The sequence below is a fragment of the Ligilactobacillus faecis genome (assembly GCF_029889745.1).
In the GTDB taxonomy this organism is placed as follows: domain Bacteria; phylum Bacillota; class Bacilli; order Lactobacillales; family Lactobacillaceae; genus Ligilactobacillus; species Ligilactobacillus faecis.
The window spans coordinates 1,638,186-1,753,528 of sequence record NZ_CP123639.1; the positions used below are offsets into that span (position 1 = coordinate 1,638,186).

Genomic DNA, 115,343 nt, shown 5'->3' on the forward strand with positions numbered 1-115,343 from the left:
CAGGGGGCTTTTCCTATATATTTTGATTGAATGAATATGAGGATTTAAATGGAAAAAGAAAAGATAAGAAAATCATTATTAGATTATTTTGAAGCTGAGCCGGAAAAAAATTTTACGGTTCAAGAACTTGCTGATAAGATGAAAATGAATAAAGCAGGTCAATTCAATTTTATCGTGCAAGCCGTTGCACAACTCGAACACGATAAAAAGATCAAACTTGATGACGCAGGAAATTTCAGCTTAGTAAAAGAAGTGACTGCCCCGCGGTTTGAAGGGGTCTTTCATGCCAATGATCGTGGTTTTGGTTTTGTAACTGTCGATCCTGAAAAACAAGATTTTTTCATCAATCCAACACAAACGCTTTCAGCTTTAAATGGTGATGAAGTTGAAGTTGAGTTGATCGCTGAAGGTGACGAAGAAACTGGCAAACGGCCAGAAGGTAAGATCACACAAGTCTTAAAACGTGAATTGACACAAGTCGTTGGTGAATTTTTACCAGCTGAAGATGAAGATGAAAACTTACCGGCAGGGATCATCGGTACGATCCGTTTACGTGATAAAAAATTATCCAATTACCGTTTTTTAGTTGAAGATAAGGGACTTCATCCAGTTGCGGGTGAGATCGTTTTAGCTGATATCACAGCTTACCCAAGTGTGACTTTGCCAGGACTTATCAAAGGGGTCGCTACTAAAGTTATTGGTAACGTCAATGATCCTGGCGTCGATATTTTACAGATCGTTTATCAACATGATATCCCACATGAATTTCCTGAAGATGTCATGGAACAAGTGGCTAAGATCCCTGATCATGTGACACCAGCTGAAAAAGTTGGTCGTCGGGATCTGACTGACGAACCAATGGTCACGATCGATAGTATCGAGTCAAAAGACTTGGATGATGCAGTCAGTGCTTGGAAATTACCAAATGGAAATTATCACTTAGGCGTTCATATTGCAGATGTCTCCCATTATGTGACCCCAAATACGCCGCTTGACCGCGAAGCGTTTGAGCGTGGGACTTCAGTTTATTTGACAGACCGTGTGATCCCTATGATCCCGGCTAAGTTATCAAACGGGATCTGTTCATTGAATCCAAAAGTTGAACGTTTAGCGTTGACTTGTGCGATGGAGATCGATCCTAGCGGTCAAGTCGTTAAGCATGAGATCTTTGAAAGTGTGATCAAAACAACAGAACGGATGACGTATAAAGCGATCAATAAGATCTTGGAATCTGATGATGCCAAGACAAAAGAACGCTATAAAGAACTTGTACCGATGTTTGAGACGATGGGGGAATTGCATAAGATCTTGTTGAAGATGCGTAAACGCCGAGGCGCGATCGAATTTGAAGATACTGAAGCAAAGATCATCGTGGATGAAAAAGGGCATGCTGTAGATATCCAACTGCGTGAACGTGGTACAAGTGAACGCATGGTCGAATCTTTTATGTTGGCAGCAAATGAAACGGTCGCTGCGCACTATAAAGAGTTGCATGTACCATTTATTTATCGGATCCATGAAACGCCAAAAGAAGAAAAGATCAAGACCTTTTTTGAGATGTTATCTGCTTTAGGCGTCGAAGTGACTGGAAAAGTCAGCGCGATCGAACCAAAGATGTTGCAAAATATTTTGAAAAAAGTTGCTGGTAAACCAGAAGAGCCGATGGTTTCGGTAATGCTTTTGCGGTCGATGCAACAAGCTAAATATTCTCCAGAACCGCTAGGACATTTTGGATTAGCCGCTAAAGACTATACACACTTCACCTCTCCGATCAGACGTTATCCTGATCTGATGGCACACCGCATGATCCATTATTATGCCGAACATGGACTAGGTGAAAGCAGTCAAGAGCGTTTTAGAGCCCAGCTTCCAGAAGTGAGTCAACATAGTTCGACAGCTGAACGACGGGCGATCGACGCCGAACGCGATACTGATGCGATGAAAAAAGCTGAATACATGGCAGATCATGTGGGTGAAGAATTCGAAGCAGTCGTTAGTTCAGTGACAAAATTTGGGATGTTCGTTGAACTTCCAAATACAGTTGAAGGTTTGATCCATATCAGCCAGTTAGACGATGATTATTATGTTTTTGTTGAGAAGCATATGGCTTTAGTAGGAACAAGATCGAAACGGACTTATCGGATCGGACAACCGATCAAAGTCAAGTTAGTCAATGTCAATGCTGAGCAAAAAGAGATCGACTTTAAACTTCTAGAGATGAAAAAAGCACCTAAATCAGATCTTCTAAAAGATATTGATCCAAAAGATCTACCTACTAGACGTAACGACCGCTCGCGTGGTGAGCATTTTGATAAGCGAAATGGTGGCAAACGTCCGTATAAGAAGCAAGGAAATGGACGCTTTAATAAAAACAACGATGCTAAAGATAAACGTCGCAATGGTGGTAAAAATAATAATAAGCGTCCTTTTTACAAACGTCGCCGTGAAGCTAAAAAATAATTTAGCGATAAAGGACTGAGAAGATGGGAAAAGAAAAACAAAAAGAACGTCCGTTAGCTCAAAATCGCAAAGCTAATCATGATTATTATATTTTAGAAACGCTCGAAGCTGGGATCGCCTTGACTGGGACTGAGATCAAATCAGTCCGAGCTGGCAGGATCAACCTTAAAGATGGTTTTGCCCAGATCAAAAATGGCGAAGCCTGGCTGATGAATGTGCATATTTCAGAATATACCCAAGGAAATAGATTCAATCATGATCCTTTACGGAATCGTAAACTTTTATTGCATAAAAAGCAGATCACACATTTGGCCGAAGAGACGAGTGGTAAAGGGATCACTTTAGTGCCTTTGAAAGTTTATCTAAAGCATGGTTTTGCTAAAGTTTTACTTGGGGTGGCTCAAGGTAAGCATAACTACGATAAACGTGAAACCATCAAACGGCGCGATCAAGAGCGTGAGATCAGACGGACCTTAAAAAATTACGGTTGAAGCAAAAAAACCTCTAAGATTTGATTTAGAGGTTTTTTTATGTGTGTTTGCATCAGGCTAAAGGACCAGTTGTCTGATTAAGGTCTTCTAAGCGATATCGAGCTCGTTCGCCTCCGATCAATTTAGGACGCGAGCTCAAGAATGTTACGTGAGCTTTGCCGATCTCGGTGATCGATGTTCGTACAGGGATCTGAACGAAACGAACATGCATCCCGATCGCTGTATCACCGATATCCATCCCAGCTTTAGCGACAAGATGCTCAACTTCAACTGGTTCAGTAAATTGTTCAAAAGCAGCTACTTGTGCTGCGCCACCGGCATGCAAAGTCGGGACGACAGTAACGATCTCTAAGTTGTGATCTTTAGCAACTCGTTTTTCAATAACTAAAGCGCGGTTCAAATGTTCGCAACCTTGGACAGCCAAGTGGACTCCTAATGGATCTAAGATCGAACGGAGCGTTTTAACAATTATTCGTCCAAGTTCAAGATTAGAGTGTTTGCCGATCTTTTGCCCTTGGATCTCGCTTGTACTACAGCCAAGAACAAAAATATCATTTGGCTCAAGTGTCGTTTGAGCTAGAAATTCAGTCATGCTTGTTTTTATTTGTTGTGCGATCTTATTTAGATCATTTTCGTGTGTCATAATAAACCAGCTTTCTTTGGAACAAAGATTGAATACCTTGATATATCAGATATCCAAAGATATTGTAACAAAAAAGATCGAGGGTATCAAAAAATGGACTGGTGCGCAATTGAACTACCCCAACTTAACCTAAAACTACCGTTTTTTAACGGCTTGAAGTTGGGAATTCTGAGAATACAGCAAACTTGCCAGTCTAGCTTTTCACTGAGTCGGTAGCGGTCACTGCTTTGTTACCATGGTACCGTTTTATTATCAGAATAGAGTTTCTAATCCTCTAGCTAAGATATTTTTAGCCGCGTTAACATCTCTATCAAGATGTGAATTACAGTTAGCAGAATGTTGATTTTTATCTAATTCCATAGTTATACTCATTTATTATATTATCTGAATTAAAATTATCAAGAAAAAGAAGCGCTTTTAGTGCTTCAGAATGGGATGATTCATCCACCACTTATAAAAGTGGAAGTCTTCTCGCCATTTTAGGATAAATTTGTTTCACAAAAAGGTCAAAAGAGCTCTTTTCTGATTTGATGCGTTTGCGCTGAGGTATATTGTAATCAATGTATATTGTGTCTTTTGTGAAACTAAACACTATATATTGTGTTTTTTGAAAAAAGAAGCTATCATATATAGTACCAAATATGATACATATGTACGATTTTGATAGAGAGGATCTGACAAAAATGATGGAGATGAATACGAAAGTCAGCTATGATTTTCCTAAAACAGTAGAAAAAACCGATGGGTATCGGGTCCCCTTTGCACTTTATAAGTTAGAACGGATCTTAGATATTTTAGGACTAACTCCTGTAAAAGACGAGATCTTAGCGACTTTAGCGCTACGTGTCGCCAATTACGATGTTCTAAAGACAAGTGCACTTGCAACTGAACTTATGACTACTTTGAACGAATTGGGATATATAGCGGAAGCTAAGTCTTATTTAGAAGCACACGAAAAAGAAGAGCAGACCTGGCGAGAACAAACTGATCCGACGTTGCGCTTAGACCGTTTACAATCAAAAGATCCAAGTTTAGTGCATGAAAATGCCAATAAAGATAGTAATGTGTTTAATACGCAACGTGATCTGACGGCAGGAACAGTCGGGAAAACATTAGGGCTCAAAATGATGCCTAAACATATCGCTAAAGCTCATTTACGGGGAGATATCCACTACCATGATCTTGATTATACTCCTTGGAGTCCAATGACAAATTGTTGTTTGATCGATTTTAAAGAGATGTTGACAAAAGGCTTTAAGATCGGGAATGCCGAAGTTGAAAGCCCACATTCGATCCAGACTGCGACTGCACAGATGTCACAGATCATCGCAAATGTTGCTTCAAGCCAGTATGGGGGCTGTTCTGCCGATCGAGTCGATGAAGTTTTAGAACCATTTGCTTATAAAAACTATGAAAAGCATTTGGCTGAAGCGAAAGAATATATCGTTGAAGCAGAGAAACAAGTTGAATTTGCACGCAAAAGGACTAAAAAAGATATCTATGATGCGATGCAAGCTTTAGAGTATGAGATCAATACACTTTTTTCTTCGCAAGGCCAAACGCCTTTTACGACACTTGGTTTTGGTTTAGGGACGTCATGGATCGCACGTGAGATCCAAAAGTCGATCTTAAAGATTCGGATCGAAGGCCTAGGTAAAGAAAAACGAACTGCGATCTTTCCTAAGTTAGTTTTTACGATCAAACAAGGGTTGAATTTAAACCCAGGTGAACCTAACTATGATATCAAAGAATTGGCGCTTGAGTGTGCTACGAAACGAATGTATCCTGATGTTTTGATGTATGATAAGATCAAAGAGTTGACAGGAAGTTTTAAGGCTCCGATGGGGTGTCGTTCTTTTTTGCAAGGCTGGCAAGACAAAGACGGGCAGGAAGTCAATTCAGGTCGTATGAATTTAGGCGTCGTTACCCTTAATCTTCCGCGGATCGCTTTAGAATCAAAGGGGGACCAAGAGCTATTTTGGCAGATCTTGCACGATAAGATCGCACTTTGTAAAGAAGCATTAAAGTTTAAAGTTGCTCGTGTTCTAGAAGCTTTACCAGAAAATGCACCGATCCTTTATCAGTATGGAGCTTTTGGACAGAGACTGAAACCAGGTGATGATGTCTCACAACTCTTCTTAGATGAACGCGCAACTGTTTCCCTAGGCTATATCGGCCTTTATGAAGTTGGAACACTTTTTTACGGACCTGATTGGGAAAGCGATCAAGCGGCCCATGATTTCACATTACAGATCGTCAAAAAACTATATGATGCCTGTGTTGCGTGGTCTAACGAAACTGGTTATCACTTTAGTGTTTATTCAACACCAAGTGAGTCATTGACAGATCGTTTTTGTAAGATCGATACAAAACGTTTCGGAAAGATCAAAGATATCACTGATAAGGAATACTATACAAATAGTTTTCATTACGATGTGCGCAAGCATCCAACGCCATTTGAAAAAATATTGTTTGAGATGGATTATCCTAAATATGCAGCTGGTGGCTTTATCCACTATTGTGAATATCCAAATTTGCGCCAAAATCCTAAAGCTCTTGAAGCAGTCTGGGATTTTGCTTACGATAAGGTTGGCTATCTAGGGACGAATACACCGATCGATCGTTGTTATAAATGTGGCTTTCAAGGTGAGTTCAAAGCGACTGCTCGTGGGTTTGAATGCCCCGCTTGTGGCAATCATGATCCTAAGTCTTGTGATTGCGTCAAAAGGACATGTGGTTACTTAGGAAACCCACTCCAACGGCCAATGGTGCACGGACGACATGCTGAGATCGCTGCGCGGGCTAAAAATATCGGACCGGGGATGGTAACTGATGACAAATGAAAAAAGACCGCTAGTCCGAATCAGCATTGGTGGGGACACGATTTTTGTTGAGCAGACCCAGATCAAAGAAAAACGGTTGCCTCAAAAAAAGTCTAAAAGAAGACGTCTGCCTAAAGATCCTAAGCCTAAGGAATGGTTAGCTAAAGAACTAAGCCAACTAAGGATCGCTGATTATAAACCATTTAACTTTGTAGATGGTGAAGGTGTCCGTTGTAGTTTGTATGTGAGTGGATGTAAGTTTGCTTGCCCAGGCTGTTATAATAAAGCAGCTCAAAGTTTTAGTTATGGTTTTGAATATACTAAAGAGTTAGAAGATCAGATCATCGCTGATCTAGGCAAAGATTATGTCCAAGGTTTGACTCTGTTAGGTGGGGAACCGTTTTTAAATACTCAAGTTTGTCTGCAACTAGTGGATCGGATCCGAGCTGAGTACGGTACGACAAAAGATATTTGGTCTTGGACTGGTTATACGTGGGATGAACTACAGTTAGAGTCAGCAGATAAGTTAGAACTTTTGTCCAAGATCGATATTTTAGTTGACGGTCGTTTTCTAGAAGCTAAAAAAGACTTGACTTTACAGTTTAGAGGGAGCTCAAACCAGCGGATCATCGATGTACAAAAGTCACTGAGGCAAAATAAAGTCGTCATTTGGGAAAAGTTATCTAAGTAAAAAATATTTAGGTTTGTTTATTAAAATATTTTCTAAAAAACTTGTCTACATGAATAAATATTAGCTTAGCTGAGGCTTAAATAGATATATGTATAATCTCTTGGTTAATTGATAATAATTTATATTTTATGTTTTACAAAAATTAAAAAAGTGATCATGGTTGAAAATTACTCATAGATCAAGCAAAAAAAATTAAATTTTTAGAATGATTATAAATCATAAAATCGAGCGAAGTTGATTTTTCTACCAAAAAAAGGTATTAATTTTTTGAAATAGGTGTATAATGTGAATGAGGATATATATTGTATGGTTGCACCAGGTTTTATAAGAAGGGGCGATTTATATGGTTACCTTATACACATCACCAAGCTGTACATCATGTCGAAAGGCACGTGCATGGCTTAAAAAACACAATATTTCATATAATGAAAGAAATATTTTTTCGGAACCATTGAGTATTGACGAGATCAAACAGATCTTGCAAATGACTGAAGATGGAACAGAAGAGATCATCTCGAAACGTTCAAAAGTATATCAAGAACTTGATATCGACATCGAGGAAATGCCATTGCAAGAATTACTTGATCTTGTCCAAAAACATCCCGGCCTGTTAAGACGACCAATTATTATGGACGAGAAGAGACTTCAAGTTGGTTATAATGAAGACGAGATCCGTCGCTTTTTGCCACGCGAAGTACGGGCGCTTGAATTGCAACGTGCACGCGAACTTGCGGGTTTCTAAAGTTTATAATAAGATACTTTATATAATAAGGCTACCCGAGTATTTTGGGTGGTCTTTTTTATCAATTTTTGTTATGATAATTGTTGCAACCAAGGTGTTTTTAACACTTAAATGAGGAAGGGGAGGATCACAAATGGAAATGGAAAAAGTCAATGAGAATACGATCAGGGTCTTACTTGGTACTGAAGATTTGACTGAACGTGGTATCACCGTCCTTGATCTGCTCGGTAATCAAAAAGAGATCGAAAATTTCTTTTTCAGTATTTTAGAAGAGGTCGATAAGGATCATGAGTTCCGTGATAACGAAGCGGTGACTTTTCAGCTGATCCCTAACCAAAATGGTTTAGAGCTCTTTATTACAAAAGTTGATCCTAACCAAGCTGAAAGTACCTTAAAAAATATTAGTGGCAACCAGACTAAAGATCAGACTGATGATCAAAAAATGGGGATGCCTAAAAGTGGGATCACAAATGATCTTGCTGAGTATATTCGGAAACAGCTTAGTGCAGATGATCAAAAAGATCAAGTATCAGGAAAAAAATCGTTGTTAGCTAATAGTGATCGGAAAACACGCCTAAAGGATGAAGTATCTCATCGATATTTAGTCAGTTTTGCAGAATTTGAAGATTTTATCCAGCTTGCAAAGAGTTTTGAATGTGACGATGTTATCTCAAATCTATATCGTTTAGATGGAAAGTATTATCTTGAACTAGTCTTTTTTGTCGATCAACTAAGTCCAACAGATATCAAAAATGCGATGGCTTTAGTTTATGAATTTAGTGTAAATGAGCCTTTTGATCCAGCAGTTATCAAAGAACGTGGCCAGTGTTTGATGGAACAAGCTGCTTTGGAAATGGCACGGTATCATTTTAAATAGGCTTTGCAGAAAAAAAGTTCTCTAATATTTAGAGGACTTTTTTTATTGGGCATAAAAAAGAACTTTCTTTGCGTATTTATTTAGTAGAACGTTTACTATTTCTTATTAAGCTAAGCGTACTATGTGTCGACTAGAAAGGAAAAACTATGATGTGCGTATAAGCTATCTTCTTTAGCTATAGTTTAAGGCGCATTTGGATAGTAGGTGTGTTGATGTTTTATGCTTTAAAAGATCCTGATCACTTAGTTCGAGCTGATCGGGCTCGAATAGCTGAAAAATACTATTGTCCTTTTTGTCACGCCCAAGTTATTTTGCGAAAAGGAACATTTTACCAGAGTCATTTTGCCCATAAGAAACAATGTTTGAGTAAAACACCCCTTGAAACAAGCGAACATCAAGATGGAAAAGCCTTACTCTTGATGTGGGCTAAAGCAGCAGGATATTTTGCCAGATCTGAAGTTTATTTACAAGAATTAGCTCAAAAGCCAGATATTTTGGCAAAGAAAAAGGAACAAGAATTTGTAATAGAATTCCAATGTGCTCCATTATCTTATCAAAGTTTGTGTCAGCGCACTACAGGTTACAAGCAGGCAGGATACCAAGTTATTTGGGTTTTAGGGATGAATTATCGCTTAAAATCAAAATTAGATCAAAAAACGGCTCAATTTATGCACTATTCAAAAAAACTAGGCTTTTATCTGATCTATTTAGACGTTTTAGAACAAAGATTTGAGATCGATTATGCGCTTCAGATGGCTGATCTATTAGAGTTGCGCTACTCTCGTGGTTATGCGACTGATCTTAATGCTTTGAAAGAATTTTGTCAGACTGATCATCATGTCAGTTTGGCTCATTTGTCTTTACAACAACAAAAACAGCAACTTTTAGCGTTAGAAAGTTACGTTGACAAGATCAAATACCGCTTACGTAAGCAGGCTTATGCTGAAAATATAACGTTACAGCAATTATTTAAAGCTAATTTGAGTAAACGTTATTACTATCCTCTTTGGAGAACTGCTTGTTTTTATTGGAAGAGTAAAATATATTTGCAGTATGGTGAGGGAAGTAGCGCTTTAGCTCCAGCCTATATCGTTCACCATTTTGCTTATAAGTTTGCCTTTATTACGATCGAAAAAAAGAAAATAATTTTTAATGAGATTCAGCCGGAAATCCCGTGACTTCTATCGAGACTGCCGAATTTCCGGGTGTCGACGTAAGAAAATAAAGGCACTTCTGCCTTTGAGCGCTTTGATGGCGCTAGTCGGTGCCTTGCTAGGCGGAAAGCTAATTAAGATATGAACATGGTCAGGCATAACTTCCATTTTCTCGATTAAGATTTCGTTATCCTCGGCTACTTGCCATAGGATATCCTTCATTTCGTTTGATAACTCATCAGTAGTAAAAGTTTTATGACGATATTTAGTAACCCAAATTAGATGGAAATGGAAGTTATAGATATATCGTCTGGTATATACTGCGTCTTTGATTTTATCTTTACTCATTTTATTTACCCCTATATTTATTATCATTGACATATGATACAATATCATTATATCAATTAAGGAGGTGAAATTAAATGAAGTCAATGGCAAAAATGCAATATCATTATGGCCTGAAAATGCGTTGCTACCCTAGTGACCAACAAAAGCAGTTGATTAAAATTAACAGTGACGCTAGTCGCTTTATCTATAACGAAATGGTTGCGATCGGTAAGGAACTGATGCAACTTCGCAGAGTTAAGTTATCGATTGACACAGTCCAGGAGCGTATTAAGCAACTAACTATGCGTCAAAACGCTAAACAAATGTCTAATCACTATCAATTTTTAGAAGATAAACGAATTGACAGTTTGGCGAAAGCTAATGCCATTCAGAACTACCGAAAAGCTTGGAATGCTTTTCGGAAGATTCACACTGCTGGTGTTCCTAAATTTCATCGAAAGAGTTATCGCTGGCGTTATCAAACCAATTGTCAATACCCAGGGCAAAAGACTGCGTTGCTAACTAACGGTACAGTATGTTTTCTAGATAATAGCCATATCAAAGTACCTAAAATAGGATTGTTACGTGTTGCCGGTTCCCAAGCACGTCTCTTGAGGAGAATGTGTGAGACTAGAATTGGTACTGTGACATTGACTAAAGATCCAGCGGATCACTTCTTTCTATCAATGCAACTAGCTTCAGATGAACCTTTTGTTAAAGTGTCCAAGGCTAATCACGGACATATTGGAATTGATCTTAATACTGATAATTTCTTAACCGATAATGAAGGTAACACAGTTCCTAATCCACGATATTATCGCACTATTAAAGGTAAATTAGCTAAAGAACAGCGTATTCTATCTAGACGACAACGGCGTGTCAAAAAAGAACATCGTTCTTTACGCGATAGTAAAAATTATCAAAAGCAACGCTTGTTAGTTGCTAAACTCCATGCCAAAGTAATGAACCAAAGACATAATTTTCTCCAACAAATCTCTACTGCACTAATCAAGAACCACGATTTAGTAGTAGCTGAGGAGTTGCGTAGTAAGAATATGCTCAAGAATCATGCTTTAGCGCTTAGTATTTCTGACGTTGGCTGGCGTTCCTTTCTCGGCATGTTGGCTTATAAAGCTAAGCTGTATAATCATCAGTTCGTGACTGTCAGCCCGAAAAATACTACTCAAACTTGCAATGATTGTAGTTTTATCATGGGAACTAATAACACCGAGAAACTAACCTTGGCTGATCGTGAATGGACGTGTCCTAATTGCGGTATTCATCATATTCGTGACTGGAATGCAGCTAAGAATATTCTTGATAAGGGAATAGCTAAACTAGCCTAGCTTATCTGTCCCTATGGCAACCTGGGGACATAAAAGGCGTTGGTAATTAGACGACCGCTACTTGATTGCAACTTTGGTTGGTCAAGCAAGTTGTCCCTATCTACGCAAATTGTGGTCTGAAATTCACGAGGATTTTCGGCTCACAAGCCATTGACTTTAGTCAGTGGTGGTTGACTGATCGTAACTTTGTAATGGAAGCTAGTGGTACTAAACAACGAACATTAGCTGAACATGAATAGACGAGACCATACCATATCCGAGATCAGAAGGGTTAGTGTGGCCGATCCAGACAAGCTGATAGGCTCAAATATGCACAAGTCTATGAGCATGCACAGACATTAAAGTAGGTAGACAAAATATTTTCTTGAAAGCAAACGGTACTAGCGCGATCATATCTTCTGAGTTAAAATCAATGAAGATAGGTAAACACACCTAGCTGGATAACATAGCGTTCATGCTTGCGTGCAGATGCTTTGGAAACTCGATCTTTAAAACGGGATCGAGGGAGAAAAAAAGATATAGGGGGATTTTTTATGGCAAAAGTAAAACGATTACCACAACGGACAGAAGTTGCGCAAGAATTGACCTGGGACTTATCGCAAGTTTTTAGTGATGATGTAGCCTTTGAAGAGAGCTTTGATGCTGTTAAGCAAAAAGCGATTGATTTTACCGCATATAAAGGAACTTTAGCAAATGGAGCTAAACAGTTTTTAACTGCTTTAGAAGCTTTATTGGCACTTGAACGTGAACTTGAGAAAGTTTATGTTTATGCAAGTATGAAAAATGATCAGGACACATCTGAGACAAAGTATCAAGCGATGATGGCTAAAGTTCAAAAATTAGTTGCAGAAGCCTCGGCTAAAAATGCCTGGTTCCAACCAGAATTGCTAGCCTTGACGCCAGCCAAACTAGCTGCTTATTATGAAGCAGAGCCGAAATTAGCTGAGTATCAAACTTTGATCACAAATTGGACTCGCTTGAGAGCGCATGTTTTGAGTGAAACAGAAGAAGCACTTTTAGCTGGAGCAAGTGATATCTTAAGTACGGCCTCAAATGTTTTTGAAGTTTTGAACAATGCAGATTTGAAGTTTCCAGTCGTGACAAATGAAAAGGGAGAAGCCGTCGAGCTTTCAAATGGTGTCTATGGTACTTTACTCGAATCGACTGCACCTGAGGTAAGAAAAGAAGCTTTTGAAAAGCTTTATCAAGTTTATCATCAATTTAGACATACTTTAGCGACAACTTTGGCGGCGCATGTGAGAAAACATAATTTTTCAGCTAAATTGCGCCATTATAGTAGTGCTAAAGAGGCTTCCTTAGCCCAAAATGAGATCCCCGTGACGGTTTATGATACGTTAGTTACAACGGTCAATAAAAATTTACCTCTCTTGCACCGGTATGTTGCTTTACGGAAAAAAATCCTGGCTACAAAAGAACTGCATATGTATGATCTTTATACGCCACTGACAGGTGAACCTGCTTTGACATTTACGTACGAACAAGCTAAACAAATGACATTAGAAGCCTTGAGTGTTTTAGGTCCAGACTATGTGGCTCAAGTAGAAAAAGCTTTTGACAAACGCTGGATCGATGTTGTGGCTAATACAGGGAAGCGTAGTGGAGCTTATTCTGGTGGATCATATGATACCCCACCATACATCTTATTGAATTGGCAAGATACGCTAGATAACCTCTTTACTTTAGTGCACGAATTAGGACATTCGATGCATAGTTACTACACAAGAACAGAACAACCTTACCAATATGGAGACTATTCGATCTTTGTAGCAGAGATCGCTTCAACGACCAACGAGAACCTTTTGACGCAATATTTACTAGAGACGCAAACTGACCCTAATATTCGAGCTTATGTTTTGAATCACTATCTAGATGGTTTTAAAGGAACAGTTTATCGCCAGACGCAATTTGCTGAATTTGAAGAATGGATCCATCAACAAGATGCGGCACAAGTTCCGCTAACAGCTGAAGCAATGTCAAGTTATTATCATGCACTAAATGCACGTTATTACGGTCCCGCTGTAGTCAATGATAAACAGATCGCAGATGAGTGGGCGCGGATCCCTCATTTTTACTATAATTTTTATGTTTATCAATATGCTACAGGTTTTGGAGCAGCTACGACATTAAGTAAACGGTTATTAGAAAATGATCCTGCCAAAACGAAAGCATACTTAGATTATTTGAAAGCCGGTAGTTCAGCAGCGCCACTTGAAGTAATGAAAAAGGCTGGAGTCGACATGACTGATAGCGTTTATTTAGAAAAAGCTTTTACTGTTTTTGAAAAGCGCTTAGTTGAATTAGAACAACTTTTAGGATAAGAAAATAAAATAAGCTTAACATAAAACGAAGAAGTTTAACTTCATTTGGACTTATGTTAAGCTTATTTTTCATATTATTTTGTATTCTTGGCGGGTAATATCTTTTTAGAACAAGTAAAGTCTTTAGTGTTTTCCTCAAAAACCAATTCTTCCAGCTTGGCTAATGAATCGCAATTTCGGACACAAAGCGCACAATCAAAGTCATCTAAGTTGTAGACCACCATCTCAGTAGGCATCGTAACGTGCATTTCTGCGGCCAACTTTTGATCTTTGCGAAAACTTTTGACTGCAAGCTCAGAATGACGATCAGCTTCAAACATTGAAAGAGCTAATTTGCTCAATTTAGCAGCTTTGTGAACTGTTTCTTCATTATATTCTTGGTGCTCTTCATAAAGCAGATGCTGAATATTTAGCAAGAAGTTGTGTCCACGTTTTCTCCCTTGGAACAAAGCAGCTTCATAGTCTAGAATAGCGTGGTACAAAAGATCTGAGACTTTATTGCGCAGTGACAGATCAGTTTGTTTGAGCCCCCATGTTGTCATCACTTTCGAGACCGATTGCAGATTTAAAAGTGGGATAAAACGGATCTGGATCTTTTGCGAAGATCTTCCAGCAAGTTTTAAAATGTTTTGTTCTGCTTCATAGCATTTTGCGCCAAGAGGATTAATAAACAAATACATCTCTAACATGGTGTTTTTCCTCCACTTGAATGATATTCCTTTTTTCTATATTTATACTTTAAGCAAAAAAACATATTTTTGCAATAAATCTGACTTAATCGATAAAAAAATATTGAAAATTACTATAAATTCTTGTTGACAGATGAAAATGAAACGTTTTCTTTCAGAAAATATAAAGTAACCCGTGGAGAAAGGAGAAAAAACATTTTTTGCGACTGCAATTCAAAGCATGTCTGTGTTAAACTGTTAAGGTATGAAAGGTGGCGAGATATTTGATAAATGACGAGTGGGACATTTTTTTAGCACCATATGAGCAGGCGGTGAACGAACTAAAATTAAAACTCCGTGACTTACGTGGGCAATTTAAAAAAAGTGGGCAACGAAGTCCGATCGAATATGTCACTGGAAGAGTGAAACCACCAGCGAGTATCAACGAGAAAATGAAACGACGCTGTATCAAGCCAGAGCGAGTGACACAAGATATGGAAGATATTGCTGGGATCAGAGTGATGTGCCAATTTGTAGAAGATATTTATTACGTAGTCAAACTTTTGCGAAAACGTAAAGATATGCAAGTGATTGAGGAGCGTGATTATATCAAAGCTCAAAAAGCAAGTGGCTATCGCTCTTATCATATCGTTATCTTATATCCAGTTCAGCTTCTAAATGAAGAGCGTCACTTGAAAGTGGAGATCCAAGTCAGGACACTAGCAATGAATTTTTGGGCAACGATCGAACATTCTTTGAATTACAAGTATCAGGGATGTTTTCCAAAGGAGCTCGAACAGCGCTTACAAAAAAGTGCGGAGATCGCTTTTGCGTTAGATAAAGAAATGTCTAGTATCCGTGAAGAAGTAAATGAAGCCCAGAGTTTATTTGATGATAAACAAAAAAGACTAGATTAAATCAGCATTCGACGATGGAAGTGAAAGAAATGAAAATCGCTATTTTCGCTAATAATAGACCTAAATCACAAGCTGTTAAGCACAAACTACAACAAAAATTTATCGAACGTCATTTTATCTTAGATGATGAAAAGCCAAATGTTGTGATCTCGATCGGTGGCGATGGGACACTTTTAGCAGCTTTCCATCATTATGAAGATCAACTTGGAGATATTCGGTTTGTCGGAGTCCATACAGGTCATCTTGGTTTTTACACTGATTGGCGTGATGATGAGATCGATGATCTTGTGATCAGTTTGCAATCTGACAACGGGCAAGCAGTCAGCTATCCACTATTAGAAGTGATCGTCAAATATGCTGATCGGCCGATGCGAGAGCGCTACTTAGCTTTGAATGAGTCGACTTTGAAACGTATCAGTGCAACGATGGTGACGGATGTTTATATCGGTGGTGAGCTTTTTGAAAGGTTTAGAGGCGATGGTTTATGTGTCTCAACACCGACAGGCTCGACGGCTTACAACAAGTCTTTAGGTGGAGCAGTCGTCCATCCTAATTTAGAAGTCTTACAGATCGCTGAGATCGGTTCGATCAATAATCGGGTCTTTCGTACCTTGAGTTCGCCGATGATCGTAGCGCCCAATGATTGGATCACATTCAAACCGACGAAAGGGAGCGACTTTACTTTGACAGTCGATTCAAGTGTCTATCATGATCGTGAGATAACAGAGATCTTATATAAAATTTCTAAAAAACGAGTCTATTTTGCGAAATATCGACATAATCATTTCTGGCAACGCGTTCAAGATGCATTTATAGGAACAGAAACAGATGAAGATAGAATGGATCTATGAGGGGACAAGTCCATGTCACCTAAAAACATTTTTAAAACAAAAAGGCGTTTCACGCCGTCTTTCCGCTAAGATCAGGCATGAAGGGGGGCAGCTTTTAGTTAATCAGAATTCAGGTAGGATCGTTGATCAAGTAAAACAAGGTGATCACGTGACGATCATATTACCACCTGAAGAACCGCGTAAAAAAGAAGTTGTTGCCTCTTATGTGCCGATCAATATCGTTTACGAAGATGAACATTTTTTGATCGTCGATAAACCAGCGCGTTTGACGACGATCCCTTCTCCTTTGGCACATCAACGTTATGATTCGCTTGTCAATCGAATCGTTGGGTATTATAAATTGCGCGGGTATACTCAACAAGTCGTGCATATCGCAACTAGATTAGATCGTGATACGACTGGACTAGTTTTAGTTGCTAAGCATCGTTATGCGCATGCTTTGATCGACCAACAACAAAAAGCACATACGATCAAAAAAGAGTATTTAGCTTTATTGACAGGAAAAGTGACGACGCCAGCTTTTACAGCTGTGTTGCCGATCGCACGTAAACCAAACAGTATGATCGAGCGCACGGTCGCTTTATCAGGACAATATGCTAAAACTGAATATCATTTTGTAAAAGCTTATGCGCATGCTACACTTTATCGGATCAGATTGCATACAGGTAGAACACATCAGATCCGTGTTCATAGTGCTTATTTAGGTCATCCGCTAGTCAGCGATCGACTGTATGGCACAACTTTAGAATTGCCATTAGAACGGCAAGCACTTCATTGTGCCTATCTTAGTTTTTATCATCCTTTTTTAGAAGAGCAAGTTGAATTTAGAAGTGAATTACCAAAGGATATGATCGATTATATTGAGAAAGAAAGAAAAGAGGGATAAGTATGGCTGAAAACCTGGTGAAATCTCATAAAGAAGAGCAGATCATCCAGCTCCTAAATAGTCAAAGAGCACGACAATTTAGGGAAGCATATTTAGATCTCCACGTCTACGAACAAGCCCAGATCTTTACTGAATTAAATAAACAACAACGTGCGAGGCTTTATCGCTATTTAACGGCTAATGAAGTTGGGGATATGTTTGATGCGATCGAAGATGAACCAGAAGAAGTTGTTAAATATTTTGAAGAAATGACGCCACAATATGCCGCCAATGTGATCGACGAAATGTATACTGATAATGCGGTCGATATTTTAGCGCACGTCCCGAAAAAAGATCTGGCCAGCTATTTGCGGTTGATCCCGCAAGAAAAAGCGGCTGAGATCCGTGAAATGTTACACTACGAAGATAAAACAGCTGGGGCGATCATGTCGACAGAATATGTCGAGATCTTAGGCAACCAGACTGTTCGTTCGGCAATGCATGTTGTCAAACGTGAAGCAAGTGATGCCGAAACGATCTACTATGTTTATGTCGTTTCGGCTGAAAATAAGTTACTCGGAGTCTTGACTTTACGGGATCTTTTGATAAATGCTGATGATGTCATGATCACTGATATTATGACGACACCAGTTATGTCAGTTAAAGTTTCAGATGATCAAGCCGAAGTTGCACAGACGATCCGTGATTATAATTTCTTAGCGATCCCTGTGACGGATTATGAAGGTAAATTGATCGGGATCATCAACGTTGACGACATCATTGATGTTATCGATGAAGAATCGGCTGAAGATTACTCTGGATTGGCTGCTGTTGATACTGAAGAGGATTCAGATAATCCTTTAAAAGCGGCTGCGAATCGCTTGCCGTGGCTGATCGTCTTATTATTGTTAGGGATGTCGACAACGACTTTGATCTCGCATTATGAAGGCATGATCAGTCAAGCTAGTATTTTAGCGATCTTTGTAACTTCGATCACGGGGACAGCTGGGAACGCTGGTACGCAAAGTTTGGCGGTCGCAGTACGACGTTTGGCGAGTCGAGATGAAAATCAACCTTCTGTTTATCGGCAATTTTTGATCGAACTACTGACAGGATTAGTGACAGGACTAGTGACTGGACTAGCGATTTTTCTGATCGTTGGTTTTTGGAAGCAAAACTTTTTACTAGGTTTTGTGATCGGGATGGCCATGATGTGTGCGATCACAGTTGCTAATTTAGCAGGGAGTTTTATTCCTAATTTGATGGATAAGATCGGGGTCGATCCTGCGGTTGCCTCGGGACCGTTTATTTCGACTTTAAGTGACTTGACTTCAGTCTTGATCTATTTTAATATCGCAAAACTCTTTATGCGCTTCTTTATGGGACAATAACTTATAAAATGGGGGAAATATGATCTTTTTTATTTTATTTTTTTTAATGGCGACTGGTTGGTTTATTTTTACGATGGTTCATGAAAGACGCTCTCTTTTAGCAGGTGCCTCTTTTACAGCTTGTTTATTCAGCAGTGCACTTCTTGCAGTCGCGATCGCTTTTCAATATAGTCAGTTTATTTCAGAACAGCGCTGGCTTGTATTTTTGCTGGCGGTTTTGATCGTTATCGTCGTTTTTTGTGGCATGATCTGGCCCTTTGCTTTGATCGTTGTCTTTTTCTATAACGGGATCAAAATGGTCTTAAAAGAGGGGACGAATTTAAGAAATTTGCTATCACTAGGCTTTGGTGTTTTGATCATTGCTTACTTGTTCATTTGGCCGTTTGTCGGGCATTTGAGTGATAAAACGATCTGGCGTTACACCTATGCCTATCTTGGAACATTAGCGCTATATTTGATCGCGATCATGCTGATGTATACGGTGACTTTAGTTTTGAACTTGATCAATTTGCGTCCGAAAAAGCTTGATTATATCGTTGTTTTAGGGGCGGGATTAAATGGGAAGAAAGTTAGTCCGCTACTTGGAGCTCGGATCGATAGAGCGCTTGAGATCTATCATCGCTATCCAGGTATAAAATTGATCATGTCTGGTGGTCAAGGGGCTGATGAAGTTATCTCTGAAGCAGAGGCGATGGCGAATTATGCTTATGAAAAAGGGATCAAAAAAGAAGATGTTATTTTAGAGGATCGCTCGACTACAACGTATGAAAATATTGCTTTTTCACGGCGTCTGATGAAACCAAATAGTAGCTTTGCGATCGCAACAAATTCATTCCATGTTTATCGCGCTTTAGTGATCGCTAAGCGTCAAGGTCTAAAATGTATCGGCTTTGGTGCTAAAACAAAGTGGTATTTCACGTTAAATGCCTTTATCCGTGAATTTATCGCTTATTTAAAGATCACGTATAAATTACAATTAACAGTCGTTGTTTCGTTGGGTGTTATCTATATGCTCTTAGCAGCGTTGAAAATTTAAACTAAAACCCCCTAAGTTAGATCCTTTTGTCCAACTTAGGGGGTTCACTTCATGGCTTTAATGAAGTCAAGTGGTTTTTTAGTTTAAAGTAATTTTGTCCCATGAACGGCAGAAACACCAAGTTCAGTTGCGATCTGTTCAGCATTTTTGCTTGTGAGACCGCCACCAGGTAAGATCGTGATCCGTCCGTCAGCATAGGCGATGAGCTCTTTTAAGTGTGAAAGATTTGCTTCGATCGGGGTCGAAAGGGGGCCGCCGTGAGTAAGGATCCGACTAAAACCTTGTTCGATCGCCCAATCGATCGCTTCTTTTTGGTGTTTGAAGTCAAGTTCATCAAATGCCATATTGAAAACAAGCTCCATACCGCCAGCAGCCGCGATCAAATTCTCTAACGCATCGTAGTCGAGCTCATTATCTGCTGTTAAAGCGCCGATACAGACAGCATCGGCTCCAAGTGCTTGAGCTTCTAAAATATCGGCTTCTATGATCTTTAATTCGATGTCATTATAGACAAAATCGCCTCCGCGAGCTCGGATCAAAAAAACTAGTGGGATCTTTTTTTCGTGTGTATATTTGATCGCTTTTGCCATCACACCTTTGCTGACAGTCGTTCCCCCTACGGCTAAATTATCACAGATCTCGATCCGATCAGCGCCGTTTAAAACAGCTTTAGGTAGATCAGTATAGTTTTCTAAACAAATTTCTTTATAAAGCAAATTTAAATTCCTTTCTATGCAACAAAGTAGACACAGACTCCTTCAGGTAAAGGAATATCATTTTTTAAGCATGTCAACATGCCGGTTTCTAAGTCGCGTGAGTATAAAACAGCGTTATCTGTTTCTTGGTTAGCTAAGACAAGGTATTTTTCAGTCAAGTCTAAAGCAAAGTCGCGCGGAAAATGGCCTTCACTTGAGATCAGTTGAGTCAAGACAACTTTATCTGCTTGAGCCTCAAAAACAGCAAGCGAGTCGTGACCACGGTTGGAAATATAAATAAAACGGCCATCTTTTGAAAGTTTGATCGCAGCAGCACCGTTGTGTTTTGTCCAATCAGCTGGGATCGTAGCTACAGTTTCTCGTAACTTGAAGGTCCCGCTTGTTTGATCATAATCAAGGACTGCTAATTGACTGGAGAGTTCGCCGACAAGATAAGCTGTTTTTTTGTCAGGTGCAAAGGCAAGGTGTCTAGGGCCAAATCCAGCTTCAGTTTCAAAAATAGAGTGCTGTGTTAGTTTTCCGTCTTCAGAAACATCGTAAAGTGTGACTGTATCGCTTCCAAGATCAACAACTGCTAAGCGTCCATCAGGGGTTAGATCAGTATAATGAACATGCGCGCTTGTTTGTTCAGGGCGCGGGCCATTGCCTGTTTGCGTCACTTTATCGCATAAAGTCAAAGTTTGATCTGCGTTTAAACGATAGACTGCGACGGTCCCTAGGTGGTAATTAGCTGTATAAATGAGTTGTCTAGGTGCATCAAAAGCGACATAACAAGGATTAGGGCCATCTTCTAAAGCATCATCTAATAGCGTATAGGCTTCATCTTGTAATGCGTAAGCACTGATCCCACCTAAAGATCCCTCTTTGGCGATGGTGAGCAGAGTTTTAGCTGGTGTTGTAGTTAGATAAGTAGGGTTTTCGATCGAGACAACATGTTTTGGCTTTGAAAGTGTTTGGAGTTCAGTATCTAAAGTAGCTTGGTAGATCCCTTGACTACTCTTTTTAGTATAAGTACCAAATAAAATTTCTTCTTTCACAAGGCTACACCGCTATATCTAAAGTATCGATATAGTTTTTCCTTTCTTGACTAGATCTAAAAGCATCAAAAGAGAACGACACTTTAGCTATATTTTAACATTTTTATCGTTGATTAGCGATCCAGCGCATCTTTTACGTGTGAGCAACTTTTAGCAAAAATTTTAGAAGTAGTGAGTCGAGCTGATTTTTTTAATGGAATTGGGGTATAATGGAAAGGTGAGTAAGATCAGTTTGATCTTCAAATACAGTTTAAATGATAAGTGAGGTTTTATACGGATGATCAAAAGTGAAATTATGGCTATCGGTCCAGAAGCAGTCTCAGCAAAAGAACCAATGTTGATCTTATTTGATGAGACAGCGTCAGAGCGTTTACGCGAAGTATCTGTGATCCAACGTTTTGAAAATGATGCTACTAAAAATTACGATCTTCAAGTCGGTTCAAAGATCCAGATCGACGCAAAAGAGTATACAGTCAAATATTTAGGTGAACTCGTCGAAAGTAATTTGACTTCGATCGGCCATACGGTCTTTAATTTTAAGGAACTTCCAAGTAAAGATCATTTGCAAGAAAATGTGATCTATTTAGAGCCACATGTATTGCCTCAGATCAAGGTCGGTAGCCAGATCATTTATGGTCATTAAAAAACAAGCTTCCTAAAGCTAGATCTGATCTGAGACCCGTCAAGTGAACAACTAAATAATTAAAATTCTAGGCAGCCTGATTCCGGTATTCTTCTGGAGTCAGGCTGTTTAGTTTTATTTGGTAACGTTGGGTATTGTAGAACTTGATATAGTTTTCGATCATTTCTACAAGTTCTCCATATGTTTCACATTTTAGCCAATAATAACATTCTGTCTTGAAATGACTCCAAAAACTTTCCATTGGTGCGTTATCGATACATTTCCCCACTCGAGACATACTTCTTGTAACACCATGCCTTGAGGTCAACCGAAGATATTCCTTTGAAGTATATTGAAATCCACGATCACTGTGAAGAAGTAGATTAGCTTCATTTAAATGCGTGAATGCTTTTTCTAAAGTCTTCATGACAAGCCGATTATCATTTCTTTTACTAATTTCAAAACTTATGATAGATCCATCGTATAGATCTTTGATCGCACTTAAATAAGCTTTTTGTCCTAAGCCATATTCTAAATAAGTGACATCAGTCACCCACTTTTGATTAGGTCTAGTAGCGGAAAAATCACGACCTAAAGTATTTTCTTCGTAGTTTAAATGTTCTGAACGAGTACAACCTCGGCGTTTGCGACGAATTACTGAATATAAACCAAGGACTCTCATTAAGCGACGAATACGTTTGAAGTTATATTGTTTTTGATACTTTCGATTGATAAGAAGAGTCATTCTTCTAGAACCGTAAATTCCATTTAAAGCATGAAATTCTTTTTTTATGATCTCACTTAACCATTCATTTTCCAAAGTACATTGTGATTTTGGAGCAGTTAAATAACGATAATACCCTGAGCGCGATACATTTAAGATCGCACAAAGGATCCAGAGTTCAATTTGTGGAAACTCTTTAAGAACTTCCTGAATAGCTTTAAAACGCAGATTTTTAGGTATAAAGCTTATCTCCTCCTTTCGAGTTCGTCCAATTTTTTTAAAACGATATTTTCTGCTTCTAGATATTTATTACGTTCTTTCAAACGTAGGATCTCAAGCTTGAGACGCTCAGTTTCAGAAAGAGTCTTATAATCACGATCTTTAACTGTTTTACCACGATTATCGTATAATGCCTTTTCGCCATCTACTTCAAACTTTTTGACCCAATTATAGACTTGGGAATAAGAAACATTATATTTATCGATCGCTTTGTGATAATTCTTATTATTAGCAAGTGTATACTGAACTATTTCGAGCCGTTCCTTAAAAGTAGTTTTACGTCCATGTTTCATTCTATTACGACCTCCAATGGTAGCTTTAAAGCCTTTTCCATTAGTATACAAGTTGATCCATTTACGTAAAACCGAAACACTCGAAATATTGTATTTATCACAAATTTTCTTTGGTGAACGTCCATTTTCTAAATATTCTAGAACCGCAGTTGTTTTTAATTCAACTGAATATTCTTTCCAGGTTCTAGACTCTTTTAAGCCATCTAAACCGCCAGCTTTGTATTTTCTGATCCAATTATCAAATGTATTTTTAGAAATGGTATATTTCCGGCAGATAAAGTACTTACTATATTGTCCACTAAGATACTCGGAGACTGCCTGGTATCTTTCTTCAAGTGTATGTTTAGTAGTTCTTCTAGACATAAAAAATCCCCCTAGAGTGATCACAGAATCTTTATTATTTCCGTGTCCACTCTAGGGGAATCATATCAATCCAGCTTTAGGAAGCTATTTTTTTAATATTGGTCGCCGTTGAAGATCGAGTTTTTAACGATCACGTAATCAACTTTACGTAAAGCTTCAAGATCACGACCGCCAGCATAAGATACTGAAGATTGGAGATCTTCTTGCATCTCACGTAAAGTATCAGCGATATGCCCGCGATATGGGACAAGTAATTTTTTACCTTCAACGTTTTTATATTCACCTTTTTGGTACTGTGAAGCTGAACCAAAATAAGTTTTATATTTCTTACCGTCTTGTTCGATCACTTCGCCTGGTGTTTCAGCATGGCCTGCAAACATCGAACCGATCATGCACATCGAAGCGCCAAACCGAACTGATTTAGCGATATCACCATTAGTTCTGATCCCGCCATCAGCGACGATCGGTTTACTTGCTGCTTTGGCACATAGACGCAAAGCGGCCAATTGCCAGCCCCCAGTGCCAAAGCCTGTTTTGATCTTTGTGATACAGGCCTTTCCTGGACCGATCCCGACTTTAGTTGCATCGGCGCCAGCATTTTCAAGCTCGCGGACTCCTTCAGGGGTCCCAACATTACCAGCAATAACAAAAGCACCTGGAAGTTGTTTTTTGATGTGTTTGATCATTTCGATCACAGTGTCAGCATGACCATGAGCGATATCGATCGTGATATACTCAGGAGTCAATCTTTCTTTTGCCAGTTCATTGATCAGTTGATATTCTTGTGGCTTGACACCAACTGAGATCGAAGCAAATAGACCGCGGTCATGCATTTTTTTGACAAAAGGTAAACGCTCTTCTTCGTCAAAACGATGCATGATATAGAAGTAACCATTTTGAGCAAGCCAAATAGCTAGATTTTCATCGATCACGGTCTGCATATTTGCAGGTACGACTGGGATGTTAAAAGTCATCGGTCCAAATTTGATACGCGTATCGATCTCTTGCCGACTTTTAACGATACATTTATTTGGAACTAACTGAATATCTTCATAATCAAATACTGGCATGTTATTATACCCCTTATCTAAAACTGTGATTATTCGTAAAAAAATACTTTGCTCGTCTGAGCAAAGTTAAATATAACTTATTAGTCAAAGTAAGTCAAATAGAATTATTCGTTTTTGTTAGTAAAGTTCGGATTTTGCTCAAAAAATAAAGCTTTGAAAAAGTGAGCAGTTTTACAAGTATTTGAAATCACGCTACAATAAATCAGAAAGTGAGGGACGAAAATGGCGAAGAAAACAAAAGAGAAGAAGACAAATGAAGAGCGGATCCTTGATCAACACCAGATCGCATATACAGAAAATACTTTTGATTGGATCAAACAAGGAGCAGGTGCTTTAAACGAAGCTAAAGCGCAAGGGGTCGAACCTAAAAGCATTTTAAAGACGATCGTTTTGCAAGCTAATAAAGATCCTAAAGATTACGTCGTGATCTGTTTGCCACTTGAATATGAGATCGATCTCAAAGTTTCAGCTCGTGAACTTGGCAAAAAGCAATTGCATCTAGCTGATAACAAAAAATTGATCAATATCACCGGATATATCCATGGAGCTAATACACCGATCGGGATCAGTGCACGGAAAGGTTTTCCGATCTATTTTGACGAACGGATCAAAGGATTAGAAGAAGTTTCGGTCTCGGCTGGAAAGGTCGGTCGTTCGGTTCGGTTGAAACAAGTTGATCTTGTTAGACTGGTCAAAGGAAGTTATATCAAAGTAACAAAATAAGGATGGTTTTTATGAAAAAGATCGAACGTGGTGCTAATTATGTAGCTGAGAATTTAGAGCTGTTTAGCTGTCCAGTTTGTCAAAGTCGGTTTGAACATGTAGAGCTACATAGTGTTTTTTGTGAACAAAACCATCAATTTGATCTGTCGAAAAAAGGTACGCTATATTTATTGAAACATGGTGTCACAAGTGATTATGATGATGATCGTTTATGGCAAGCACGCCGAAAATGTCTGCAAGCCGGACTTTTTGATCCGATCATTTCAGAACTACAAGCTAAGATCCCCGCTAAAGGGCAAAAGATCCTAGATATCGGTTGTGGTGAAGGAACGCCTTTACAGCGACTCGAACATTTACGAACTGAACCAAATGATCGCTATCTTGGGTTTGACATTTCAAAACGCGCGATCAATTTGGCGACGCAACAAGAGACTAACGCTTTCTTTTGTATCGCAGATCTAGCAGCCTTACCGTTTGCGACTGAGGCTTTTGATCAGTTGATCGATATTTTTTCACCCTCAGCTTATCAAGAATTTTCACGTGTTTTGAAACCTGGGGGACAGCTTTTAAAAGTCATTCCTAATGCAGATTATTTAGGTGAATTACGCCGAGCTCTTTACCCTAAAGAAACAAAAAATCATGCTTATTCTAATGCCAGTGTGGTAGCGTTATTTGAAAAGCATTTTCCAAAAATGGAAAAGCAACGGATCAAATATCATTTTGCACTTGATCCTGAATTATTTTCAGCACTTTTACAAATGACGCCGTTACAATGGGGTGCTTCAAAAGAACGGCGAGCTCAAGTACTTTCTGAGCCACTAGATCAGATCACGGTTGATGTCACTTTGTTATGCGCCCAAAAATAATTTTGAAAAAGCATTGAAAATAGATCTTTTTAGTGCTATGATATTCAATAAGAAATCGGTTATGAGCAATTAACGGAACTGGCGTTAGTTGCTATGTGATTGTACTTCATTAACGTAACTGTTCGCCGTGCCCACACCGAACAGTTACGCTTTTTTTATGTAAATAAAATTTGAATGAAAGAAGAAAAAAGATGGCTAATCATATCGTATTATTTGAACCTTTGATGCCAGCCAACACAGGTAACATTGCCCGAACATGCGCTGGAACAAATACTGAATTGCATTTGATCGAACCATTAGGCTTTTCGACAGACGATAAATACTTGAAACGCGCTGGGCTTGATTATTGGGATAAAGTTAAAATCACCTATCATCCTAATTTACCAGCATTTTTAGCGACCTTACCTAAAGAGGCTAAGTTACATGTCGTTTCGAAGTTTGCTGACCATGCCTATACGGAAGTTGATTATGCTACGAATACAGATCATTACTTCCTTTTTGGAAAAGAGACGACGGGTCTGCCTGAGATGTTTATGCGTCAAAATAAAGAAAAATGTATTCGGATCCCTCAAAACGATGAGCATATCCGAGCTCTCAACTTATCGAATACAGCCGCGATCGTAGTGTATGAGGCTTTACGTCAACAAGGTTTCCCATGTCTTGAAAAAACACATACGTATGAAAATGACAAGTTAAAATAAAAGAGGTTTTAAGGCTATCATAGTCTTAAAACCTCTTTATAGTTTAAGGTGAGATCAGTTAGTCACATAGACTTCTTTAAAGTTATTGATCAGACCGGCAGTATTTTGGACCATATCGTGGACGTTTGGACGGAGTAATTCAGGATCGCTCTCTTGGATCAAAGGCACGACCGGTTGATCTTCGTTCAATAATTTGGCAGCTTTGACCATGTCGGCAAAACGTTTTTCAGTGTTGAGTGCGTCAGTCGTCTTTGCAGCCGTCACAAGGTCGTTATATTCAGCGTTGTCATAGTGCCCCATATTAGTGAAGTTTGTCCGTGTTTCAACGTCTAAGAAATTGATCGGATCAGCAAAGTCAGCTAGCCAACCAGTCAATTGGGCGTCGAAGTTACCTTTGGAAGCTTGTTCGATGATCACTTTACCAGGGATGTTTCTAGTTACGACTTTAACTTCTGGTAAAGTTTCTTCGATCTGACTTTGGATGAATTCTGTTTCTTTTTTAGCAACATCTCCATCGCGGCCGAGTAAAGTAAATTCAAAGTGATCTTCACCTAATTCGTTTAGCCCTTCTTTGAGTAATTTCTTAGCTAATTTTTTGTTTGTAGTTACACCGACTTTAGTAGCGGCTAGATCAGCAAAATCTTTGCCGTTATAACTTGCAAGGTCACGTGGGACAAAGTTTGTCAATGGTAGCGAGCCACCTCCAGCAACTGTTTGGGCAAATTGTTTTCGATCGATCGCATAAGCTAGAGCTTGCCGGATCTTTTTGTTTTTGAATTCTTTTTTCTCTAAGTTATACTCCATGTAGGTCGTTCGTGCTATGCGCAGTGCTTTATAACCAGGAGTGCCTTTTAATTGCTTAGCTTGTTCGGCTGTTAGTTTGGTGAAGTCGACTTTATTAGCTTGATATAAGCTATAGCTAGTTGTTAAGCTCTTGTCGACTTTGAAGTTGATCGTTTGCATCTTAACGTGCTTTTTATCCCAGTAATTGTTATTTTTAACGAATTTCCAGCTTAGATTTGAACCTGTCCAACCTTTAAGTAAGAATGGACCATTATAAACGATCTTATCTGCTGAAGAACCATACTGTTTACCATATTTTTCGACTACTTTTTGATTTTGTGGGAAAAAGCGCGCATCACCCATCAAAAGTTTAAAATACGGGGTCTGTTGTTCAAGTTCAACGACTAGTTCATGATCGCCGTTAGCTTTGACGCCTAAAGTTTCAGGTGCCATCTTCCCTGCGATGATCGCATCGGCGTTTTTGATCCCGCTATATAAGTAAGAACCAGGAGCAGAATTTTTAGGATCGACGGTCCGGCGCCAAGCATAGACGAAATCATGGGCAGTAACTGGATCACCATTTGACCATTTGGAGTCGCGCAAAGTCAGCGTGTAAGTCAAGCCGTCTTTTGAAACTTTAGTTTTAGTAGCGAGGCCTGGTTCGGCGTGATTATTTTTGATCCGAAAGAGGCCTTCCATGACGTTATTGATCATTTCCGCACTTGTCATCTCAGGTACAGTTGTCGAATCAAGTGTGGCGATCTCGCTTTGAAGTGACCAGTTCAAAACTTGTTTTTCTGCTGGTTTGTTTGATGCTTGTGAAGATCTATCATGACCACAAGCGCTTAAGGTCAGAGTTGCAACGAGCAGTGTTCCGCTAGTTGCAAGTAATTTTTTTAAATGCATAGTTATATCCCCCTTGTAAAATTATAAGTGACCCCATAAATTAAAAATATTTTTTAATTTATGTTATTATATTTTATAAAAATTATAATTTCAAGGTAATTATTTTATTTTTCTCAAAAATGTTTTACACTATAATATTTGATATAAAAGTATTTATCTTAATTTATTATTTATGATAAAACTAAGAAAATGATTATTTTTGTTTAAAATAGTATCGATGGGGATATGATATAATTAATTTTTAAGCAATAATTTCACAGAAAAAGAAGGGGTAGTGTTGACAAAGAAAAAAACAAAGAGAACGCCACAGACTAAAAAACGCTCTTCAAAAAAAAGAAAGCAATTTAAAATGACCTGGCGGATGACAGGGTTATTGGTTGGGCTAGGCGCGATCCTAAGTCTTTTTGATCTAGGTTTTTTAGGCGGACTTTTTTCAAATTTGCTCCGTTTAGTTGTGGGAAATACTTATCAATTTGGAGCCCTTCTTTTAGGGGCTTTAGGCTGTTATTGGTTGCTTTTTGACCGGCAGCCTAAACTTCGTGCGAGTTATTTAGTGGGTGGAGCTTTGCTTTATTTAGGGGTCTTACTTTGGATCAGTGCTGCATCATTTCAAAAGTTAGCGATCCATACTGGTTTTAGTGGGGCTTTTTTTGAAAGAGCAGGGCATGACCTAGTAGCTGGAACATTGAATGAAGACTTAGCTGGCGGGATCATTGGGGTCGTAAGCTATAGTTTGACATATTTTTTGACAGGACAGATCGGGTCGTATTTGATAGCTTTTATATTATGTGGACTAGGATTGTTATTTATTTGTCAAATATCATTTGGAACGATCGTTGAAAATCTAGGGCAACTTTTAAAGACTATAGGGACTAAACTCAAAAGCGTCGCTCAAAGAGCATATGCTGAGCTAGTTCAAACTAAAACTAAAAAAGAACCAGTTGCTCCTCTAGTCAAAGAGCCAACAGTTGGTGCAAAAGAACAGTCAAATATCGCTGATCCAGTGACACCTGAGATCCCCGAGATCCCGATCTCTGCTAAAATGCCAGTCACGCCGTCTGCTTCACCTGCGCCGAAAAAGAAGCGAAAAGTTGGCGATCTTAACTATGAACTTCCAAGTTTAGAACTTTTACGAGAAGCACCGTTGCCAGATCAGAGTGGTGAAAAGCAAAAGATCGCCGAAAATCAAGTCGTGTTGACTGAGACTTTAAAGAGCTTTGGTGTCCAAGCTGAACTGAAAAATATCATTTTAGGTCCAGCAGTGACAAAATATGAATTACATCCAGCGATCGGTGTCAAAGTTTCAAAGTTTGTCAGTTTGGCTGATGACCTAGCGTTAGCGCTAGCAGCAAAAGATATTCGGATCGAAGCGCCGATCCCTGGAAAAGCTTTAGTTGGGATCGAAGTGCCGAATCAAACAGTGGCGATGGTCTCATTTAAAGAGTTGATGCAAGAATTCAGTCAAGGAGAACATGAACCTTTAGAAGTACCACTAGGACGAGATATCTCAAATGGTTTGATCACAGCCGACCTAGCTAAAATGCCACATCTTTTGATCGCTGGTTCAACAGGAAGTGGGAAATCTGTAGCGATCAATGTGATCTTAACTAGTTTATTGCTGAATTGTGCTCCGACAGATGTCAAACTGGTTTTGATCGATCCTAAAAAAGTCGAACTTGGGATGTATCATGATCTCCCACATTTAATGACACCAGTCGTGACAGAACCGCGTAAAGCTGCTGTTACGTTAGATAAAGTCGTTCAAAAAATGCAACAGCGCTATGAAGAATTTGCTCAAACAGGCCAAAGGAATATCACTGGCTATAATAAGTTAGCTACTACAGACCCAAGTAAATATGAAAAAATGCCTTATATCGTTGTGATCGTTGATGAATTAGCTGACCTCATGATGACAACTGGAAACGAAGTAGAAGCCTCGATCACGCGGATCGCTCAGATGGGGCGGGCAGCTGGGATCCATTTGATCTTGGCAACGCAAAGACCATCAGTTGATGTCATCACGGGGATCATCAAAGCCAATGTGCCGTCGCGAATGGCGTTTGCAGTCTCGAGTGGAACTGATTCACGCACGATCATCGATCAAGTTGGGGCTGAAAAACTTCTAGGGCGTGGAGATATGCTTTATTTACCGATGGGACAAAATAAACCGGCGCGTGTTCAAGGAGCCTACGTGTATGATGAAGATGTCCAAAATGTCGTTGATTTTATCAAACAACAAGCCAACGTAGTTTATGACGAAGAAATGGAAGTTTCAGAAAGCGAATTGAATGTTGATGAAGCAAGTGATCAAGATGCGTTATTTGATGAAGTCGTAGCTTTCATCACGCATGAGCAAAAATGCAGTATCTCGTTGTTACAACGAAATTTTAAGATCGGGTATAATCGGGCAGCGCGACTAGTCGATGAGCTTGAAAATCGTGGGATGATCGGACCGCAAATAGGTTCAAAACCGCGCCAAGTCTATATACGTCCGCCTAAAGAAGAAATGTGAAAATAAGAGCGAAGATAAGAATGAAACTTGTCTTTAGCTCTTTTTTCGCTTATCATATTAAAGAGTAACAAGTACAGATAAATAAACTTTAGTTGAAAGTTAAAAATGTGGGACTAAAGTCGATCGCTCCAAGTAAAAATGACTTTGAAGTGATGTATAAATTTGATGAAAGGAAGGCTATGCGGACTTTCAGTATTTTTCCACCGACCGTATAGTAAGACTGCTTGTGCAAGAGGAACTAACAGCTGGGATAACGTTGAATGTGATCCCGACAAAGCAGTTTAAGACAACGCGGATCAACATTTCATTTCTGACCGAACTTTCAGAACGTAGCGGGCTGGTGATGCGGACTTTATTGGCTGATCTTTTAGAGACAAGTAGCCAGAAATATCCGACCCAAAAAGATGTTGCGCTTGAATTATCTGAGATGTATGGTGCGAGTTTTGGAACAACGGTTGATCGCCGGGGGCAAGTCCATAGTCTAAACTTCATTTTAAATTGTGTTAATGATAATTATTTGCTAGAAAAGGTCGATCTCTTAGCCAAAAGTTTGGCTTTTTTACAGGAAATGATCATGCGCCCACTTGTCGATAAACAAGGGTTTGATCAGGCTACTTTTACACGGCAAAAGCAAAATCTCAAAGCCTACATCGAGGCAGTCAAAGATAATAAACAGACATATGCAGCACTTAAGTTGCAAGAGAATTATTTCGAGACTGAATTACAAAAAGTTCCTTTATATGGGACAGTGGCTGATTTAGAAGAGCTCGATGCCACGAAACTTTACCATTACTATCAAAATGTCATTGCAACTGATCAAGTGCAGATCGTGATCTCGGGAGATGTTGATCCTGTTTTAGTTCAGGCTCAACTCAAAAAATTAGACTTACCTGCACGCCCTAAAAAACAGCTCTCACTGACATATCAGCAAGCTAAACGTGCAGTAGTAACGGAAGTATCTGAACGTCAAGAGTTAAATCAAAGTAAATTAGATCTAGCCTATCGTCTACCAGTCAGTTACCGTAGCAAAGACCATTATGCTGCTTTGATCTTCAATGCTTTATTTGGGGGCACGCCCCAATCACGACTCTTTGCAAATGTTCGTGAAAAGGCAAGTTTAGCTTACTATGCAAATAGTAATTTTGATCCTTTCAGACAGCTTTTGATCGTGCAAACAGGGATCAAAGCGACTGATCGGCGCAAAGCTCAAGCTTTGATCGCAGAACAATTAGTAGCTTTGAAAAATGGCGAATTCAGTGCTGAACAATTAGAGCAGGTCAAATTACATTTGCTGAATGCTTATGAAAGTCGGCTCGATAACCAACAAACCGAGATGACTCGAACTAAATTAGATCTATTAGCACAAAGATCGATCTCGGCAAGTGAATGGAAAAAAAGCCTTTTGCAAGTTACAAAAGAGGATATTTGTCGGGTCGCAGCACTAGTTGAATTGCAAACAGTATTTTTCTTAGATGGGGGGCAGAGCTAGTGGAAGTTAGTAATTATCCACACTTTGGTGAAACTATCTATTCAACACGTTTAGAAAATGGTTTGAAAGTAAATTTATTACCACGAGCAGATTTTCATAAAACTTATGGGATCTTGACGACGAATTATGGTTCGATCGATAAAGAATTCGTACCACTCGGAGAAACTGAGTTACGAAGTTTTCCAGATGGGATCGCACATTTTCTAGAACATAAGCTCTTTGAAAAAGAAGATCATGATGCTTTTGAATTATTTGGAAAATACGGTGCAGATGCCAATGCCTTTACAAGTTTTACCAAGACTAGCTATCTTTTTTCAACAACGCACGCTGAGCTTGAATGTGTTCAAATACTGCTTGATTTTGTACAAACTCCGTATTTTACGCCTAAGACGGTCGAAAAAGAAAAAGGGATCATCGGGCAAGAGATCAAAATGTATGATGACGACCCCAATTGGCGCCTATACTTTGGGATCATTGGAAATCTCTACCCTAAAAATCCGTTGAGCATTGATATCGCTGGGACAGTTGATTCGATCGCAAAGATCACAGAAGAAGATCTCTATACATGTTATAAAACATTTTATCGTCCAGAAAATATGGATCTTTTTATCGTCGGACGCTTTGATCTAGATGAGATGTTGCAGACGATCAAAGAAAATCAAGCTCAAAAAAAGTTTCCTGTGGAGGGAGCGATCAAAAGACAAACGCTTGAGCAAGACCCAGAAGGCAAAGATATCATTCCGTATCGCATGACAGAGTTGGATGTTCAACGTCCTAAGACGATCGTGGGGATCAAAGGATTAGATGAAGTTCCCGCAGGACGAGCCGGACTTTTGTATAAATTAAAAGTTGAACTGCTCCTTTATCTCCTCTATAGTGAATCATCAGATAAATATTTAGAATTATATGATGCTGGGATCTTGGATGATAGTTTTGGCTATGATTTTACCCTTGAACGTGGTTTTCATTTTGCTTCGATCTCAGGTGATACGACACGGCCCCAAGAACTTTCAAATGCGATCATCGATATTGCTGAACATGCAACTGAGTTATTAGTAGGAAAAGAAAAAGAGTTTGCCTTAGCTAAAAAAGAAATGATCGGGCGGACGATCCAAGCGATGAATTCCCTTGAAAGCATCGCTAATCGCTATGAAGCGGATCTTTTTGAAAATGCGACTTTATTTGATATGGTAACTTTATTGGAGCAGATCCAATTTGAAGATCTAACTGTGATCGCTAAACAGTTTTTACGTTCTGAGGCGATCAGTGTTTATCAGATCTTGCCAAAAGAAGAGGTGCCTAAATGAAGTGGGCTTTGATATGTGGCGCTTCAGGTGATATCGGTCAGCAGATCGCCGTTGATCTAGCAGCTGAGGGCTGGTCACTTTACTTGCATTATCATCGAGCGACCGCTAAAATTATGACTTTAGTAGAGAAACTCACACAAGCTCACCCTAAACAAGACTTTATCATGTTTAAGCAAGATATGACCGATCTAGGTAGTGCTGAGCAGATCGCCAGTCAGATCTTCACCTCACTTGATGCGGTCATCTTTGCGCAAGGGACGACTGAGTATGGTCTATTTAGAGATCTGAGCCCTACAAAATTTGATCAAATGCTAGCGATGCAACTCCAAACGCCTTTACGTCTAATTGCGCTATTAGAAGATAAACTCGTGCAAAGTGAAGCTGGACGGATCGTTTTTATCGGCTCAGTTTATGGTGGAAACGGAAGTGCTCTTGAAGTTGGTTACAGTACGCTCAAGGGGGCGCTGAGTGCTTTTTGTAGTGCTTATAGCAAAGAAGTGGCTTCGACTGGATTGACAGTCAACGTGATCGCGCCGGGAGCTGTAAAGACGCAAATGAACATGACTTTTTCAGCCGAAGAAAAGGCTGAGGTGGCAGAGACGATCCCTAAAGGACGCTTTGCTGTTCCAAAAGAGATCAGTTATTTTGTAAAGAGTCTTTTACCAAAAGAGGCAGGCTATTTAACAGGGCAAACACTATATGTTACTGGTGGTTGGTTGCGCTAAGAAACTCCGTTAGAAAGGTAAGCTGTGAGACGGGGCTTCATTTTGTTTACTTTTTAAGCAGACAAAACTGAGACTTGAAATAAAGTCTTAGTACATAATCATGAAAGGAAATCTATAAACTTTCTAAGCAGTCACACTTTATAGAAATAAAAAACATGGCAGATATCGGACAAATTTTAAAGAATGCTCGAAAAGAAAAAGGGTTGACTTTAGATGATCTACAACAAACGACAAAGATCCAAAAGCGTTACTTGATCGCGATCGAAGAGGATGATTTTGACTCACTTCCAGGTAAATTTTATGTCCGGGCTTTTATCAAGCAATATGCTGAAACTGTTGGCCTGGATGCAGAAGAGCTGTTAGCTGAGCTTGAAACGGTCAACAGTGCGGAAGAACCAGCAGAAGCAGAAGCTAAAACGCGGACCGAAGCAGTCAAACGCGAAGAAAAGCCGACTTTTCCGCTTATTGAAAAGATCATCCATTATTTACCAACGATCATCATCGTTTTGATCGTCTGCGCGATCTTAGGGACGATCTATATCTTTGCTTGGGGCGATCGGAGTAAAAACGAAAGCACCCAGATCGCACAGACGAGTCAAAAAGTTTCAGTTTCATCTGACACGACTAAACAAAGTAGCAGTAGTTCGGCTAAAAAGACAAGTAGCCAAAAAGAAAGTTCGGCTAAAAAGGCTACAAGTTCTGCAAGCAAGAAGAACACGAAAAAAGCAAAACAGACGCTCACTAATACGGCGGCAAGTGGCTCGCTGTTCACTTATAATTTAGAGAATGCACCAGCTAAAAATAAGATCGAATTAGCTGTTTCTGATGGAGCGACGGCTTGGAATGCAGTTTCGGCTAATGGTGTTCAAGTTTGGCAAGGAACTTTATCAGCAACTTCTACAAAAGAGACCGTCGAATTACCTGAAAATACGACGACGATCACTTTGAACCTTGGAAACTCAAAAGCTACAACGATCACGATCAATGGTAAGAAATTTGATTTCTTGAAAGAAAATGATTCGCTCACAGTTCGAACGATCACGATCAACGTAGTAAGCTCTTCAACAAATGAGTAATAAAGTAACGAAAGGTAGTTAAAAAATGAATTTACCTAATAAATTGACGCTTTTGCGGATCTTTTTGATCCCTATCTTTATGATCGTCCTTTTAGTGCCATTTGATTGGGGCCAGATCGTTTTAGCTGGAACAGCGATCAAAACGACGCAAGTGATCGGAGCTTTGATCTTTGCAGTCGCTTCGATCACAGATTTTATCGATGGTCAGATCGCTAGGCGCGAGCATTTAGTGACGAATTTTGGGAAGTTCGCCGATCCTTTAGCAGATAAGATGTTAGTCATGACTGCTTTCATCATTTTAGTTCAAATGGGTAAAGTTCCAGCTTGGGTCGCAGCGATCATCGTTTGTCGTGAGCTGGCGGTGACTGGTTTACGATTGATCGTTGTTGAAAATGATGGCCAAGTTATGGCTGCGGAACTCCCTGGCAAGATCAAAACGATGACACAGATGTTTGCGATCTTTTTCTTGTATTTGAACAACGTCTTCTTTATCGATCTGCATATCATGATCGGTGAGATCTTGCTTTATATCTGTTTGTTCTTTACTGTTTATTCTGGAGTCGAGTATTTCTGGAAGAGTCGTAGCATTTTTGAAGATTCATTCAAAAAATAATAAATTTGGAAATGGGCTGAATCAGGCCCATTTTTTGCGTATATAAAGATTAAAAGAAGTTTTTTTCAAACATTAGTTCGCAAAAACCTTGCTTTTTTAGTTAAAAATAAGTATGATAAGAGTACAGAATTTTGGTATACAAGAGGAGGGAAAGCAGTGGCTGATGAAAGACAAGCTGCGCTAGATAAAGCACTAAAGAAGATTGAAAAAGATTTTGGTAAAGGTGCAATCATGCGAATGGGGCAAAAGGTCGATACGCAGATCTCTACTGTGCCAAGTGGCTCATTAGCATTAGACTATGCCCTTGGAGTGGGAGGCTATCCGCGGGGCCGGATCGTTGAGATCTATGGACCTGAAAGTTCAGGTAAGACAACGGTTGCATTGCACGCTGTTGCTGAAGTCCAAAAAAATGGTGGGATCGCGGCTTATATCGACGCTGAAAATGCTCTAGATCCTGCATACGCAACCGCTTTAGGGGTCGACATCGATGCGTTGCTCTTATCACAACCAGATACAGGGGAACAAGGGCTTCAGATCGCTGATGCTTTGGTTTCATCTGGAGCGATCGATATTGTCGTCGTCGACTCAGTTGCGGCCCTTGTCCCTAAGGCTGAGATCGATGGTGATATGGGTGATTCTCATGTGGGTCTTCAAGCACGTTTGATGTCACAAGCTTTACGTAAGCTTTCAGGAACGATCAATAAAACCAAGACGATCGCGATCTTTATCAACCAGATCCGTGAGAAAGTCGGTGTGATGTTTGGAAATCCAGAAACGACACCAGGTGGACGTGCGCTTAAATTTTATTCAACGATCCGCTTAGATGTTCGGCGTGCTGAACAGATCAAAGATGGATCAGAAGTTTTAGGAAATCATGTGCGGATCAAAGTTGTCAAAAATAAAGTTGCACCTCCATTTAGAACAGCTGAAGTCGATATCATGTACGGTGAAGGGATCTCCCAAACGGGTGAATTACTTGATATGGCAGTCGAACGTGATATCATCGAAAAGAGTGGTTCTTGGTTCTCTTACGGAGGAGGGCATATCGGTCAAGGACGTGAAAAAGCAAAAACCTATTTGGGTGAACATCCTGATATCATGGAAGAGATCAAAGAAAAAGTTCGCACAACTCCAGTCGTGAAAAAGAAAAAAGGTAAAAAGGGCAAAGGCAAAGAAGAAGCTGAAGTAGAAGAGACACCAGCAAAAGATGAAAAGGCCAAAGCTCCAGCTGAAAACAAAAAAGAAACTGGTAAATAACGAAGAAGGCAGGCTGGAACAGTCTGCCTTTTTGAATGTTAGAAAGGAAGTTTAAGATGCTAAAACTTGTTTTAGGTGATCTGACTAAAGAGGCGGCGAAGGTCGAGGCGATCGTCAATGCAGCTAACCCCACCCTTTTGGGGGGCGGTGGAGTCGATGGTGCGATCCATCGTGCAGCTGGTCCCAAATTAAAGGCAGAGTGTCAAAAGCTACATGGTTGTGCGGTGGGCGAAGCTAAACTGACAAAAGCTTATGCTTTACCGTGTAACTATGTGATCCATACAGTCGGACCCCGTTTTCAAGGTGGTCATAAAAGAGAAGCAGAGCTGTTAGCCGCGTGTTATACCAATACATTGATTTTAGCCCAACAAACAGGGATCAGGACGCTAGCATTTCCTTCGATCGCGACTGGGGTCTATCGTTTTCCAGTCGAACTGGCAGCTAAGATTGCAGTAAGGACCGTTAAAAACTATCTCGTTCAAGAGCCAACAGCATTTGATGTAGTTGAGTGGGTCTTATTTGATGAAAATACTTACAAAGCATACGAAAAGGTATTGAAGTAGATTGGACTTTTTTATAAAGGGGCTAATCTTGACAGTGGGCGGGTCTAAACATTAAAATGTTATTGTGTGTGAATTAGACACGGTTTGTCTGATCAGACACTTAGATATAGATCGCGGAGGTGCAGATTTTGAATTATGTTATTGTCATCCTCGCAATCGCCGTTTTGACTTTAGTACTTGGTTTTGCTTTAGGGATCTCTTATCGAAAGCGAAGTTATGAACAGTCACTTGATATCGCAACGCAAACAGCGAAAGGCATCATTGCCAGTGCCAAAAAAGAAGCTCTCTTGGAAGCAAAAGATGAGAGTCACCGGATGCGTAAAGAGGTCGAAAGTGAACTAAAGGAACGTCGCTTAGAAGTTCAAAAGCAAGAAGATCGCTTACTGAAACGTGAGGAGAACCTTGATCGAAAAGATTCAGTTTTAGATAAACGAGAGCAAGGTCTGACACGCAAAGAGAGTCGTCTAAATGCAGAACAACAAAAGCTCGAAGCTAAAAGTAAGGAAGTCACTTCGCTTGAAAAACAGCAACGAGATAAGTTAGAAGAGATCGCTTCGTTGACAAAAGAACAAGCCAAAGAGCAGATCTTAAAAGAGACTCGTAATGGTTTGAGTTATGAACTAGCTGTCATGATCAAAGATAGTGAAGCTCAAGCTAAAGCAGAAGCTGATAAGACTGCTAAGAGTTTGATCGCCCAAGCGATCCAACGTAGTGCAGCTGATATGGTCTCTGAAACGACTGTCTCAGTCGTCAACTTGCCTAATGATGAGATGAAAGGTCGCATTATTGGACGTGAGGGCCGAAATATTCGGACTTTAGAGACTTTGACGGGGATCGATCTGATCATCGATGATACCCCAGAAGCTGTTGTTTTGAGCGGTTTTGATCCGATCAGACGTGAGATCGCTAAAATGGCCTTGGAAAAGTTGATCCAAGATGGAAGGATCCATCCAGCTCGGATCGAAGAGATGGTCGAAAAAGCTACAAAAGAGATGGATAGTAAGATCCGTCAAACTGGGGAAGAGGCGATCTTTGACCTTGGGATCCATGCGATGCATCCCGATCTGATCAAGACGGTCGGACGCATGAATTATCGCACAAGTTATGGTCAAAATGTCTTAGAGCATTCGATCGAAGTTGCTAAGATCGCAGGGGTACTTGCGGCAGAGTTGGGCGAAGATGTGACATTAGCAAAACGAGCAGGATTGTTACATGACATTGGAAAAGCTGTTGATCATGAAGTTGACGGCTCACATGTTGAGATCGGGGTCGAGCTAGCTAAACGATACCGAGAAAATGATATTATAACCAATACGATCGCTTCTCACCACGGAGATGTGCCGGCTAAGTCGACCATCGCTGTTTTGGTGGCAGCGGCTGATGCAGTTTCAGCTGCTCGCCCAGGTGCTCGAAGTGAATCGCTTGAAAATTATATCCATCGTCTTGAAAAATTAGAGAATATCTCAAATGAGTTCGATGGCGTTAAGAAGAGCTATGCGATCCAAGCTGGACGTGAAGTGCGGATCATCGTTAAGCCAAATGAAGTCAGTGATCTTGAAGCGACTGTTTTGGCCCATGACATCCGTAATAAGATCGAAGAAGAGCTGGAATACCCTGGTCATATCAAAGTGACTGTTATTCGTGAGACACGTGCAGTTGAATATGCTAAATAAAAAATCTCGCTAGAAAAAAACTAGCGAGATTTTTTTTATTTAGAGTGCCCCTAACTCGGTCAAGCGTTGTTTGATCATATCTAAAACAAGTTTACGGTCATTTTCATTTTCGACAAAATCGTACTTATCACCATCGATCACGAGTAAAGACGACAGTTTGTAATTTTGTTCAAAGTCATCGTAATAACGTAAGAGGCGTTTGTAATAATCAACTAAAGATGGATCAGTCGAGATCTGTTCATATTTACGTCCGCGCTTTTGGATCCGTTTGATCATCGTATCATATGAAACGCGGATCAAGACCATTAGATCACTATTTTGAGCAGGAGTAGCTTCTTTTAGTTCTTCTAGCATATGATCGAGCAATTCTTGGTAAGTAGCATATTCGATCTGAGTTGCATTGCCCATATCAGTATTCATCTTCATAAACATCGCATCTTCGTAGATCGAACGGTCTAAGATGTTATTTTTTTGTTTCATGGCTTGCTTCATCATCATAAAACGGCGGTTCAAGAAAAACGTTTGTAAGAGATAAGCGTATGGATTAGTCGCATCTTGTTCGCCCATTTGGCGCTTTTTAGCTGCCAATTCATTGCCCTTATAAAATAATGGCAAAACAGGGTTGTCTTCAACAGGTTCAAAAAATGGTTTTGTGCCTAATTCTTGTGCAAGGATCTGCGTTAAGCTGGACTTGCCTGAACCAATTATCCCAGCTAAAGTGATCATTGAAGTTCATCCTCTCAATTAAATGTACTTAATCTATATTACAGTTTTAGTGATGTTTTTTCAATTTGAAAGTAGAAAACTTGACTAAAAAATTTTATCGGTCTATATTCGACTTTGTAATTTTATTAGTGAGCTAAAAGCTTACTTGAAAGGTACGTGATCAAATGGAAAAACAAAAGCGCAATGTCTTCATTGGTGCTTTGATAACACTCGGGATCGTTTATGGAGATATCGGGACTTCGCCCTTGTATGTGATGAAAGCTCTGCTTGCAGACTTGAAAGGTAATCAAAATTTAACTGAAAATTACATAATCGGGTGCTTATCTTTGGTTTTTTGGACATTGATGTTGATGACGACGGTCAAGTACGTTTTGATCGCTTTAAAAGCTGATAACCATGGTGAAGGTGGGATCTTTGCGTTATACGCTCTTGTGCGCCAACAAAAGCGCTGGTTGATCGTTCCAGCTTTGATCGGGGGAGCAGCCCTCTTAGCTGATGGTACGTTGACTCCTGCAGTGACTGTGACAAGTGCGATCGAAGGTTTAAAGGGTGTCACATTAGGGAAGCGTGTTTTGATCGATACGCAAAACGATGTGATCATCGTGACTTTTACGATCTTATTAGTCTTATTTTTGATCCAGCGCTTTGGAACGAGTTTTATCGGTCAAGGATTTGGGCCAGTCATGTTATTATGGTTCAGCTTTTTGGCAGTTGTTGGACTAGTGAATCTAGTAGCTGATCCCAGCGTTTTACGGGCGTTATCACCGCATTATGGTTTGGCGTTGCTCTTTTCACCGACAAATAAAGTTGGGATCTTTTTGCTAGGGAGCGTCTTTTTGGCAACGACTGGGGCCGAGGCGCTTTATTCAGATATGGGCCATGTAGGACGAAGAAATATTTACTTGACGTGGCCTTTTGTCTGTGGCGCATTATTACTGAATTACTTTGGTCAGGGGGCTTATTTGATCGCTCATTTAGAGCAGATCCAAGCCCAAAAAGAACTCGTTAATCCGTTTTATTTAGTTTTAAATGATCATTTCTATCTTTTTGGGGTGATCTTAGCAACCTTAGCTGCGATCATTGCTTCCCAAGCTTTGATCACAGGCTCATTTACTTTAGTGCAAGAAGCAGTCGGCTTAAAGATCTTGCCGCGGATGAAAGTCGAACATCCAGGTCTTTCTCGCAGTCAGATCTATATTGGCGGGATCAACTGGATGCTGTGTATTTGTACGACGATCGTGCTTTTTTACTTTAAGACATCAGAGCATATGGAAGCAGCTTATGGTCTTGCGATCACTTTGACGATGCTCATGACAACGTTACTGCTTTTTGAATATTTACGGGCACGACTTGCGCATGAGTTTTGGGCTTACTTAGTATTGTTTGGTTTTGGGATGATCGAATTGATCTTCTTAGCTGCTAGTTTGAGTAAATTTACGCATGGTGGTTATGTAACGGTCTTGATCACCCTCTTGATCTTAGCGATGATGATCTTTTGGTATTTTGGAAATCGTGTGCGAGAAAAATATGCTGACCGTTCTGAAATGGTCGACTTGAGAGATTACAAAGAAATGTTGTTAGAACTTTCAAAGGATGAAAAAGAGCCACTCTTTACAGATAATTTGATCATTTTGGCTAAAGTTAAACGCAATTTCAAAGTCAAACGCGAATTATTGTATTCGATCTTAGATAAAAAGCCTAAGCGAGCTAAAGTTTATTGGTTCGTAACAGTCAATACGACTGATGAACCATATAGTAACTACTACACAGTCGATATGATGGGGACGCGCAATATCGTCAATTTACAACTCTTTTTAGGATATAAAATGAACCCAAGTGTCAATTTATATCTTTATCAGATCGTTTCTGACTTGATGCAAAAAGATGTGATCGACGAACAACCTCAAAAATATACGACTTCACCAGGGCGGATCGTCGGCAACTTCTCTGTTTTAGCGATCCAAGAGATCTTATCGCCAAATACGCGGATCTCACCATGGACGCGGATCTTGATCGCTGGTCGGATCTTCTTGCAAAATCATAGTACGACACCGATCCAATGGTTTGGCCTTGAAACAAGCGAAGTTCATATCGAAAAGGTCCCACTTTTCTTGAAGAAGCGTTCTGTTCCTGTGATCGAACAGCGCGTGATCTTGAATCCAAAAGATATCAAACGAAGTACATGTGAATGATCAAAGAAAGAAACGTATTTTACTTTACGTTTCTTTTTTTGAAAGTGAAAATCATATTGGTGTTTAGCGTACAAAAAATATAAAAATGTGTTTAATGTTCGTTTTTATTTTGACAAGGGGCAAGTTGTTTGCTATGCTAAAGGCATTCAAGGAGGGATCAATGTGAGTAACCGAATAAGCATTATTATGGGGAGTTATTCTGACTGGGAAACGATGAAAAATACGGCTGATATTCTAGATGAATTTGGTGTAAAATATGATAAGGCTGTTATTTCAGCGCATCGCATGCCAGAAGAGATGTTTACTTTTGCAAGAGACGCTAGTGCTAATGGTGTTCAGGTCATCATTGCCGGTGCTGGTGGGGCAGCCCATCTACCTGGAATGGTCGCCGCTAATACTGTTTTACCAGTGATCGGTGTTCCAGTTCGTTCGCAGGCTTTGAATGGAGTCGATTCGCTTTTATCGATCGTTCAGATGCCAGCAGGTGTTCCAGTTGCTACAACAGCGATCGGAGCGAGTGGGGCTAAAAATGCCGCGTTACTTGCACTTTCGATCCTCGGTGTCACTGATCAAGCGCTTCAAGCTAAGCTTGTCGCTTATCGCCAAGCGTTACATGATAAGGCTAAAGAAAGCGGTGATCTACTTGGTTGAGTTTTTACGACAAGGTAAAACGATCGGGATCCTCGGTGGTGGTCAGTTGGGGCAGATGCTTGCGTTGGCAGCAAAAGAGATGGGCTTTAAGACCCTTATTTTAGATCCAGACGCAACATGTCCAGCTGGTCAAGTAGCTGATCAGCAATTGGTTTTTGCTTATGATGATCGCTTGGCGTTAGAGCGCTTAGCGACTGAAGCTGATGTTTTAACGTATGAGTTTGAGAATGTCGATCTAGCGGCGTTAGAAAAATTAACTGATCCAAAGCTTTTGCCCCAAGGGACTGAGCTGTTAAAGATCACTAAAAATCGTTTAGCTGAGAAAACGTTTTTGAAAGAACATGGCTTAAAGACTGCACCGTTTGCAAAAGTGACTAATAAAGCTGAGTTAGCTCAGGCACTCAAAGTGATCGGGATGCCAAGTATTTTGAAGACATGTGAAGGTGGTTATGATGGAAAGGCTCAACAAAATATTTTGACTCCTGCAGATATTTTGCTGGCTGAAGAGTTACTAACACAAGGAACCTGTATTTTAGAGGGATTTGTTGATTTTAAGCTAGAATGCTCAGTGATGGTCGCAAGAAATGCTGCTGGAGAGATAACTGTCTTTCCAGTTAGTGAAAATATCCATCGTGACCATATTTTGCACGAAAGCATCGTTCCCGCTCGGATCTCAGAGTCTTTGACAGATAAAGCACAAGCTTTAGCTAAGCAGATCGCGCAAGGGCTAGAGCTCAAAGGGATCTTAGGAGTCGAGATGTTTATTGGGCAAGACGAAGAGATCTATATCAATGAACTTGCTCCACGACCACATAATTCAGGGCATTATTCGATCGAAGCGTGCAATTTTTCACAATTTGATATTCATGATCGAGCGATCTTGAATTGGCCTTTGCCACAGATCGAATTACTGAAACCAGCAGTAATGGTCAATGTTTTAGGGCAACATCATGCTAAGAGCCAAGAACTGATCCAAGCTAAACCAAACTGGCATTTTCATGATTATGGTAAACAAGAGGTCCGCACAGGCCGCAAGATGGGACATATTACGATCTTAACAGATGATCTCACTAAAACTTTGGCAGAGATCGCTGAAACAACGGTATGGGATTAAATTTAAAGGAGATTACGAATGCTTTCAAGATATACACGTAAAGAAATGGCAGAACTTTGGACTGATGAAAAGAAGTTTGAATGTTGGTTAGCTGTCGAGATCGCAGCTGATGAAGCGTGGTCTAAATTAGGCCATATTCCAGCCGAAGATGTCGAAAAGTTAAAACAAAACGCTAAATTTGATATTCAACGGATCCAAGAGATCGAAGCGGTGACACATCATGACGTGATCGCTTTTACGCGTAATGTGTCTGAATCGCTTGGGGATGAGAAAAAATGGGTCCATTACGGTCTAACAAGTACTGACGTTGTTGATACGGCGTATGGCTACCAATTAAAGCAAGTCAATGATATCATTCGCCAAGATTTGAAAGATTTCACAAAGATCGTGGCTGATAAAGCACGTGAGCATAAGAATACTGTCATGATGGGAAGAACGCACGGTGTTCATGCTGAGCCAACTACTTTTGGGGTCAAATTAGCTCGTTGGTATTCTGAAATGAAACGTAATATCGAGCGCTTCGAGCATGCAGCCAAAGGTGTCGAAGCTGGTAAGATCAGTGGAGCTGTTGGTACGTTTGCCAATATCGATCCATTTGTTGAGGAATATGTTTGTGAAAAATTAGGGATCCGACCACAAGAGGTCTCGAGCCAAGTTTTACCGCGTGACCTACATGCTGAATATTTAGCTGCCCTAGCTTTGATCGCAACGAGCTTAGAAGAATTTGCGACTGAGATCCGTGGTCTACAAAAATCAGAGACACGTGAAGTTGAAGAATATTTTGCTAAAGGGCAAAAAGGATCATCTGCGATGCCACATAAACGAAATCCGATCGGTTCCGAAAATATCTGTGGATTAGCTCGCGTTTGTCGCGGTCACATGGTCACAGCTTATGAAAATGTCGCTTTGTGGCATGAACGTGATATCTCACATTCATCAGCTGAACGGATCATCTTACCAGATACAACGATCTTGATCGACTATATGCTAAATCGTTTTGGGAAGATCGTGAAGAATTTGACAGTCTTTCCAGAAAATATGAAACGGAATATGGACAAGTCGTTTGGATTGATCTATAGTGGACGTGTGCTCTTGAAATTGATCGATACAGGTATGAGTCGTGAAGAAGCCTATGATCTAGTACAACCATATACCGCAAAAGCTTGGGATGAACAAACGCAATTTAGACCATTGCTTGAAAGTGATGAGACGATCATGAGTCGCTTGTCTAAAGAAGACTTGGACGATGCTTTCGATTATCACTGGCATTTGCGTCATGTTGATGATATCTTTAAACGTGTCGGTCTCGAATAAGAAAATAGCTGGAAAAGTGCCTACTGAAAGTAGGTGCTTTTTTTTATGCATTAAAAACAAAAGTCACCATCTAATTATTTATATATAACTAAAAAGTTATCCATTTTAGAAAATAATTCTACTTTCGATCACCGTTAAATTATGAATTTATTAAAAAATTAAAAACAAAATAGTTGCGAATTATAATGTGTATCCGCTATTATAAAAGTAAATATAATTTCTATATTTTTAGGTATTTTAAAAATGGTATAAAGATATACCTTTTAAAATACAGGTTTTTATTGAGTAGTTTTGAAAAAGGGAGTGGTAGATTTTATTGTAAAGATAAGTAAAAATCGGTCACTACATAGTTAGGGAGATGAGAGAAATATTTTTATAGTTTTAATTTTTTTGGAAGGAGCGCTAAAGTGATGAATAAAACTATAAGTAAATTTTTTGATATAATTATGTTACTGACGTTAGTTATCTCGATGCTTGCTCCGCTCAAAGTTCAGGCAGTTACAAATCAGATCGTGCCACAATATACGGATGATACTGATGGTTCTGGGATTTATCCAAAGGCTTATTGGGAACCTGTTACAGAAGGAAATGTCCGTAATCATCAAGGGGCAGTACAAGATAAAGACTGGGATGGTCAGACTTGGGATGGGGATCCGAATAATTTGACCAATTCCTACTTTAAGTATGGTGCTGCTGATAATCCGGATTTTGCGATCCGCCAATTTGCTCGTGAGACAGCTACTCCTGGGCTTTTTGATGTTTATGCCAATATTCGCGGGAATGCAACTGAGATCTCTAAACGTGTCGATGTCGTCTTTGTCGTTGATACTTCTGGAAGTATGGCAGACTATTCGCGTTTGAAAAATGCTAAAGATGGAATCGCAAACTTTTTAGACGGGATCACTTCGGTCGGGCTTAAAGATAAAGTTCATACTGGACTTGTGACTTATAGTTCAGAGGGGAGTGAGCGTGTTAAGCTTGGAAGCATCGGTAGTAATTCTGCCGATATAAAGGAGGCACTTACCAATACAAGAGCTGATGGTGGGACATTTACTCAAGATGGTTTGAGGAAAGCTGCTGATATGTTGGCTACGAGTACCGCCGATGAAAAACGTATCATTTTGCTGACGGATGGACGGCCGACTTACTCGTATAAGGTGAAAAAGGCTGAAACGATAGATGGCGTTGTTTATGGTACTGAGTTTGGAAATACACGTGAAGGTGCCGGAAGTAGTGATATGTTTGAGCATTCATTGTGGGGCGGTGATCACAGATATACAGTAGATGGATGTTATATCGATAGTACTTGGCCAGCTACTTTAGGTGAAGCACGTTTGATCAAAGAAAAGAAAATCGAGATCAATGCTTTGGGTATCGGAATAAGTGGTCGCTATACAAAGAAAATGGAATTGTTAGCTAGTCCAGGGAAATATGAGGCGCAATCAAATTCCGAAAGTATCAAGAATTATCTTGATAGTCAGATGGACGATGTGATCAACAGTTTTGGGACGATCTCTAACGGTAGAGTAGAGATTTCGATCGGAACACAATATGATGTCGTAGAAGGCTTTTTAGATATCAACAGTGTTGGTAAGGTAAATGTTGATATGGGGGCATTTGGTAAATATGAATCTGAAGCGAAAAACGGCAAGGTGACCGTTGGTGGCGAGTATACTCCAATCAATCTATCTAAAGATCAAGAGATCCAGATCCACTACCAAGTTCGTTTGAAGACCGAGACTGAGGACTTTGTTCCAGGTAAATGGTATCAAATGAATAGTACAGCTACTTTAAGCGCTGATGGGATCGGAAGTGTTTCGTTTGGTATCCCATCAGGTAAAGGAGCTGGAACTTCACTTGAAGTGACAAAAGAGTGGAAGACGCTTTCTGAGAGCACAACGTTACCTGAAAATATCAGCTTTAAAGTTATCCGTGAGATCGCACAAGGACAAAGTGCTTGGACAGAAGCAACTGGAACTTTAGATGCTTCAAAGGAATGGACGGGGATCTTTGATCAGCTTTCTATTGATGGGCAACCGGTATACTTAGCCAAAGATACTGGCTTTGGTAAAGAATATCTCTATAAACTCAGTGAAGAAAGTCTAGTACCTGGTTTCCATTCTGCGATCGAACAGATCGGTAATAACAAGTGGAAATTGATCAACTCTGAGTTAGGTGTCAAAGTCCAAAAGAAAGCAACAGCGAATGATGCTGCTTTAGCTGGAGCTGAATTTAAGTTAGTCAAATATGTTGCTGATCAAGAAGAGATCGTCAAAGAACGACTCGAAGCTAACGATGCAAATTCGATCGCAGATCAGATCGGAGATGGACGCTATGCTTTGATCGAGACAAAAGCGCCGAAAGGTTATAGCTTAGATGACACGCCACTTGAATTTAAAGTTGAAAAAGGTAAATTCTTTGATGTAAATAACCAAGAGATCACGTCTGAAAGTCTTGCTTCAAAGACGACTGGTTTTTATTTAGATAAAACAAAAGCTTATGTTTTAACGGGTGTTAAGTTAAACGAACTCAAGGATTTTGAGCTTGTTTTAGAAAAAGTCGATGAGAAGGGTGAATTGTTAAAAGGAGCTGAATTTGAGCTCAAGTCTGAAGCGCTAAATTATCAGCAGAAATTGACTGGTGGCACAAGCTACACATTTACTGGTTTAAAACCAGGAAGTTACATTTTAACTGAAACTAAAGCGCCTACAGACTATAAAATGCTAACAAAGCCGATCGAATTTACGATCGATGCTGAAGGTAACGTCAAGGTCGATAAAGATCAGATCAGCGGTGATATCTCATGTGAGTTAACGGAAGGTAATAAAGCTAATAAACTAAGCTTTAAAGTTGCAAATAAACCGTTGACACCAGGGAAAGTCAAAGTCGAAAAATACGATCAAAGCGGTAAGGCTTTAGCAAATGCCCGATTTATTCTGAAACGCTATGATTCTGAATGGAACAACGTTCAAAAAGAAAAAGAGCTTACAGCAAATAAAATGACTTTAGAAGATCTTAAGTCAGGAAATTATGAATTAGTCGAAATTGAAGCGCCAGTAGGTTACGAGTTAGATCAAACACCGATCAGATTCCAACGGCAAGACGGCAAATGGCTCGATGAAGCTGGTAAAGAGCTTAAAGGAAAACAAAATGGCGTTTTAGATCAATTATATGTTGACGATAAAGATCCTACAATGTTAGTTCTTTCAAAAACAAACAAACTAAAGGATACCGACCTAACGATCAAAAAAGTTACTGGTTTCTTACAAAAGCCATTAGCTGGGGCAGAATTCAAAGTAACTGATAAAGATGGTAAGGAATATCAAGTCACTGATGAAGGTGAAGGAATCTTTAAAGTTACAGGTCTAGCTCCTGGTGAGTACACGATCGAAGAAACGAAAGCACCTGAAGGTTATGTGAAATTGACCGAAGCGCTCAAGTTTACGATCAGTGCAGATGGAAAAGTTGAAGGTGGAAACTTTACTTTGACAAACACCGGTAATAACACCCTCGAAGTAACTGTCAAAAACCACGCAGCTGGTATTTTACCAGAAACGGGTGGAAACGGGATCTATATCTATCTTTTGGTCGGTGCTTCACTGATGTTGCTTACTGGGATCAGTATTGCTGCCTTTCGCAATAAGAGGAGGGTGTAGGCGATGAAAAAGATATTACAAACACTTCTATTATTGCTTGGATTGTGCTTGCCGTTTGTAGGGGTCAATGCCCGAGCAGATGAAACTGCACAACGTTTGCAAGTGATCGTCCAACATCAATTTGAAAATCAAAGTGGAAGTGAGATGGTCACAGGTTCTGATATCCCACTTTCATTGTATGAGATCACTGCGGACTATGGGCAAAAAGATCCTGAAAAAGCTCAAGCGTTTTTAGAGAATTTTTCGCAAATGTCACCTTTAGAAGTTAAAGAGTATTTGGCTAAAGAACAAGTGCCGAAGTTAGAGACTGTGTTGACTGATCAAAATGGCAAAGCACATTTTGATATCCAAGGAAACAATACCGCTTATTTGATCGTGCAAGATACATCGGTCAAAGGGCAAACGATCGTACCGTTAGCGTTCTCGCTTCCGCTTTTGGCAGTTGACGGCACGCTAAAAAATATGATCGAGCTTTATACAAAACCAGTTGAATTAACGACTTGTCCGTATTTTTACAAATATGGAGTTAGTGGTAAAGAACAAAAGCCGTTAGCCTCTGCTGAGTTTGTGATCTATAAAGAAGTTGAAGCAGAAAAACAGTATTTAACTATGGATGGGAAAACTTTTAGTACAAGTGTTGATCCGCTGGGTGATCCTAAGATCAAAAAATACACTTCGGATGAAAATGGGCTCGTTCTCTGTGATACGGTGCTAGACCAAGGTAAATATTTCTTTAGCGAAGTCAAAGCGCCAAGTGGATACAGTATTTCAGCTGGAGCTAAGCAAGTAGCGTTTGAAGTCTTGGAGACTGGTAAAGTTAGTCTGCAAGGCGTGATGTTAGCTGAATTAGTTGGTGGAATGGTACCAAGTTCATTCACTGAAGCGCCTAAAGTTTTAAATTACGCTCAGGTAACTGAAAAGGAAGATGATCCAGCCAATGGTTCATCTGAAAGTTCAAAAGACCAAGGTGGAACTTTAGGTGGATCAAATGATCAAACGGGAGGTGATCTTGGTTCCAAGCCATCTACGGGCAAACATAATGGTTTTTTAGCTCAGTTAGGTGAAAAGAAAAATATGGTCTCGATGTTAGGGATCATAATGCTTATCATAGCAACATTCATATTATTAAAACAGAGGAAAGGAAGTAAGGACAATGAGTAAAAAGATAAAAGGACTCTTCATGAGTTTATTATTACTAGCTTCAGTTTTAGTACCAAGTCTTGGGAGTCTCGGAACTGTTAAAGCCGATGAAGTGAATACAAATCCAGATAAAGTTCCTAATGAAGTGAATATTACTGTGCATAAACGTGTTTTTGATGACAAACTGCCAGAATTTACCCCAAATACGGGTGAAGAAATGCCGAATTTTGGTGGTAATGCCCTACCAAATATCGGATTTACTGTTTATGATATTACAGATAAATATCTTGCAGAACTTAAGGGTGGCAAAGATGCCCAAACAGCAACGGATGCTCTAGTGAAGTATTATACAGAAAATGGTACTTCAAATGAAGACACTGTCGTTAAAGAACAACAATTGACAAATGCGAGCGGTGATACGACTTTTGAAAAGATTGCGACTAAGATCAATAAAGATGAATTCCGGACATTATTGATCCTAGAAACAAAATCTCCAACGGGTATTACACAAAAAGCTGCTCCAATTGTTTTAACTTTACCAGTTTATGGATCTGGAAATGTAGCTTTAGAAAATATCCATATTTATCCAAAAAATGTTGAAAGTACAGATGGTAAAGATTTTGCTTCTGGTAAATTGACCAAAGAATTAAAAGATAAGATTTTACACGATCACAAAGATTGGGATGGTTTAGGAGTAAATAATAATACGGTTTTATCTCCACGTATCGGACGCTTATTACATTATCAAGTAACTTATGATGTGCCAGCAACAACAATTTTTGATACTAATAATGGGATCGAACTTATAGATGATCCTGGCCCAGGGTTGGTATTACCTGAAAAAGTTGTGAAAGGTACAGATGGTGAAGTTGTTGATACGATCGTTGATGCGATCAATTCGAAGCAAGCAACAGTGGATAATGTTACTGTTACATCTAAAGTAAATGTAAATATTCCAGAAGATGCTATTGAATATGAAACAGGTGCTGACGGTGGGAATTCGAAATTCACGTTAACACTTAAAGGTGAACAATATGCCAATCTAGCTGGTGAACGTCTAACTATCGATTACTACGCTTTCTTAGGTATGCGAAATGCCAGTTTGGATAATCCTGTCGATAATAAAGTTGAAGTAACAGCCGATACAACAAGAGGATCTGAAACTTCAACAACAGATCAAGCAAATACAGCGTTATTACGAACGACAGCAACCCTTATCAAACAAGCTGAAAAACCATTGGCTGTTGGTGGTATCAACTTTAAAAAAGTAGATGCTCAATCTAATAAAGCATTAGAAGGTGCAGAATTCGTTGTTTATGATAAGACGCATAAATACGTTCAAATCAACCGTGCTGAGTCAACTGCTACAGGTCAACGCTATGATCTTAAGCATGTTGAAGCAGCGAAAGATGCAACTGTCTTTAGATCAAATAAAGATGGTGAACTCGTGATGCTAGATAAGGATGGTAATCCAATGACGGATAAGACGGGGATTATCTACTTACCATATACTGATCAATATCAATTGATCGAAACAAAAGCACCAGAGGGTTATGTTAAAGGCGAAGTTGTCAACTTTACGATCCAAAGAAACTCTTATAAGGACACATTGAACGATCCTACTCCGATCAAAAACGCGAAAAAAGGTATCTTACCATCAACTGGTGGGATGGGTATCTACCTCTTCTTAGCACTTGGTGTTGCTTTGATGGGTGGCGCTTATGTTTGGTTCAAGAAAACTCGTAAAAATGAAAACGTCTAATTAGGCGTCCAAACTCAAATTTGATAAAAAGACGCATAATGACACCATTATGTGTTTTTTTTTAGAAAGGTCTGCATGAAAAAGAAAAAACAAAACATGTGGCTCCAGATCTGCATGATCATCTTATTTACAGTTGGAGCCTTGATCGCTTTGTATCCTTTTTATATCAATGCGCTAAATAACTTTATCGATCGCTACCGTGTAGGGCTGATCGCTAAAGAAAGTGAAAGAGAGAACGCTAAAAAATTAAAAGCGCTAGAAGAAAAAAATAAGCTCCTTAAGTCAGAAATGGGTAAAGATCCCTTTACAAATGCTTCGACACAAGTCAAATTAGATCTGAAAAAACATCAGCTTGGCAAAGTTATCATCCCTAAGATCGATGTCGATATTCCATTATTTGACAAGACCACAAGTAAAACGTTGCAATATGGAGCGGCTGTTTTAGATGGTACTTCTTATCCGGTCGGAGGTAAAGGGACGCATTCAGTCGTCTCTAGTCACCGCGGTCTACCTGAACGGAAATTATTTACCGACTTGAATAAGCTAAAAAAAGGTGACTTGTTTATTTTTGAAGTTTATGGGAAAAAATTAGCTTATAAGATCGACAAGATCCAAACAGTCTTGCCGACCGATACTTCTGTTTTAGCTAAAGAACCTGGGCGCGACTTGGCCTCGCTTTTGACGTGTACGCCCTATATGTTGAATACACATCGGCTCGTTTTGACAGGCCATCGAGTCCCGTATACCGCTGAGATCGCTAAAAAAGCTAAAGATGCCACATGGCGCAATACGCTCAGACAAGCATTGATCTTAGGAGGGTGTCTTGTACTTTTTGGGTTGCTTCTATATTTGTTGTTCCACACGATCTATTTGGCACGACTCAAAAAGATCCCGTTTGATCTTTGTTTCTACTGTTTAGCAGTGGATGGATCTCCGTTAGTTGGCAAAACTTTTGGTTTATACGACAAAAAAGGTAAATACATGCTGAAACGCGATGGTGTCCCTTATCAAGCTACAAGTGACCAAACTGGGCGAGTTTGTTTTACAGACCTTCCTGGTGGGTTATACGGGGTACGCTTAAAAGAAGCACCACGGAAAATGACGATCCGTGCTGGAACAAAGAAGCTCAAACAAACTAAAGGAAAATTATATCCCCGTAAAAGTCAAAGCGTTCAGATCGAAGATGAGACGCAAATGATAAAATGGTATTTTAAGTAAAATGACCGCCTGAAACATTGTTCGTGTTTTAGGTGGTTATTTAATTTTATTTTTCAAGTATATTCTTTTATGTAGAATGATAAAAGTATATTATTTATTAATTTAAACGAAAATATCCGTCTTTTTAGTTGACGAATATAAATGTGTTTGTTATCTTATATGTGTAAATTATCGAAATATACTTTTTGTTTTTGTTGTTAACGTTCGTTTTTTGCACAGAAAGAGGCTATTAGATTTATGGGACATGTGATTTATACCGGTAAAGCTAAACAGATGTGGAGTACCGACGATCCAGAAGTTTTGCGCGTTGTTTATCTCGATCAGGCTACCGCGTTGAATGGTAAGAAAAGAGACCAGATCCAAGGTAAGGGTCAGCTCAATAATGAGATCTCGACGTTGATCTTTACATATTTGAACGCTAAGGGAGTCAAAACACATTTTATCAAAAAGATCTCAGCGACCGAAGAATTAGTCAAAAAAGTCGAGATCATCCCGTTAGAAGCAGTTACGCGCAATATCGCGACCGGTCATTTTGTAACGCGTTTTGGGGTCGAAGATGGCCTTGTATTTCCAACGCCAGTCGAAGAGACCTACTATAAAAGTGACGCTTTAGACGATCCATTTATCAATCGTTCGCAAATTTTAGCCTTGGGCTTGGCAACGGAAGACGAATTAGCTGAGATCTGGCAACTTTCCCGTCAAGTCAATGAACTTTTAAAGGCACTTTTTGCCAAAGCTGGCTTGATCTTAGTCGATTTTAAGCTAGAATTTGGACGTTTAGGCGACGGGACGCTCGTTTTGGCAGATGAGTTTTCACCAGATAATTGTCGTCTCTGGGATCAACAAACAAGATCGCATTTAGATAAAGATGTCTATCGAAAAGATCTTGGAGATTTGACTCCAGTCTACGCTGAAGTTTTACATCGTTTGAAGAAAGTTTTGGAGGGCTAAACAAAATGGTCAATGTACGCATCTATGTAACTTATAAAGAATCTGTTTTTGATCCTCAAGGTGACACGATCAAACAAGCGATCCAAGGTCTTGGACATACTGAAGTTTTAGATGTCAAAGTAGGCAAGTTCTTTGACGTGACACTTGATCCGACGCAAAAAGAACTAGCTCAGGCTGTTAAAGAGATCGCCGAAGAACTTTTAGTTAATTTCAATCTTGAAACTTACAAATATGAAGTGATGGAGGAAACAAAATGAAACTTGCAGTCGTTGTTTTCCCAGGGTCAAACTGCGATGTTGATCTTTACGAAGCGCTGCGTTTGTTTCCAACAGTCAAAGTTGAATACGTATCGCATAAATGTGCCGATCTGAGCGGGTTTGATGGGGTTTTGTTACCTGGCGGTTTTTCGTATGGCGATTACCTACGCTGTGGGGCTATCGCACGTTTTTCCAAGATCATGCCAGAGATCGTTCGGATGGCAAATGAAGGGAAACCTGTTTTTGGAACATGCAATGGCTTTCAGATCTTGACTGAGGCTGGCTTGTTACCAGGTGCTTTGAAGCAAAATGATAGTTTGAAGTTTGTTTGTAAGACAGTAGCTGTGCGGGTCGAAAATAATAAAACGCCGTTTACGACGCGTTACCAAAAAGACGAAGTGATCGCTTTACCGATCGCCCATGCTGATGGTAGTTATTTTGCTGATGAAGAAACGTTAGCTCAGCTTGAGGCAAATGGCCAGGTCGTCTTTCGCTATGCTGATGAGAACCCTAATGGCAGTTTACATGATATCGCCGGGATCTGTAATGAAAAAGGTAACGTTTTAGGGCTTATGCCCCACCCTGAACGTGCGGTCGAAGCTTTATTAGGTAATGAAGATGGGCGGCGTGTTTTTGAATCATTATTAGAATACGGTACAGTCAAAACGGAGGAAAAATAATGGCAGAATTGACACCACAAGAGATCAAGGAGCAAAAACCATACCTTGAATGGGGCTTAACGCAAAAAGAATACGACTATATTTGCGCTAAATTGCTCAAACGCCTCCCAAATTATACTGAAACAGGGCTTTTTGCCGTGATGTGGAGCGAACATTGTTCTTATAAAAAATCAAAGCCAGTTTTGCGTCTCTTTCCTAACAAAAACGCACGTGTGCTCCAAGGCCCTGGTGAAGGAGCTGGGATCGTTGACATCGGTGATGGACAAGCGGTCGTTTTTAAAGCTGAAAGTCATAATCATCCTTCAGCCGTCGAACCTTATGAAGGAGCTGCGACTGGTGTTGGGGGCATTTTACGCGATATCTTCAGCATGGGTGCTCGTCCGATCGCTTCGCTCGATTCTTTACACTTTGGAGAATTGACTGACGCACGCACACGTTATTTGATCGACGGTGTTGTTTCAGGGATCGGTGGTTACGGGAATTGTATGGGGATCCCGACCGTTGGGGGTGAGATCACCTTTGATGAATGTTATCGTGGCAACTGTTTAGTTAACGCGATGAGCGTAGGTCTGATGGATCAAAAAGATATGCAAAAAGGTCGGGCTGCTGGTGTTGGCAACGCAGTGATCTATGTCGGAGCCAAAACAGGGCGCGATGGGATCCACGGAGCAACATTTGCTTCTAGCGATTTTAGTGATGAAAAAGAAACGCAACGCTCAGCCGTGCAAGTCGGTGATCCGTTCATGGAAAAACTTTTGTTAGAAGCGTGCTTAAAATTGACACATGAACATGCTGATTGGTTAGTGGGGATCCAAGATATGGGGGCCGCTGGGATCGCTTCTTCTTCATGTGAAATGGCATCTAAAGCTGGTAGTGGCTTAGTTTTAGAACTTGATGAAGTTCCACAACGTGAAAGTCATATGTCAGCGTATGAGATCATGCTCTCAGAATCACAAGAACGGATGCTACTTTGTGTGCATAAGGGACATGAAGCTGATGTTATCAAACTATTTAAAGATTTTGATTTAGAAGCAGTTGTGATCGGTCGGGTGACTGATGACGGACGTTATGTTTTGCGCCACCAAGGACAAGTCGTGACAGATATTCCTGTTTCGACTTTAACAGATGATGTTTTAGAAGAACCTAGCGAAGAACGCGAGCCCTTGCGTCTACAAGAAGCTCGTAAAAAAGCGCCTTATCGCCCTGAAATAACCGATCCTAAGCAAACGCTCTTAGATCTTTTAGCTCAACCAACGATCGCTTCAAAAGAGATGTTTACGCAAACTTATGACTCACAAGTTCGAACAAGTACTGTTGTTGGACCGGGGAGTGATGCTGGCGTCGTCCGGATCCGCGGAACAAAAAAAGCTTTAGCGATGACGACTGATGGCAATGGACGTTTCGTTTATCTTGATCCAAAGATCGGTGGGCAGATGGCAGTAACTGAAGCGTGTGCTAACATCATCTCAAGTGGGGCGTTGCCTTTAGCGATGACAGACTGTTTGAACTATGGAGATCCAAACGATCCAGAGATCTATTATGAGTTGCATCAGTCAGTTGCAGGTATGGCACAAGCATGTGAGATCTTTGATACCCCAGTGATCTCAGGAAATGTCTCGCTTTATAATGAAAATAATGGGGAAGCGATCTATGGAACTCCGATGGTCGGTATGGTCGGTCTGATCGCAGATACTAAGCATATTATCCAAGCAACAGCTAAAAATGCGGGTGAACTTTTGTATCTTGTGGGCCCACAGACGAAAGCTGATTTTGCAGGAAGTGAGTTACAAAAGATGTTGACAGGCAAGATCTCTGGAACATTGGCGCCACTAGATCTCAAGCGGCTTGCTCAAACATTTACTAACTTACATCAGGCGATGAAGCAAGGGTTAGTGACAAGTAGTCATGATGCAAGCGAAGGCGGGCTTGGTGTATGTTTAGCAGAATTATTCTTTAAGACTGAATTAGGGGCAAAAGTCAAATTTGATTTTTCAGCCGCTGAACTATTTAGTGAGACGGCCGGACGTTTTTTAGTCACAGTTGCTAAAAAAGATCAACAGGCGTTTGAAACACTATTGGGCAAAGCTCAAGTTTTAGTCGGTGAAGTTACTACGACAAAAGAGCTTGATGTCACAGTCGCTGAAACGCACTTTACGGTTCCAGTCGCTACAGCACAAAAAGTATGGGAGGAAGCGATACCTTGTCTTATGAGATCAAAGGCTTAAATGAAGAGTGTGGTGTTTTTGGTGTCTTTGGAACTAAAAACGCTGAACAATTGACGTATTTTGGCTTACACAGCCTCCAACATCGTGGGCAAGAAGGAGCTGGGATCGTTTCAAGTGATGGGACGACTTTAAAGCAATTTCGCAATAAAGGTCTTTTAGCTGAAGTTTTTGCTAATGAAGCAGATCTAAATGCTTTAGCTGGGACAGCGGCGATCGGACATGTACGGTATGGGACGAGTGGCAATGATTCGCTCAATAATCTCCAACCATTTTTATTTGAATTTTACGATGGGCAAGTTGCGTTAGCACATAATGGTAATTTGACGAATGCTAGAGCGTTGCGCAAAAAGCTTGAATGTGCCGGAGCTGTTTTTCAGTCTAATTCAGATACTGAGATCTTGATCCATTTGATCCGCCAAAAACATGAGCTCTCTTTCAAAGAAGCACTCAAAGCAAGTTTGAACGAAGTACATGGTGGCTTTGCTTTTGTTTTGTTACAAAATGAACGTTTGTACGCGGCACTTGATCCGCACGGTTTTCGTCCGCTTTGTATCGGGCAACTCAAAAATGGGGCGTACGTCGTTGCAAGTGAAACATGTGCCTTAGATATGTTGGGAGCCAAATTTGTTCGTGATGTTTTACCAGGTGAGCTGATCACGATCGATCATTCTGGGATGACAGTCGAACATTATACTGATCAGACTCAGTTGGCACTTTGCTCGATGGAATTTATCTATTTTGCGCGTCCAGATTCGATCATTCACGGAGTCAATGTGCATAACGCCCGCAAACAAATGGGACGCTTGCTTGCCAAAGAATGCCCTGTTCAAGCTGATATCGTGATCGGTGTGCCCAACTCTTCTTTGTCAGCAGCGTCTGGTTTTGCCGAAGAGGCAGGCTTACCGTATGAAATGGGTCTGATCAAGAGTCAATATGTTGCGCGAACCTTTATCCAACCAACCCAAGAATTGCGTGAGCGGGGCGTTAAACTTAAGTTATCTGCTGTTCGGGGCGTTGTTGAAGGCAAGAGCGTGGCGATCGTTGATGATTCGATCGTGCGGGGAACGACCTCTAAGCAGATCGTCAAACTTTTAAAAGAAGCAGGTGCAAAAGAAGTCCATATGCGGATCGCTTCACCACCTTTGAAATTTCCGTGTTTTTATGGAATCGATATCTCGACGCGCTCAGAATTGATCGCAGCTGAAAAGAGTGTCGCTGAGATAAAAGATTTGATCGGGGCGGATTCGCTTGGCTTTTTGAGTATTGAAAGTTTGATCGCTGCGATCGCTTTACCAGATGGTCAAACTGTCCCAAATGGTGGCTTGACTGTAGCGTACTTTGACGGAAATTATCCAACACCACTGTATGATTATGAAGCTAGTTATCGCGCTTCACTTGCACAACAACAAGAAAGGAAAGGGTAAGATGAGTCGATATCAAGAAGCTGGCGTTGATGTGACTGCTGGCTATGAAATGGTCGATCAGATCAAAGCAGATGTTGCAAAAACTAAGAGACCAGGAGTTTTAGGAGCGCTAGGCAGTTTTGGTGGTCTGTTTGATCTAGGTTCGTTAAATTATAAGCACCCCGTCTTAGTTTCAGGGACTGACGGGGTCGGGACCAAACTTTTGATCGCTCAAAAAGCAGCTAAACATACAACGATCGGGATCGATTGTGTGGCGATGTGTGTCAATGATATTTTAGCTCAAGGGGCTGAACCGCTCTATTTTCTAGATTATATCGCGACTGGAAAAAACCTCCCTCAAAAGATGGCTCAGATCGTTTCTGGGGTCGCAACTGGCTGTAAAGAAGCAAATGCCGCTCTACTTGGGGGTGAGACTGCTGAAATGCCAGATATGTATGCTTCAGATGAGTATGATCTAGCTGGGTTTGCTGTTGGTGTTGTTGAAAAAGAACAACTTTTAGATGAGACAAAACCTAAAGCCGGGATGGTCTTACTAGGTCTACCTTCAAGTGGTCTACACTCAAATGGCTATTCATTAGTACGCCAGATCTTATTTAAAGATCACAAGCTTGCTTTAACTGAGACCCCAGCTGAATTAGGCGGACAAAACTTAGCTGAAGCCTTACTAGAACCAACACGGATCTACGTTAAAGCTGTGTTGCCTCTGCTCAAAAAAGGTCTGGTAGCTGGGATCAGTCATATCACAGGTGGTGGGTTATATGAAAATCTTCCGCGGATGTATGCTGATGATCTTCAAGCGCAACTTGATTATACAACTTGGGAAAAACCTGCGATCTTTGATTATTTGGCCCAAATGGGTGGATTGACGCTACAAGATAGTCTAGAGACGTTCAATATGGGGTTGGGTTTAGTTTTAGCAATTGCTCCAGCTGATCTGGCTGAAGTTAAAGCTCTCTTGACTGCACAAAATGAACGTTATTTTGAGATCGGAAAATTAGTTGCACGTCCAGCTGATGAAGCTAAATTGATCATTGATAAGGTGGGAGAAACATGCGAGTAGCGATCTTTGCCTCTGGGAATGGCAGTAATTTTGAAGTTTTAGCAAAGCATTTTGCCAAAGGCGAATTTAACGCCGAACTAGCCTTAGTTTTTTGCGATCACCCTGAAGCTTTTGTCCTTGAACGCGCCAAGCGGTTGCAGATCCCAGCTGCGACTTTCACAGTCAAAGAATGTCATGGTAAAGAGGCGTATGAAAAACGGTTATTAGCACTTTTACAGGCTAAAAAGATCGATTTTATCGTTTTAGCAGGTTATATGCGGATCTTAGGGCAAGAGATCGTTTGTGCTTACGATAAAAAGATCGTCAATCTACATCCAGCTTATTTACCTGAATATCAAGGATTGCATGCGATCGAGCGGGCCTTTTTAGATCATGAACGGACCGGTAAAGATCAGACGGGAGTAACGATCCATTATGTTGATACTGGTCTTGATACTGGGCCGGTGATCTTACAACAAAAAGTACCGATCTATCCAGATGATACGCTTGCGACGCTTGAAGCAAGGATCCACGCAGTCGAACACGAACTTTACCCTAAAGCATTGAGCCAGATATTATAGAGGAGGATTTTTTCTTGAAACGAGCATTGATCAGTCTTTCAGATAAAACAGGTATTGTAGAATTTGCTAAAGGTCTTGTGGCCCAAGGTTTTGAACTCATTTCAACAGGAGGAACGAAAAAAGTTCTAGAAGAGGCAGGTTTAGCCCCTTTAGCAGTCGAAGAAGTGACCGATTTTCCTGAGATCTTAGATGGGCGGGTCAAAACTTTGAACCCCTATATCCATGGAGGATTGTTAGGACGTCGTGATCTAAAAGAACATGTTGAAACGATGGAAAAATTAGGGATCCAGCCGATCGATCTTGTTTGTGTCAATTTATATCCTTTCAAAGAGACGATCACAGATCCAACAAAAAAATTAGCTGATGCGATCGAAAATATCGATATCGGTGGACCAAGTATGTTGCGCTCAGCAGCTAAAAACTTTAACGATGTCACAGTCGTCGTTGATCCAGCCGATCATGCAAAAGTTTTAGCTGAATTGCAAGCCACAGGTCAAACTTCCTTAGCGACGCGAAAAGCTTTAGCTGCAAAAGCTTTTCGCCATACGGCAGCTTATGATGCTTTGATCGCTCAGTATTTGAGTCAAACAGAAGATGCAGTAGCTGAGTTGACGTTGACTTATGAATTAGAAGAACCAATGCGCTATGGGGAAAATTCACATCAAAAAGCATGGTTTTACCGCGATGCTTTGCCAAAAGCTTACGCAGTCACAGCTGCTAAACAATTGCACGGGAAGCAACTTTCATATAATAATATCAAAGATGCTGATGCAGCTTTGCGGATCGCACGCGAATTTACAGAACCGACGGTCGTTGCTTTGAAACACATGAATCCGTGTGGGATCGGACAAGCACAGACTTTAGAAGAAGCTTGGGATCTAGCCTATGCAGCTGATCCGATCTCGATCTTTGGCGGGATCATCGTCTTGAATCGTGTCGTTGATGCTAAGACTGCCGCTAAAATGCATAAATTATTTTTAGAGATCATCATCGCGCCTGGATTTACACCAGAAGCTTTAGCGATCTTGACACAAAAGAAGAATTTACGTTTGTTAGAGCTTGATTTTAGCCAAAAAGATGAGACGCCGGCTTATGAAACAGTTTCTGTCATGGGGGGCTTATTAGTTCAAGAACAAGATATGACATTAGAGGATCCAACAACTTGGCAAGTCGTGACTAAAAAAGCTCCAACAAAAGAACAGTTACGGTCATTAGAACTAGCTTTGAAAGCAGTTAAACATACTAAATCAAATGCGATCGTGATCGCAAATGAGAAGCAGACGTTAGGTATCGGAGCTGGACAACCAAATCGGATCGATTCGACTAAGATCGCAGTTGCACATGCTAAAGAAAAGATCGATGACACGGTCGGCTTAGCTTCAGATGCTTTCTTCCCGATGGATGATTGTGTAGAGTATGCTGCTCAAAATGGGATCAAGGCGATCATTCAGCCTGGTGGTTCGATCAGAGACGAAGATTCGATCAAAATGGCAGATAAATATGGGATCGCGATGGTCACAACAGGAATCAGACATTTTAGACACTAAAGCGCAACAGAAGCGAGGATAAGAGCAAGAAATGAAAGATAAACAAAAATTACTTGTGATCGGCTCAGGAGGACGTGAACATGCGATCGCTAAAAAATTATTAGCGAGTCCACATGTGGCCCAAGTTTTTTGTGCCCCAGGAAACCCGGGGATGGTCGAAGATGGGATCGTAACTTTAGGGATCTCGGAACTTGATTTTGAGGCGTTGAAAGGCTTTTGTTATGAAGAAGAGATCGACTGGACTTTTGTTGGCCCTGAAAATGCTCTCGTAGCTGGGATCGTCGACTCATTTGAAGCTGATGGTTTTAAGATCTTTGGCCCAGACAAAAGAGCTGCTAAGCTCGAGGGCTCGAAAGATTTCGCAATGCGGTTCATGAATAAGCATGCGATCCCAACGGCACGTTTTGAAACTTATCAAAGTTCTGAAACAGCGCTTGCCGGCTTGGCTCATTTTACAGAACCAGTGGTGATCAAAGCTGATGGTTTAGCTGCTGGAAAGGGAGTCGTGATCGCTACAACAAAGGCTGACGCTGAAAAAGAGATCGCTTTGATGTTTAAAAAAGGACAAAAGCAGATCGTTTTATCAGAATTTTTAGCAGGTCCAGAGTATTCATTATTTGTCGTTGTCGGAAAAAATGGACATCGGATCTTGCCGCTTGCACAGGATCATAAGCGGGCTTTAGATGATGACAAAGGTGCAAATACAGGGGGAATGGGGGCATATAGTCCGTTGCCCCAGTTAGCCCAAGCAGATTATGAAAAAATGGTCACTGAAGTCGTTGAACCAACGATCGCTGGTTTAAGAGCTGAAGATTTCAATTATTGTGGGATCTTGTATATTGGATTGATCTTGACTAAAACGGGGCCAAAAGTCATCGAGTACAATGTGCGTCTAGGTGATCCTGAGACGCAAGTCGTTTTACCACGAGTTGAAAATGATCTAGCTCTCTTAGTTGAAAAAGCACTTTCAGGTGAAACTTTACCAGAGATCAAAGTTTCACAAGAGGCTTGTATCGGTGTCGTTATCGCAGCTGAAGGCTATCCAGGACAGTATGAGACGGGGCAAGTCTTACCGACATTTACAGAAACCGAACAGTTGAGTTTTGACTATGCGAATGTGGCGGAAAAAGAACACGAGTTGATCGGAAATGGTGGTCGGATCGTAACAGTGCTTGCAAAGGCTGAAACGCTTGCTAAAGCCCAAGCAGAAGTCTACGCTTTTTTAGCGACTAAAGAACTTACTGGTTGCTATTATCGGCATGATATCGGGACTAAGGCTACACAAAAAAAATATTGAGTTTATAAAGTAGTAGAGTACCTATCTGGTTTGAGGTAGGTACTTTTTAGTCTGCGCCCAAAAAGTGTAATGAGTAGTCGGTCAGACATTTTTGTGATAATATCACTTATCATATAAACTTTTTGGGGGGCTCAAATAGTTACGATGTCAAACTTTATGTATCAGGCGTTTAGCGAAGTTGCTAAGCAAAAAGCTTTTATCACGGCAGCTAAGACTTTGAATGTCACGCCATCTGCGATCAGTCATTCGATCAACGGTCTCGAAAAAGAACTGGGATTTGCGCTATTTTTCCGCAATCGCAATGGAGTTCAATTGACTTCGGCAGGGGAAAAAATTTTGCCGATCGTACGTGAGATCTTGAATACCGAAGATAAGCTCACTGAAGAAGCGGCTCAGATCAAAGGGCTCAACCAAGGTCATTTGCGGATCGGGGCATTTAGCAGTGTTTGTATCAATTGGCTGCCTGACTTGATCAATTCATTCAAAAAAAGTTATCCGCAGATCGAAGTGACTGTCATGCAGGGTAATTTCAATGAAGTTGTCGAACAAGTCAAATTAGGTGAACTCGATGTTGGTTTTTCGGCGCTACCGATCAAGGAAAATCTTGAGATCTTACCGTTATATCGCGACCGGATCTATTGTGTCGCACCTAAAGGTTTTGTGCCGGAAAATAAACAGACGGTCGTCCCCAAAGATGTTTCAGACAAACCTTTTATTTTGCAAGCGATCGATTATGATCGCGATACTAAACAAGCTCTCGATGATTATTCAGTCAAAACGATTCAATACAGTATCGATGATGCCTCGATCATTGCGATGGTCGAAGCCGGATTAGGGCTAGGGATCTTACCAGAATTAGCTTTACAAAAGCTTTCAGGGAATGTTGTTTTTTATCCATTTGAAGAAGAATATTACCGTACGATCGCCTTGGTGACGCATGCCAAATCACAACAGACGCCTTCAACGCAAGCCTTTGTGACTTTATTACAAGAATACTTGTGCAAACGCTATGGATAGTTTGGAATAGTTTAACAGAGTATCTAAAATTATTAAATTAAGTAATATTTAGGGTATTTACTTGCAACCGTGGCTAAAGTTTGGTAGTATTCATAGGACATTGCCAATCAAGGTAGGTGAATCATCAATGGAAACGAAATTAAAAGTTGGCGACAAAGTAACATGTGACAAGTTTGCTTCGTTAACACATGATTTTGTCGGCACGATCGAAAAAATATATGAAAATTCTGCTGTCGTTGAGATCATCGAACATCACAAAGATGATAATATCGTTGTCAGTGACTTTCATGATCGCGCTGTAGTAGCGTTAGATCACATGAAAAAAGTTTCTGCTTAAAAAAATCACAAAAAATGATGACAAGCATATTTAGATGTGCTATAATCATTTTTGTTGATGCGGGTGTAGTTTAGTGGTAAAATCCCAGCTTCCCAAGCTGATGTCGCGAGTTCGATTCTCGTCACCCGCTTAACTGAGCATCTTTGGCTTCTAGCTAGAGATGTTTTTTAATTTAATAATCAAAACTCGATGATAAAAGAGGAGTAGCTAGCCGAAGCGTTCAGCGAGTCTGGGAGGGTGGAAGCCAGATCGGAGAAGTTAGTGAAGCGCGCTTTTTAGAGTTGTTTTATCAAAGTGGATCAAGATATCAAGTAGAGTGGTACCGCGGGAATTTCTCGTCTCTTGCATTAAGCAAGGGATGTTTTTTTATTTAGGAGGAAAATATGAAAGATTACAAACAACAAGTTGCAGATGCTGTTTATCAAGCGATCGATGGTCAATTGAGCGTAGATGAGATCGCCCAAAAGATCGAACGCCCGAAAGATCTAAAGCTAGGCGACTATGCTTTTCCAGCTTTTGTTTTAGCTAAAGTTTTGCGCAAAGCACCGCAGATGATCGCAAAAGAATTAGTAGAAAAGATCGATCAAACAGGTTTTGAAAAAGTTGAAGCAGTCGGTCCTTACATCAACTTCTTCTTAGATAAAGAATTAGTCAGCCAAGAGATCTTAGCTGAAGTTTTGGCCGAAAAAGAACACTTCGGAGATAAAACGACAGGAAACAAACGTCAAGTACCGATCGACATGTCTTCACCTAATATCGCTAAACCGATGTCGATGGGCCACTTGCGTTCAACTGTGATCGGTAATTCGATCGCTTTATTGATGGAAAAATCAGGTTATCAGCCAGTTAAGATCAACCACTTAGGTGATTGGGGCACACAATTTGGCAAATTGATGCGTGCTTATGAACTTTGGGGCAGTGAAGAAGAGGTCAAAAACGATCCGATCAATGCTTTATTAGGTTATTACGTCCGTTTCCATAAAGAAGACGTGGAAAACCCAGAATTAGACGATGAAGCCCGCGAATGGTTCCGGCGTCTAGAAGCTGGTGATGAAGAAGCGACTCGTCTTTGGAAATGGTTTAGAGAAGAATCACTCAAAGCTTTCACGACCGTTTACGACCGTTTAGGGATCGAGTTTGATTCATATAACGGCGAAGCTTTCTACAACGACAAGATGGATGAAGTCGTTGAGATCTTGGAAGAAAAAGGTCTCTTAAAAGAAAGTCAAGGGGCTCAGATCGTTGACCTTTCAGAATATGATCTCAATCCAGCTTTGATCAAGAAAACTGATGGGGCAACGCTTTACATCACGCGTGACTTGGCGGCTGCGATCTATCGGAAACGCACTTACGATTTTGCTCAATCACTTTATGTCGTTGGTAACGAACAATCAAACCACTTCAAACAATTAAAAGCAGTCTTAAAAGAGATGGGTTATGACTGGTCAGATGATATTCACCACATCCCATTTGGTTTGATCACTCAAGGTGGGAAGAAGCTTTCAACGCGTTCTGGCCGTGTGATCTTGCTTGAAAAAGTTTTAGACGATGCAGTCGCTTTGGCTAAAGAACAGATCGAAGCTAAAAACCCAACCTTAGCTGATAAAGAAGCTGTAGCGGAAGCGGTTGGGACTGGCGCTGTTGTTTTCCACGATCTTAAAAATGAACGTTTGAACAACTTTGACTTTGACCTTGAAGAAGTCGTGCGCTTTGAAGGTGAAACTGGGCCATACGTTCAATACTCACATGCTCGTGCCATGAGTATTTTACGGAAAGCGCAAAAAACAGTCGATCCGGCCGAGATCTCAGGTCTATCAGATCCAAATGCTTGGGAAACAGTTCGCTTATTAGGTGAATTCCCAGAAACGATCGCCCGGGCAGTTGCTGAATACGAACCTTCAGTCATCGCAAAATATGCGATCCATTTGGCAAAAGCTTTCAATAAGTACTATGCGCATTCAAAGATCTTAGTTGAAGACGACCAACTAGAAGCGCGTTTAGCTTTAGTTCAAAGTGTAGCTGTAGTTTTGAAAGAAGCATTACGACTTTTAGGTGTCAAAGCTCCAGACGAAATGTAAGAAAAAGTTCTACGAGGTCGAGACTTCGTAGAACTTTTTAGCACTAACGGTAAAATTGACTGTTAATGTTGAAACACATATAATTAATAATTAGGAAATAGCAAGAAAGTAGGAAAAGCTAAATGGATTTTGAAAAAATGGCGGAGCGACAAAAGCATATCCGTAACTTTTCGATCGTAGCGCATATCGACCACGGAAAATCAACTTTAGCTGATCGGATCTTAGAATTGACCGATACTGTCTCCAAACGTGAGATGCAAGATCAGTTACTAGATTCGATGGATCTTGAACGTGAACGTGGGATCACGATCAAGCTCAATGCAGTTGAATTACATTATCACGCTAAAGACGGTGAGACTTATATCTTCCACTTGATCGACACTCCAGGACACGTCGATTTCTCATATGAAGTTTCTCGTTCTTTAGCTGCTTGTGAAGGTGCAGTCTTAGTCGTCGATGCAGCTCAAGGGATCGAAGCACAGACGTTAGCTAACGTTTATTTAGCCTTAGATGATGACTTAGAGATCGTGCCTGTGATCAATAAGATCGACCTTCCTTCGGCAGAACCAGAACGTGTACGCCAAGAGATCGAAGATGTGATCGGACTAGATGCTTCAGATGCCGTCTTAGCGTCAGCTAAAAACGGGATCGGGATCGAAGAGATGCTCGAACAGATCGTCCAAAAAGTGCCTGCCCCAACAGGTGATCTCAAAGCACCATTAAAGGCGTTGATCTTTGATTCGGTCTACGATGATTATCGGGGGGTTGTTTTGAGCATCCGTGTTTATGACGGAACAGTCAAACCAGGCGACAAGATCCGTTTGATGAACAGCGGGGCCGAATACGAAGTCGTTGAAGTCGGGGTCAATTCACCTAAGCCGATCAAACGTGAGATGTTGATGGCAGGGGATGTTGGCTATTTGACAGCAAGTATCAAAGATATCCAAGATACACGGGTCGGGGATACGTTGACGAACGCTCTTGATCCAACACCAAAAGCTTTAGCAGGTTACCGGGAGATGAGTCCGATGGTCTATTCTGGACTTTATCCAACTGATAACGGCAAGTATAACGATCTGCGCGAAGCATTAGAAAAATTGAAGTTAAATGATGCTGCGCTCGAATTTGAACCAGAAACTTCGCAAGCGTTAGGCTTTGGGTTTAGATGTGGGTTCTTAGGACTCTTGCATATGGATGTCGTGCAAGAACGACTTGAACGTGAATTTGGGATGGAACTGATCACAACGGCACCCTCGGTCACGTATGATGTTGAATTGACAGATGGTTCACATGTCAACGTTTCAAACCCATCTGAGATGCCAGATGTCCCAACGATCAAACAGATCAACGAGCCTTACGTCAAAGCTGAGATCATGGTCCCAAGTGACTATGTTGGAGCGGTGATGGAGCTTTGCCAAGCTAAACGGGGAAATTTCATCACAATGGATTATTTAGATGATTACCGGGTCAATGTGATCTACGAGATGCCTTTATCAGAGATCATCTTTGATTTCTTTGATAAGTTAAAATCAAGTACACGTGGTTATGCCTCGCTTGATTATGAATTGGACGGGACTCGTCCAAGTGATCTAGTGAAGATCGATATCTTGTTGAACGGTGATAAAGTCGATGCATTGAGCTTTATCTCGCACCGACAATTTGCCCAACAACGTGCACGGGTGATCACCGATAAGCTCAAGACGATCATCCCACGGCAAAACTTCGAGATCCCGATCCAAGCTGCGATCGGAGCAAAGATCATTTCACGAACAAATATCAAGGCTTACCGCAAAGATGTTACGGCGCGGATCCATACTGGTGATCCGGACCGCCGGGCTAAGCTGTTAGATAAGCAAAAACGAGGTAAGAAGCGAATGAAAGCTGTTGGACGCGTTGTCGTACCGCAAGATGCTTTCATGGCTGTTTTGAAGACAGACGAAGAAGTAAAATAAGAAATTTCTCTAAACACTTCCTATATGAATGATCTGAGACCCGTCAAGTGAACAACTAAATAATTAAAATTCTAGGCAGCCTGATTCCGGTATTCTTCTGGAGTCAGGCTGTTTAGTTTTATTTGGTAACGTTGGGTATTGTAGAACTTGATATAGTTTTCGATCATTTCTACAAGTTCTCCATATGTTTCACATTTTAGCCAATAATAACATTCTGTCTTGAAATGACTCCAAAAACTTTCCATTGGTGCGTTATCGATACATTTCCCCACTCGAGACATACTTCTTGTAACACCATGCCTTGAGGTCAACCGAAGATATTCCTTTGAAGTATATTGAAATCCACGATCACTGTGAAGAAGTAGATTAGCTTCATTTAAATGCGTGAATGCTTTTTCTAAAGTCTTCATGACAAGCCGATTATCATTTCTTTTACTAATTTCAAAACTTATGATAGATCCATCGTATAGATCTTTGATCGCACTTAAATAAGCTTTTTGTCCTAAGCCATATTCTAAATAAGTGACATCAGTCACCCACTTTTGATTAGGTCTAGTAGCGGAAAAATCACGACCTAAAGTATTTTCTTCGTAGTTTAAATGTTCTGAACGAGTACAACCTCGGCGTTTGCGACGAATTACTGAATATAAACCAAGGACTCTCATTAAGCGACGAATACGTTTGAAGTTATATTGTTTTTGATACTTTCGATTGATAAGAAGAGTCATTCTTCTAGAACCGTAAATTCCATTTAAAGCATGAAATTCTTTTTTTATGATCTCACTTAACCATTCATTTTCCAAAGTACATTGTGATTTTGGAGCAGTTAAATAACGATAATACCCTGAGCGCGATACATTTAAGATCGCACAAAGGATCCAGAGTTCAATTTGTGGAAACTCTTTAAGAACTTCCTGAATAGCTTTAAAACGCAGATTTTTAGGTATAAAGCTTATCTCCTCCTTTCGAGTTCGTCCAATTTTTTTAAAACGATATTTTCTGCTTCTAGATATTTATTACGTTCTTTCAAACGTAGGATCTCAAGCTTGAGACGCTCAGTTTCAGAAAGAGTCTTATAATCACGATCTTTAACTGTTTTACCACGATTATCGTATAATGCCTTTTCGCCATCTACTTCAAACTTTTTGACCCAATTATAGACTTGGGAATAAGAAACATTATATTTATCGATCGCTTTGTGATAATTCTTATTATTAGCAAGTGTATACTGAACTATTTCGAGCCGTTCCTTAAAAGTAGTTTTACGTCCATGTTTCATTCTATTACGACCTCCAATGGTAGCTTTAAAGCCTTTTCCATTAGTATACAAGTTGATCCATTTACGTAAAACCGAAACACTCGAAATATTGTATTTATCACAAATTTTCTTTGGTGAACGTCCATTTTCTAAATATTCTAGAACCGCAGTTGTTTTTAATTCAACTGAATATTCTTTCCAGGTTCTAGACTCTTTTAAGCCATCTAAACCGCCAGCTTTGTATTTTCTGATCCAATTATCAAATGTATTTTTAGAAATGGTATATTTCCGGCAGATAAAGTACTTACTATATTGTCCACTAAGATACTCGGAGACTGCCTGGTATCTTTCTTCAAGTGTATGTTTAGTAGTTCTTCTAGACATAAAAAATCCCCCTAGAGTGATCACAGAATCTTTATTATTTCCGTGTCCACTCTAGGGGAATCATATCAAAAAATGAGGGAGTGTTTTTTTACATATATTCCTGCAATCCATAAAAATTTCGTGTGGGAGTAGGAGATAACTGAAAAGTTAAAAAGCCAGATCGTGTTATTTTTGCTGGAAGAAAATTGTTAAAATGAATATATCAAAAAGATTTGTAATTATTGAAGAGAGGATATATTCAGGATAGTAGCACCAAGTATTTTTTCATGGCTGGCGATTTTAAATCTTAGTTATGGATCTAATGAAATGGATATTCATCTGGTGTGCGTTCTATTGGAGGAAGAAAAAATGTTGATCAAAAATGAATATGCATCACCGTTGGGAAAAATTGAAATAGTAGCTGATGAAAATTCGGTGAAAGGTGTTTGGTTCAAAAATCAAAAATATTATGGTTCAAAGTATGATCTAGCAACAATTGCTAAAAAGGAAAATAAGGTGATACGCCAAGTTTGGAATTGGTTAGATGACTATTTTTTAGGGAAAAAACCAAAGATCGATAAAGCTCTTTTAAAGCCTGAAGGGACAGCGTTTCAGAAAAAAGTATTTGAGATACTGAGCGAAATACCTTATGGAAAAACAATTACGTATAAAGAAATTGCTAATATGTTAGCTGACAAAGAAGCGGGGAAGAAATTTTTTGCGCGAGCAGTAGGTGGTGCCGTAGGACATAATCCGATAGCTATTTTAATACCTTGTCATAGAGTAGTCGGTAGCGACGGTTCCTTAACTGGTTATGCTGGGGGAATAGAGAAAAAGATAGAATTGTTGACATTAGAAGGTATTGATCTATAGTAAGCAAAAAATTTCAAATTTAGAAAGGAAAGTGTCTATGGTAACAGATGAAGAATGGAAAGCAATTATTGAAAATGATGCAACATACGATGATACTTTTCGTTATGCAGTAAAAACGACTAAAATTTATTGCCGACCCTCATGTAGTTCACGCATACTTAAAAAAGAAAACATTGAAATTTATTACGATCTGAAAGAACCAGAAAATTATGGCTATCGTCCATGTAAAAGATGTCGGCCCAATGATGTTGTTGTAGATGATAATATATGGGTAGAAGAACTATCATATACGGTACACGGATCCCAATCACACTTAAGACATGTCTTAAAAAATAACTAAGATGACACCACAGCAGCGCTTGTTGGAAATCCGGATGGAGTATGCGAAAGATAAACTGCTCAATTCAAATAAAACGGTTGAGCTAATTGCTAATAGTGTTGGTTTCCCTAATGTTTCATACTTTATAAAAAAATTTAGAGATTATTTTGGTGAGTCGCCAAAGCAGTATAGAACAAAAAATGAATAGAGTAAATATAAATTTATTTGGCTGGTTGATCCAACAAGAATACCCTAGATACGAGAGCCCAGCTAATAAAATTGAATTATCAAGTAATTTTACTCATCATGAGGCAAAAGAATTTCACGGTTTAATAGACGAGTTTGCTAAATTATACTTAGGTAATAAAAGAGAAGTGAAGAAAAATTTTCTAATACCAGAAAAAATAATTACTGAGTCAAGCTGAGCACTATTTGTGGTACTCAGCTTTTTTTGAATATCCAAAAAAAGTTGAGTGCAAACTTTACTAAGTTCACGCTCAACTTTTAAATTAAAATGACAAATCAACTGATCTCATCGCTCTTGCGTCTAAAAAGTTTCAGATATGCGAAATATGCAAGATAAATCGCTCCAACTAGTAGCACGATATTTACGAAAAGTCGCAAGGCGTCTGAACTAATGTTAGTGGCAATAAATAAGCTGTATAAATATTGGATACTACCTGCTACGATCCCGGCAATGCTTGTGAAAATGAGCTTATCTTTCATGTGGATCCCTCCGTTCTCGTTCTTTTACTACCCAAAGATATCTTTTTATAGCTTTTTATTAACCGCTTACAACTAAAGTATACCATTTATTTTTAAAATAGTGTACAAGATCAAGCTTTGGAAATATCCAAGGCTTTTATATTTTGTCTGCAGCTGATATACTTTAGTCACTTAGTTGATCTTAAGATTATTTTTGAGATTTTGTGCTTGATTAATACTTTTTCGATAAACATTTCAATTTCTTTCAGCGTGCTATCTATCTGGTAGGGCGTTTTTCAGTGCATCCCTGAGACGTGTTATAATAGCTAGCTGAAATGAGTTCTAGAATTTATAGAAATTGCTAAGAAACCTCTTGTAAATAACAGACTAGTAGTATATGACTTTTAATTGCGATATGACAGCTTGGTTCAAAATAATAAGGTGAGATTCGCCCAACTATTGGTCGATACTAAAAACAAAAAATAGTTGACGCAAGTCTTAAAGTTTGATATTATATTGTCGTTGTATTTGTGCATGCCACAACTGCAACCGCACGTTTTAAGTTTAAGTGCTCGATGAGCCACTACATTACGGCGAGTCTAAGTAAACTACAAGGAGGTGCACATTAATGTACGCAATCATTCAAACAGGCGGTAAGCAACTTAAAGTAGAAGCTGGTCAAGCTATCTACGTTGAAAAGTTGGCTGCTGAAGCAGGTGAAAAAGTAACTTTCGACAAAGTTGTTTTAGTCGGTGGTGAAAACACAGTGATCGGTACACCTTTCGTTGAAGGTGCAACTGTTGAAGGTACTGTTGAAAAGCAAGGTCGTGCTAAGAAAGTTGTTACTTTCAAGTACAAACCTAAGAAACATCAACATACAAAACAAGGTCATCGTCAACCTTACACAAAGGTCGTTATCGATGCTATCAACGCATAATTAATGCGAAAGTAGGCGTTTAGATGATACATGCACATATTACTCAACGTGACGGGATGATCACCGGCTTTGAAATATCTGGGCATGCTGACTCCGGCGCGTATGGACAGGATATCGTTTGTGCGGCTGTTTCGGTACTAGCGATCAATACGATCAATAGTTTAGAAAAGCTTTTACAAATGAAACTTGATCTAGTCTCAAACGAAGCTGAAGGTGGCTACTTAAAGTTGACTTTAGCTAAGAAAGACCAGCAAGATCCGAAAGCGCAACTTCTCTTAGAGAGCTTTAAGCTCGGGCTGACAGATGTGGCGCAGAGTTATCAAGAATATATAACTGTAGATAAATAATTCTGATTCAAGGAGGTGCACGAACTATGTTAATGAACTTACAATTCTTTGCTCATAAAAAGGGTGGTGGTTCCACTTCTAACGGTCGTGACTCACGTTCTAAGCGTTTAGGCGCAAAGAGCGCTGACGGTCAAACAGTTAACGGTGGTGCTATCTTATACCGTCAACGTGGTACACGTATTTACCCAGGTGTTAACGTTGGTATGGGTGGCGACAACACATTATTTGCTAAAGTGGCTGGCGTTGTTAAATTTGAACGCAAAGGTCGCGATAAAAAGCAAGTTTCTGTTTACCCAGTTGCTGAATAATCAGTTGACTTAGAAAACGTCCTATCTCTTGTCTAGCAAGGGATAGGGCGTTTTTTGTTTTTTCTTTAGAAATTTCCTCAATGCTTTTTGACTACAATTTGATTACGATGAGTTGCGTATGCATTCGTAAGTTTCGTGTGAGTGCTTAAGGCTTAGCTCAGCAAGGTACTAAAAAAGATGTGTTATAATAAAAAAATTAAGAACAACGCGTGAGTGTTATTTTACATAGAAAGTTTGAAGTATAATGAAAGAAACAAAAGTTTTTGAACAAGGTAAGAGTAAGTGGTATCAGATCCGGAAAAACGACTTGCCAACGATCGCAAGTTTACGGGCCGACGGGCTTGATCCTGAGATCTTGGCTTATGCGATCGATGAAGATGAAAATGCACACGTTGAGTATGATGCTGAGTCGGGCACTTTACTGCTCGTCTTTAACGTCCCCAAAAAAGACGATACTTTATACGAAGCTAGCCCGATCGCTTTTATCGTCACAAAGGACGCAGTCTATAGTTTTACGACCGACTATACCGACTATATCAATGATTTTATCTCTGGTTTACTCAGTAACGAACCTGAACTAAGTAAACTCAGTCTCGTGTTTAAAACTTTGTATCTATGTGTGCACGCTTATTTTCCGATCATCAAAGATGTCAATAAAAAACGGGCGTATTTAACGACAAAATTAAAGAGTAAAGCTACCAAGCATAACTTACTCGAGCTTTCTGATCTGGGGATCGGGCTAGTTTATATCGTAACTGCGATCGATCAAAATGATCTTTTATTGAACCAACTGAGTAAGCTTGGCTTTTATAAAGATCTGACTGAATCTGAAAAAGAACGTTTAGAAGACGCTCAGATCGAAGCCGACCAAGTTGTAGCGATGGCGCGGGTCGCCGATCAGATCTTAGACGAAGTCGCAGCAACGTATAATAATCTGTTGAATAATAATTTAAATGAGACGATGCGCCTTTTGACGATCTGGTCGCTTTTACTGACTGTCCCGACGATCGTGACTGGTTTTTTTGGGATGAATGTCTTATTACCGTTCAAAGATAGTCCATTTGGCTGGATCTTTATTTTGCTCATCAGCTTGATCTTGTCACTTGGATTACTATTTACGATCTTAAGGAGTATTTAGCTATTGTCGAAAGTGTATTAAGATATAATCAAATACGATATAACTTATCCGTTTTGGTTACGGATGGTTTGAAAGACTATGTAAGGTCTATAATATTTAGTAAGTATTGTTCCTGTATTTTATTGTTGTTCAGGTAAGATAGTGAATGATGATTCTTTGGAAGGTAGTGAAGAGCTTGATACAGGTTCAGAAAATAAAACTTTATCCAAATCAAACTATGAGAAAAATTCTCGATGATTTATGTAATTATCGGAGATATTGTTGGAATCAAGGTTTAGCTTTGTGGAATGATATGTATGAAACTTCGCTAATTCTAAATGATAAGAAGTTGTATCCAAGTGAACGCAAGGTCCGTGATGAATTAGTAGCTAATAAAGAAGATTGGCAATATCACTTATCTGCTCGTTGTTTACAATTAGCGATCTCTGATCTAGGTAAAGCTTGGAAAAACTTTTTTAATAAATCTATGTCTAATTGGGGCAAACCAAAATTTAAGTCTAAGAAAGCTCCTAGACAAGGTTTTAAAACTGATAGGGCTAAGATCATCAATGGGAAATTACGTCTAGATAAACCTCTAGGGATCAAAAGTTGGTATGATATTAGATTCAAAGGTGCTAAGAACTTAGAGGGTGAATTAAAAGTTGTTTCAATTTACTGTGAAAATGGTAAATATTGGGCGAGTTTGCCTTTTGAGGTCGAGATAAAAAAGAAAGATAAAGCCCACTCGAACACCGCGGTTGACGTCAACGTTGGACATCTAAACTATACAAATGGTAAGGTAAACACCTTGCCCGATAATTTGAAACGACTCTATAAACGTATCAAGTATTATCGAAGAAAATTAGCTAGAAAACGTGTTGTGAATGGTAAAAAAGCTACTAAAACAAATAATTACGTTAAGACGAGAGCCAAGTTACAACGTGATCATCGTAAAATAGCCAATATCCAGCATGACATTATCCAAAAATTTACCACAGAATTAGTCATTAATTACGACCAGATAGTGATCGAAGATCTAGAAGTAAAGAAAATGCAGATGACACATGTTGCTTCTAAAGGACTCCAACGTTCATTATTCGGCTACTTTAGACAAGTATTGACTTATAAGGTTGAATGGTATGATAAAAAAGTAGTTTTAGCTGATAAATACTATCCGAGCACCCAACGTTGTTCTAAGTGTGGCTTCATTAAGACTGGTGAAGATAAAGTTGGTCTTAATGGTAATCAAAAGCATAGAACTAAGCATGATGAATATATTTGTTATGAATGTGGTGCGATCATGGATCGAGATGAAAATGCAGTAGCTAATCTTTTAGCTTTATTAAATTAAAAAAGATAACGGGGTGGGCTACACCCTTAGGCTATCAGAGCTAGTCAATGTCATTACCCTCTTGTTAGGATATGGGAATACTAGCGTTGACGGTAGTAAATAAATTAGGAAAGGAAAAGCTATATTTCTTTCTCAAATATGATCATTTGCTACATATGATCATATTTGTTTATATTTATATAGCAGGATCAAATGAAACAGACCGTTTTTATTGTAGAAGACGACCAAACGATCGCACAAGTCATCAGTGACAAATTAACTTCATGGGGACTCGAGTGTGTTTGTGTGACTGATTTTCAAAATGTCAGTGAACAATGTTTAGCCTTAGCTCCGCAGTTAGTTTTAATGGATATCTCGCTTCCATATTTCAATGGTTTTCACTGGTGTCAAGAGATCCGAAAGCACTCAAACGTGCCGTTGATCTTTATCTCTTCGGCTTCTGATCAGATGAATCAGATCATGGCGATGAATCTAGGTGCCGACGATTTTATCGTCAAACCATTTGAGTTGGAACTCTTGAATGCTAAAGTTCAAGCGCTTTTGCGCCGCAGTTATGAATATACGAATGAGATCAATGAAAATAACTATACCTTTGCTAAAACGCAATTTGACCTTGAAAAAAATACGTTGACTAATCAACAAGGAGCAGTCGAATTAACGCCAACTGAAGCTAAGATCTTTTTAGTTTTAGTCAAAGCTAAAGGCCAGCTCGTTCCTAAAAGTCAGATCGTTGAAGCGCTATGGCAAGATGATAGTTTTATCGACAATAATACGTTAGCTGTCAATTTGACACGGATCCGAAAAAAATTAGCACAACTAGGCTTGGCTGAACTCATCAAAACAGTCAAGGGAAAGGGGTACATCCTTGAAGAAAGTGGGTCTGATCAACTTCCTTTATGATCATAAAAGTCTTTATTTGATCTGGGGAGCCTTGCTTTTGATCGAAGTTTTAGTGTTGTATCTTTATGATCAACCGCAGATCATCTTTTGGGATACATTACTTTTTAGCGCTTTTGTGATCTTGCTCGCCTCTTGTATCAAATGGTTTCATTGGCAAAAAAAGCTCCGCCAACTAAATTTATTGAGAGATAATTTTTCGAGTGAACTTCTCCCCAAGAGCCAAGATCAACGAGAACAACTTTATCAAATGATCGCGCGTAACTTAGAACAACAACTGATCACCGAAAATGAACAAGATCGCTTGCAAAAACAAGCGATGTTAGATGATTTTGGGATCTGGCTTCATCAAGTCAAAACGCCAGTTGCCGCGCTAGACCTATTGATCCAGGCAAACGGACGTGATCCAAAGATGCGGGCAGAGCTATTCAAGATCAATGAGTATCTACAGCTCATGCTCAACTATTTACGACAAAATCTGGACAAGAGCGATCTAGTCTTTGAAAAAGTCTCGTTAGCACACTTGACGCGCTCCGTTTTGAAAAAATATGCGCTCTTCTTTTCTGAAAAAGATATCTCATTAGTTTTTAAAGGCGATGATCCGTGGGTCAATACCGATAAAAAATGGCTCGTCTTTATTTTGGAGCAGATCATCTTTAATGCGCTCAAATATACGGAACATGGGACGATCACCGTGACACTTACAGAAAATGAATTACAACTGAGCGATACTGGGATCGGGATCAGAGCCGAAGAACTCCCGCGTGTCTTTGAAAAAGGCTATACCGGCTATAATGGACGGAAAGATCAACGTGCCAGTGGCTTAGGCCTTTATTTATCCAAACAAGTTGCTAAAAAACTTGGCTGTACGATCGCTTTGACTTCGACTGTTGGTCAAGGAACGACAGTCACATTACGTTTTCCCAAAAAACAAAACTTTGACTAAGCTCGTTAAACTTACAAAATCGTAAGGTTAACGAGCTTTTTGTAAGTGGTCGTTAGGCGTTTACCTTGGTATGCTTAATATATCAAGAGATGAGATAGAAAAGGGGTCATAAACATGGAAGAATTATTAAAAGTTGAACACGCACGTAAAGTTTATCAAAGTCGTTTCAAAGGCGTGCAAGTCGAAGCTTTGAAAGATATCCAATTAGAAGTAAAGCAAGGTGAATATACTGCGATCATGGGTGAATCTGGTTCAGGTAAAAGTACTTTGCTAAATATGATCGCAACGTTAGATAAACCAACTTCAGGGCATATTTACTTGAACGGTGACGATCTAACACAGATCAAAGACAAACAAGCTGCTGCTTTTCGGCGTGAGCATTTAGGTTTTGTCTTTCAAGATTTCAACTTGTTAGATACGCTCTCAGTCAAAGATAATATTTTATTACCACTCGTGTTATCTAAAAAAGATATCAAACAGATGAAAGCTAAAGTTCAAAAGCTCGCAACTGAGCTTTTGATCGATAATTTATTAGAAAAATATCCGTATGAACTTTCAGGCGGTCAACGCCAACGGGTCGCGGTGGCGCGGGCGCTGATCACTGAACCAGATCTTTTGTTAGCCGATGAACCAACAGGCGCACTTGATTCTAAGACTTCTGATCAACTGCTCGATACGTTTGAAGCGATCAACCAAAACGGGCAAACGATCTTGATGGTGACCCATAGTTCTTTGGCTGCTAGTCGAGCAAAACGCGTTTTATTCATCAAAGATGGGATCGTCTATCACCAACTTTATCGCGGTGAACTCTCCAAGCAAGCTTTCTTAGAAAAGATCACAGCTACGATGACGTCGCTACTACCACGCTAAGGGGGTGAGAAGATGTTTTATGTTAAATTAGCCACGCAAAATATCAAAAAGAACCGGCAAGCCTTCATGCCATTTTTACTGTCGATGACCTTTTTAGGGGCGTTGAACACCTTGATGTTGATCTTAGCAAATGATCAAGGGTTGACAAAGATGCATGGGGCCGAAGCTTTACAGCAATTATTTGGATTTGGAGCAGTCGTGATCATCATTTTCTCGGTGATCTTTTCGATCTATACGAGTTCGATCTTAGACAAGCAACGTAAAAAAGAACTGGGACTCTATAATATTTTAGGTCTTGGTAAAAGAGAACTTGCGCGCCTGACTTTAGTCGAGATGTTCTTTAGTTTTTTGATCACCGCTGTTTTAGGGATCTTAAGTGGGATCGTTTTTTCACGGATAGCGTATCTTTGTTTGAAAAAACTTCTTGCTATCGGGACGGAATTCAAATTTGTGATCCAACCACAAACGCTTTTCTTAGTTTTAGGGATCATCTTTTTACTGTTTGTTTTTATTTATCTATTGAGTTTAGTAAGTATTTTACGCAGTGATCCGATCAAATTTTTACAAGCTGCTAAAGAAGGTGAACGCGAACCTAAAGCCAAATGGTTCGTAGCTCTACTTGGTTTTGGAGCTTTAGGTTGGGGTTACTACTTAGCTTTGACGATCGAGTCTCCAGTCTCAGCTGTCATCAAATTTTTCTGGGCTGTTTTACTTGTGATCGTCGGGACATATTTCTTATTTACGGCCGGAAGTATCGTGATTTTGAAATTATTGCGTAAAAATGAACGTTACTACTACAATAACAAACACTTTATCCCGCTTTCAGGGATGATCTATCGTATGAAACAAAATGCTGTTGGTCTAGCAAGTATTTGTATTTTGTCGACGATGGTCTTAGTGACGATCGGAACGACTGCAAGCTTGTATTTTGGCGAACAAGACCGGATCGAGCAAAACTTTCCGCGTGACGTGATGATCACAGCGGTGGAAAAAACAGATAAGCTCAAACAAGATGCTAAAGCTTACGCAAAAAAGCAAGGCATGACAGTGACAAATGTGCAACAGCTCAAAGCAAGTGAAGGTCTTCTTTTCTTACGTGAAGGTCAGGGCAAATTAAAGCCGGGCATCCGCGGGAGTTTTTCTCCTAACGATGCCGATCGCGCAGTCAATGTCGTGTTAATGGATCTTATTGATTTTAATCAAGTGACTGGAAGTAGTTATCGGTTAGAGAAAGCTTCAGATATCTTAGTCTATAACAATGATAAATTCAGTGGCAAGACACTTGAGCTTGGGGGCGAAAAACTAAATATCGTCAAGAACTTGCCTCGAGCTGATGAGCTGGGAAATTTAGGCAACGGTGTCACTCCAGCCTACTTAGTAGTTGTCCGCGATCAAAGTGTCTACGATGCATTAGTCAACAAATGGTACACGACAAAAGATATGGAAAATTATAGGACACCGCGTTACTATTTGAACTTTGATATCAAAGGTAGCACTGACAAAGCTAAACGTTTAGCCTTTATCCGTGGTCTGAGTCGTGCACTTGCTAAAGACAATAGTGGTTACGGTGTTGAGTTTAAAGATAGTTACCGCCAAAGTTTAAAGATCTTTGATGGAGGCTTCTTTTTCATCGGGATCATTTTAGGGACAGCCTTTTTACTTGCGACTGCGATGATCATCTACTACAAACAAGTTTCTGAGGGGATGGATGATCATGATCGCTTTGTGATCTTACAAAAAGTCGGCATGGATCGAACTGAAGTCAAACGCGTGATCCATAGCCAGATCATGATGGTCTTCATCTTCCCACTAGCGGTTGCGATCATGCACGTTGGTTTTGCTTTTCCATTGATCAAAAAGATGCTCATCTTATTTGGTTTGAACAACTGGCATTTATATTTGATCGTGACTTTGATCGTGATCGCGATCTTTACGCTGATCTACTACTTAGTTTACCAACTGACAGCTCGGGTTTACTATCGACTGATCGAACGCTGATATGGTAAAATAACGACTTGAAGATAGCCATAGTCGATCACTATGACTATCTTTGATTTTTATCTAAGGGAAAGGAAAAGAGATGGATTTTTTAAAAAAAGGATTAACAGGGTATCAGATCAAACTGTTAGCGATGATCTTTATGTTAGAAGATCATTTGAACATTTATTTAGGGGAAGCGTTACACTGGCCTGCGTGGGTGAGCTTTTTAGGGCGGTTTGTCGCGCCAGCTTTTGTTTTTCTCTTAGTTGAAGGGTATTTTCACACACGCAATAAACGCCTTTACTTAGAACGTTTATTGTTAGGGGCGCTGATCACAGGCGTGGGGAACATCGTCTATAACTTGCTGACTAAAGCATACATTGATCCAATTACGCATACACCGGATTATTTTCTCTTTTTAGGGCCACATAATATCTTCTTGACCCTTGCGATGCAACTGCTTGTCATGTGGTCGTTAGATAATATTTTACAAAAGAAAAGAGTGGGGCTTTCTGTACTAGGTTTTATCAGCAGCTCACTTTTGATGTTGATGTTTGAAGGTGGTATCTATTTATACCCACTGGCCTTGATCTTTTTTTTAGGCAGAAAATACCATCAGAAAAAGCCAATGCTCATCGCAGTTACTGTATGGTGCCTCTTTTTATTAGGAAAAGCGATCTTAAATTATCAAAGTGGGATGACAGGCTCGAGTTCACTTTATGAATATTTGACGTTTGACAGTGAATTTATGATGATCGCAGTCGTACCGCTGATCTGGCTTTATAACGGACAACGGGGTGGGGAAGGGACAAAAGCTGAGAAGTACTTTTTCTACTACTTCTATCCGATCCATCTCTGGTTGATCTATTTAGCCAAAGCGTTTATTTAGCAAAAGCAAAAGACCATTTCTTTGGGCACTAGGGCCCGTCAAGTATACAGTTTAAATAGAAAAATAGTTTATGCGGTTTGAACGCGGAATTTTTCTGCGGTCAAGCCGTTTTTTGATGTATATGCACGTTGCGTGTTGAAATATTCAATAGATTCTTTTACTGATTCCTCTAATTCTTCCAACGTCTTAGGTCGAGCGCGTTTTGCTAACCAAATTAGTTTAAAGTCATTCCACCAACGTTCCATCGGTGAGTTTTCCCAAGGATGTCCTGGGTGAGACATACTATGAATACAGTTTCGACTGGCTAAATAGTCGTTAAAATCAATAGAACGGTATGCTGCTCCGCGATCCGTATGGATCATCGGATGTGCATCAGGTTCTATTTTAAATGCTCGTCTAAATACTTCAATTGCCGAAATTGCAGTTTCTGTAACGGAAATATTGTAACTCAATGCATAACGACCATACAGATCCAGAACTATATGCACTCGAGCCTTCTTTAACTTATCTACTCCATACAGAACTTCTGTAGTATCAGTTACCCAAACTTCATTTGGTCTTTGGCGATCAAATTGTCCGTCGAGTAGGTTATCATTTATATACTCCTCATGGCGTTTAACTCGATTATGTTTCTTTTTACGGATATTTGCTCTAATTCCATGTTTTCGCATACAGTTGGTTACTCGCTTTAACCCTACTTTAAAATTCAGTTTATTTTCAAAAGCCAGTTGTGTCGTCATACCTAAATAACCCAAAGTCCACTTATGTTTTTCTTCCAATTCTAGAATTGAACTAAGTAATTCTGCTTGTTCATTTTCGTGCTTGCTTGGCTTTCTGCGAACCCATTTGTAATAGGCGTCTCTAGTAATACCAGCGATTTGACACAAGCTAACGATTGACCAACCATATTCTTTATTTAGTTCTTTGATGGCTTGTTGTTTGAAGAATCGTTCGCCTCCCGATCGCGTATTTCCATCACTTTTTTTGCGTATGCTTCCTCCATTTCTTTACGGAGAAGTTGGGCCTTTAATAATCGATTCTCAGCCTTTAGCTGATCAATTTCTGTCCACTCTTTTTGTGTCTTGGCTTTGCCTCGACGATCACGAAGTGATTGTGGATCATTGCCACTTTTACGATACTTTTGATACCACCCATAAACTTGTTGATAACTAACGTTATATTTTTCTACGGCCCAGTTGTAATTGACATCGTGCTTGATCAACTCTTCGATTATCGATAATCGTTCTTCAAAAGTAGTTTTTCTTCCTAGCATAATTGAATCTCGCTTTCTTGGCGTATAAGCCTTTAGTTTTGATTCATTATACTGCATAATCCAATCTAGCAGTTGTGTTTTGGACTTTAGCCCATGCTTGATTGCGAATATTTCAAGCGACTCATCTGATTTTTGATACTGTTGGACCAAAAATACTTTAAATTCCTTTGAATATCTATGATTATTGTGAGTAGATCGTAAGCCATCAATGCCCTGATATTTATATAGATACCCCCAAGTTCTAATAGTTTTCTTGCCCACCGCATACTTTTTAGCTACCTCACTGATACTAGAACGATTTAGTTCATTTAGTATAGCTAATTTTTGTTCTGCACTGTATTTTGATTTCCTAGACATATAAAATACCCTCCAAATATAAGATGAAATTTCTATTTCATCTGTATACTTAGAGGGCATTATAACCTTGTGTCGGCAAAGAGATGGTCTTTTTTGGAGTAGATCATAGTATTTGAACTATTTGTCAAAGAAGATTACGCTTAAAGTAAGATGATGTTAGATCGAAAGAAAGTGATCTTATGCCAAGACCGACGACAAAGAGTGATCTATTGTTTGCTACTAAGCAAAACTATGAGAAGTTAAATTTGCTCATCTCAAAGATGACTGAAAAAGAATTGCAGACAGAATTTGATTTTTCAGAAGATAAGAAAAAAGAAGCTCACTGGCAAAGAGATAAAAACTTAAGAGATGTTTTGATCCATCTTTATGAAGGGCAACAGTTGCTTTTAAATTGGGTACATACCAATCGAAAGGGGGAGTCTAGAGCGTTTTTGCCGGCTCAATACAATTGGAAGTCATATGGTGCTTTAAATGTCGAATTTTGGAAAAAGTACCAAAAGGCGTCGCTTGAAGAGGCGACCGAAATGCTTCAGCGCTCGCACAATGATGTTTTAGCGCTGATCGAAGGATTTTCAGATAAGGAATTGTTTACTAAAGGTGTTTATAAGTGGACAGCAGGCAGTACGCTAGGGGCTTATTTCATAAGTTCAACTGCAAGTCATTATGATTGGGCTATAAAAAAATTGAGAGCTCATCAGCATAAGTGTAAGGTAAAGGAAGCGTTATGACACTAGAAACCGCGCGCGGTGTTTTTAAAGGATCGTGCGCGGTTTTTAGTGTGTCTTTTGAGTAAATTATTTTACTTTATAATTAAAAATATATGAGTTGTATGTAAATTATAAAGGCGTTTGTAAAGTCTGTGTATATAATATTTAGGGGTGGGGTCAGTAATAATTTTTACGATAATCATTGCAAGTATTATAAAAATAGATTATAATACGTCGAAAGTAATGTTAATTATTATAATGGTAAATTTTAATAATTAAATAAATTACTTATTTAATAAATCGTAAAAAGGAGAATACCATGGGGAAAAATAAGTTAATTAAATATCTATTATCATTTTCGTTGGCTAGCGCTGTTTTTTGGGGGAACATTTTGAGTGAAGTCCAGGCAGATACACTCAAAGTTGAATATGCAAATCCCAAACCTGCTAAAAAAGGTGGGACCTTGCATGTCGGTTATGTCAACGAAGGAGCTTTCAAAGGCATCTTTGCGCCAGAATTGATGAATGATGGTGCTACCGCAGATGTTGCGGTGTTTGGCTCGATCGGCTTGTTCAAGATCGATAATAACTATAACTTTGTCAAAGGTGGGATCTCTGATATTTCCTTTGATAAAGATAAAAAACTAGCTGAGATCGAGATCTCAAAAAAAGCAAGGTGGTCTGACGGGCAACCTGTCGTAGCCCGCGATCTCGTCTATGCCTATGAGATCATTGCTAATAAAGATAGTGGTTCAGAACGGTATACAGATGGGTTGGCGAATATCGAAGGTCTAGAAGAATATCACACTGGGAAAGCTGAGACTGTTTCAGGTCTGGAGATCAAAGATGAGCGTCATTTAGTGATCCATTTTAAAAAGATGGTCCCAGCGATGACAGTCTCTGGCTCAGGTTATATTTGGGAATATGCTGAACCATATCATTACTTAAAAGATGTGGCATTTAAAGATCTCGCTAAAAGTGATAAAATTCGGAAAAAACCTTTATTTTACGGACCATATACCTTAAGTAAAGTTGTTGACGGCGAAGCGTTACAATGGGTCCCAAATCGTTACTATTACGGGAAAAAGCCTCAACTTGATAAGATCAGCGTAGAAACAGTTGCAACTGCGCAAGCTGCTACCGCTACTAGATCAGGTAAATATGAAATCTTACTCAACCAAAACCCAGGAATTTATACTAAAGTCAAAGAAGATAAGAGCTTTGTTCAACTTGGTAAGAAACAGCTTTACTATACATATCTAGGTTTCCGGGTCGGAAAACTCGGGCAAGATGGTGTAAGTGTGATGGATAAAGACGCTATTGCGAATGACAAAGTTTTGCGCCAAGCGATGGCTTACGCGATGAATATCGATCAAGTCGACCAAAAGTTTGGCTATGGACTTTCAAAAAGAGCCAATACTGTTGTGCCAGTTGCTTTTGGAAAATGGAACAATAAGAAAGAAAAAGGCTATAAATTTGATCTGAAAAAAGCCAATGAACTTTTAGACAAAGCTGGCTATAAACGGCAAAAAGACGGTTATCGTGTACGTCCAGACGGCAAAAAACTGACTTTGACTTTACTAGCAAGTAAGTCGAATAAAAATGTAGAAGCATCGATCACAAATTATATCCAACAATGGAAAAAGATCGGCGTCAAAGTTAAATTATTCAATGGGCGTTTCCAAGAATTCAATGCAATGATCGAAAAATTGACAGCAGGAAATGCCACCGATTTTGACATGTGGTTTGCCGCTTGGAGCACTGCTTCAGAGCCGACAAGTGTTGCTAGCATCTATACGGCTTCGTCACCATATAATGTGGGGCATTTTGTCACGAAAGAAAACACAGAGTTGATCGCTTCACTTAGTTCAAAAAAAGCTTTTTCTGAAAAATATCGCTTAGAACAGTTCTATAAATGGCAAGCCTATATGAACGAGGAAGCCTTTATCGTACCAGGATCATTTACAACGCAAACAGTGACTGTCGCTAAAAATGTCAAAGGCATGTCACTTGGAGTCGCCGATAGTTATTCTCTATGGGATAGCGTGGCTTTGACAAAATAGACACTAACGACCTGATACTAGTATCGGGTCGTTTAATTTATTGAAAAATGAGCTTCGAGTGATCGATATGTTTTGTTATTATATATTTAGTAGTTTATGAGTAAATAGCATCTTTTTTATGAAAGGAAGATAAGACAGATGAAAGAAAAACTTAGCTGGGCTTGTATCTTTTTGACACTTTTGCCGGTCTTTTTTACCGAAAACAAGGTCGTCTGGTTCTGTATTTTTGTGGCATTAGCTACTAGTTATCACGGTTACAGTGGAAAACAAAAGTAATTCATTTTAAGACATTAAAATATTTTGGCTGAGGCTGAGCGCTATTTACGGCGGTCGGTCTTTTTGATCTAGAGGTAATAGGGGCTGTAGCTTTCCCAGATATGCCTATTAAACCGTTTGTTTGAAAAATAAATGATTTAGTGGGTACATTTGTTCCTGTATAATGTAAGGCTTGTAAATAAGCGCTTTTAGCAGATCAGCAAGAATAAGTAACCAAAAAACGCCTTAAAAGATACCTAAGAGAGACCCGAAAAAGCAAAAGTTAGGCAGTTTAAAATAGTGCATAATATCAAATTTTGGAAATATCCAAGGATTTTTTATTTTACCTGTATTTGATATACTGTGAAGTCAATCAAATAAGGTTAGCCACGCTTTAGATCGTCTACGGGCGCTAAAATTTTTTTATTTTTACTAGAGAATGATATATTCTAGTTACTGATTGATCTTAAGATCTTTTTTGAGATTTTGTGCTTGATTAATGCTTTTTCGATAAACATTTTAATCTCTTTCGACGTTGTATCGATAAGCTAGGGCGTTTTTTTAGTGCATCCCTGAGAGGTATCATAATGTTTATGCTGAAAATTTATAGGATTGCTAATGAGTGCCAGGGATCTCTTAGCAAGATAATTTTTGCGTGCCTTATTTTCCTTATTCCAACGCTTAGAAACGTCAAGTTGTGGTCTAGTAGTTTTCATTGCCATTAGTGCTAGCCACTTACTTGAAAGTGTTTATTAAATGTAATATACTTAGATATGAATAAAGGGACTGATAGCCCCACTATCAGCCCCCGAACGTGGATATTGAAACAGTGTCTTAGCTAGTCGCTATTTACGGCGATTAGCTTTTTTTATTGCCTTGTATGCTTCGGTACTTGCTAAGATGATCTTATCCAGCTTGTACGCTAGCACTAAGAGCAACGAAAGCAAAACGCTGTTCCTTTCTGTATTGAATTCCATAAACTCACCACCTAACGTGTATTGATTAGTTGAATAGGCGTGCTTTATGTTCCAATACTCCACTAAGTCACGTCAAAGGGTAGCTAGCCCTTATCTGTCGACCTACTTATATTGTGTATGAAATGCAATATAATTACAAGAATTTATAGCGTTATTTTTGTATTAGTTATTAAGAGCTATAAGATTTTAAGCAATAACCAAAATGATAGCCATATCACATCGGTCATGATAAATGGCTCTGTAAAGTCTAATAGTTTAGTCAATGCTTCGGCTACTTTGTCAAGTAACTGTTCTACTGGTGTCTTATCGTCCATTGTCTAATTCCTTTAGTCTCTGGTGTATCAGCAATCCTAAACGCTATAAATCGTACTTATTGTTGATATGTCTGGTGTAAAACTTAGCATATCAATGCCGACGTTTCAAATAAATATTGATCACTGTGACGATTACAAGAATGATGATAAATTCTAACAAGTGAGATCATTCCTTATCTTTGTAAGACGTAAGTTTTGTGCCTGTTGTCATGTCCGTGGTCTGAGCAAACAAGGCCTAAGCTTCAGTTACATATACAGAAGTTCGTGCGCTACTTAGTCTGATAAGTTCTTCAATTTGCCACTTCATTAATTTTTGAATAAAGCGCGCTTTAATAATTGTCTTGTAGTGATCACCTAAAGTATCAAGAAATGCATCGACGAACTCTAAAACTTGTCTTGTGTTAGATCTGTTGACGTTAATTTCCTCCCCCCAGATATGTCTATTAAACCGTTTGTTTGAAAAATAAATGATTTTGTTATACTATTGTAAGACTTTTAGAGATAAAGGTGGATCAAAATGGAGTTAAAAAAGATCGCAACTATCCTAGCTGAAAATGAGATCGGACTTTTTGCGATCTCGACCTATAATACAGATTACATTTTAACTAAAGAAAAAGACTATTTCCGTGCACTTGAAGTGTTGAAAGAAGCGGGATATAAGATCGTATAAGTAAAGTTTGAAAGTTTTGGATACGAGTGTTACGATAGACGATAGCTAATTGGGGTGTACTACTTCGGTATACACTTAGGTGGATCGGATGTTTCTGATCCACTTTTTTGATTGAAAAAGGATCCATAGGTGCACCCATTATTGATAGATCACTTTTGATGCAAGTATTTTTGAGTTAATTGTTAAAAAAGACTGAAATCCTTGCTAAAAGTAGCTAAAAAATGTAATATGAATAAGTGAAAAAAGGACTAAGTAGTTGCCGCTACTTAGTCCCTACGTGGATTATTAAAAGCTTTGGTTAGTTAGCTAATTACGATTTTTAAAGTCGTGATTAGCTTTTTTATTATCACGTAAACCCGTGCCACTGTTAGTGTTAATTGAGATACGCTCAATACTAACGTCGGTAAGGCAATGATAATGTAGACGATCAACAACCGTCTTAACCTCTGCTCTTATCCTAGTTATCATGCCTAGTCACTCCCTCCGTGAATTATTGAAGGTGAAAAGTTTGATAAGATCGATATTTCAGCTGATGCTACAGGTGATATGGTTCGTTACTATATAGCAAGGACCATTGATGAATATGGTAGGCTTCTATTTTCTCACACGAAATGACACCTAATTTTGACGGTGAGATCTATTTAGATGGACTAGGGCGTCGTCCTGCTATCGGAGTGGAACTATTGCTGAGGGCTTACTTCAAGCACCTTGAACTAAAACGCCTGGAACCTATACTTTGAATACAGTACTTACGTTTGAGTCAGATGAACGGATGACAAACAAGAGACCGGCACGCTTCCAGACACGTGAAGAGCTGCAAGAATACATTCAGGGCTTTTGCAGATGACAATGCCAAATTGGAAAACTCACTACATGAGTTTTAGCTGAACAATACATAGAGTAGATTTTAAAGCAAGTGTACGTGATTGAGCTTAATAGTGATCACGAATTAAACTAAAGTAGTGCTCGAACTGAGGAGAATGATACAGAATTACCACAAACTGGAGATAAAAGTGCCTTTATTGGATCTGTTTTGGTAGCTTTGGGCACTGTGTCTGCTGCATTAGGCCTTATCGTTTTTAGAAGAAAAGATAAGGCAAGAGAACGTGATACAAATAAGTAATTAGAACTTTAGATAGCCTGATCCTTGATATTTTTGGGTCAGGCTATTTTGATTTTATAGTGAGCCAGGGTAGCTAGAGAAATATCGTTTATATGAAGAAACCGCATTCATGATATAATTAAGATGATTCTGATTTTGAAAGTGTGTGAATGTTTATGGCGACAACTATTGAAGTTAATAAAAAGAGTGTTAAGCAGCTGCTTGAGACAGGAAAGGAAAAAAAGTTTATTATTCCTGAATATCAACGACCATATGCTTGGTCGGATGAACAGATCCAGGTATTATTTGATGACCTAGTTGAATATACTGTTAATAATAATGAAAGTACTTATTTTCTCGGAACGATCGTTGCTTATGAAAATGACGATAAAGTTCAAGAAATTATCGATGGACAGCAACGTATAACGACTTTACTTTTACTACTCAGAGCTATTTATTCAAAGCTCGAACATAGTTCAGAAAAGCAAGCGGTATATTTAAAAAGCCAAATTGAGCCAGCGATTTGGGAACAAGACGATCTTACTGGTGAAGTGAAATTTGATAAAATTCTTATCACATCAAGAGTGATGGGAGATGATGGAAACCAGGAATTTGCAGATATACTTGTAACAGGGAAAGCAGATTCTAAATATAACAGTAATTATACTAAGAACTATGTGCAACTCCAAAATTTAATAAATGAATATGCTACTAGTGACCCACTATCATTCTATCGATTTATCAGTAATATTTTAAATAAAGCTATTCTGCTCCCGATCACAGCAGATTCCCAAGATACTGCATTAACTATTTTTTCCACCCTTAATGATCGTGGTCTAGCTTTATCTGATGCCGATATTTTTAAAGCTAAGATGTATAATCATTTAGATACTCAAAAAAAGAAAGACTTTATTGAAGAATGGCAACGTCTTGATGAAGAAGCTACGAATGTGGGTGAAAGCATTCAAAGATTATTTTATTATTATATGTTTTACCTAAGGGCGAGCGAAAATGATCGGAATACTACGACGCCAGGGATCCGTAAATTTTATTCCAAAAATAACTTCGAACACCTCTATTCTGATGATGTGATGAAGAATTTAAAAACAATTTTAAATCTTTGGTCTGTGATCAATAACAGAAGTTTGTTAGATGAACCTTGGTCTGAAAATATTAAGATCCAACAAGTTCTAGATGGACTTACTTCATATCCAAATGAGTTTTGGAAATATCCTGTAGTTATTTATTACTTAAGGTATCATTCTCGAGAAGATTTTGAAGTTAAATTCTTAACTTTTTTGCGGAGATTGCTGGCTGTTTTATCCGCTCTCTATATTGTTAAACCAACAATAAATGCAGTTAAAAGGAATATATTAAATTTAAATGCAGAAATTATCACATCTCCAACGCCTAAATTTGACTTTAATTCTATTGATGAGAAAGAATTAAAGGATAAAATAAAGCATGCACATAGAAATACAGTAAGAATGATTCTTAAGATGATAGCTTATCAACATCAAGAAGAGCTATTGCCAGAAAAATGGGAAATTGAACATATTTTCCCGCGAAAATGGCAGTCAAGTTATGTTCAAGTGGCTTCTGATGATGAAGTTAGAGAGCTTGTCGAGCATATTGGGAATAAAATTCCGTTTGAAAAGAAACTTAATATCATAGCTAGCAATAATTACTTTGCTAAAAAGAAAGAGAGTTATCAAAAATCAAAAGTAGAAATTTTACGTGAGTTAGCTAAAGAAAATGCGGATTGGGGACTCGATGAGATCCGCGAACGTGATATTCGTATTTCAGATGAATTTTTTGCGCTACTAAGTGATTGGGGTTTAAATCGTGTAGATAATCAGACTAAAGAAGAGTTGACACATATTCCAGCAGAACGAAAAAGTGACTATCAAAATTTTATCAAGATGTTCAAAATGAAAGATTCAAACGAATCCAGAAAGAAATTTTTAGAAATAAAACCAAGTTAAGCTTTTAAAGGTAAAAGAAAATCGGTATGATTTTTGATAAATCTGGGATGTTTATATTGGAAAGAAAAGATGTGTAGTTGTATGACCTGATCGGTAATATGATCAGGTTTTTTTATAAAAATCATAGTTTGTACATCTAGAAAGAAAGTAGTAGTAATATGTATCAAGAATATTTTGCAATATATTTAAGCCACTGAACAAAAAGTATTTTTTAGGAAAAATATTTAAAAAATCAATGTGAGGTGTTTATCATGGAAAAGAAATTAGATATTGAATTAGTTAAAGTTCTAACTCAACCGATAGTTCCGCCAGCGCTACACTATGTGACACCACGAAAGATCATGGGCCAAAGTAAGTGGAATAAGTTGAAAAAAGAATATCGCTTATTAGCTGATCACCACTGTATGATCTGTCAACGTTACGTTAGCCATACACCGGGAGACTGGCTAGAACTTCACGAGCGTTATGAGTATGATTTTGAGAACTTAGTCCAAAAGCTAGTGGGTTACGTCTCGATCTGTCACGAATGTCACATGTTTATCCATCAAGGCTTGTTAAGGATCCAGTTGCAAAGTGGTGAGATCTCAGCAGAAAATTATCAAAAGATCTTAGATAAGGGTAATGGATTATTACGGCAGTTTGGTTTACAGAAAATTACTTATCCAAATGAAGAAGTATTTTTGAGCTCAGATTGGAAGCTAGATTTTGACGGAAAGTTATATGGGGAATATTTGTAAATCTAGCAATGAAATATGTTAGATATACTAGAAGTTTATAATATATTCACTTATAATACATATAGTTTTTAGAATATTGTTACTCTAGAATTTATAAAAATGGTCTATAATTAAGTTTGTCCAAGGTAATATAAAGAACTGGAGAGAAATTTTAGATGGTTAAAAAAATATATAGTGCCGGTCTAGTTTCACGAAGATTCTGGTTTTATGAATTTAAGCAATATATAAATATGCTTAATGAAGGAAAAACTGATGTGGAAATTAAACATTTGAATGAAGAAGCTAATATTTTTGGTGCTGTTAGCCAGAATCGAGCAAGGGATATTTATAATACCTGTAAGAGAAGAACTGAAATTTTAGGGAATGATATGCAAAAATTATTTCCGGAATTGGATATTGATAATCAGAAAATAATACTACTAATAGCAGTATTATTGTTAGATGACTTATTTCTTGAATTTGTGGGGGAAGTTTATCAAATGCAAGTACAAAAGGGAATTCTGACATTAACTAATACTGACTATAAGGCTTTTTTTTCTGAAAAGCAAAGAACTAATGATATAGTTTCTACCTGGAAACCATATACATACAGCCGATTAGGTAGTAGCTATCGCACATATTTGCTTGAAGTAGGTCTTATTCGTGATAATAAAGTACATGATATTATTACGCCAAAGATTATTGATATTAAAGTGATATCTTGGTTGAGAGATATAAATCGTTGGGATATTGCTAAGGCATTGATCGGAGGAAATTAAAAGTTGAAAAAAACGTTGGAACAGAGTTTTTCTGTGCTTGATAATACGATTAAATCTGATGATTTTCTAACAAATAGAGGACTTGGAAATGAGGTGGGATATTATATTTTTGATTATGATCCTAAAGATGAGTTACGAGTTAGAGATCATGTTCGAGAATTAGAAAATAGGAATTTACCATCAGCTGATGGTTATATTCTTCAAGTATTTAATCTGTATAAGATTATGATGGATCTACTTGAAAGTAAAAAGTACTTAAATATAATTGAGAAGTGGGAAAAAAAACACGACATTATGTTTATTGCTACTCGAATAAATAGACTGTTGAAAATGGAAGAGTTTGATGATAGTGAAATGTACTTTACAAAGTATATTACAGACAGAGTGCAGGAAAATTCGGTAGTTATTTTGACTGGTATAGGTGAAATATATCCATTAGTTAGGGCTCATTCTGTTTTAAATAAGATGCATCTAGTTTACACTAAGAGACCAGTTATTATGATGTATCCAGGTGAGTATGATCGATTAAGGTTAACTATACTAAATACAAACAGGGATGCTAACTACTATAGAGCTTTTAGAATTCATTAGAAGGGGATTACTATGAAAATAAATGAAATGTTTTTAAAAGATATTCACAGAAATATTGAAGGGGTTATTACAGCATCCAAATCAAGTTCCGAACAAATCTATCAAGAACTTGACGAATATGTTGTAACAAAAGAATTACAAAGTCATTTTAGAACTTTTTTTGATGCATATAAAAAGGGTATTACTAGCAATACAAGCAAAATGGGTGTTTGGATTCAGGGTTTTTTTGGTTCTGGTAAATCACATTTTCTGAAAATCCTATCTTACATACTTGAAAATAAGGAAATAAATGGTAAAAAAGCATTAGATTTCTTTGTTGAAGGTGATGAGCAAACACGCAAGATTAAAGATCCTATGACTATTGCTGATATGGAATTGGCAGTAGATGTTCCTACGAATGTTATTCTCTTTAATGTAGAATCTAAACATCAAACGGGGATTGAAGAAAAAAATAGTCTAGTAAATGTCTTTTTGAAAGTGTTCAATGATAGCCTAGGATATTCTACCAATCCAAAGGTCGCTGATCTTGAACGAAGACTTGATAAGGCCGGAAAATACGAAGAATTTAAGCAAGCTTTCAAGGATGAACTAGGCCTAGAGTGGCTTGATGAAAGACACGAAGTGGATTTTATTCAAGATCCAGTTGTAAATTCTTTAGTAAAAATAGGATTTATGTCGGAGGATTCTGCCAAAACATGGTTTAACAAATTAGAATCTGAGTATATCATCAGTATTGAAGAATTTGCATTAATGGTTGAAGATTATCTTCAAACAAAGGGAAATAATGAACATATTGTCTTCCTAGTAGATGAGATTGGGCAGTATATTGGTGGAAATAGTGATTTAACTTTGCAATTACAAACGATTGTCGAAGAATTAGGAAATAAATCGCAAGGCAAAGCATGGGTGATTGTAACTAGTCAACAAGCGATTGATAAAATTACTGATATTGCCGGTGCTTCAGCTATGGATTTTTCTAAGATTAAAGGTCGTTTTGAAACGACTTTATCTCTCTCATCTGCAAATGCAGACGAAGTTATTCAAAAACGTATCCTTGCCAAAAGTAATCCAGCTCAGGAATATTTAGAAGCTTCATACCCTAATTATGAAAATGATATTAAGTCAATGCTAGTGTTTGAAGAAAGTCCTGAGCTTAAGCTCTATAGTGATGCTAAAAATTTTGCGGATGTATATCCATTTATACCATATCAATTTAATTTATTAGCTGATATTTTAACGCAAGTCTCAAAACATTCTATTCAGGGAGCAAACCTCTCGCGTGGTGAGCGCTCGTTGTTGGCATTTTTTAAGGAAACTGCAGAACGAAATGCAAATAATGAAAGTACGGTGTTAGTATCTTTAGATCAATTCTATCCATCGCTTGAGAAATGGTTGAATGAAACTGATAATGCGAAAGTAATCAAACAAGCAGAGGAAAATTCACGTATTGTTTCAGATAAAGATGATTATTTTAATGTTGATGTGTTAAAAGTGCTATTTATGATCAAATATGTAGACCGTAGTATTCGACCTACATTAAATAATATTACGAATTTGATGATTCGTAATATTGATGAAGATAAATTGTCACTTAAGAAAAAAGTTGAGTCAGCGCTAAAAATTTTGATCAATGAAAATTTAGTACGCCAAAATTTAGATAGTTATATTTTTCAAACAGATGAAGAACAAGAAGTTACACGTTTGATAAATAATATCGAAATAAGCGAATCTGACGTTAATAATAGAATTGCACGTGATATCTTAGATGACAAGATAGGACGTAATCAATTTAACTATAAAAATAAAAATGCAGTAGGACGTGCTTTCGAGAATCGTTATAATTTTATGTACAACTTTTATGTTAACGATTTTGCATATAGAAAAAATAGTAATCCTAACTTAGAAGTAAAAGTTATAACTCCAGACTATGTAGAAGTATGGAATAATGAAACACAACTCATTTTGAATAGTACGAAGAACCAGATGTTGATTAATTTACCAGTTGATCAAGAATTTATGGATTATGTAAAAACATACTTAAAGGTAGAGAAGTATATTACTACTGCAAGTGTCTCCAGTGCGATTAAAAATTTTGTGGCAGTAAAAGCCGAAAAAACAGCTGAAAATCAAGCATTAAATAATTCTATTAATAAACAATTAGATGATTATTTAAAAGAAGCAACGTTCTATTTTAATAACCAAAAATTAGAAGTTTCTGGTTCAGATTTTAAATCGCATTTAAATGATGCGTTGCAACAGATGGCAAAGCTTGTATACCACAAAAATGATCTTGTAGATTCAGCAATTTCAGAAGCAGATATAAATAGCCTATTAAAAGACAACGATGGTGAAATTTTAGAACATACAGAAGATAAAAATGTTGTAGATGATGTGAAAAGATATATTCAATTACAACAGCAGCAACAAAAAACCGTAACAATGAAAACGTTGCGTAATAACTACCTTAGAGAACCGTATGGATTTGTAAACGAAGATCTAGAATGGGCTATTGCGAGGTTATTTAAGTCAGGTAATATTAGCCTTTTTAAAAATGCAATACCGCTAGATATGAATTCAGACATTAGTGAAGTTTCCCAAGCTATTTTTGATCGTAAAAAACCTGAGAAAATTCGAATTGAATTTCGTCAAAAAGCTAATGCTAATCAAAAGAAATTAGTTCGTGAATTAGGTGAAGAATTATTTCAAAGTAGAAATATTGTTGATGATAATAACGATGATAAGACGCGAGCAAATTTTGTAGAAAAAGTAAGATTTATGATTTCCTCGTTAGAAAATTTCAAAGATACATCAAAATATTATTATCCGCAATCAAGTGATGTTGATAACGCAATTGAGCTTTTATCAAAAATTGTGAATGTTCGTGATACAAAATCATTTTTTGAAGTGTTGACTATTAATGAGGATGAACTCTTTGATTGGGCTGAAGATTATGAAGATATTCATAACTTCCATAAGAGCAATCAAAAGAAGATTTGGGAAAAATCTATTGATTATATTGATCGAGTCGAAGGTGGTACTATTCATGCAACGACAGATAGTATTGAATCGATCATCGAAGATATGAAGAAAATCATGAATCAAGTAACACCGTATAGAGATATTCCTAGATTAAGTGAATTGAATAATCAATTTGAAAAAGAGTATACAAACTTTATGGATGAACATTCTGATAAAGTTGCTAAGGAACTAAGCGATGTTGAACAATCAGTATTAGACGATTTAGCATCTCGTAATTTAGAGGAAACATTCAAGAAAAATGTGATTCAGGAGTTTGACAAGTTAAAAGCTAACTTAGAATATGCAAAAAATATAGACCAAGTAATATTAATAGAAGCTCAGGCAGAGCCGTTAAAACATAAGTTTCTCCAATCATTTACGCTTGAAGAAAATCGACAACGTGAGAAAGCGGCCAAAATGCTAAAGTCGACAGACATTGATACTGAAGTAGAGGAGGATAATATTGCTTCAAACAATGCACCTGTCCAACCAATTAAGAAAGTAACAAATGTCTATATGAAAGATTTGATAAAGAGTCGACGTCGGATAAAGAATAGGGAAGATGTGGACGCATTTGTAAATGACTTAAAGCAAGAATTACTTGTGAAGTTGAATGATGATAATGAGTTAGATGTTTTGTTGTGATCTGAGTGAATAGGAGTTAATAAATGGATAAAAAGGTAATAAAAAAATTTGCTATAGAATCTCGGATAAAACTTCGAGATGGAGTGATCAATAAGCTAGCAAAATTAGGCATTACAGATAAGGGAATTGAAGAAGTAGTAAAAATTGGAAATGATACTATTGAAATCCCATCAAATGGCGAACGATTTGTAGGAAAAGATGTCGAAAAGCGTGTAAAATTAGTCAAAGTACTAAAAGAACATGAGGACCAAGTTGATTCAAGAGAAAAGAATAGAGAATCCATAGCTTTTGATAATTTCGTAGAAGAAGTTGCTTATACGTGGTTCAATAGATTGATAGCAATTCGCTTTATGGAAGTAAATAACTATTTACCAGGAAAGTTACGGGTTTTATCTAGTGAAACAGGTGTTAGAGAACCAGATATTATTACTAATTTATTAAGTTCGGATTTATATTCTGAGATGGATATCAATACTCAAAATAGAGTAGTTGAACTTATGTCAGATAATTCAGCAGATGCAGTCGATGAATTGTATCAATTAGTATTTATTAAGCAATGTAATAGCTTAAGTAGGCAACTGCCTGATCTGTTTGAACATATTGATGATTATACAGAACTATTATTTACAATTTCATATATCGATAATAATGGCGTTATTGCAAATTTATTAAATATTCCCGAATCAGATTTTGATATTCAAAAAGAAGGTCAAGTTGAGATTATTGGCTGGATGTATCAATACTATAATACTGAGCCAAAAGATAAAGTATTTAGTCGAGGTAGACGCAAGATACGTGCAGATGAGATTCCAGCTGCAACGCAGTTATTTACTCCTGATTGGATTGTACGATATATGGTGGAAAATTCTCTTGGACGCTATTATATTGATATGAAATTATCTAATCCAACAGAAACGAGAACAGAAAAAGAAATTGCAGAAAGTTTTGGTTGGAGGTATTACTTACCTACTGCGGAACAACCTGAAGATGTCCAATTAAAAATTCTAGATGATCGTAAGAATAAAAGTGATATCGTTCTACAAGAGTTAAAACTCTTAGATAACGCAATGGGATCTGGCCATATTTTAGTTTATGCTTTCGACGTCTTCATGCAATTATACGTTGCAGAAGGTTTTCGAGAAAGAGATGCAGCATTGTATATTATAGAAAATAATATATACGGGTTGGAAATTGATAAGCGCGCATACCAGTTGGCCTATTTTGCAATTATGATGAAGGGTCGAGAATATAATCGTAGAATTTTAAACAAAGATGTAAAATCACATCTTTATCGATTTATTGATTCTGCTAATATTCCAACTGAATATTTTGAGCGTTTAGAAGAACTGTCTACACTAAATAATACGGAAACTGCTAAAAATTTATCAGAACTTAAATCACTATTCAATGAGTTTAAATATGCTACTGAACTTGGATCTGTAATCAAAATTAGCAATATTAATTTTGAACGAGTTAATGAATTAAAAAAATTTATTAATGTATTCAACGAATTTTCAAATATGGATATTTTGTACCAAATACCTGAAGCTCACGAGAAAGTAACATTGATCTTAAGTATCGTTGAGTTACTTACATCAAAGTACACAGCGATTGTTACAAATCCTCCATATCTAAATAAGATGAGTTCAACTTTGGATAAGTATGTTAAGCAAAACTATCCTGATGTAAAAACTGACTTATTCTCAGTTTTTATTAAAATGAATAGTCAAATGCTCGTTAAAGATGGCTATGCTGGATTTATGACACCCTTTGTTTGGATGTTTATAAAATCTTATGAGGCACTTCGAACTTTTTTGATAACAAGTAAAAGTATCTCTAGTTTGATACAATTTGAATATTCTGCTTTTGAAGAAGCAACCGTTCCAATTTGTTGCTTTACCATTAAAAATTCAACATCAGAGCCAGTTGGTAGCTACTTTAAATTATCTGATTTTCGTGGCGGGATGTCTGTCCAAAACGAGAAAGTATTGGAAGCCATTAAAAATCCAAATGTAGAATATTTTTATAATACTAGTCAACAAAATTTTGAAAAGATACCAGGAATTCCAATATCGTTTTGGGTAAGCGAAAATACCATAAGATTATTTCAAAAAGAGACAATTGCAGATTATGGATTTGCTGGAATAGGTATGAGGACCGGGGATAACGAGAGATTTCTTAGACGTTGGTTTGAAGTGTCATCAATTAATTTCAACTCTAATTTAACTGATATAGACAATCAAGAAAATTGTGATAAATGGTTACCCTATAATAAGGGCGGAGAATTCAAACGTTTTTACGGAAACAATGAATACGTCGTTAATTGGCAAAATAACGGATATGAAATAAAGAAAGCCACAAGAGAAAAATATCCACAATTAGGTAAGAATTTGGGTTGGAAAATAAGTAATGAACATTACTATTTAAAATCTGGAATTACATGGACTGGAGTTTCTACGGGAAAATTTAATGCGCGTAAATATCCTATAGGATTTTTATTTGATTCTGGAGCAAATGGTTTGTTCTGCTATGATAAATCTAAAGAAAACTATATTTTAGGATTACTAAACACAAAAACGACTAACTGGCTATTACAATTAATAAATCCAACTATTAACTATGGAGCAGGTACAATAAGAAAGATACCTGTAATTTATAAACCAGAAATTAAACCTAGGGTTGATTATTTAGTCAATTCACTATATATAAATACTATCGTAGATTGGGATAGCAGTGAAATATCATGGAATTTTAAATTACACCCATTAGTCTGATTTAGTTTCGTTGTAGGGAAACGAATGGATGAATTGGTAACTCCAAAACAAGGACTTGCAACTGCTGATAATAATAGATTTCTACGTGAATGGTGGGAAGTTGATTTAAATAATATTAAATTTGATGCGACCTCTACGGTAGAGGCTGTAGCTTCTGGTAAAAAATGGTTTCCATATAATAAGGGAGGCTCATTCCGTCGTTGGTATGGTAACTATGATTATGTTGTTAACTGGGAAAATGACGGCTATGAAATAAAACATTTCGTTGATGATAAAGGAAAACAGCGGAGCGTTGTTCGAAATCCCAGTTATTACTTCAAAGAAGCGATAACATGGTCAGATGTAACTAGCTCTAATTTTTCATTACGATATAGATCTTTAGGTAGTATACATGATGTAAAAGGAATGGAAGCATTTGAAGAAGCAGGGAAAAATTTGTATTATATTTTGGGCGTTCTTAATACTAAAATAGGTAATTATATTTTTAAATTATTAAATCCAACAATTAGCTTACAAATCGGTAATTTTCAATCTTTTCCAATGATCATTCACAATAAAAAACAAACAGAAACTATAGCTAGAAAAAATGTTCTTTTATCAAAATGTGATTGGGATTCGTCGGAAAAATCTTGGGAATACAAGCGTTCACCACTAATTTAAAGAAAATGCGGACAAAGGTTCAATTGGCCCTTATCCGCATTTTCTTTAATTATATTAGTGGATGCTTTTTTGCGTTTATCCAACCTGTTTCCTGGCATAGCCAGTCATGTTTGCTTATAGCTATACATTCTTCGGTTTTATTTATTATATTATCCATTGTAATGTTATCAAGTAGTGTTGGAAAAAGTGAAACGTAACCTATATGCATATGAATTGTTGGATTAAGAATTTTAAATATATAATTTCCAACTGGTGTATTTAATAACCCTAATAAATATAACTTGTCTTCAAAAGAATTACTAAATGCTGAATGACCAGTTGAATCAAAAATACTTCCACTTTCACGATAGCGCATTGAAAAATTTCCACTAGTTACATCTGACCATGTTATCGCTTCTTTGAAGTAATAATCCGTATTTTGAGGCCTCGATCGAAGTTTTCCCTTATCATCAACGAAATGTTTTATTTCATAGCCGTCATTTTTCCAGTTAACAACATAATCATAGTTACCATACCAACGGCGGAATGAGCCTCCCTTATTATAAGGAAACCATTTTTTACCAGAAGCTACAGCCTCTACCGTAGAGGTCGCATCAAATTTAATATTATTTAAATCAACTTCCCACCATTCACGAAGGAATTGCTCATTATCTCCAGTTTGTAATCCAACCTTTGGAGTTACCAATTCGTCCATTCGTTTCCCTACAACGAAATCATGAATTAAGTTTTCGCTTACCCAATACGAAATCGGCGAACCAGGAATTTTGGCAAAGTTATCTTGAGACGTATGGTATAAATAATCTACACAAGGATTTTTTATGGCTTCAACTGTCTGAGTTTCTTTAAGAGCCGGATTGTTGAAATCTACTAATCTTAAATAGTTACAAGTATATTTCTCGTAATTAGTAGGCGATACCACAAAGGCAGTAGTCTGGACCACCTCACCGTTTATTTCTTCAAATGCATTAGTTCCTAAATGAAGCATATTAATAATATTTTGAGAGTTCATCTTAAAACGTAATTTTTCAAAACTAGATAGAAACATCCAGGAATGTTGAGTTATTAGTGAATAATATCCTGTTGTTCCATCAACCATTTGACTAATGCGTTCTATAAAGACATTACATAAATCATTCTTACTGTCTGCATAGTGTTTTGACACAAATTTTTTTAGTGTAGCATTCATTCCCTTACTTCCCATATAAGGAGGGTTAGTAATTGCCACATTATATTGTTGTTGTAATAACTCGCCAACATATACCATATCTTTAATTATCGGATCGTATAGTGATAAAGTTTCCGAGTTTAAACCTTTTTTCAAGTTTTTAAAGTCAATTCCATCGAATTGTATTAATGAGCCTAGATCTGCACCATACTTAAAACTGTCAGCTAGTGTCAATAAATCTTTTTCTGCTTTTTTTCTATCTGGAAAAGTTATCGGTAATAATTGAAAGTCCGCTTCATCAATATTCAAATTTCCTGGTACTGCGTAAATATTTAGGCTAATATTCCTAGATAAAATTCGTCGAGAATATTGTCGACCTTTCATCATTAGCGCAAAATAAGTTAACTGAAAAGCACGTTTATCAATATCTAAACCGTAAAGATTTTTCGTAAGGATAAATTCAACGGCATCACGTTCACGAAAACCTTCTGCTACATAGAGTTGAATAAACAGATCAAATGCATAAACTAAAATATGACCTGAACCCATCGAAGGATCAATAAGTTTTAACTCTTGTAGAACGATATCATTTTAAGAAGGCTTGAGTCATAATTTTCATGATCAGTTTTGTTTCTCGTTCTTCCATTTCTTTAATGATGTGAAGATAAACACTCTGAGTTGTCGTTACATCTTTATGACCAAGACGTTTGCTAACACTTAGAATATTAACTCCTTTAAATAATAAAATAGATGCGTGTGTATGTCGTAATCCATGGAATGAAACTGGAGTGATCCCAAGTTCATAGCATAGATTTTCAAGATAACGGTTAATAGTTGCGCTAACAGGGAGTTTTCCGTTGTTGTCAATACAAATTTTTTGATCGGGATGATTAAATTTATTTAGGCGAAGTCTTAACTTTATAACTCGAAGTGTTGTTAAATCAACGTCAATAGTTCGGATGGAACTCGAATTTTTAGTAGGTTTGAATCCAGTATGATATTTGTAATCCCACGTTTTATTAACTGTAAGAAGCTTATTTTTAAAATCAATGTCCTTGACTGTTAAACCAAGAACTTCAGAAAATCTTAGTCCAGTCATTGCAGAAAGATAGATGATGAAGTCATAGGAATTAGAAGAGCTTTTTGTAGCATTGATCAGCACTTGCCATTCGTGATAAGAAAGAAACATAGCTTTTTGATTATTTTTTTCTCTACCAGATATAATTGCTTTGCGAGTAAAGTCAGATGATATGAGTCCTTCTTCAAGGGCGTCAATAACAGCAGCACGAACCTGCTTATGAAAACCAGCAGTTGTTCGTTTAGCATGTGTTTTTGCAAAATTATTGAGTACAGCTTGGTATTTTTGACGAGAAACTTGAGAGATCTCAAGTGATCCAAAATTATTTTTGATATGCTGATGTGTATTTTGATATTTTACATAAGTTACAGGAGAGACTGCAGGTTTTTTGAATGTTTCCATCCACTGATAGAAATATTCTGCTAATGTTAATTTTGTCGTCATAAAAATCATTCCTTTCTTTTGAAGACCAAAGTAACTGTGATTGAAAAAAGAGTACCACTAAGTACAAAATAGTTCTCGAAAATTGTCTTCATAATAAGCAATAATGAGTAATGCAACTAAATTTAAAAAACGCTATAATGTTAAAGAAGATAGAATACTGGAGGAATTAACTGTTGGCTATATTGATCAAAGATAAGTTTGAAGCATGGGAAAAGGAAGCTCGTGCAAGATTTGAACAACTTAAAGCAAATGAAGAAGAATTAAATAAAATTTTTATTGAACTTTATGGATTACAAGATGAGTTAGATTATCATGTCGACGATAAAGATGTATCAGTTTCTTTAGCCAATCGTGAGCGGGATATCAAATCACTTATCAGTTATGCAGTAGGTTGTATGTTTGGACGCTATTCTTTAGATGAAGAAGGGCTTGTTTTTGCAGGTGGTAAATTTGATATGTCACGATATCATAAATTTAAGCCAGATAAAGATAACATTTTATTGATTACAGATGATGAATACTTTCAAGATGATGAAAGCGATATCGTAAACAAGTTTGTAGAGTTTATTTCGGTTGTTTATGGAAAAGAAACGCTTGAAGAGAATTTGGATTATATTGCAGAAGTTCTTCCTGGAAGTGGTACAAGTCGTGAAATAATCAGAAAATACTTTGTCTCTAAATTTTATAAGGAGCATCTTACGACATATAAAAAACGCCCGATATATTGGCAGTTTGAATCTGGGAAAGCTAATGGTGCTAAAGCATTAATGTATTTACATCGCTATGATGAACATTTACTTGGAAATTTACGCACAGTATATTTAAATAAGTTACGTGAAGCGTATAATTCTCGTATTGAGTTACGAGAAAGTCAAAAATTAGCTACTTCTAATGCTGGCGAAGTTTCTCGGTATGAAAAAGAAATTGCAAAAATAAGAAAACAGCTAAAAGAGTTACACGAATTTGACGAAAAAGTAGGACACTTAGCTTTACAAAAAATAAACTTGGATCTAGATGATGGTGTGATAGTAAATTATGATAAATTACAACGTGATCCAACAACAGGCGAAAAATTTACTATTTTGTCCAAGGGAGTAAAAGAACCTTAAGGAGGAGACTATGTCAGACTTAAATTTAAGTCAGATCCAAAAGAGATTAAATGAGCTTTTTGTAACTTATGGAGAACGAAAGCTCATATTTTGGTTTGATCCTAAAAAAGAATTTGAAGAAGAAATTGATAGTGAACAAATTAAGTTGGATGATGCGAAAGTGTATAAGCTTGAAGAGCATTGCCAATTCATGGCTAAACGCTTTTTTGAAATTGAAGATACGAAGAATAATTACCTTATTTATGCTCCATTTGAAAAAATTGGAAATGATGATGAAAATAATCATCTTCTAAGTGTTTTGAAGTATTCTGAACAATTTAGTGCAGATCGCATTTCGATGGTTATGAATCAGCTTGAAATTTCAACAGATTTACGCGATGTTATGGAACAATATTCTAAATTTTTTGAAGCCAAAGTACGTATTTCTGCTTTTGAAAAATTAGCTCCATCAAAAATAAATTCAAAAGAAGAACTAGAGATGACGATACTAGCTGTTTTAACTAAATCTAATACAACACAATTTTATAGTATTGTTCAAGCACTAATTGTAGAATATGCTCGGGGATCTAGCGAATTTTATGAGCAACTAACAAAATTTAATTTGCAGGAGGTATTTTGGAATTATATTGATAGATATTATGGATATGTTTCAGATAAACCGACAATTCAAAAATTAATAATAGCATTTTACGTCAATGCTTTTTATGGGCAGTTAGGCTATCAAGAATTACCACAGAGTCTAAAGGAATATGAAGTCTTAGATCAAACTACTGCGATTGTGTCATTTATGGATAGTATGATGAATGATTCGCGTTATTTGACAGAATTTAATAAATTAAGCGAAAATGTCTATCTCTTAATTGGCGGAGATCGAGTGATAGATAAGATCCCTGTTGAAAAACTTCTTGTGGCAGATATCTTCGAGGCAACGCATACCAAAATCATACAATATAGCATAGGTCAATTGTTGAGTGGAGATAAAACACCAAGCATCAATGATAGATCTTTAGCAGATATAGTTAAAGATAGAGAAAGGTTACATTTTGGTGAACAGTATGTTCATCACTATGAATCTATCTCAAACGCACAGCGGCTATTGAGTAGTGTAACCAATATTATTACTGATAACTTTTCGATTTTTGTTAAAGAATATGAAGAATCAATCTATCTAATAGATCAGTATTATCGGAATTTTATATGGCATTTAGACAGTATTACTGACGATAGAGATTTTGCAAAACTTCAAGAAGTAATTGAGAATACTTACAGTCAATTTTTGGATGAAAGTGCAGATCAGTGGAATGAGTCCTTGTCACTTAACGAAAGACTATCTGTATTAGATTTCTATGATAACTTTGCTAGAAGTAAAACAAAAACGGTAGTAATTATATCTGATGCACTTCGGTATGAAGCAGCTAAAGAACTCCAAGAAAAATTACAAAGTCAAAAGAAACTATTGACAGATATGAAAACTGTATTTTCTGTAATACCATCAGTAACGGAATTTGGAAAGGCTGCATCTATACGGAGTGGAAGCGAAACATATGAATATATCGATGGAATAGATGTTCGAGTCAATGGACTAAAAACACAAGGAACAAAAGCGCGCGATAAAATATTGAAAGAGAAAAATCAAAATAATTTGGCAATAGCTTATTCTGATGTTGTTGCTAAAAAAAATGCTAAAGAACTCCGAGAAATATTTAATGGGAAAGAACTAATTTATCTGTATCATGACCAGATAGATAAGACTGGTGATCATGGCCAGGAGGCACAAGTTTTTGATGCTACTAAAAAAGCAATCGATGAAATAAAAGCATTAATAACATTTATTTCAAATGGAGCTAATGTTTCACGATTTATAGTTACAAGTGATCATGGTTTTATTTATAAGCGCTCTAGTGTTAAAGAATATGAGAAAATAGAAAATCCGTCTAAATTAAAATCTGATAGGGTGGAGAGACGTTTTATTATTAGTGAAAATCGTTATACTGAACTGGGAATTGAGTCTATGAGTTTGGGTGATACACTGAAAAATAATGATGAACGTTATATTCATTTTCCTAAAACTGCAGCTATATTTAAAAAGGCTGGTGGAGGGCAAAACTATATTCATGGTGGTTCCTCACCTCAAGAAATGTTAATTCCCGTATTAGAGGTCAATGTTGCCCGTGGTTCTTCTCAGAAAGAAGCTGTTACTGTACGCTTAACAAGAGCTCCAGAAAATCATAGAATTACAGGTTTATCTGTTACATTAGAGTTTTATCAAACTGAAGAAATTAGTGACTCAGTTGATAAAATGCAGTATTTACTTTATTTTGAGGATGCACAGGGAAATTTAATAACTAATCAAAATAGTTATTATGCTGATTCAACATCTAAACAGTCGAGTGATAGATTTACCAAATTTACATTTGATTTTATAAATCGTAATTATGAGCAAAATGAAAAAGTTTATTTAGTAATGAAGGACAATGAGACAAAAATAGAATCGAATCGCATAGAATTTTTCATTGATAATCCATTTGCTGGTGGTTTTGGTTTTGATATTTAGGAGGACTTCAGTGGATCAATTTATTCTAGATAAGTTAGTAGAGAACTTCCCAGGGAAAATAGTTCGTAAAGACTTAACAAAAAAGATCAAAGAAGGAGCCAATGTTCCAGTTTATGTATTAGAGTATTTGCTTGGAATGTACGCTTCTTCATTAGATGAAGCACTGGTAGAAAAGGGAGTCGAAAATGTAAAAAATATTTTGTCCCGCAATTATGTTCGACCAGATGAGGCTGAGAAAATAAAAGCAAAAATTCGTGAAAATGGTAGCTATACAGTTATTGATAAAGTCAGTGTCTCACTAAATGAATGGCAGGATCAGTATGAAGCGGAGTTTTCTAATTTAGGTTTACGTGGTGTTCGTATTAGCAACGAATATCTTCAGAAATATGATCGTTTATTAGGAGGCGGGATTTGGTGTATCATTCAAATGGAATATCAATTTGATGAAAATGATCCAGTAAATTCTCCATTTATTGTTAAGAAAATAGATCCTATCCAAATGCCAAAATTAGATATCGCAGAATTTAAAAAAAGCCGTGAATCTTTTACAGAAGAAGAATGGATTACTGTTCTTCTGCGTTCTATCGGTATGGAACCAACTGAATTTGATGAACGAGTTAAGTGGTTGCATTTAGCTAGATTAGTTCCATTAGTTGAGAATAACTTTAATTTATGTGAGTTGGGTCCACGAGGTACTGGAAAATCACATGTCTATAAAGAAATATCTCCCAATTCTATTTTAGTGTCTGGAGGGCAAACTACAGTAGCTAATCTATTTTATAACATGGCACGACGAACGATGGGATTGGTTGGCCTGTGGGATACAGTTGCATTTGATGAAGTTGCGGGTATAAATGTAAAGGATGGAGATTTAGTTCAAATAATGAAAGACTATATGGCTTCAGGATCATTTGCTCGTGGAAAAGAGGAAAAAAATGCTTCTGCCTCAATGGTATTTGTTGGGAATATTAATCAAAGTGTAGATGCTTTGTTAAAAACTTCAAATTTGTTTGAACCATTTCCAGAAAAAATGGGGATGGACTCGGCATTTCTCGATAGAATTCACTGCTATCTTCCGGGATGGGAAATCCCTAAGTATCGTCCTAATTTCTTTACAAACGATTATGGCTTGATTACTGATTATTTTTCAGAAGTAATGAGGGAGTTACGTAAAACAACATACAGTGACGCCATTGAAAAGTATTTTAGATTTGGATCTCAGCTAAACCAAAGAGATACAATAGCTGTTAAAAAAATGGTATCAGGATTGATAAAATTAGTATACCCACATGGTGTTTTTGGAAAAGAAGAAGTTGAAAAATGTCTAAAATTTTCGTTGGAGATGCGACGAAGGGTTAAAGAGCAACTTAAAAAAATTGGTGGAATGGAATTCTTTGATGTAAATTTATCCTATATTGATCTAAAAGATAATCGTGAAGAGTATGTCTCTGTCCCCGAACAAGATAATGAAAATTTGATTCCAGAAGGAATTGGAAAACCTGGTCATGTATATTCTATTTCAACTGGTAATGGGGGAAGAGTTGGAACGTTTAAGCTTGAAACTCAAATTGTCACAGGAAATGGAAAGTTCAAGGCGATAGGTTTGGGAAGCGATATGACCGCTAAGGAAAAAGCGTATTCGGCATATAAGTATTTAAATGCAAATGCTGGAGCGATTAGTTCGCAAATAACGACAACTAAACATGATTTTGTGGTTAATGTGCAAGATTTAAATGGCATAGGCAATCCGAAAGCTTTAACTTTATCGACAACGATAGCATTGTGTTCAGCAATCTTAAAAAGACCTGTTATCTCAAGTGTAGTTATTTTAGGTGATATTACAATTGGGGGAACACTTATAAAAGTAACTAACTTTGCGGATATGATGCAAGTTGCACATGATGTTGGTGCTAAGAAAATTCTTGTACCTACATTAAACAAAGGTGATCTAGCCGATGTTCCAACAGAGATAATGGCAACTAATATTATCTTTTATGATACGCCAGAGAGTGCAGTGTTTAAGGCATTGGGTGTAGAGTAAATCTTATTACTGATATGAAACTAGTACTAGATAAGTTATTAATGTCTAGTACTATTTCTAGTATATTTAAATAGTAAGGTATAGACACTTAATTAATTTTTAGATACTAATTTCAATTAAAACATGCTATCTTGTAAGTGAAAGTAATCCCTAAGAGCTAGATAAAGAAAGTGTGATTGCTATGAGTAAAAATCGTTATTTGCATAAATACTATTTGACGATCACTTTTACGTTGTTGGCCTTGCTCTTTTCATGGCCATTGATCAATGATCTACCGAAATACCTCTTTTTTGTTGCTTTTAATTTTGGCATTGCTTTGAGTAGTGAGACTCTAGTCGCTCGTGCGTATCCTGTTGATTCAAGGACTTATGATCTTACTAAAGGGATCTTAGCACTTTTGCAGTTGATATTTGCAAGTACGTTTCTTTACTTTTGGATGATTTAAATCAATATGGAAAGGGGCTAGTTGTGATCGTAACTAGTCTTTTTCTAAATGTCATCTAGAGCCTGAAAAAAGTAACAGCAGATTTAGGAGTCAATAAATTTTAATTGAAAAAAATATTACACAATGTTATCATTACATATGAAAAAGGAGCTAGTAGCTGCAACTACTAACTCCGGACGTGGATTATTAAAAGTATTGGTTGAGGCTAATCATGATTGTTATAATCGTGATTGGCTTTTTTTATTATCATATAAGCATGAGCGATACTTAGTGACAGCTCTGAAAAGCTGTGCACTAGTCTTGGCAATGCTATGATAATATAGACGACAAGCAAATCCCAACCTCTACTCTTATCCTAGTTATCAATCTAGTCACTCCCTCCATGGATTATTAAAGGCGAAAAAGGATGACTATACTTCTAACTAGTCCACTAAATCAACTATAAGGGGAGCGACCCCTTGTACATTGATCTACAATGATTATGATAGAAAAAGTTAGTTAATGCAAGGGTGGTAGTTATTTTTTTATTTGATGATTTTTGTTGATTTTCATCAAATAACATGAAAATCTGATCACAATTGGTATATACGGCGTGATTTTTTATTTTAGCAAATTGGAACCCGATTTTTGCGTGGATCCCGATCGAAACAATGATCTATGAAAATCAAGAAGAATATTATAAAGTTTTAGCGATCGCTGATTTTCAAAATGATTCGGATGTATTTATCGATTTTATGTTAGATATGATCCTTAAAACACTTATCGCTTATAAAATGAGCGATAAATTCGAAGTTAAACTCCCACCAGAACTTACGGGAACTGAAACTCAAGTTTATCTGTTGCTCAGAAAATATCTATTGACGCATAAAGAAATAACAACAGCTATTGCTACAAAATTAGTGAAAAAGTCGGCCTCTACTGTTAGAAAACATATGGCAACCTTAGTAGTACTGGGATTATTAGAGGCCCATGGAAGTAATCGCAATCGAGTTTATTCTTTAAAAAATAAAGAGAGATCCTGCTATATAAAGTATGAACAAATGTAATCAAACGTGTCGAATGATTACATTTGAGAAAGAAATATAGCTTTTCCTTTCCTAATTTTATTTACTACCGTCAATGCTAGTATTCCCATATCCTAACTAGAGGGTAATGACATTGACTAGCTCTGATAGCTTTAGGGTGTAGCCCACCCCGTTATCTTTTTTAGTTTAATAAAGCTAAAAGATTAGCTACTGCATTTTCATCTCGATCCATGATCGCACCACATTCATAACAAATATATTCGTTATGCTTAGTTCTATGCTTTTGATTACCATTGAGACCGACTTTATCTTCACCAGCCTTAATGAAGCCACACTTAGAACAACATTGCGTGCTCGGATAGTATTTATCGGCTAAGACTACTTTTTTACCATACCAGTTGCACTTATAAGTTAATGCTTGTCTAAAGTAGCCAAATAATGAACGTTGAAGTCCTTTAGAGGCAACATGTGTCATTTGCATTTTTTTGACATCTAGATCTTCTATTATGATCTGGTCGTAATTAGTGACTAACTCAGTGGTGAATTTTTGGATGATATCATGTTGAATGTTAGCCACTTTACGATAATCACGTTGTAACTTGGCTCTCGTCTTAACGTAATTATTTGTTTTAGTAGCTTTATTCCCATTAACCACACGTTTTTTAGCTAATTTTCTTTGATAATACTTGATACGTTTATAAAGTCGTTTCAAATTACTTGGCAAAGTATTGATCTTACCGTCTGTGTAGTTTAAATGTCCGACATTGACGTCAACGGCTGAGTTCTTACCAGTCTTGATCTTCTTTTTTATCTCGACTTCAAAAGGCAAACTCGCCCAGTACTTACCATTTTCACGATAAATTGAAACAACTTTTAATTCACCTTCTAAGTTCTTAGCACCTTTGAATCTAATATCATACCAAATTTTGATCCCTCGAGGTTTATCTAGACGTAACTTTCCCGCAACGATCTTAGCCCGATCAGTTTTAAAACCTTGTCTAGGAGCTTTCTTGGACTTAAATTTTGGCTTGCCCCAATCAGGTTGGGATCTATCAAAGAAACTTTTCCAAGCCTTACCTAGATCAGAGATCGCTAATTGTAAACAACGAGCTGACAACAAATATTGCCAATCTTCTTTATTGGCTACTAATTCATCACGAACTTTGCGTTCACTAGGTCTAGCTTTCTTGTCGTCTAAAATCAACGAGCTATCGTACATATCATTCCATAGAGCTAGACCTTGATTCCAACAGTATCTACGATAGTCACATAAGTCATCGAGAACTTTTCTCATGGCTTGATTTGGATAAAGTCTTACTTTTTGAGTTCTTATCATCACCTTCACCACCTTCAAAGACTTGTCATTTTTTAATTTACTTTTTTACATAAGTCATATAAGCGACAAGAAAAGTCATGTACAATGCTTACTAAATCATTTTTCTGACTATGTGTTGATATTCTAGCATATTACTTGTCGATTAGCAGGAGTAATGAACTTTTAAAGTTCTAAGATATAATACTTATCACACATTTTATTTTTTCTATAGGTGCTATATCATATTTGAATATGTTTTAATACGTTTTTAGCAACACCATTCGATCGTAAATTTGCAATTAGTTCAAGCTTTAGCATTAAATGAATCAGTACAATCAACACGTATTGAAGGTACTCAAGTAACATTTGCCGATATGATCGATGATGTTGCCAAAAGAAACAAACGATCTGAAGTGTTAGAAGTTACAAACTATCAAAAAGCGTTAGAATTAGGTATAGATTTGATCCAAGCTAATAATCCAATCACTTCTAGAATGATTCGCCGCTTGCATTCAGAGTTGATGTCAAATAACGCAAGAGGAACAACCTCATCAGCTGGTGAATTTAGAAAAGTGCCTAATTTTATTGGACCAACAAATAAAATCGAAGATGCCGTATATATTCCGATCGATGCTAATCTAATACCTGAATATATAACTAATCTAGAGTATTATATCAATGGTGAAAGCCATCGTACTTTGAAACGCTCTATAAGTAGCAATGAAACATTGTTAGATAGTACCACTAATCCTTTATTAAAAATTGGTATTATTCATGCTCAATTTGAATCGATACATCCGTTTTTAGACGGTAATGGTCGTATGGGGCGAATTTTGATCGTTTTAGCAGCTATGCTTTTTGGCGTAACTGATTATCCGATTTTCTTTGTAAGTGAGCAGTTGGAGAAACAACGAATCAGATATTACAATGCGTTAAATGGTGTTAGGGGAGCTGATCCAGATTGGTATACGTGGCTTGATTTCTTTATTTCAGCTGTTGACTTAATGACAGATGAGCTTTTGTCTAAGTTAAAGAGAATAGATGATTTAGCTCGAAAGGGAATGCAGTTGATCGGAGATAAATCAACGATCAAGAGAATTTGGCTTGCAATGAACCATATGCTACCGTTCAAGAAATAGCTCAGCAGTTAAATATAGCAACCTCAACTGCAAGAATAAATCTCAATAAGTTAGTTGATTTACATCTAATAGATGTTGATCGCGCTAAGAAAAAAATAAAGTGTACGTCAATTACGACCTACTCTCGATATTAAATTAAAAAATTCCAATATTGAAATATACATCCATAACTAAAAATTTCTTTTTATCGCTCGCTTTTTGCGCGATAAACTTTCCACACAAAAACCGGCTAGTCTGAAAGTTATTTTCGACTAGCCGGTTTTTACTATACGTATTGTTGTAAAAATTTGGATACTTTATCTTTTTGAGTGTTGATCAAGCTGATCCGAGCTTTGATCGCATTTTGGTCCATCTTGATCTCACGCGCTAAGTCAGGGCGTTCTGCCATCGGAGCAAAGAAGGCAGTGAATTCACTGAGATCTTTATCTGAAGCAAAAGTCCGTCCGATCACAGTGAGATAACTTGCAAATTCCATATCGCCTCCGACAGTTTCTTCGAGCCACGGCCACTCGGTCTTGAACCATGTCCACGCAAGTTCTTTTCCAACTGGGTTAGCTAGCACACCGGCAAACCACATCCGGAGATCTTGCGGTTTGATGAGTTCGGCATTTTTGAAGTTTTGAATAAGTCTGCTCAATTCTTCTTTTGTCGTAAATGCAACTAACGCTCGTTGCAAGTCAGTTTTGTAACTACCATCAGTAGCTGTTTGATACTCTTTGAGTAGAGTCGTTAAAAGCTCTGGTGTCCCGAAGTTTACGACTTCATTTTTCAAAACGACAGCGCGGATATCTGCAGCAAGTTTTTGCCAAGCATCAGTATTTTGCTTAAAGAGTTCGTGTAAAGCTTCGACTGTCTGGTGATCTTTAGCAAAGACGGCTGTTTGTAAGATAAGTGGACGCAGTAAAGTATCATCAGTTGGTTCACCTGCTTTTTTCGTTAAGCCTAACCGCTTCAAATGAGGAGCACATAATGCAACGCCAAAGTTTTTCAAGGCTTTTGCATCAGGATCGACAAAGCGTTTTAAGCTAAAGAAGATCTCGTATAAAACGTCATTGACGATAAAGGCTTTTCGTGCTTTAAAGCTTGGTAAGAGTTCAAGCAACGCATCATAGTCGAGCTGTTGGCCTTTTGCTAGTAAGAAGTTATCTTGCAGAAGCTGAAAGGCTGTGATCGCATCTAATTGTTCAACGTGTTCTAAAAGTTCATGGCGTAGCGTCTCATCGTATTTAACGATGTAATGAGCCTCATTTTTTAAGTTGAGTAAAAATGGGCTTGGCATGTTAGGATCTTGTTTGGCATCAGCGACGACGAGTGTTTTTTCTGACATCAAAGCCGGTAAGGCGGCGTAGTTGCTCTTTAGTGGGATCTGCCAAAGTTTTTTTGAAGAGTGCGTTTTGTCATTGAAAAATTGTTGTTGCTCTAAGCGTAAAGCACCGTCAGTAAGCTTGGCCGATACGACCGGATAGCCAGCTTGCTCGAGCCAAGGGCGCATGATCTGACCGATCGCTTTTCCTGAAGCTTCTTCGAGCGCCTCCCACAGATCAGCCCCCGTAGCATTAGCATATCGGAATTTAGCAAAATAGTTTTTCAAGCCGACGCGTAAAGCCTCATCCCCGATCAAAGCCCGGACCATGACTAATAAACGTGAACCTTTAGCGTACACGATCGCCCCGTCAAAGAGAGAATCGATCTCAGCTGGATCTGCGACCTCAACGTGAACTGGTTGGACGCCTGCTGTAGCATCGCGTTCAAGTGCTAGAGGTGTTTCTGAGATCTGGAATGTCTCCCAAATATGCCATTCTGGGAAGAGCGCATCAAGTGCAACGTACATCATCATATTGGCAAAACTTTCATTCAACCAAAGATCATCCCACCACTGCATCGTGACGAGATCACCGAACCATTGG

The 115,343-nt window shown here is 38.2% G+C and carries 95 protein-coding genes, 1 tRNA gene, 4 pseudogenes and 1 other annotated feature (1 of these 101 only partly in view); of the genes and pseudogenes, 82 read left to right on the forward strand and 18 right to left on the reverse strand.

All coding sequences use genetic code 11. The features are described from left to right. Window positions 1–48: 48 nt before the first annotated feature. Together rnr and smpB are read left to right on the forward strand one after the other, a co-directional pair. On the forward strand, window positions 49–2,460 hold the full coding sequence (gene rnr, locus QFX10_RS07455; RefSeq protein ID WP_280605616.1) for a ribonuclease R: 2,412 nt from the start codon (window positions 49–51) through the stop codon (window positions 2,458–2,460). Between the two features lie 23 nt (window positions 2,461–2,483). Then, the gene (gene smpB, locus QFX10_RS07460) at window positions 2,484–2,951 is read left to right on the forward strand and encodes an SsrA-binding protein SmpB (RefSeq protein WP_280605617.1); all 468 of its coding nucleotides are present in this window, start codon (window positions 2,484–2,486) and stop codon (window positions 2,949–2,951) included. Between the two features lie 52 nt (window positions 2,952–3,003). On the opposite strand, the gene QFX10_RS07465 is transcribed toward smpB, so the two are convergent. Further along, the gene (locus QFX10_RS07465; protein WP_280605618.1) at window positions 3,004–3,594 is read right to left on the reverse strand and encodes a TIGR01440 family protein; all 591 of its coding nucleotides are present in this window, start codon (window positions 3,592–3,594) and stop codon (window positions 3,004–3,006) included. Between the two features lie 683 nt (window positions 3,595–4,277). Here QFX10_RS07465 and nrdD point away from each other — a divergent pair. The 5 genes from nrdD to QFX10_RS07490 all read left to right on the forward strand — a co-directional run bounded on the left by nrdD (window position 4,278) and on the right by QFX10_RS07490 (window position 9,904). Next, entirely contained in the window at window positions 4,278–6,437 is a 2,160-nt protein-coding gene (nrdD, locus tag QFX10_RS07470; RefSeq protein WP_280605619.1) for an anaerobic ribonucleoside-triphosphate reductase, read from the forward strand. Further along, on the forward strand, window positions 6,427–7,107 hold the full coding sequence (gene nrdG / locus QFX10_RS07475; RefSeq protein ID WP_280605620.1) for an anaerobic ribonucleoside-triphosphate reductase activating protein: 681 nt from the start codon (window positions 6,427–6,429) through the stop codon (window positions 7,105–7,107). The genes nrdD and nrdG overlap by 11 nt, the downstream gene beginning before the upstream one ends. 343 nt (window positions 7,108–7,450) lie before the next feature. Continuing rightward, window positions 7,451–7,849 carry a transcriptional regulator SpxA gene (gene spxA / locus QFX10_RS07480; RefSeq protein WP_280605621.1) on the forward strand — a complete coding sequence of 133 codons (399 nt, stop codon included), beginning with the start codon at window positions 7,451–7,453 and terminating at the stop codon, window positions 7,847–7,849. 133 nt (window positions 7,850–7,982) lie between these two features. Continuing rightward, the gene (locus QFX10_RS07485; RefSeq protein ID WP_280605622.1) at window positions 7,983–8,726 is read left to right on the forward strand and encodes an adaptor protein MecA; all 744 of its coding nucleotides are present in this window, start codon (window positions 7,983–7,985) and stop codon (window positions 8,724–8,726) included. A gap of 212 nt (window positions 8,727–8,938) precedes the next feature. Next, on the forward strand, window positions 8,939–9,904 hold the full coding sequence (locus QFX10_RS07490; protein WP_280605623.1) for a competence protein CoiA: 966 nt from the start codon (window positions 8,939–8,941) through the stop codon (window positions 9,902–9,904). A gap of 6 nt (window positions 9,905–9,910) precedes the next feature. On the opposite strand, the pseudogene tnpA reads toward QFX10_RS07490, so the two are convergent. Next, a pseudogene (tnpA, locus tag QFX10_RS07495) lies at window positions 9,911–10,228 on the reverse strand (IS200/IS605 family transposase); the annotation flags it as partial. Window positions 10,229–10,302: 74 nt separating this feature from the next. On the opposite strand from tnpA, the gene QFX10_RS07500 reads away from it, so the two are divergent. Further along, window positions 10,303–11,553, forward strand: coding sequence for an RNA-guided endonuclease InsQ/TnpB family protein (locus QFX10_RS07500; protein ID WP_280605624.1), 1,251 nt, complete (start codon window positions 10,303–10,305; stop codon window positions 11,551–11,553). 533 nt (window positions 11,554–12,086) lie between these two features. Beyond that, complete coding sequence (gene pepF / locus QFX10_RS07505) at window positions 12,087–13,892, forward strand: oligoendopeptidase F (RefSeq protein ID WP_280605625.1); 1,806 nt, start codon at window positions 12,087–12,089, stop codon at window positions 13,890–13,892. Between the two features lie 74 nt (window positions 13,893–13,966). On the opposite strand, the gene QFX10_RS07510 is transcribed toward pepF, so the two are convergent. Continuing rightward, window positions 13,967–14,581, reverse strand: coding sequence for a DsbA family protein (locus QFX10_RS07510; RefSeq protein ID WP_280605626.1), 615 nt, complete (start codon window positions 14,579–14,581; stop codon window positions 13,967–13,969). Between the two features lie 266 nt (window positions 14,582–14,847). Here QFX10_RS07510 and yjbM point away from each other — a divergent pair, with 266 nt between their 5' ends. The 5 genes from yjbM to QFX10_RS07535 all read left to right on the forward strand — a co-directional run bounded on the left by yjbM (window position 14,848) and on the right by QFX10_RS07535 (window position 19,620). Next, window positions 14,848–15,477, forward strand: coding sequence for a GTP diphosphokinase (yjbM, locus tag QFX10_RS07515; protein ID WP_280607255.1), 630 nt, complete (start codon window positions 14,848–14,850; stop codon window positions 15,475–15,477). A 29-nt stretch (window positions 15,478–15,506) separates the two neighbouring features. Further along, the gene (locus tag QFX10_RS07520; RefSeq protein WP_280605627.1) at window positions 15,507–16,328 is read left to right on the forward strand and encodes an NAD kinase; all 822 of its coding nucleotides are present in this window, start codon (window positions 15,507–15,509) and stop codon (window positions 16,326–16,328) included. Then, window positions 16,306–17,214, forward strand: coding sequence for an RluA family pseudouridine synthase (locus QFX10_RS07525; RefSeq protein ID WP_280605628.1), 909 nt, complete (start codon window positions 16,306–16,308; stop codon window positions 17,212–17,214). The genes QFX10_RS07520 and QFX10_RS07525 overlap by 23 nt, the downstream gene beginning before the upstream one ends. Before the next feature lie 2 nt (window positions 17,215–17,216). Then, window positions 17,217–18,584 carry a magnesium transporter gene (gene mgtE, locus QFX10_RS07530; RefSeq protein WP_280605629.1) on the forward strand — a complete coding sequence of 456 codons (1,368 nt, stop codon included), beginning with the start codon at window positions 17,217–17,219 and terminating at the stop codon, window positions 18,582–18,584. Between the two features lie 73 nt (window positions 18,585–18,657). Then, window positions 18,658–19,620, forward strand: coding sequence for a YdcF family protein (locus tag QFX10_RS07535; protein WP_280605630.1), 963 nt, complete (start codon window positions 18,658–18,660; stop codon window positions 19,618–19,620). An 83-nt stretch (window positions 19,621–19,703) separates the two neighbouring features. Here QFX10_RS07535 and QFX10_RS07540 read toward each other — a convergent pair whose 3' ends face one another. Continuing rightward, window positions 19,704–20,336 carry a copper homeostasis protein CutC gene (locus QFX10_RS07540; protein WP_280605631.1) on the reverse strand — a complete coding sequence of 211 codons (633 nt, stop codon included), beginning with the start codon at window positions 20,334–20,336 and terminating at the stop codon, window positions 19,704–19,706. Between the two features lie 14 nt (window positions 20,337–20,350). Further along, window positions 20,351–21,373 (reverse strand): lactonase family protein, encoded by a 1,023-nt coding sequence (locus tag QFX10_RS07545; protein ID WP_280605632.1) that lies wholly within the window; start codon window positions 21,371–21,373, stop codon window positions 20,351–20,353. A gap of 277 nt (window positions 21,374–21,650) precedes the next feature. Here QFX10_RS07545 and QFX10_RS07550 point away from each other — a divergent pair, with 277 nt between their 5' ends. Beyond that, window positions 21,651–22,016 (forward strand): PTS glucitol/sorbitol transporter subunit IIA, encoded by a 366-nt coding sequence (locus tag QFX10_RS07550; RefSeq protein WP_280605633.1) that lies wholly within the window; start codon window positions 21,651–21,653, stop codon window positions 22,014–22,016. 67 nt (window positions 22,017–22,083) lie between these two features. Here the strand turns inward: QFX10_RS07550 and QFX10_RS07555 are convergent. After that, window positions 22,084–23,654 (reverse strand): annotated as a pseudogene (locus QFX10_RS07555) (IS3 family transposase). A gap of 92 nt (window positions 23,655–23,746) precedes the next feature. Then, complete coding sequence (locus QFX10_RS07560) at window positions 23,747–24,724, reverse strand: GMP reductase (protein ID WP_280605634.1); 978 nt, start codon at window positions 24,722–24,724, stop codon at window positions 23,747–23,749. Between the two features lie 222 nt (window positions 24,725–24,946). On the opposite strand from QFX10_RS07560, the gene QFX10_RS07565 reads away from it, so the two are divergent. From QFX10_RS07565 to trmL, 3 genes are all read left to right on the forward strand, one after another. Next, entirely contained in the window at window positions 24,947–25,447 is a 501-nt protein-coding gene (locus QFX10_RS07565; RefSeq protein ID WP_280605635.1) for a YbaK/EbsC family protein, read from the forward strand. An 11-nt stretch (window positions 25,448–25,458) separates the two neighbouring features. Continuing rightward, window positions 25,459–26,313, forward strand: coding sequence for a methyltransferase domain-containing protein (locus tag QFX10_RS07570; RefSeq protein ID WP_280605636.1), 855 nt, complete (start codon window positions 25,459–25,461; stop codon window positions 26,311–26,313). A 191-nt stretch (window positions 26,314–26,504) separates the two neighbouring features. Then, a complete protein-coding gene (gene trmL, locus QFX10_RS07575) occupies window positions 26,505–27,014 on the forward strand; it encodes a tRNA (uridine(34)/cytosine(34)/5-carboxymethylaminomethyluridine(34)-2'-O)-methyltransferase TrmL (RefSeq protein WP_280605637.1) in 510 nt (169 codons plus the stop codon). Window positions 27,015–27,068: 54 nt separating this feature from the next. On the opposite strand, the gene QFX10_RS07580 is transcribed toward trmL, so the two are convergent. After that, window positions 27,069–28,703 (reverse strand): peptide ABC transporter substrate-binding protein, encoded by a 1,635-nt coding sequence (locus QFX10_RS07580; RefSeq protein ID WP_280605638.1) that lies wholly within the window; start codon window positions 28,701–28,703, stop codon window positions 27,069–27,071. Between the two features lie 274 nt (window positions 28,704–28,977). Here QFX10_RS07580 and QFX10_RS07585 point away from each other — a divergent pair, with 274 nt between their 5' ends. The 9 genes from QFX10_RS07585 to rny all read left to right on the forward strand — a co-directional run bounded on the left by QFX10_RS07585 (window position 28,978) and on the right by rny (window position 39,918). Continuing rightward, window positions 28,978–31,215: a DNA translocase FtsK gene (locus tag QFX10_RS07585; RefSeq protein ID WP_280605639.1), complete on the forward strand. Its 2,238-nt coding sequence runs from the start codon at window positions 28,978–28,980 to the stop codon at window positions 31,213–31,215. A 226-nt stretch (window positions 31,216–31,441) separates the two neighbouring features. Further along, window positions 31,442–32,704 carry an EF-P 5-aminopentanol modification-associated protein YfmF gene (gene yfmF, locus QFX10_RS07590; protein WP_280605640.1) on the forward strand — a complete coding sequence of 421 codons (1,263 nt, stop codon included), beginning with the start codon at window positions 31,442–31,444 and terminating at the stop codon, window positions 32,702–32,704. After that, window positions 32,704–34,011: an EF-P 5-aminopentanol modification-associated protein YfmH gene (gene yfmH / locus QFX10_RS07595; RefSeq protein WP_280605641.1), complete on the forward strand. Its 1,308-nt coding sequence runs from the start codon at window positions 32,704–32,706 to the stop codon at window positions 34,009–34,011. Before yfmF ends, yfmH begins: the two co-directional genes overlap by 1 nt. Continuing rightward, complete coding sequence (gene ymfI, locus QFX10_RS07600) at window positions 34,008–34,736, forward strand: elongation factor P 5-aminopentanone reductase (protein ID WP_280605642.1); 729 nt, start codon at window positions 34,008–34,010, stop codon at window positions 34,734–34,736. Before yfmH ends, ymfI begins: the two co-directional genes overlap by 4 nt. Before the next feature lie 155 nt (window positions 34,737–34,891). Further along, on the forward strand, window positions 34,892–35,812 hold the full coding sequence (locus QFX10_RS07605) for a helix-turn-helix domain-containing protein (protein ID WP_280605643.1): 921 nt from the start codon (window positions 34,892–34,894) through the stop codon (window positions 35,810–35,812). 25 nt (window positions 35,813–35,837) lie between these two features. Continuing rightward, a complete protein-coding gene (gene pgsA, locus QFX10_RS07610; protein WP_280605644.1) occupies window positions 35,838–36,425 on the forward strand; it encodes a CDP-diacylglycerol--glycerol-3-phosphate 3-phosphatidyltransferase in 588 nt (195 codons plus the stop codon). 156 nt (window positions 36,426–36,581) lie between these two features. Then, window positions 36,582–37,682 (forward strand): recombinase RecA, encoded by a 1,101-nt coding sequence (gene recA, locus QFX10_RS07615; protein WP_280605645.1) that lies wholly within the window; start codon window positions 36,582–36,584, stop codon window positions 37,680–37,682. Window positions 37,683–37,738: 56 nt separating this feature from the next. Then, window positions 37,739–38,245, forward strand: coding sequence for an O-acetyl-ADP-ribose deacetylase (locus QFX10_RS07620; protein WP_280605646.1), 507 nt, complete (start codon window positions 37,739–37,741; stop codon window positions 38,243–38,245). 128 nt (window positions 38,246–38,373) lie between these two features. Continuing rightward, window positions 38,374–39,918 carry a ribonuclease Y gene (gene rny, locus QFX10_RS07625; protein ID WP_280605647.1) on the forward strand — a complete coding sequence of 515 codons (1,545 nt, stop codon included), beginning with the start codon at window positions 38,374–38,376 and terminating at the stop codon, window positions 39,916–39,918. Between the two features lie 39 nt (window positions 39,919–39,957). Here rny and QFX10_RS07630 read toward each other — a convergent pair whose 3' ends face one another. Next, the gene (locus QFX10_RS07630; protein WP_280605648.1) at window positions 39,958–40,644 is read right to left on the reverse strand and encodes a deoxynucleoside kinase; all 687 of its coding nucleotides are present in this window, start codon (window positions 40,642–40,644) and stop codon (window positions 39,958–39,960) included. Between the two features lie 164 nt (window positions 40,645–40,808). On the opposite strand from QFX10_RS07630, the gene QFX10_RS07635 reads away from it, so the two are divergent. The 22 genes from QFX10_RS07635 to lepA all read left to right on the forward strand — a co-directional run bounded on the left by QFX10_RS07635 (window position 40,809) and on the right by lepA (window position 69,076). Further along, complete coding sequence (locus QFX10_RS07635) at window positions 40,809–42,836, forward strand: KUP/HAK/KT family potassium transporter (RefSeq protein WP_280605649.1); 2,028 nt, start codon at window positions 40,809–40,811, stop codon at window positions 42,834–42,836. A 162-nt stretch (window positions 42,837–42,998) separates the two neighbouring features. After that, window positions 42,999–43,487 carry a 5-(carboxyamino)imidazole ribonucleotide mutase gene (gene purE, locus QFX10_RS07640; protein ID WP_280605650.1) on the forward strand — a complete coding sequence of 163 codons (489 nt, stop codon included), beginning with the start codon at window positions 42,999–43,001 and terminating at the stop codon, window positions 43,485–43,487. Then, window positions 43,450–44,601, forward strand: a complete 1,152-nt coding sequence (gene purK / locus QFX10_RS07645; RefSeq protein WP_280605651.1) for a 5-(carboxyamino)imidazole ribonucleotide synthase — start codon at window positions 43,450–43,452, stop codon at window positions 44,599–44,601. Before purE ends, purK begins: the two co-directional genes overlap by 38 nt. A gap of 18 nt (window positions 44,602–44,619) precedes the next feature. Then, window positions 44,620–45,915: an adenylosuccinate lyase gene (gene purB / locus QFX10_RS07650; RefSeq protein WP_280605652.1), complete on the forward strand. Its 1,296-nt coding sequence runs from the start codon at window positions 44,620–44,622 to the stop codon at window positions 45,913–45,915. Between the two features lie 410 nt (window positions 45,916–46,325). After that, on the forward strand, window positions 46,326–49,571 hold the full coding sequence (locus tag QFX10_RS07655) for a VWA domain-containing protein (RefSeq protein ID WP_280605653.1): 3,246 nt from the start codon (window positions 46,326–46,328) through the stop codon (window positions 49,569–49,571). A 3-nt stretch (window positions 49,572–49,574) separates the two neighbouring features. Continuing rightward, the gene (locus QFX10_RS07660) at window positions 49,575–50,732 is read left to right on the forward strand and encodes a prealbumin-like fold domain-containing protein (RefSeq protein ID WP_280605654.1); all 1,158 of its coding nucleotides are present in this window, start codon (window positions 49,575–49,577) and stop codon (window positions 50,730–50,732) included. After that, window positions 50,725–52,473 carry a SpaH/EbpB family LPXTG-anchored major pilin gene (locus QFX10_RS07665; protein ID WP_280605655.1) on the forward strand — a complete coding sequence of 583 codons (1,749 nt, stop codon included), beginning with the start codon at window positions 50,725–50,727 and terminating at the stop codon, window positions 52,471–52,473. The genes QFX10_RS07660 and QFX10_RS07665 overlap by 8 nt, the downstream gene beginning before the upstream one ends. 75 nt (window positions 52,474–52,548) lie before the next feature. Then, window positions 52,549–53,691, forward strand: a complete 1,143-nt coding sequence (locus QFX10_RS07670; RefSeq protein WP_280605656.1) for a class C sortase — start codon at window positions 52,549–52,551, stop codon at window positions 53,689–53,691. A 237-nt stretch (window positions 53,692–53,928) separates the two neighbouring features. Continuing rightward, window positions 53,929–54,642: a phosphoribosylaminoimidazolesuccinocarboxamide synthase gene (gene purC / locus QFX10_RS07675; protein WP_280605657.1), complete on the forward strand. Its 714-nt coding sequence runs from the start codon at window positions 53,929–53,931 to the stop codon at window positions 54,640–54,642. A gap of 5 nt (window positions 54,643–54,647) precedes the next feature. Further along, window positions 54,648–54,899 carry a phosphoribosylformylglycinamidine synthase subunit PurS gene (gene purS / locus QFX10_RS07680; RefSeq protein WP_280605658.1) on the forward strand — a complete coding sequence of 84 codons (252 nt, stop codon included), beginning with the start codon at window positions 54,648–54,650 and terminating at the stop codon, window positions 54,897–54,899. Continuing rightward, window positions 54,896–55,579: a phosphoribosylformylglycinamidine synthase subunit PurQ gene (gene purQ / locus QFX10_RS07685; protein WP_280605659.1), complete on the forward strand. Its 684-nt coding sequence runs from the start codon at window positions 54,896–54,898 to the stop codon at window positions 55,577–55,579. Before purS ends, purQ begins: the two co-directional genes overlap by 4 nt. Then, entirely contained in the window at window positions 55,579–57,804 is a 2,226-nt protein-coding gene (purL, locus tag QFX10_RS07690) for a phosphoribosylformylglycinamidine synthase subunit PurL (protein WP_437178587.1), read from the forward strand. The genes purQ and purL overlap by 1 nt, the downstream gene beginning before the upstream one ends. Further along, window positions 57,780–59,228, forward strand: a complete 1,449-nt coding sequence (gene purF / locus QFX10_RS07695) for an amidophosphoribosyltransferase (protein ID WP_280605660.1) — start codon at window positions 57,780–57,782, stop codon at window positions 59,226–59,228. The genes purL and purF overlap by 25 nt, the downstream gene beginning before the upstream one ends. 1 nt (window position 59,229) lies before the next feature. Then, window positions 59,230–60,288 (forward strand): phosphoribosylformylglycinamidine cyclo-ligase, encoded by a 1,059-nt coding sequence (gene purM / locus QFX10_RS07700; protein WP_280605661.1) that lies wholly within the window; start codon window positions 59,230–59,232, stop codon window positions 60,286–60,288. Next, the gene (purN, locus tag QFX10_RS07705; protein ID WP_280605662.1) at window positions 60,279–60,848 is read left to right on the forward strand and encodes a phosphoribosylglycinamide formyltransferase; all 570 of its coding nucleotides are present in this window, start codon (window positions 60,279–60,281) and stop codon (window positions 60,846–60,848) included. The genes purM and purN overlap by 10 nt, the downstream gene beginning before the upstream one ends. A gap of 14 nt (window positions 60,849–60,862) precedes the next feature. Beyond that, on the forward strand, window positions 60,863–62,395 hold the full coding sequence (gene purH / locus QFX10_RS07710) for a bifunctional phosphoribosylaminoimidazolecarboxamide formyltransferase/IMP cyclohydrolase (protein ID WP_280605663.1): 1,533 nt from the start codon (window positions 60,863–60,865) through the stop codon (window positions 62,393–62,395). Between the two features lie 31 nt (window positions 62,396–62,426). Beyond that, the gene (gene purD / locus QFX10_RS07715; protein WP_280605664.1) at window positions 62,427–63,692 is read left to right on the forward strand and encodes a phosphoribosylamine--glycine ligase; all 1,266 of its coding nucleotides are present in this window, start codon (window positions 62,427–62,429) and stop codon (window positions 63,690–63,692) included. A gap of 144 nt (window positions 63,693–63,836) precedes the next feature. Beyond that, the gene (locus QFX10_RS07720) at window positions 63,837–64,709 is read left to right on the forward strand and encodes a LysR family transcriptional regulator (protein ID WP_280605665.1); all 873 of its coding nucleotides are present in this window, start codon (window positions 63,837–63,839) and stop codon (window positions 64,707–64,709) included. Window positions 64,710–64,836: 127 nt separating this feature from the next. Beyond that, window positions 64,837–65,046, forward strand: a complete 210-nt coding sequence (locus QFX10_RS07725) for a DUF2187 domain-containing protein (RefSeq protein ID WP_280605666.1) — start codon at window positions 64,837–64,839, stop codon at window positions 65,044–65,046. Window positions 65,047–65,105: 59 nt separating this feature from the next. Next, window positions 65,106–65,176, forward strand: a tRNA-Gly gene (locus QFX10_RS07730). Window positions 65,177–65,429: 253 nt separating this feature from the next. Next, window positions 65,430–67,124 (forward strand): arginine--tRNA ligase, encoded by a 1,695-nt coding sequence (argS, locus tag QFX10_RS07735; RefSeq protein WP_280605667.1) that lies wholly within the window; start codon window positions 65,430–65,432, stop codon window positions 67,122–67,124. 122 nt (window positions 67,125–67,246) lie between these two features. Beyond that, window positions 67,247–69,076: a translation elongation factor 4 gene (gene lepA / locus QFX10_RS07740; RefSeq protein WP_280605668.1), complete on the forward strand. Its 1,830-nt coding sequence runs from the start codon at window positions 67,247–67,249 to the stop codon at window positions 69,074–69,076. A 71-nt stretch (window positions 69,077–69,147) separates the two neighbouring features. On the opposite strand, the pseudogene QFX10_RS07745 reads toward lepA, so the two are convergent. Then, window positions 69,148–70,718, reverse strand: a pseudogene (locus tag QFX10_RS07745) (IS3 family transposase). Between the two features lie 348 nt (window positions 70,719–71,066). On the opposite strand from QFX10_RS07745, the gene QFX10_RS07750 reads away from it, so the two are divergent. The 4 genes from QFX10_RS07750 to QFX10_RS07765 are packed head-to-tail and all read left to right on the forward strand — an operon-like array spanning window position 71,067 to window position 72,314. Then, window positions 71,067–71,570, forward strand: a complete 504-nt coding sequence (locus tag QFX10_RS07750) for a methylated-DNA--[protein]-cysteine S-methyltransferase (protein WP_280605669.1) — start codon at window positions 71,067–71,069, stop codon at window positions 71,568–71,570. 37 nt (window positions 71,571–71,607) lie between these two features. After that, entirely contained in the window at window positions 71,608–71,910 is a 303-nt protein-coding gene (locus QFX10_RS07755; RefSeq protein WP_280605670.1) for an Ada metal-binding domain-containing protein, read from the forward strand. 34 nt (window positions 71,911–71,944) lie between these two features. Beyond that, window positions 71,945–72,097, forward strand: coding sequence for a helix-turn-helix domain-containing protein (locus QFX10_RS07760; protein ID WP_280607257.1), 153 nt, complete (start codon window positions 71,945–71,947; stop codon window positions 72,095–72,097). Next, window positions 72,060–72,314, forward strand: a complete 255-nt coding sequence (locus QFX10_RS07765; RefSeq protein WP_280605671.1) for a hypothetical protein — start codon at window positions 72,060–72,062, stop codon at window positions 72,312–72,314. The genes QFX10_RS07760 and QFX10_RS07765 overlap by 38 nt, the downstream gene beginning before the upstream one ends. A gap of 97 nt (window positions 72,315–72,411) precedes the next feature. Here the strand turns inward: QFX10_RS07765 and QFX10_RS07770 are convergent, their stop codons facing one another. After that, window positions 72,412–72,615 carry a hypothetical protein gene (locus tag QFX10_RS07770; RefSeq protein ID WP_280605672.1) on the reverse strand — a complete coding sequence of 68 codons (204 nt, stop codon included), beginning with the start codon at window positions 72,613–72,615 and terminating at the stop codon, window positions 72,412–72,414. A gap of 516 nt (window positions 72,616–73,131) precedes the next feature. Continuing rightward, window positions 73,132–73,205: a sequence feature (ribosomal protein L21 leader region), on the forward strand. Between the two features lie 17 nt (window positions 73,206–73,222). Here QFX10_RS07770 and rplU point away from each other — a divergent pair. The 10 genes from rplU to QFX10_RS07820 all read left to right on the forward strand — a co-directional run bounded on the left by rplU (window position 73,223) and on the right by QFX10_RS07820 (window position 82,236). Beyond that, window positions 73,223–73,531 (forward strand): 50S ribosomal protein L21, encoded by a 309-nt coding sequence (gene rplU, locus QFX10_RS07775; RefSeq protein ID WP_280605673.1) that lies wholly within the window; start codon window positions 73,223–73,225, stop codon window positions 73,529–73,531. Between the two features lie 23 nt (window positions 73,532–73,554). Further along, window positions 73,555–73,878, forward strand: coding sequence for a ribosomal-processing cysteine protease Prp (locus tag QFX10_RS07780; protein ID WP_280605674.1), 324 nt, complete (start codon window positions 73,555–73,557; stop codon window positions 73,876–73,878). 26 nt (window positions 73,879–73,904) lie between these two features. Further along, the gene (gene rpmA, locus QFX10_RS07785; RefSeq protein ID WP_280605675.1) at window positions 73,905–74,186 is read left to right on the forward strand and encodes a 50S ribosomal protein L27; all 282 of its coding nucleotides are present in this window, start codon (window positions 73,905–73,907) and stop codon (window positions 74,184–74,186) included. Between the two features lie 244 nt (window positions 74,187–74,430). Continuing rightward, on the forward strand, window positions 74,431–75,324 hold the full coding sequence (locus QFX10_RS07790; protein WP_280605676.1) for a magnesium transporter CorA family protein: 894 nt from the start codon (window positions 74,431–74,433) through the stop codon (window positions 75,322–75,324). A 148-nt stretch (window positions 75,325–75,472) separates the two neighbouring features. After that, window positions 75,473–76,654, forward strand: a complete 1,182-nt coding sequence (locus tag QFX10_RS07795) for an RNA-guided endonuclease InsQ/TnpB family protein (RefSeq protein ID WP_280607258.1) — start codon at window positions 75,473–75,475, stop codon at window positions 76,652–76,654. Between the two features lie 192 nt (window positions 76,655–76,846). Then, the gene (locus tag QFX10_RS07800; RefSeq protein ID WP_280605677.1) at window positions 76,847–77,554 is read left to right on the forward strand and encodes a response regulator transcription factor; all 708 of its coding nucleotides are present in this window, start codon (window positions 76,847–76,849) and stop codon (window positions 77,552–77,554) included. Beyond that, window positions 77,529–78,497 (forward strand): sensor histidine kinase, encoded by a 969-nt coding sequence (locus tag QFX10_RS07805; RefSeq protein ID WP_367617627.1) that lies wholly within the window; start codon window positions 77,529–77,531, stop codon window positions 78,495–78,497. The genes QFX10_RS07800 and QFX10_RS07805 overlap by 26 nt, the downstream gene beginning before the upstream one ends. Before the next feature lie 114 nt (window positions 78,498–78,611). Continuing rightward, window positions 78,612–79,367, forward strand: coding sequence for an ABC transporter ATP-binding protein (locus tag QFX10_RS07810; protein WP_280605679.1), 756 nt, complete (start codon window positions 78,612–78,614; stop codon window positions 79,365–79,367). 12 nt (window positions 79,368–79,379) lie between these two features. Beyond that, entirely contained in the window at window positions 79,380–81,365 is a 1,986-nt protein-coding gene (locus QFX10_RS07815) for an ABC transporter permease (RefSeq protein ID WP_280605680.1), read from the forward strand. 82 nt (window positions 81,366–81,447) lie between these two features. Next, the gene (locus QFX10_RS07820) at window positions 81,448–82,236 is read left to right on the forward strand and encodes a TraX family protein (protein ID WP_280605681.1); all 789 of its coding nucleotides are present in this window, start codon (window positions 81,448–81,450) and stop codon (window positions 82,234–82,236) included. 68 nt (window positions 82,237–82,304) lie between these two features. On the opposite strand, the gene QFX10_RS07825 is transcribed toward QFX10_RS07820, so the two are convergent. Further along, complete coding sequence (locus QFX10_RS07825) at window positions 82,305–83,123, reverse strand: IS3 family transposase (RefSeq protein ID WP_280605682.1); 819 nt, start codon at window positions 83,121–83,123, stop codon at window positions 82,305–82,307. 29 nt (window positions 83,124–83,152) lie between these two features. Beyond that, window positions 83,153–83,866, reverse strand: coding sequence for a helix-turn-helix domain-containing protein (locus QFX10_RS07830; protein ID WP_280605683.1), 714 nt, complete (start codon window positions 83,864–83,866; stop codon window positions 83,153–83,155). Between the two features lie 179 nt (window positions 83,867–84,045). On the opposite strand from QFX10_RS07830, the gene QFX10_RS07835 reads away from it, so the two are divergent. The 3 genes from QFX10_RS07835 (at window position 84,046) to QFX10_RS07845 (ending at window position 86,911) form a co-directional block, all read left to right on the forward strand. Beyond that, window positions 84,046–84,594 (forward strand): ClbS/DfsB family four-helix bundle protein, encoded by a 549-nt coding sequence (locus QFX10_RS07835; RefSeq protein ID WP_280605684.1) that lies wholly within the window; start codon window positions 84,046–84,048, stop codon window positions 84,592–84,594. Between the two features lie 298 nt (window positions 84,595–84,892). Further along, window positions 84,893–86,635, forward strand: coding sequence for an ABC transporter substrate-binding protein (locus tag QFX10_RS07840; RefSeq protein WP_280605685.1), 1,743 nt, complete (start codon window positions 84,893–84,895; stop codon window positions 86,633–86,635). 138 nt (window positions 86,636–86,773) lie between these two features. Beyond that, window positions 86,774–86,911, forward strand: coding sequence for a hypothetical protein (locus QFX10_RS07845; protein ID WP_280605686.1), 138 nt, complete (start codon window positions 86,774–86,776; stop codon window positions 86,909–86,911). Window positions 86,912–87,735: 824 nt separating this feature from the next. Here the strand turns inward: QFX10_RS07845 and QFX10_RS07850 are convergent. Next, the gene (locus QFX10_RS07850; protein ID WP_280605687.1) at window positions 87,736–87,867 is read right to left on the reverse strand and encodes a hypothetical protein; all 132 of its coding nucleotides are present in this window, start codon (window positions 87,865–87,867) and stop codon (window positions 87,736–87,738) included. An 831-nt stretch (window positions 87,868–88,698) separates the two neighbouring features. On the opposite strand from QFX10_RS07850, the gene QFX10_RS07855 reads away from it, so the two are divergent. From QFX10_RS07855 to QFX10_RS07890, 10 genes and pseudogenes are all read left to right on the forward strand, one after another. Then, window positions 88,699–88,851 carry an ACT domain-containing protein gene (locus QFX10_RS07855; RefSeq protein WP_280605688.1) on the forward strand — a complete coding sequence of 51 codons (153 nt, stop codon included), beginning with the start codon at window positions 88,699–88,701 and terminating at the stop codon, window positions 88,849–88,851. Between the two features lie 596 nt (window positions 88,852–89,447). Then, window positions 89,448–89,591, forward strand: a complete 144-nt coding sequence (locus tag QFX10_RS10990; protein WP_367617628.1) for a ZmpA/ZmpB/ZmpC family metallo-endopeptidase — start codon at window positions 89,448–89,450, stop codon at window positions 89,589–89,591. A 254-nt stretch (window positions 89,592–89,845) separates the two neighbouring features. Further along, window positions 89,846–89,974: pseudogene (locus QFX10_RS10965) on the forward strand (LPXTG cell wall anchor domain-containing protein); the annotation flags it as partial. A 155-nt stretch (window positions 89,975–90,129) separates the two neighbouring features. Beyond that, window positions 90,130–91,938, forward strand: coding sequence for a DUF262 domain-containing protein (locus QFX10_RS07860; RefSeq protein WP_280605689.1), 1,809 nt, complete (start codon window positions 90,130–90,132; stop codon window positions 91,936–91,938). Window positions 91,939–92,189: 251 nt separating this feature from the next. Beyond that, window positions 92,190–92,675, forward strand: coding sequence for a hypothetical protein (locus QFX10_RS07865; RefSeq protein WP_280605690.1), 486 nt, complete (start codon window positions 92,190–92,192; stop codon window positions 92,673–92,675). A gap of 155 nt (window positions 92,676–92,830) precedes the next feature. Next, complete coding sequence (locus QFX10_RS07870; RefSeq protein WP_280605691.1) at window positions 92,831–93,433, forward strand: DUF1819 family protein; 603 nt, start codon at window positions 92,831–92,833, stop codon at window positions 93,431–93,433. Window positions 93,434–93,436: 3 nt separating this feature from the next. Further along, window positions 93,437–94,024 (forward strand): DUF1788 domain-containing protein, encoded by a 588-nt coding sequence (locus QFX10_RS07875; protein WP_280605692.1) that lies wholly within the window; start codon window positions 93,437–93,439, stop codon window positions 94,022–94,024. 12 nt (window positions 94,025–94,036) lie between these two features. After that, window positions 94,037–97,687 (forward strand): BREX system P-loop protein BrxC, encoded by a 3,651-nt coding sequence (gene brxC / locus QFX10_RS07880; protein ID WP_280605693.1) that lies wholly within the window; start codon window positions 94,037–94,039, stop codon window positions 97,685–97,687. A 23-nt stretch (window positions 97,688–97,710) separates the two neighbouring features. Continuing rightward, on the forward strand, window positions 97,711–100,461 hold the full coding sequence (pglX, locus tag QFX10_RS07885; RefSeq protein ID WP_280605694.1) for a BREX-1 system adenine-specific DNA-methyltransferase PglX: 2,751 nt from the start codon (window positions 97,711–97,713) through the stop codon (window positions 100,459–100,461). A gap of 24 nt (window positions 100,462–100,485) precedes the next feature. Next, the gene (locus QFX10_RS07890) at window positions 100,486–101,121 is read left to right on the forward strand and encodes a hypothetical protein (RefSeq protein WP_280605695.1); all 636 of its coding nucleotides are present in this window, start codon (window positions 100,486–100,488) and stop codon (window positions 101,119–101,121) included. A gap of 49 nt (window positions 101,122–101,170) precedes the next feature. Here the strand turns inward: QFX10_RS07890 and pglX (QFX10_RS07895) are convergent, their stop codons facing one another. Together pglX (QFX10_RS07895) and QFX10_RS07900 are read right to left on the reverse strand one after the other, a co-directional pair. Further along, window positions 101,171–102,871, reverse strand: coding sequence for a BREX-1 system adenine-specific DNA-methyltransferase PglX (gene pglX / locus QFX10_RS07895; protein WP_280607259.1), 1,701 nt, complete (start codon window positions 102,869–102,871; stop codon window positions 101,171–101,173). A 1-nt stretch (window position 102,872) separates the two neighbouring features. Beyond that, entirely contained in the window at window positions 102,873–103,808 is a 936-nt protein-coding gene (locus tag QFX10_RS07900) for a site-specific integrase (protein ID WP_280605696.1), read from the reverse strand. Window positions 103,809–103,981: 173 nt separating this feature from the next. Between QFX10_RS07900 and QFX10_RS07905 the strand changes: the two genes are divergently transcribed. From QFX10_RS07905 to QFX10_RS07925, 5 genes are all read left to right on the forward strand, one after another. Beyond that, window positions 103,982–104,917 (forward strand): BREX-1 system adenine-specific DNA-methyltransferase PglX, encoded by a 936-nt coding sequence (locus QFX10_RS07905; RefSeq protein WP_280605697.1) that lies wholly within the window; start codon window positions 103,982–103,984, stop codon window positions 104,915–104,917. A 10-nt stretch (window positions 104,918–104,927) separates the two neighbouring features. Next, window positions 104,928–107,471, forward strand: coding sequence for a BREX-1 system phosphatase PglZ type A (pglZ, locus tag QFX10_RS07910; RefSeq protein WP_280605698.1), 2,544 nt, complete (start codon window positions 104,928–104,930; stop codon window positions 107,469–107,471). Window positions 107,472–107,481: 10 nt separating this feature from the next. Next, complete coding sequence (gene brxL, locus QFX10_RS07915; protein WP_280605699.1) at window positions 107,482–109,512, forward strand: protease Lon-related BREX system protein BrxL; 2,031 nt, start codon at window positions 107,482–107,484, stop codon at window positions 109,510–109,512. A gap of 181 nt (window positions 109,513–109,693) precedes the next feature. Further along, window positions 109,694–109,957 (forward strand): hypothetical protein, encoded by a 264-nt coding sequence (locus QFX10_RS07920; protein ID WP_280605700.1) that lies wholly within the window; start codon window positions 109,694–109,696, stop codon window positions 109,955–109,957. 650 nt (window positions 109,958–110,607) lie between these two features. Beyond that, window positions 110,608–111,003: a Fic family protein gene (locus QFX10_RS07925; RefSeq protein WP_280605701.1), complete on the forward strand. Its 396-nt coding sequence runs from the start codon at window positions 110,608–110,610 to the stop codon at window positions 111,001–111,003. A 160-nt stretch (window positions 111,004–111,163) separates the two neighbouring features. On the opposite strand, the gene QFX10_RS07930 is transcribed toward QFX10_RS07925, so the two are convergent. Then, a complete protein-coding gene (locus tag QFX10_RS07930) occupies window positions 111,164–112,318 on the reverse strand; it encodes an RNA-guided endonuclease InsQ/TnpB family protein (RefSeq protein WP_280607260.1) in 1,155 nt (384 codons plus the stop codon). A 272-nt stretch (window positions 112,319–112,590) separates the two neighbouring features. On the opposite strand from QFX10_RS07930, the gene QFX10_RS07935 reads away from it, so the two are divergent. Then, on the forward strand, window positions 112,591–113,436 hold the full coding sequence (locus tag QFX10_RS07935; protein WP_280605702.1) for a Fic family protein: 846 nt from the start codon (window positions 112,591–112,593) through the stop codon (window positions 113,434–113,436). Between the two features lie 265 nt (window positions 113,437–113,701). On the opposite strand, the gene QFX10_RS07940 is transcribed toward QFX10_RS07935, so the two are convergent. Beyond that, on the reverse strand, window positions 113,702–115,343 hold the 3' portion of the coding sequence (locus QFX10_RS07940; protein WP_280605703.1) for a M1 family metallopeptidase. It continues 875 nt past the right edge of the window; only the last 1,642 of its 2,517 coding nucleotides appear in the window; its start codon lies beyond the right edge, outside the window — the gene reads right to left on this strand; its stop codon occupies window positions 113,702–113,704.

Bases quoted from the DNA above. Each gene is read 5' to 3' on its own strand.
- pgsA (WP_280605644.1), top strand. From the start codon at position 35,838: ATGAATTTACCTAATAAATTGACGCTTTTGCGGATCTTTTTGATCCCT.
- QFX10_RS07780 (WP_280605674.1), top strand. From the start codon at position 73,555: ATGATACATGCACATATTACTCAACGTGACGGGATGATCACCGGCTTT.
- QFX10_RS07565 (WP_280605635.1), top strand. From the start codon at position 24,947: ATGGCGAAGAAAACAAAAGAGAAGAAGACAAATGAAGAGCGGATCCTT.
- QFX10_RS07660 (WP_280605654.1), top strand. From the start codon at position 49,575: ATGAAAAAGATATTACAAACACTTCTATTATTGCTTGGATTGTGCTTG.
- QFX10_RS07535 (WP_280605630.1), top strand. From the start codon at position 18,658: ATGGTTCATGAAAGACGCTCTCTTTTAGCAGGTGCCTCTTTTACAGCT.
- QFX10_RS07930 (WP_280607260.1), bottom strand. From the start codon at position 112,318: ATGATAAGAACTCAAAAAGTAAGACTTTATCCAAATCAAGCCATGAGA.
- rpmA (WP_280605675.1), top strand. From the start codon at position 73,905: ATGTTAATGAACTTACAATTCTTTGCTCATAAAAAGGGTGGTGGTTCC.
- QFX10_RS07870 (WP_280605691.1), top strand. From the start codon at position 92,831: ATGGTTAAAAAAATATATAGTGCCGGTCTAGTTTCACGAAGATTCTGG.
- QFX10_RS07630 (WP_280605648.1), bottom strand. From the start codon at position 40,644: ATGATCACTTTAGCTGGGATAATTGGTTCAGGCAAGTCCAGCTTAACG.
- QFX10_RS07830 (WP_280605683.1), bottom strand. From the start codon at position 83,866: ATGTCTAGGAAATCAAAATACAGTGCAGAACAAAAATTAGCTATACTA.
- rplU (WP_280605673.1), top strand. From the start codon at position 73,223: ATGTACGCAATCATTCAAACAGGCGGTAAGCAACTTAAAGTAGAAGCT.
- QFX10_RS07865 (WP_280605690.1), top strand. From the start codon at position 92,190: ATGGAAAAGAAATTAGATATTGAATTAGTTAAAGTTCTAACTCAACCG.
- nrdD (WP_280605619.1), top strand. From the start codon at position 4,278: ATGATGGAGATGAATACGAAAGTCAGCTATGATTTTCCTAAAACAGTA.
- QFX10_RS07815 (WP_280605680.1), top strand. From the start codon at position 79,380: ATGTTTTATGTTAAATTAGCCACGCAAAATATCAAAAAGAACCGGCAA.
- QFX10_RS07840 (WP_280605685.1), top strand. From the start codon at position 84,893: ATGGGGAAAAATAAGTTAATTAAATATCTATTATCATTTTCGTTGGCT.
- brxC (WP_280605693.1), top strand. From the start codon at position 94,037: ATGAAAATAAATGAAATGTTTTTAAAAGATATTCACAGAAATATTGAA.
- QFX10_RS07850 (WP_280605687.1), bottom strand. From the start codon at position 87,867: ATGGAATTCAATACAGAAAGGAACAGCGTTTTGCTTTCGTTGCTCTTA.
- purB (WP_280605652.1), top strand. From the start codon at position 44,620: ATGCTTTCAAGATATACACGTAAAGAAATGGCAGAACTTTGGACTGAT.
- QFX10_RS07845 (WP_280605686.1), top strand. From the start codon at position 86,774: ATGAAAGAAAAACTTAGCTGGGCTTGTATCTTTTTGACACTTTTGCCG.
- purL (WP_437178587.1), top strand. From the start codon at position 55,579: ATGGCAGAATTGACACCACAAGAGATCAAGGAGCAAAAACCATACCTT.
- QFX10_RS07605 (WP_280605643.1), top strand. From the start codon at position 34,892: ATGGCAGATATCGGACAAATTTTAAAGAATGCTCGAAAAGAAAAAGGG.
- QFX10_RS07800 (WP_280605677.1), top strand. From the start codon at position 76,847: ATGAAACAGACCGTTTTTATTGTAGAAGACGACCAAACGATCGCACAA.
- QFX10_RS07620 (WP_280605646.1), top strand. From the start codon at position 37,739: ATGCTAAAACTTGTTTTAGGTGATCTGACTAAAGAGGCGGCGAAGGTC.
- QFX10_RS07500 (WP_280605624.1), top strand. From the start codon at position 10,303: ATGAAGTCAATGGCAAAAATGCAATATCATTATGGCCTGAAAATGCGT.
- QFX10_RS07485 (WP_280605622.1), top strand. From the start codon at position 7,983: ATGGAAATGGAAAAAGTCAATGAGAATACGATCAGGGTCTTACTTGGT.
- QFX10_RS07750 (WP_280605669.1), top strand. From the start codon at position 71,067: ATGTTGATCAAAAATGAATATGCATCACCGTTGGGAAAAATTGAAATA.
- mgtE (WP_280605629.1), top strand. From the start codon at position 17,217: ATGGCTGAAAACCTGGTGAAATCTCATAAAGAAGAGCAGATCATCCAG.
- purS (WP_280605658.1), top strand. From the start codon at position 54,648: ATGGTCAATGTACGCATCTATGTAACTTATAAAGAATCTGTTTTTGAT.
- purM (WP_280605661.1), top strand. From the start codon at position 59,230: ATGAGTCGATATCAAGAAGCTGGCGTTGATGTGACTGCTGGCTATGAA.
- QFX10_RS07655 (WP_280605653.1), top strand. From the start codon at position 46,326: ATGAATAAAACTATAAGTAAATTTTTTGATATAATTATGTTACTGACG.
- QFX10_RS07550 (WP_280605633.1), top strand. From the start codon at position 21,651: ATGATCAAAAGTGAAATTATGGCTATCGGTCCAGAAGCAGTCTCAGCA.
- trmL (WP_280605637.1), top strand. From the start codon at position 26,505: ATGGCTAATCATATCGTATTATTTGAACCTTTGATGCCAGCCAACACA.
- spxA (WP_280605621.1), top strand. From the start codon at position 7,451: ATGGTTACCTTATACACATCACCAAGCTGTACATCATGTCGAAAGGCA.
- QFX10_RS07790 (WP_280605676.1), top strand. From the start codon at position 74,431: ATGAAAGAAACAAAAGTTTTTGAACAAGGTAAGAGTAAGTGGTATCAG.
- purC (WP_280605657.1), top strand. From the start codon at position 53,929: ATGGGACATGTGATTTATACCGGTAAAGCTAAACAGATGTGGAGTACC.
- pglX (WP_280605694.1), top strand. From the start codon at position 97,711: ATGGATAAAAAGGTAATAAAAAAATTTGCTATAGAATCTCGGATAAAA.
- lepA (WP_280605668.1), top strand. From the start codon at position 67,247: ATGGATTTTGAAAAAATGGCGGAGCGACAAAAGCATATCCGTAACTTT.
- QFX10_RS07760 (WP_280607257.1), top strand. From the start codon at position 71,945: ATGGAGTATGCGAAAGATAAACTGCTCAATTCAAATAAAACGGTTGAG.
- QFX10_RS07890 (WP_280605695.1), top strand. From the start codon at position 100,486: ATGGATGAATTGGTAACTCCAAAACAAGGACTTGCAACTGCTGATAAT.
- QFX10_RS07665 (WP_280605655.1), top strand. From the start codon at position 50,725: ATGAGTAAAAAGATAAAAGGACTCTTCATGAGTTTATTATTACTAGCT.
- QFX10_RS07755 (WP_280605670.1), top strand. From the start codon at position 71,608: ATGGTAACAGATGAAGAATGGAAAGCAATTATTGAAAATGATGCAACA.
- purQ (WP_280605659.1), top strand. From the start codon at position 54,896: ATGAAACTTGCAGTCGTTGTTTTCCCAGGGTCAAACTGCGATGTTGAT.
- purK (WP_280605651.1), top strand. From the start codon at position 43,450: ATGATAAGGCTAAAGAAAGCGGTGATCTACTTGGTTGAGTTTTTACGA.
- QFX10_RS07920 (WP_280605700.1), top strand. From the start codon at position 109,694: ATGAGTAAAAATCGTTATTTGCATAAATACTATTTGACGATCACTTTT.
- QFX10_RS07570 (WP_280605636.1), top strand. From the start codon at position 25,459: ATGAAAAAGATCGAACGTGGTGCTAATTATGTAGCTGAGAATTTAGAG.
- QFX10_RS07520 (WP_280605627.1), top strand. From the start codon at position 15,507: ATGAAAATCGCTATTTTCGCTAATAATAGACCTAAATCACAAGCTGTT.
- QFX10_RS07835 (WP_280605684.1), top strand. From the start codon at position 84,046: ATGCCAAGACCGACGACAAAGAGTGATCTATTGTTTGCTACTAAGCAA.
- QFX10_RS07900 (WP_280605696.1), bottom strand. From the start codon at position 103,808: ATGACGACAAAATTAACATTAGCAGAATATTTCTATCAGTGGATGGAA.
- pglZ (WP_280605698.1), top strand. From the start codon at position 104,928: ATGTCAGACTTAAATTTAAGTCAGATCCAAAAGAGATTAAATGAGCTT.
- QFX10_RS07490 (WP_280605623.1), top strand. From the start codon at position 8,939: ATGTTTTATGCTTTAAAAGATCCTGATCACTTAGTTCGAGCTGATCGG.
- QFX10_RS07465 (WP_280605618.1), bottom strand. From the start codon at position 3,594: ATGACACACGAAAATGATCTAAATAAGATCGCACAACAAATAAAAACA.
- QFX10_RS07925 (WP_280605701.1), top strand. From the start codon at position 110,608: ATGATCTATGAAAATCAAGAAGAATATTATAAAGTTTTAGCGATCGCT.
- QFX10_RS07720 (WP_280605665.1), top strand. From the start codon at position 63,837: ATGTCAAACTTTATGTATCAGGCGTTTAGCGAAGTTGCTAAGCAAAAA.
- QFX10_RS07510 (WP_280605626.1), bottom strand. From the start codon at position 14,581: ATGTTAGAGATGTATTTGTTTATTAATCCTCTTGGCGCAAAATGCTAT.
- QFX10_RS07670 (WP_280605656.1), top strand. From the start codon at position 52,549: ATGAAAAAGAAAAAACAAAACATGTGGCTCCAGATCTGCATGATCATC.
- QFX10_RS07580 (WP_280605638.1), bottom strand. From the start codon at position 28,703: ATGCATTTAAAAAAATTACTTGCAACTAGCGGAACACTGCTCGTTGCA.
- QFX10_RS07855 (WP_280605688.1), top strand. From the start codon at position 88,699: ATGGAGTTAAAAAAGATCGCAACTATCCTAGCTGAAAATGAGATCGGA.
- smpB (WP_280605617.1), top strand. From the start codon at position 2,484: ATGGGAAAAGAAAAACAAAAAGAACGTCCGTTAGCTCAAAATCGCAAA.
- QFX10_RS07820 (WP_280605681.1), top strand. From the start codon at position 81,448: ATGGATTTTTTAAAAAAAGGATTAACAGGGTATCAGATCAAACTGTTA.
- QFX10_RS07725 (WP_280605666.1), top strand. From the start codon at position 64,837: ATGGAAACGAAATTAAAAGTTGGCGACAAAGTAACATGTGACAAGTTT.
- purN (WP_280605662.1), top strand. From the start codon at position 60,279: ATGCGAGTAGCGATCTTTGCCTCTGGGAATGGCAGTAATTTTGAAGTT.
- QFX10_RS07810 (WP_280605679.1), top strand. From the start codon at position 78,612: ATGGAAGAATTATTAAAAGTTGAACACGCACGTAAAGTTTATCAAAGT.
- nrdG (WP_280605620.1), top strand. From the start codon at position 6,427: ATGACAAATGAAAAAAGACCGCTAGTCCGAATCAGCATTGGTGGGGAC.
- purD (WP_280605664.1), top strand. From the start codon at position 62,427: ATGAAAGATAAACAAAAATTACTTGTGATCGGCTCAGGAGGACGTGAA.
- pepF (WP_280605625.1), top strand. From the start codon at position 12,087: ATGGCAAAAGTAAAACGATTACCACAACGGACAGAAGTTGCGCAAGAA.
- argS (WP_280605667.1), top strand. From the start codon at position 65,430: ATGAAAGATTACAAACAACAAGTTGCAGATGCTGTTTATCAAGCGATC.
- QFX10_RS07525 (WP_280605628.1), top strand. From the start codon at position 16,306: ATGAAGATAGAATGGATCTATGAGGGGACAAGTCCATGTCACCTAAAA.
- ymfI (WP_280605642.1), top strand. From the start codon at position 34,008: ATGAAGTGGGCTTTGATATGTGGCGCTTCAGGTGATATCGGTCAGCAG.
- QFX10_RS07635 (WP_280605649.1), top strand. From the start codon at position 40,809: ATGGAAAAACAAAAGCGCAATGTCTTCATTGGTGCTTTGATAACACTC.
- rnr (WP_280605616.1), top strand. From the start codon at position 49: ATGGAAAAAGAAAAGATAAGAAAATCATTATTAGATTATTTTGAAGCT.
- QFX10_RS07770 (WP_280605672.1), bottom strand. From the start codon at position 72,615: ATGAAAGATAAGCTCATTTTCACAAGCATTGCCGGGATCGTAGCAGGT.
- QFX10_RS07560 (WP_280605634.1), bottom strand. From the start codon at position 24,724: ATGCCAGTATTTGATTATGAAGATATTCAGTTAGTTCCAAATAAATGT.
- QFX10_RS07860 (WP_280605689.1), top strand. From the start codon at position 90,130: ATGGCGACAACTATTGAAGTTAATAAAAAGAGTGTTAAGCAGCTGCTT.
- QFX10_RS07795 (WP_280607258.1), top strand. From the start codon at position 75,473: ATGATTCTTTGGAAGGTAGTGAAGAGCTTGATACAGGTTCAGAAAATA.